The following is a 115,343-nucleotide window of genomic DNA, read 5'->3' as shown; positions in this document are numbered from 1 at the left end:
TCCCTGCTGAATGCCGAACTCTGCCAATACTTCTACTAGGCGCCCGCTGTGCAAATCATCCAGCACATAAAAAGCAGGTAATCCTGTAATGCCCAGGCCAGCCAGGGCAGCCTCGCGCAATACCTCGCCGTGGTTGGATCTTAACTTGGCATGAATCGGAATGCGGTGTATCTGGTCGTGATCGCTAAATACCCATTCGCTGGCGCGGTGTGTCAGGCAAGCATGCTTTGCAAGTGCCCGGGGAGATTCCGGTATGCCATTGCGTGCAATGTATTCCGGGCTGCAACAAAAGCGGATAGCGGCATCTTCGAGTTTGCGCGCCACCATGCCTTCTTCAGGTTGATCAGTCACACGAATGACCATGTCATAACTTTCACTGATCATGTCCACATGCCGGTTGTCTGCATCGAGCCAGATATCGACATGCGGGTGTTGCTGCATAAACGCCGTCAGGGCTGGGGCTAGCCTCAGGTTGGCGTAAGAGAGCGGGACAGATAGTTTGAGTAAGCCGCGTAACTCATCCGAGCGGTTGCTGATTTCCAGTTCTGCATCATGAATGGCTTGTAATATCTGTTGTGCACGCTGGAAAAATATCTTACCTGTTTCGGTAGGGGACAGTTTGCGGGTTGTCCGCAAAAGTAACCGTGCCCCAAGGCGCGCTTCCAACGCGATAATACGGCGGCTCACCAGCTGTTTGGAGATTCCCAACGCATGGGCGGCACTGGTGAAGTTACCATGCTTTACCACCTCTACAAAGAAATGCATTTCTTCGATGGAAGCCATTGATTGTCAACCTATATGAGACAGTTTTACCATTATCGGCATGATTATCATTCTTTTGTTTTAGTAATACAATGCCTCATCAGCTGAACTGTCTCAGGGAATTTGGATGCCAGGCTGATAGGGCATCTCACAATCACACATAAGGAGCAATCATCATGAACGCATTTCAATCCGCCGCCAGCGTCGCTGGTCGTATTCTGTTATCACTGATTTTTATTATCAGTGGCCTGGGTAAGATCGCTAACCCTGCAGGTACCATTGGTTATATCCAGAGCGTAGGCGCGCCATTGCCAGAAGTCGCTTATGCCATTGCCGTATTTGTCGAGCTGGTGCTGGGGATCGCCCTATTGGTCGGGTTTAAAGCCCGCTGGGCTGCCGCTGGCATTGCCGTGTTTACCATTGCAACAGCGTTTTTGTTCCACAACAATATGGCTGATCAAATGCAACAAATCATGTTCCTGAAAAATTTCACCATTGCCGGTGGTCTATTGATGGTCGTTGCGTTTGGCGCGGGTGCGTTCAGCGTGGATAACCGTCGCCGTTAATTGGATTTGCCGGGAATGACGACCCTGTTTGTCTCGCATGGCGCCCCTACGCTGGCTCTGGAGCCCGGGAATACCGGGCGTGTGCTGGCGGACATCGCTGCCAGCTTTCCGCAGCCCGATGCTATCCTGGTGGTGTCAGCGCATTGGGATACGCGGGTGCCGACTGTGAGTTTGGCCAGCCAGCCGGAAACCATCCATGATTTTGCCGGATTTCCTCCGGCCTTGTATGCGCAACAATATCCAGCCCCCGGCGCGCCGCAGCTGGCGCAGCAGGTGGCTGCATTATTGCAGTCGCATGAAATCCGTGTGCAAATACATCCGCAGCGCGGGCTGGATCATGGGGCATGGGTGCCACTGATGCTAATGTATCCAGAGGCGGATATCCCGGTCACGCAACTGTCGATCCAGAGCCGCAATACGCCCGCCCAGCAGTTTGCCCTGGGACAGGCCCTGCAAACGTTACATGCGCAAAACGTGTTGATACTGGCGTCTGGGGCGATCACGCATAATTTGGCAGACTTTTTTACCGGCGACCGCGATGCGGAACCATTATCGTATGTCACCGCATTTGCGGACTGGATAGCAGCGCGCATTCAAGCGCAACAATGGCAAAGCCTGCTCAACTACCGCATGGAGTGCCCACAGGGGAGGCAGGCGCACCCAACCGAAGATCATTTGATGCCCTTATTTGTGGCTGCAGGTAGCGGCAAGGGGACGGTCGTGCGGTTTACCCCAGAAAGCACCTACGGCATCCTGGCCATGGATGCTTATTTGTGGGCGGCATGATAGGGTTGGTTGGGCCTAGCGTAAATCGTACTGGTTTAATTTGTTCCACAGTGAGCGCTCGCTGATTTCCAGCAGCTTGGCCGCCTTGGTTTTATTACCCTGGCAGGCGTCCAGTGCCTTTAGAATCAGGCGGCGCTCAATCGCTTCTGTGGCACGCGGGATAGATAAGTCATGACTACCAGTGTCGTCACTGCTCTTGTCTGGGCCAGGGGTCGCAATTTGCTGAGAAATATCTGCGGGCAAATGTTGTGGCTGTATGGCTTGATTGCCAGCCAGGATGGCAGCCCGTTCCAGAATATTCTCCAGTTCCCGCACATTCCCTGGCCAGCGATATTCTTGCAGGCATACACGCGCACTCTCACTGAGTTTGGTTTGACGCTTCACAAGAAAATAGTCGGCCAGCAAGCTCACGTCCTGCCCGCGCTCACGCAGTGGCGGCACCTGAAGCTGTATGACATTGAGACGGTAGTAGAGGTCTTCACGTAACTTGCCTTCCTTGACCGCTTGCATGGGGTCACGGTTGGTCGCGGCCACCACACGTACATCCAGCGTAATCTGCCGGTTGCCACCCAGTTTTTCAACGACATTTTCCTGTAACACGCGCAGCAATTTGGATTGCAACTGAATGGGCATTTCAGTGATTTCGTCCAGGAACAATGTGCCGCCATTAGCGAGTTCGAATTTCCCAACACGCTCTTTGACGGCACCGGTAAAAGCCCCCTTTTCATGACCGAACAGTTCGGACTCCAGAATGTCCGCCGGAATCGCCGCGCAGTTGACGGCGACAAACAATGCTGACTTGCGTGTGGAAGCCTCATGCAGTGCTTTGGCAACCAGCTCTTTACCTGTTCCGGTTTCACCGACAATGAATACGGTAGCCCGCTCAGGCGCTACTTGCTGAATCATCTGTTTTAATGATTGCATAGGCGGGCTATTGCCCACCAGGCTGGTGACATCGGGTTGCTGGGTTTCCTTGAAAAAAGTGTTTTCCTGGGTGATACGTTTGAGGGTAAGGGCTTTATCAATCGCCACCTCCAGCGTTTCCAGTTCAAACGGGCGCAAAATATAATCGCTGGCCCCCAGTTTCATGGCCTCTACTGCCGTTTTGATCTCCCCTTGCGCCGTGACCATGATGAACGGCAGGTGTTCATATTCCTTGCGCAGGGTTTCCAGCAATTGCAGACCGTTCATGCCCGGCATGTGCAAGTCACTGACGACCAGGTCTATTTGCTGCTGCTGGATCATCTCCAGCGCTTCACGACCATGGCTGGCTGACAGGGCGCGGTAACCCGCCTGGCGCAAGCTGATTTCCAGCAGTCGCCGCATATTGGGCTCATCATCAACGGCAAGGATAGTAATGGGGGCTGACATGGTATTAGGCTCGGATGCTAGGCACTCTCAAATGGAAAGGCAAGGTTGAATTGGGCGCCTTGCCATGGGCTACTACTATAAGAGATTGTACCACCATGGGCTTCGACGATTTGTTTGACCACCGCCAACCCCAGCCCGACACCGCCTGCGCGTTGGGTGAAAAAGGCTTCAAATAAATGCCCCTGCTGTGCGGGCGGCACACCGGGGCCATTATCTGCCACAGACAGATAGGCATAATGCGCATCTCGCGTCAGGGAAATGACCACCTGGCCATACTCGGGTAGTATCTGGATGGCATTGATCACCAGGTTGACCATTACCTGTGTCATCTGGTCCTGATCTACGGCGATAGTGACGGGGGCCGGCGCGTCCAATGACAGCTGTATGTGTTTATCCTGTGCCTGCTTTTGCAGCATATCGCATACATGTTGCAAGTGTGATTGCAGCTCGAGAGGTGTTTTGCTTGGTGGCCGCGGCCTGGCCGAATCAATCAATGTCGTGACCAGTTTGTTCAGGCGCTCGGTCTCGGAAATAATGAATCCCAGCACTTCGCGGCCATCTTCACTCAGCGCGGGCTCACGCTTCAATACATCCGCGGACGAACGCATGATGCCTAACGGTGTGCGTACCTCATGGCTCATGGCCGCAGCCATTTCACCGACCACGGCCAGTTTGGCTGCCCGCGTCAATTGCTGCTCTGAAGCTTCCAGCTCTGCTGCCATTTGAGTAAAGGCCTGGTGCAGGGATTGCACTTCAGAGGGGCCACTAAGCGGCGGCGGCACTACATCAGGCTGCCTCAGTTTCTTGACGAACTGAGTCAGTGCTTCCAGCGGCTGGGTAATGCGCTTGGCAATCGGCCTGACCAACACCATAGAAAGTATCAGCATCAGTACCAGCAGGCTCAGGAAAATGATCCCTAAGCGATGCACGGGCGCAACGGCGACATCATGTTCCTTGTTCAGCTTTACCTCCCAGTCATGCACCAGAAATGCATTTTCAAGCGGCACATGGGTATGCAGGCTGGGTCGGGATTCAGACCAATTATTTGACTGTGCCAGCAAACGTTTATTTTCATCTACCAGTGCCAGTTCGGTGGCATGTTGCGAAGCGTGGTTGAGCAAGTCTCGAATCACGGACCAATTAAAGGTCGCTACCAGGTGGCCTATGGGTTGCAAGGTAATGCTGGAGATGATGGGAGCGGAGATCATGAGTTGATCATTTTGCAGGTGGTACACCGTTATCGGCTGCCCGTTATCAGTAAACGAAAACCAGACCGTAGGGCTGGTCAGGCGCTGACTGATACGCGGAGGGTTGCTGGAAGCCACAATCACCGACTGTAGATCGATGACATCGATAGCAATATATTGAGCGGCATAACTATTACGGGTTTCATGGAGGAAAACAGACAGGCGCTTGTCGATATCGCCAATCAACATATCCTGCATGATGGCCAGTTGACTCCAGCTTCTCACGTTTTGCACACGTTCGTACAATATGCGATCTATGTGCTCTGCCACCGCTTTTCCGGTGGTTTGCAGGTCATGCTTGATTTCTGTTCGCAAGGCAATCCGTGCCTGGTAGAAACTCAACACACTGACCAGCAATGCGGGTAACAGTCCTGACAGTAAAAATGCAATCAGTAGCATTTTCCGTATGGATAAAGGTGCGTGTTGGGGCATGGAATATGAGAAAATGCAGGCTTTACTTATGTAAGTTTCTTATTTAACCGGAAAGTATGTATGGCTAACATTTTACTGCGTTGTGTACTCAGTGTAATCAGCCTGTGTCTGCTGTGCAAGTCGCTGATGGCAGAAGAGGACGCATCTTTCTGGCAAGGGTTTCGAGTCGGTGGATATTCCAGTATCGATCTGCGTATTCCCAGGACTGAAACAACGCAGCTGAAATGGAATGAGTTGAGCATGATCGTGACCTGGGATCAGGGCACGCGACTCAAGTTTTTCAGTGAGCTTGAACTGGAAAACCCACTGAGTTACAACCGTCACCAGGGCTTGCACAGCAAAGAAAGCTATATTCACTTTGAGCGTTTCTATTTTGATTACAACTTGAACGCTAAAACCAATGTACGTGCTGGCCGCTTTCTGACGCCAATCGGACGCTGGAACCAGCTGCATGCCCCTCCTTTGGTATGGACCACCAGTCGGCCACTGGCGACGACAGAACTGTTTCCCTATGCGTTGAACGGCTTGATGGTGTTCGGCAATATCCCGTTTGAGTCTCGTTCTCTGGAATACCAGCTGTATGCCGAAGGCGTGAAAAGTGACCGCAAGGAGCGCGATGAGACCACCTATAGGGATGTGAATGGCGGGCGGCTGGCCATCAATAATCTGTTCAATTTCACCAGTGAAAATGCAGGCCTGAATACGATAGGCCTCAATGTTTCTTCTTTTCAGGAGCGCTTCACTGGCTCTCCCAGTTATCGCTTGATTGGCCTCGACTTTTTGCTTGAGTTTGATCGCTGGGAAATTACAGGCGAGATGTATAGCCGAAATACAGCCCAGGGCAAGGATGCTGGTAGCGGCGGTTATTTGCAGAGTGCCTATTTGCTCAAGGACGAGTGGTACCTGATTAATCGCCTGGAAAACCTGCATATGCCGGATCGTCCCAATGCTGAGCGCTGGATGATAGGCTTGACCAAGCGACTCAAGCCTAACCAGTTGCTCAAGTTTGAAATGGTGGGCGGTAGCGGCGAGTATGAAGATGTGCCGCGTGGTTTTGCCACCTCTTTTGCGGTGATGTTTTAATGCGTAAGCTGTTGATATCATCCTTAGCCTGGATACTGTTCCTCTGCTCTTGCATGGCCAGCGCGGAGGAGCCGGTGATTGCCGTGATTGTATCAGCGCAGCCTGCCTACACGGTTTCGGTGGCCACCAGTGATCTGGCATCCGTTTACTGGCGCAAGAAGCTGTATGACAACCAGGGTAAGCCATTACATCCGGCCAACTTGTCCAGCGATCACCCCCTGCGCCTGCGCTTCTCACAACAGGTATTGCATAGTAATCCCAGGTCGCAAGTCGGTTACTGGAATGAGCAGTATTTCCATGGCATCCAGCCGCCGTATACCGTGGAATCACAAGAGGCGATGATTCGCTATGTTGCTTACACCGAGAGCGCAATTGGTTATATTGACGCGTGCAAGGTTGATGAGCGGGTGAAACCGGTGATATGGATCACCGCCAATAAAATTTTGGGTGAGCCGCCTAGTTTACGTTGCAGCGCTGCTACGCCTTAATGCGGCATTTTTTATCGCCTCTATTCTGCCTGCCGGATCCATCGCTGGTGGTTGATCTCGTTCTGTGTGTAGATTCTGGCCTGGCCGGACATGGCTAACGATATCAGCCGGTGACAGTGGTCGCTCTGGCTTGAATGGTAGCGGCGGCAGCTTGAGTTCAGCACGCACTTCCGGGTTTGCCACCAGCCAGTTGTAATGCGAGTTGCAAGTGCTGGATTTGAGCTCATACGCCGTCAATAGTGTGCAGAACACGTCATCATGACTCAGCGGGTAATTCTCGTAGGGCTTGACCTGGTCAATCGAATAGTCAAACTGTTTGCCCAGCCACAAAATAGCCGGGACATGCGTCTGCTCCTTAGGTGCGATCATATAAGGCGCCGCATGCAGGTAAAGACCGTGTTCCCCGAGCGATTCGCCATGATCAGACACATACAACATGGCGGTTTCATGACTGTTATCGTATTTTTTCAGTAGTTGAATGACTTCACTCAGGAAGTAATCGGTATATAAAATGGCGTTGTCGTAAGCGTTATCGATTTCCTGCTGGCTGCATTTGGATAAGTCGCTGTTGCGGCACACCGGGGTGAATTTTTCAAATGCCTTGGGGTAACGACGGTAATATTCTGGCCCATGGTTGCCCATCTGGTGCAATACGATCATGATGTCTTGCCCGTGGTGCGCCTGAATGTACTGGTCCAGGCCATTTAGCATGCCTACATCCCTGCATTCGGTATCACAGACAGTATTCTGAGTAGGCGATTGAAAATCCTGGTAAGCCATACGCGTGGCCACGCCTTTGGAGTCGGAATTGTTGTCGCGCCACAACACGCTCACATGATGCTCTTTCAAGACATCCAGCGCATTTTCCATGTGTTTGGCTTTTTTCGCCGAATATTGCTGCCTGCCTAGCATCGAGAACATGCAAGGCACCGATACGCCGGTAGATGTGCCGCAGGAAGTCACTTGTTTAAAGCTGACCACATCTTCCTGCTGCAAGCGCGGGTTAGTCAGTTTATGGTAACCGTTCAGCGAAAAGCGGTCGTAGCGTGCCGTTTCACCAACCACCATGATCACCAGTTCGTGTTTGCTGTTACCCCCTACCCTTTGCGTGTCAGTGGCGACCTGTTCCAGCGCCTGGCTTTCGGGAATACTGAGATGCTGGTTAGTCCACTTAATGAGTGAGTAATGCATAAAGCTTGGGTTGGCATACATGCGTGCCAGTTTATGTTCACGGATAAAACTGGCATAGCCGGCAGAGTAGGGCCATACGCAAGTGACCATCAGCACAAGCAATAGTCCCAAATGCGCAGCACGGATGCGCAGGCTGTCGCGCTTAAACCAGCCGTCTGGCGCTTTAAACAACAGCCATAACGCAGGCAACACACCGAACACTGTGACAAAAACGATCATCTGCCATGACAACAGGCCAAATGCTTCCTTGCTGTCGGTCTGAAAAAGGTTATCGAGCATCACTGTATCAATAATGATGCCAAACTCCTGCATATAGAAGCCAGCAAACGCGCTGCTGAATAAGACCAATGCCAGTAGCCAGCGCGCATTTCGTCCATGGCTGATCAACAGTAGCCAGAGTGCCGTCACCAGCGTGAAAAAGAGCAGCAGGCTGATCAGCAATCCGCTTTGCCCTGCGAGTGGCGGGTAGAGCTGGGTCAGATGCGAAACCAGGGCAGCATTGTCGAATAGCATCAACCACAGCGTCACGCCCCAGATCAACAGTATCTGTGGTGTGAAAAGGTGGCTGAAGATCACGGATAGGGAAAGTTTTTTCATGCGGTGCGCTTCTTTGAATCGTGAAAAATGGTTTTTGGATAGGGATGATGGGCAAGGCCGGTGCTGGTAAATGACAGGACGCATAACAGCAAGGCACACATCAGCCACAGAGAGGTCAGCGTGTGCGAGAGAAAGTGGGCGCCACGTAGTTGCTGGCACCAGCCGAGTAGAAAGCCGATCGCCAGCCCGGCAAACGCTGCCTTGAGTGCTTTGCGCGGGTGTTGCGGTAACCAGCACAGGCACAGCGCTGAAAGCCATAAGCCACTGCTGGCGTGCCCGGCCGGGAAACAATGTCCTGCCATCCCTGGAGCATGCGCTGAAAAAGCGGGAAACCAGGGTAAAGTGCCGCCGTAACGGTCAATATCCCACGGACAGGGGTGCGGCATCTGATGCTTGAGCCAAGACACCAGGCCGCTATGCATCACAGCCAGGGCAGTGACCCAGCGGAACCGGTATTGCTGCTCCCATGAGAGCCAGGTGGGTCGTAAATGCCAGGGTAGCCAAGCCAGCACCAATAGTGCTAGCCAGAAGGTGGATAGCAGGTTTTTGGCATAGCCGTGCATGACCGTGTCGTAAAAGAATGCGTGCCGGTAGGTAAACTGGCCGCGGCGGACATCGAACATGGCATCCGCCAGTGTTAAATCCAGGGTGGTGTCATTGGCGAGGACGATGATCGCCAGTGCACTGAGCACCAGCCACAACCATAGCCAGACTAGTCGCGTGTTGGTAAGCCAGCGTTCCACGTGGCGACCTCACTGTCAGGAAAATGCTTTGTGCCTGGCAAGGTTTGCAATTTGCCGATATGAGGGTCACCCACCAGGATGCTGTCCGGCAAGAATTGCGCATTGACGATGCTCTCATCCGGGCGGAAGCCATCAAATGACAGCCCTACCAGGTCAGCCAGGGTATAAATCAAATCGGCATTGTCGTATTGCCCATGTGTATCCACATTGGCTAACATCGTCCTGGCATTAAACCAGTTGTCCGAATGCCAGACGATGAGCGGTATGCTGTACATAGGCAACGTCGGTGCAGCTTCATTACGGCCCTGGAAGTCGTGTGGGGCAGTGTCATACACATCTTCACCATGGTCAGAAAAGTACACCAGCAAGCTGTGCTGTTGTTTGGCTTTCAGCATTGAGATCAGCTGGGCCATGATCCAGTCGTTGTAGCGGATGGCGTTGTCATAACTGTTAATCAATGCGATTTTTTCTTCATCCATCCCCTTTGTTAACAACCCTTGAGCGGTTTTAAACACATCAAACTTTTCCGGATAACGGTAGCTGTACTTCATATGCGTGCCTAACAAATGCACGATGATCAGCTTCTTCGGATGCGGGTCGTTGAGGCTTTCAGCAAACGGGTCCAATACCTTTTCATCAAAGCTGTAAGCGTTTTGTCGGCGTTCGTTATTCAGGAAGTATTGCTTGTCAGCCTGTTTGGCGAACGTGGTCAGCATGGTGTTACGCCCGGTCAGGGTTTGCTGATTGGTTATCCAGGTGGTGTGGTAACCAGCCTGTTTCATCATGGCCACCAGTGAAGGTTTGGTCTTGTAGTCGTCAGGATGCTGTTGGTCGGCAAAGGTCAACACCTGTTGCAAGCTTTCAATGGTGTTTGGACGAGGTGAGTAGACATTGTCGAATACCGTCAGCTCGTGGCGGATTTTACTCAACTCGGGATTGGTATCCCGGCCATACCCATACAAACTCATATGCAAGCGCGAGGTGGATTCGCCTATCACCAATACCACGGTGGTTGGCCCGGGTTTGGCTTGCTCTGATAATTGCGATAGCGGCGGAATCCGGTTCATGGTCAGCAGAGTCTGGTTCACCTCCTCCAGTTGCTGCTGATAATTCATGTATCCCAACGCCAGTTGGAACGGAGGAACACCGCTAAAGTGTTTGTTAAAACTTTTGTAGGCGTAAAACCACTGGCCGTGAACAATATGTTTTAACGGTGAGGCAAAAGCGACCAGCAGTACCAGAAATGTGTAGACGGATGCCTTGGTTTTAGAGAGCGTGGCAGGTTGCAGCGTGCGCCAGTAAGCTATGGTGATGGTAATAAAGGACAGCAGGGCTAATAAAATCCACCAGGAAAAATAATTGTGCAGGTATTCCTTGGATTCACTTTGGTTGGACTCAAACAAAATCATCATCAGGCTCTGCGTCAGCTCTTGACGGTACACCAGGAAGTAAGCCAAACCAGGCAGCGCGGATACCCCCAGCATCAGTGCAATCAAAGCGCTCAATGTACGCAAGCGTTGCGGTTGCCACCACAGCGGAATTAACCATAAGCTTGTCACCAGCATGGCATCCTTGAATCCTTCGAGAGAGGCGGCGCCGAATAACCAGAGTAAAGCTTGTGTCAGCCCGCCTAATAATAAGAACAGCCCGTAGGCGCGCAGGAATGGATGCTTCAAAACGACTTCCCTTATTTTTATTGAAAACGCAAATCACTTTGCAAAGCGCGTGCCACTGGCTCAAAAGAACACAGGTTTGCACGCTAATATATTGATCTGCATAGACTTTTTGGAATGATGGTTAAGAGCGAAGCCAGAAAAGGATGACTATGTTTCTGCAAAAAATGCAGGATTTTATCGAAGACTGAGTCGTCTCAATCTGCAAAAAGTGCAGGATTCTGTATGAGGATTAAGTGTTAGATGATTGATTTATATATGAAAAATATGACTGGCACAGGGTTTGCAATTGGCTAGGCAAGTCCAAATCTGGCAAGGAAACCCCAATGTTGCAAACGCAGTCTGACAGTACTTTTTATTATGCGTCTTCTGCCTATGAGTCCAGGCAGTTTGCCCAGTCAAAACGGTACCAGGTCAATGAAATCACCAGTCATCTGGTGGAGCGTGATGCACCCTGCCGTCGGGAGGTGGAGGCATTTATTGCTGCGGTATTCAAGCAGGTCTATGGTGCCGAGGTGAGTAACTTTATGCCGCAACTAGTTGCGTTGCGCGATGCCAGCGGAATTCTGATGGCGGCATTTGGCTTGCGTAATGCTGCACAAGAGCCTTTGTTTCTGGAACAGTATGTCGATGAGCCGATTGAGCAATTGATGTCGCGTCAACTGCAAAGAAACATACGCCGCGAAGAAATCACTTGTATTGGTAATCTGGCAGTGGCTAATCCGCGCAATGCCGGTGTGCTGATTGCACACGTTATACAACATAGCCTGAGTATGGATTTACCCTGGGGCGTTGCGACTGCGCACCACAGTTTGCAGAATGGCCTGATTAAAGGCGGGGTTGATTTGTTTCCACTGGCCATGGCTAACCCGGAACGGTTAAGTACAGAAGAGCGTGCCAAATGGGGCAGTTACTATAAACACACGCCACAGATTGTTGCCATTCGCGGCGTGGCGGACCCGCTGTAATGGAGCAATCTTCAACAATGCTACTGCAGGAAATCACCCTGCAAGCGGAGCGGGATCCTGGTCGGTTGGCTTTGCAAGGCATGGCCGGTCTGTTGACTTATGGTGAACTGATGTCTGAAGTGTCTGCACTGACTACTGCATTGACCACATTGGCAGAGCCGGCGAGCATTGCGTTGGCAATGGATAACAGCCCGGCCTGGATTGTGCTGGATCTGGCCGTGCTGGCCGCAGGCTGGACCAATGTGCCTATCCCGGCTTTTTTTTCAGCAAGCCAAAAGCAACATGCCATACAGGATGCAGGCGTCAGCCTGCTATTGACGGATGCATCGGATGCCTGGCTGCAACTCTATCCGGCAAGTGAGTCGCTGGCTAGTTGGACCGTTGCGGGCAAAGCTGTGTCAGTGATGCGCCTCAACTCACAGGACCGTGCCTCAAGTGCGCAAAAGATCACGTATACCTCAGGGACCACTGGTGCGCCCAAAGGTGTGAGCCTGACGGCGCAAAGTATGTGGCAGGTGGCGGATTCGATCCGGTTATTAACGCAGCCTGATCATGCAGATCGCCATTTTTGTGTGCTGCCGCTGGCGACCTTGCTTGAGAATGTTGCAGGGGTGTATGCCAGCCTGATTTCCGGTGCGACGGTCATTGTTTATCCCTGCCAGCAGGTGGGTTTCAGTGGCAGCCAGTTTGAGATCAGCCGTTTGTACCAAGGCCTGGCAAACAGCCAGGCAACAACGGCTATCCTGATTCCGGAGCTATTACGTGCGCTGGTGGCCTATTTGCAGGCGGGACATCCGCCATTGACGCATCTGCGCTTCGTCGCAGTTGGTGGTGCCAAGGTCGCAGCGGCGCTGATTCAGCAGGCACATCAGCTTGGTTTACCTGTGTATGAAGGGTATGGCTTGTCTGAGTGCGCCTCTGTGGTGACGCTGAATACACCACAATCGCACAAACCTGGCAGTATCGGCATGCCTTTGCCGCATGTGCAGTTGCGGGTTGACCACGGCGGCGAGCTCTGGGTGAAGGGCGCGATTTATCAGGGCTACCACCAGGCTGGTGGTGATATTGCTCCTGTGCTCGACGAAGAAGGGTATCTGGCGACCGGAGATTTGGCTTACCAGGATGCTGATGGTTACTGGTATCTCTCGGGTAGAAAGAAAAATATGTTTATTACCTCCTTTGGCCGCAATGTTTCGCCTGAGTGGGTAGAAAGTACATTAATACACCAGGCCGGATTGTTACAGGCTTGTGTGATTGGAGAAGCGAGGCCGTTTAATGTGGCGGTGGTGGTGGCGCAACCGCAATTCAGCACCGAGCAGGTGGCCCAGGCGGTGGCACGGGCTAACCTCGAGTTGCCGGATTATGCGCAGATAGGCGATCTGGTATTTGCCCGTCAACCTTTCACCCCACATAACGGACAACTCACGGCAAATGGCCGGTTAAAACGCGATATGATTGTTCAAGCTTATGCAGCCGACATTCATGCGATCTATGAAGGAATATGAATGAGTTTTTATCAGATATTATTAAATGAAACTGAAGCTGAGCGTCAGGCATTAATGAGCTTGCCGCTGATAGTACAAGGCGCACAAGGCAATATCAGCTTGAATACCTACAAGGCTTTTTTGACACAAGCCTATCATCACGTCAAACATACGACGCCATTGCTGATGGCTTGTGGTGGGCGGTTGAGCGGTGAGTATGAATGGCTGCGTACGGCGATTGGTGAATATATTGAAGAAGAGATGGGGCACCAGGAATGGGTACTCAATGATATCGAAGCGTGTGGCGGTGACAAAGAGGCAGTGCGCAACAGTGCAACCGATGCCGATGCGGCCTGCCATGCTACGGAGGTGATGGTGGCCTACGCCTACGATATGATTTACCGGGTGAATCCACTCGGATTCTTTGGCATGGTATTAGTGCTGGAAGGCACCAGTACCGCAGTCGCCACACAAGCGGGCGAGAAAATCATGCAGGCATTAAACTTGCCAAAGAAAGCATTTAGCTACCTGTTTTCACATGGTTCGCTGGATATCAGTCATGTCTCATTTTATGAAAGCCTGATGAACCAGGTCACCAAGGCAGAGGATCAGCAAATGATCATATATGCGGCCAAACGCTTTTACCGGTTGTATGGTGATATCTTTAAACACGTTGCATTGAGCCAAGATTAACCAGCTGGTCAGGGGTAATAAACAATGGAATTAAAAGATCTGCATGTGGTGATCACGGGGGCCACCGGTGGTTTAGGTGCCGCTTTATCGCTTGCATTGAGTGCGAAAGGGGCCATCGTCTGCCTGGTCGGACGTGATGCCGTTAAATTGCATGCTTTGCAGCAAAAGGTGAGTGCGCAAGGCGGTCAGTCACATATTGTGGTGGCCGATCTGGCGCAGCCGAATATGGCTGCCCAGGTATTAAAGCAATCGTTGCATGAAATGGGGCATGTCGATTTATTGATTAATAATGCCGGCGTGATTGAATTCACTGAGTTTGCCCGGCAAACTGAAGTGAGTATCGATAATATGATCCACACCAATGTTACAGTGACGCTGGTTTTGAGCAAGGTCTTTGTTGACTATTTTCTTAAGCGCGGGCGTGGGCACCTGGCGTTTATCGGTTCCATCTTTGGTTCATTGGGTTTTCCACATTTTGCCACCTATTGCGCCAGCAAGTTCGCGTTGCATGGCTTTAGCCAGGCGTTGCGACGTGAGTTGGTCGATAGCAATATCGGCATCACCTACATTGCACCGCGTGCCATTGCGACGCCAATGAATGATGATCGTACCAATGCCATGTGGCAGGCTTCAGGACAGGCGGTTGATGATCCCCAGCAGGTCGCAGATAAGATTGTGCGAGCACTGCAAAAAAATCAGCAGGAATTGTTTATTGGCCAGCCACAAAGTTTTTTTGCCTGGCTGAACGGGCTGGCGCCCAGGCTGGTGAATCTGGGCTTGAAGCAACAAGCGAGGCTGGCAAAGCGGTTTTTGTAGAAGCTGAGCATGGTTTAATTGATCAGGTTAAAAAGTTGTCTGCGCAGTCGGTCATAGATAAATAAATAAGTGATGCCATGGCGTTTTGTATCAAACAAATATTTAGGTACCTCTATCAACTCTACTTCCATCGCAATACGACGGTGCTCATAAAAATTTCTTCTTTGAGCAATCAAAAATATACGCCGCCAAAAACTTCTGTTCGCGCCTTGGCTCACTTAGCAATTTCAATTTATAGAAGCGCCAGTTTCTACGGCTGTTGGTAAAGCCTCTGCGTTTTATGACTCTTTGAAGACTGTGTTAAAAATCACTTTAACAATAAGCCCTGCCGATTCAGGTTGTTTATTGATTAATAATATTTCAGCATGATGCTTGTGAGCGATCTCTTGAGCGATTGAAAGACCTAGCCCAGACCCTGATGGTTTGTTACTCTGAGCGCGATAGAATCGCTCAAACACTTTGTGAATATCCTCTGGATGAATACCTGGTCCTGAATCTTCAATTTCTATTTCAATCGCATGATGCTGTGATCTGATTTGAATATTTATCAATCCATCTTCGGGGGAATAGTTGATTGCGTTCACTAAAAGATTATTGAATAGAATCTCAATTTCATCAGCTACTCCAAAAATATGGACATCATCAGCGTAGGTCATGCCAACATCCAGTCTTTTTGCCATGTAGATAGACCGAAGATCATTTAATACCCTGACGATAAGCGCATTCAAGTCTACTTTGCTAACTGATCCTGGTCGCGCATCAGGTTCGACCTTTGATAAGGTCAACAATTGTTCTACTAAACGTTCCATTCGACTAAGACTGTCAAAAACACGCGGTAGTCGATCTTGCAGTTCTTTTTGGTTGGCATGATTTAATGACGAGAGCTGTAGCCTCAAAGCGGTGACTGGTGTTCTGAGTTCATGGGCTGCATCGCTGGTAAATCTTTTTCTGAGCGTAATAAATGCATTCGCATTTTTCATCCAAACATTTAAAGATCGAATGATTGGAATCAACTCCTTTGGCTGTTTATTTTCATTAAATAGATTCAGCTCATCCACATTTCTTTTGGCCATTTCTTCTGACATCACAGTCAGCGGCTTAAATGTTTTTTGAATGATTAACAACGTCACAATAATTAAAAAGGGCACCACCAGCAATTGGGGAATAATCAGCTTGATGGCTACATCTCGAATGGTTCGTTGGCGTAATTTATAGTCCTGAGCTACTACGCAAGTCAGACCCTCTTGGCTTAAGATAAACATGCGCCAGCGTTTGTGATCTATCCATTCTGTAAATAGACCAGATTTGTCGGTTTTGGCTGCAAAGACGCCTCGATGCGATTGGTAAATAATCTGGTTATTTTGTTTAATCTGGATAAGATAATCTTGCTCTCCATGCAGCTTGGATTTTCTGAGTCCAGAAATGAAGTTCTGCTCGGGTGCCGCATTTCCAGCAAAATTCTCAATCATAGCCGATGCTAAATGCTCCATATTCGCGTCATATAGCTCGCCTAACTCGTCTTCTACGGAGTGATAGGATAAAAAAGAAAGCAGCCCAATAATGAAGACGATACCCAAAGAAAGATAAATAGTCAGTTCAAACTTAATAGAACGCATTTACTTTTCCTTTTTGTCAGGAAAGGCATAACCTATGCCTCGAACGGTCTGAATGATGTCCTGTCCAAATTTCTTGCGTATGTGGTGTACATGCACTTCAACCGCATTGCTGTCTATCTCTTCACCCCAGCCGTAGAGCTTTTCTTCCAATTGTGATTTGGAAAAAATCATGCCTGGCTGCGACATCAGGTGATACATAATCGCAAATGCTTTAGCGGAAAGCCGTTGACTGACAGCCCCCGCCGATAACATATAATTGGCCGTATTCAAGATGACGCCATTGACTTCAAGCTGATTGGTGAGACGTTCTTCTTTGCGCCTGAAAATAGCCCTCAATCTTGCTTCCAACTCTTCGATGGCAAATGGCTTCAGCACATAGTCATCTGCGCCTGCATCCAAGCCCTCAATGCGTTGTTCGATGGCATCTCTGGCTGTAATCACGATCACTGGCGTTTGATTGCCGCCCTTTCTGAACTCAGTGAGCCATTCAATCCCGTTTTTTTTGGGCAATCCGATGTCTAGCAAAATAGCATCGAACACCTCCTGCATGATGGCTTGTTCCGCCTGCATCGCATTCTTCACCCAGTATACGGCGTGTGTACGCATGGCCTGTTGCAGTCCTTCGCCTATCATCTCATCGTCTTCTACTAGCAGAAGTTTCACTTTGCCTCTCTCCATGACATATGCGAGCAGATTAAACATTGAATCTTAAGGTTGCCTTAAGAAAATCACTGCAATATGCAGCCTCACATTATCCATTTTCCATGTGTTATGAATCGAATCAGCTTTCTCAAGCGTGCGTTGTTGCTAATGCTGACCGGGCTTGCGGCCTGTCAAAGTCCTCAGTCTATCAAACCCCAAGCGCTTGTCGCCAATATCGTTGAACAAGACCAATCATTGCGTGGCAGGCAAACTCAGCAAGGTAATGAAACAGATGACTTTCTTTCTGAGTATGCGGCGGTGATGCTGGCGTTGCATCAGAATCCTGCCTTTCAAGCGCAATTAACAGAACTAGATATAGCTCAGGCAGACTTGCAACTCGCCAATCAGATCAGCAATCCTTCCGTGTTTTATGCATTTGGCATCGCCAACAAACCTTATCGGTATGCCATTGAGTTCCCACTGGAGGCGCTATTTCTCAGGCCATTAAGGCTCAAACAGATGCAATCGCAATCCACACAGACGCAACTGCAGTTGATGCAAACGGGATTCTCCCTCGTTCGCGACACACGCGCTGCTTACGCACAAGCCGTTGTCAGCCAGGAAAAAGTCATCAGACTGGATGAGGCGTTACGCGTGAACAACACGATCGCCAGATTAGCCAAAACGCGTGAGCAGCTAGGTGATAGCAGCGCTCAGGACTCGCTGATTGCAGAAAATGAACTGTTACTCATCGAGCGGGACTTGCAATCTGCAAAGATTGAAGCAGGCATCGCCCATACACAGCTCATGCATATGCTTAATCACGTAGATGACAAACGTAAACTATCACTCAGCGACGCACTCTTGCCTTCCTGCTCTGCCGAAGATATTAGCCAATTGAAAAGTGCCGCCATCGCTAGCAGAGCGGATGTGTTGGCTGCTGATGCTGCGATTGAGGCGGTGAAAGAGAAGCGCCGTTTGAATGAATTAAACTGGTTAGCGCCTGCAGCCATTGCTGATGCGACCAGCGGCCAGACCAATGGTCATGTGCTGGCGCCAGCCATCAGATTCTATTTGCCCATTTTCAATCAAAATCAGGGACAGGTCGAACGCGTCGATGTGGAACTAGTAAAAGCCTTGCACGAGGCTGAGGCGACCAAGCTGAAGGCCTCCATGGATATTCAAGTCAGCCACCTAAAGTACCAGCGTGATTGCCAAGAGTGGCAACAGTTGCAGACAGCGTTGCTTCCTAATTCATTAAAAGTCATCCATGACGCTGAAACTGCCTATCAGCATGGTGAGATTGCCTATTTAGGTGTGCTCGAGAGCAGCAGAAAATACCTAAATCTTCGACTGCGTGAGACCCAACTGAAAGCCGACATGATCCTGAGCTGGTCGGACCTCATGCGCAGTACCAGTATTCCCCAAAATCTCACGATTAATCATCATTGAAAGAATCATCATGTCGATCAATCACCACATGATAGTCATTAAGTCACATCACTTCATCACATGCCTCATAGGCATATTAATGCTATGCCCGGTATTTGGTATATCCGAAACCATCAGTGCCAACGAAAATCAGTTCAATCAGGTCGCGTTATCAAACATCGCTATCAAGAAATTGGGATTGGAAACTAAAGAAATACGCTTGGCAAAAGCGCTTTCTTCAAAGTTATATCCAGCACAAATCGGATATGCGCCTCAAGCACTCACTCACTACATCACGCCATTTAGTGGGTATGTCGAGTTGAATGCTAAATTGCATTTGGGAGATAAGGTCACAGCCGGGCAGACATTGTTCAAAATCAAACCTGTGGTTACCCCGGAAACCAGACTAAGTTTGCTCACCAATCTTTCAGATACGGAGGGGCAGCTCAAATCTTCGCATGAACAAGTAGAAGCCAACCGTTTGGTATTTAACAGAGCCAGGCAGTTATTTTTGCAACACGTAGGCAGTCAAAAGAGTGTCGATGATGCACAGGCTAATTTAGCGATTGCGGAAACCAACCTCAATACCATCCAACAGAAACAGGCACTGCTTAAACAAGCCGTAGCAGATGGAGCGAGCGGCGTATATGTGATCAAAGCGGCTAAAGAAGGTGTCATCAGTCAGCTTAATTTTACTTCAGGCCAACTCTTGGGTGCAGGCAGTCAATTAATGGATATTGTCAGTACCAATCAATTGCTAGTTACTGTGTTCGTTCCACAAGCGCAGATTAAAAACCTGCAATTAAACGATGCCTGGATTGCAGACCGTGGCATTAGCGATAATGAAATCCCTTTAAAGAAAATCTCGCTGCCCCTAGAAGCCGATCTGCAAACAGGGATGCGCAAGGTCATATATGCAGCCTCCCACATGGGGGAGCTCGCCGCCATGCAAAAAATCAGTGTCAACATCCTTGAGCGAGAACCAACACGGATGGCATTGAGCTTACCCTGTTCGGCGATTGTGGTCGATATGTATGGCGGTGAATGGATTTATCTCAAAGAGGATGAAACACATTTTCGCCGTGAACGTGTCTTCGTCTCTGACAATACCTCAAACACATGTGTGGTGAATAAACCGGATATTCAAGGAAGAGTTGTAGTGTCTCACGGCGCGCAAGAGTTATTTGCGCTGGAAACCGGCTATACGCACTAGGGGTGGATTGAATATGTTGAAAAAACTGACATTGCGTGCAATTCAATTACGCCATCTTGTTATTACCCTGGCAGTCATACTTATTCTGGTTGGATTGCGGTGTATTCCAGAAACGCCTATGGATGTCTTCCCGGAGTTTTCTCCAGTCAAAGTGGAGATTCAAACAGAAGCACCGGGGCTATCTAGCCTGGAAACAGAGCAACTTATTTCCATTCCGATTGAGCATGCCATGAATGGCATCCCGCATCTGAAAACATTACGTTCAAAGTCAGTGCTTGGCCTCTCCTCTGTGGTCATGTTATTTGAAGCCAATACACGGATTGATCAGGCCAGACAGGCAGTACAAGAGCGACTATTGTTAGTCAGCCAACGCTTGCCCGTAACAGCGAAACCCCCTGTGATGCTGCCCTCATTATCTTCACTCTCTCGGGTATTAAAAATTGGCTTAACTTCAGATCGTTTATCCATCCAAGAACTCAGCACTGAAGCATTGTGGACAATACGACCTCGCTTGATGTCTGTTCCAGGTGTGGCCAATGTGGCGATCTGGGGATTGCGCGAGCCTGAACTGCATATTCAATTTGATCCAGTCAAACTTGCAGAGTGTCAACTCACAGTTTCCCAGGTCAGTCAACAAGTGACGTCTGCAATCAATTCAGAAGGATCCGGTTATCTGGATACAGATCAGCAAAGACTGGCTGTCACTTATGACCGGCCCACAACCTCAAAAGAAGCATTCAAAGACATGATCGTGGGCATCAATCATGGAATTCCCATTACACTTGGACAAGTTGCTGAGGTTGAGTGGCATCATGCGATGCCTATTGGTGATGCAGTGATAAATCGCGGGGACGGCTTATTGTTGATTGTTGAAAAACAGCCAGATGCCAACACGCTGAAAGTGACTGCAGAGATTGATCGGGCACTTGCAGAATTAAAACCCGGTTTAAAAGAGATGACTTTGGATGCATCCATATTTAGACCAGCCTCCTTTATTGAGCAGGCCATCGATCACTTGAAACAGGCCATAATGGTTGGCATTGCGTTAGTTGCAATTCTTTTATTCTGGTTTTTACGCAGACCTGGGCCAGCACTGATTAGTCTGATTGCTATTCCTATATCTTTGGTGACCGCTATCTTGATGCTTACCTGGCTAGGCATCTCGATCAATACCATGGTCTTGGCAGGGCTGGTGATTGCATTGGGCGAAGTCGTTGATGACTCAATTATTGATATGGAGAATATACTGCGCGCAGTAGAAACGAATCAGAGCAGCCAACACCCGAAATCACTACTGAAGGTGATAGTTCAAGCCTCTTATGAAGTCAGAGGCGCAGTGATCTATGCCACGCTGATTGTCATGTCAGTGTTCATCCCTGTGTTTTTCCTGGAAGGCATTGCTGGAGCATTCTTTAAACCACTGGCCTATGGCTACTTATTTGCGATCTCAGCCTCACTGCTGGTAGCCCTGATATTAACCCCTGCGCTAGCCTATTGCCTGTTAAAGAGTGGGCGCCATATTTCTCATGCGGCTTCTCCACAGTTTGACCTTTTAAGCAAATGGTTGGCTCGTATGCTGGAGCAACCCAAAAAAATTGTGTTTGGTTCGCTAATTGCATTGTGTTTGCTCATGGCTAGTGTGCCATTTCTGGGGTCGGAATTTATTCCGGCGTTTAAAGAGCGCGATTTTTTAATGCACTTTGTTTCGCGCCCAACGACATCTGTTGAACAGATGAAGAAAATGACTGTTCGCGCCAGTGAGGAATTGATGCAAATTGATGGCGTGAGAAACCTAGGGGCACATATCGGCCGCACTGAGGTCGCCGATGAAGTGGTTGGTCCGAATTTTGGTGAACTCTGGGTTAGCATTGCGCCAAATGTCCCTTACGAAGAAACGGTACAAAAAATCAATCAAACAATCTCTGGATACACCGGCATTTTTACGGATGTACAAACCTATCTGAAGGAGCGCACCAAGGAGGTCATGTCTGGTAACAGTGCGAGCATTGTGATCAGATTGTTTGGCGATGATCTGGACACGCTCAGAAACAAAGCCGAAGAAATACGCCAAGCAATGGCCTCTTTAGATGGGGTGATAGATCTCAAGGTAGAGGCACAGGGTCTGGTGCCACAAATTCATGTGCGTATCAAACATGCCCAGGCTGCTCAATATGGGATCAATGAGGCTGACATTAAACAGGCACTCGCTTTGATGTCACAAGGCAAAGTACAGGGCGAAATACTGATGGGTCAGTCGCGCTTTAATGTGCGTCTTATCAGCAATCATCCAGTACGTGATAACTTGATGTCGCTAAGAAAGTTGCAACTAGTTAGCCCAACAGGTGCCATGTTACAGCTCTCAGACGTGGCAGATGTGTATGTGCAACCCACACCAAACGAGGTAAAAAGAGAGTCCGCTTCACGGAAAATTGACATCTCTGCCAATGTTTCAGGAAAAGACATAGGTAGCGTTGCAACATTAATTGAAAACAAGGTCTCACACATCCAGTTGCCAGCAGGTTATTACATTAAATTCATGGGCGAATTCACTGAGCAGCGGTCTGCAACTCAAACGCTCATCGCATATACATGCTTGGCGCTTATCGTGGTTTTTATATTGATTAAAATGTCGTTTAAATCAGTGCGATTGACACTGATGTTGTTTGCAATGCTACCGTTTGCAATTGCGGGAGGCGTTCTGGGAATATGGTTTTCCGGCGGAGTCACTTCTTTGGGTGCCATGATCGGACTCATTGCCGTGATTGGGATTGCAGCAAGAAACGGTATTTTGATTATTTCAAATGTTCAGCAACAGTCACAGAACTCCGCGATAACAAAGGAAATTCTAATATCTGCGATATCAAACCGAACTAGAGCAATCGCTATGACAAGTTTAGCAACAACGATGGCTTTAATGCCGATCATATTTAAGGGTCCAATTTCAGGATATGAAATTGAGTACCCGTTGGCTTTGGTTGTTGTCAGTGGTTTGTTGTTTGCCGTTATGGCAAATATGGTTTTGTTGCCCTCGCTACTGATATTAACCAAAGCGTACTCACGTTAATCACTGCCCAGAGACCAGAATATAACAAAATTGATTTTTGAGTCCATACTGAAGACACTGGAGGACGTAAGATATCCATATGTAGAGGCTAATCTTACAAACTATGGATGAAGCGTATTGCCGTTATGTCTTAAAACCTGATGGCTGTATCATTTTCTAAATGATCAGCGATAAAGGCTAGCATTATTCCCACTCCAGTTGCGGGTAAATCACATTGACATTTCGTCGGTTGGCAACATCGAATAATTGCCATTTGTCGCGCTCAGCCGCCGCTGCGGTGTCCATGGTTTGCTCCATACTGATGCCTTTTTTAATGTTGTTACGGATATCTGTCAATAACAAGTTCAGGTAGCGTAACTCGTTACCGATGATGGTCTTCTGATCAGTGCTCTCAAGCCCATGACCTGGTACGATGAGGGAGTATTGTTGCTGATTGATCTGTTCAAGCACTGCAATCAAGCCTTTGAGATCGCCTTCAACCACCGGCGTCCGTTGTGCAAACAGCAGGTCACCGGCAAACAGGGTGTTGCTTTGTATGTCCAAGATTGTCAGGTCGGTATGCGTATGCGCCACCTTGCGTGCTTGTAACTGCAAAACGCGATTGCCTAGGTCTAGTGTTTGTTCGGCATGCACCAGTGTGTCCGGGGGGATGGTGCTGCTGGCCGCGCCGTCAGCCCCGAGTAGCCGAGTGTTTAGCTTTTCATATTGTTCCTTACGCAGCAGCATGTTGGTCCCTAATTTTTCGTGTCCCACAAAGTGGGTGGTCCCATTTTGAAAAGCAGCGTTACCATAGGTATGGTCAGGGTGAACATGGGTGTTGATGACATATCGGATGGGCAAAGGGCTGATGCGGCGAATGGCGGCGAGTAACTGTTCGCCGGTATGTTTGCTGCCGCCACTGTCAATCACAGCAATCGCTTCGTGGCCGATAATGACGCCGAGGTTACAGATATCCCCCTGATAGCCTTCATCAATATCGAGATGTTTGCCGTGGTGCACATAGATGCCGTCCGCAACCTGTTTAAATTCAAAGTCTTGGGCCCAGGCTTGGCTACACAGTGTTACAAATAGGTATGCAAGACACACACCAAAACGGTTGATTTTTGATAACATGACGGCTCACCCATGAATGATTCATGCATCATAAACAATTCATGCGTGGCATCAAAGTGACCACTGTCACAGGCTGGTCACCTCAACCAACAAAGGAGATTCAATGAGTTCAACCCAGCGTTACACCAAAGTGGCGATTATTTTGCACTGGCTGATTGCCCTTGCCATTTTCTTCATGATTGGATTGGGTTGGTATATGACTGACTTACCAAAAGATGGCCCCAAGCAAATCGCATTCGACTTGTTTGACTGGGGACTTTATACCTGGCAACTCTCCGAGCCAGGCAGTCCACGCATGTTTTATTTTAATCTTCACAAATCTGTCGGTCTCACACTGTTTGCGCTGGTATTGTTAAGACTGTATTGGCGAATTACCCATAAGCCACCTGTGATGCTGAGTAGCTATCGTGTTTGGGAGCGAAAGTTGGCGACGGGTACGCATCACTTGTTTTACTTGCTCATGATTGCGATTCCGCTGACGGGATTGCTGATGTCACTGAATAGCAAGTTTGGAATCAACTGGTTTGGATTGCATGTTCTTGATGGTGTGGATGATAAAGCGATGCGTCATACTTATGAGGAGTTACATGAGTTTGGTGCTAATCTGTTGGTTGTGTTGCTGATTGTGCATGTGTTGGGTGCGCTCAAGCACAAATTCATTGACAAGGATGAGACCATGTCCAGAATGTCTCTGAAGTAGTCACACTTTACTGGTTATTAAAAAGCCCCGTCACATGGAGGGGCTTTTTTGTGATTGCTGTGTTAACAGGCTCTAAGTGATTGATGATATGTCGGACTCAGTTTGCGCAGGGTTTCCAGCATGCAGGCGGCATGCTCTGGCGGTGTCCACTGCGTGATGCCATGGCCAAGATTAAAGATATGCCCGTGACCGTTTCCGTAGCTAGCCAGTATACGGGCCACTTCTTTTTCAATCGCTGCTGGTGAGCTCAGTAGAATGGCCGGATCCATATTGCCTTGCAGCGCCACTTTGTTACCCACGCGCTGGCGCGCTTGACCAAGGTCTACTGTCCAGTCCAGCCCAAGGGCATCTGCGCCGATGGCCGCTTGTGCTTCCAGCCACAAACCGCCCCCTTTGGTAAAGACGATGCTAGGCACTGTTTTGCCTTCGGCTGTCTTGGTCAGGCCAGAGACAATTTTTTGCATATAGTTGAGTGAAAACTCGGTATAAGCATCATGCGAAAGTGCGCCGCCCCAGGAGTCGAAAATCATCACGGCTTGGGCACCCGCAGCAATTTGCGCGTTGAGATACTGAGTCACCGTTTGTGCAGTGATGTCCAGAATGCGATGCAGCAGCTCTGGTCTGGCATATCCCATTTTTTTTGTAGCCAGGAAGTCCGTGCCACCTTTGCCTTCTACCATATAGGTCGCCAGAGTCCATGGGCTGCCGGAGAAACCGATCAAGGGCACGCGGCCATTTAATGCCTTACGGATGCTACTGACAGCGTCAAACACATATTGCAGCTTGGCCATGTCAGGCACTTCAAGTTTGAGGATATCTTCCTCAGCTTGCAAAGTCCGCTCAAATTTAGGGCCCTCGCCTTCTTCAAAATACAAGCCCAAGCCCATGGCGTCTGGCACGGTTAGGATGTCGCTAAACAAGATGGCAGCATCTAGTTGTGGATAACGGTCCAACGGTTGCAGAGTCACTTCGGTCGCAAATGCCGGGCTTTGGCATAATTGCATAAAACTGCCCGCGGTTTTACGGCTTTCACGGTATTCCGGCAGGTAACGCCCAGCCTGACGCATCATCCAGACTGGCGTGTATTCAGTAGGTTGGCGTAACAGGGCGCGCAAGAAGGTGTCGTTTTGGAGAGTGGTCATTTGCTCTGGTTTCGGTTGCGTGGGTTGTTGTGTTCATGCCAACAACATCTAAAAACATGATTATAAAGGCCAAGCTGTTGTTTTATCTGAAAGAATGCGGTTTTTTTGCGATATGACAAATAAAAACGCCGATGACAGGCATCGGCGTTTTAGGCATGTTGCGGTGTCGCTGTATTAACGTGGCAGGGTAGAGCTGCCCATTAGGAACGCATCGACTTCACGTGCGCACTGACGGCCTTCACGGATAGCCCACACTACCAGGGATTGACCACGGCGAATATCGCCCGCAGCAAACACTTTGGCCTTGCTGGTTTTGTAGCAGCCTTCACCTTCAGTAGTCGCTTTGGCATTGCCACGATTATCTTTTTCCACACCAAAGGCGTCCAGCACTTTTTGTACTGGTGAAACAAAGCCCATGGCCAGGAATACCAGATCAGCCTTAATGGTGAATTCAGAACCAGGCACTTCAACCATTTTGCCGTCTTTCCACTCTACACGTGCGCCTTTGAGTGCGGTCAATTTTCCGTTCTCGCCGATCAGCTCTTTGGTGGTGATCGACCAGTCACGCGCTGCCCCTTCTTCGTGTGAGCTGGAAGTCCGCATTTTGAGTGGCCAGTTTGGCCATACCAGGGATTTATTTTCTTTTTCTGGCGGTTGTGGCATCAACTCGAATTGCGTGATGCTGGCTGCGCCGTGGCGGTTGGAAGTGCCCACGCAGTCAGAACCGGTGTCACCGCCACCAATCACCACCACGTGCTTGCCTGTCGCCTTGATCTGGTTGGGCACATTGTCACCTGCCACCATCTTGTTGTTTGGTGTCAGGAAATCCATGGCGAAATGTACGCCATCCAGTTCACGGCCTGGCACAGGCAGGTCGCGAGGTAATTCAGCACCACCTGCGAGGATGACCGCATCAAAATCGCGTTCCAGATCAGCGGCACTCACGTTTTCGCCTACATTCTGGTTGACCTTGAAGGTCACGCCTTCGGCTTCCATTTGAGCGATGCGGCGGTCAATATTGGATTTGTCCAGTTTAAAGTCTGGGATGCCGTAGCGCAGCAAGCCACCGATACGGTCATTTTTCTCAAACACGGTAACTTCATGACCTGCACGTGCTAATTGTTGGGCGGCTGCCAGGCCTGCCGGGCCTGAGCCTACAATTGCAATTTTCTTGCCGGTTTTGTTTGGGTTGATCTGTGGAGTGACCCAACCGTTTTCCCAGGCTTTGTCGATAATCGCGTGCTCGATGGATTTGATTCCGACGGCATCGTTGTTAATGTTGAGCGTACAGGCCGCCTCACATGGTGCCGGGCAAATACGGCCGGTAAAATCAGGGAAGTTGTTGGTGGAGTGCAACACATCAATCGCGGTGCGCCAGTCCTGGTGATATACCAGGTCATTCCAGTCCGGAATGATGTTGTTGATCGGACAGCCAGTGGTACAGAAAGGGATGCCGCAATCCATGCAGCGGGCACCTTGCTGTTTGGCCTGGTCGTCTGTCAAATGCAGGACGAACTCTTTGTAGTTTTTGACGCGCTCTTTCACTGGCAGATTTTCTTCTGCCAGACGGTCAAATTCCATAAAACCTGTGACTTTACCCATGTGAAATCATCTCTTCCCTGTTGCGTCGTTCACGCGCAACCTTAACAAGGCCCCGCTTTTGGCGGGGCATTCAATTAACAAAAACGATTAAGCGGCTTGTTTGGCAGAAGCTGCAGCCATTTCGGTCAGTGCGCGTTTGTATTCGTTAGGGAATACTTTCACGAATTTCGCACGTGAAATCGGCCAGTCAGCCAGCAGCTCTTTGGCACGTGGACTGCCTGTCAGTGCCAAATGCTGCTCAATCAGGCCTTTCAGAATGACTTCATCAGGCTGACCCAGATGCTGCACTTTGCCTACATCGGCTTCGGCAGCTTCGACCTTTTCCAGTGACACCATGCTCATGTTGCAGCGCTGGGCGAACTGGCCGTCGATGTCATAGACGTAAGCGATGCCACCACTCATGCCGGCTGCGAAGTTCTGGCCGGTTTGACCTAGCACCAGCACGGTACCGCCAGTCATGTATTCACAGCCATGGTTGCCCACGCCTTCGACCACGGCAGTTGCGCCTGAGTTACGTACACAGAAGCGCTCGCCAGCCACGCCACTGAAGAAGCTTTGGCCAGTAGTTGCACCATACATGACAGTGTTGCCGACAATAATGTTCTCGTATGACAAGCCGCGGAAGGTTGCTGGTGGTTTGATAATGATGCGGCCACCACACAGGCCTTTACCTACGTAGTCATTACCTTCGCCCGTTAGTTCAAAGGTAATACCTTTGGCCAGGAATGCGGCGAAACTCTGGCCGGAGGTACCAGTAAACTTAACGCTGATGGTGCCATCTGGCAAACCATCATGACCATACCGGCTCGCCACTTCATGAGACAGCATGGTACCTACGGTACGGTTGGTATTTACGATAGGCAGGTCAATGCTGACCTTTTCGCCTTTTTCCAGGGCTGGTTTAGCCAGCTCAATCAATTTGTTGTCCAGCGCCTTAACCAGACCATGGTCCTGCACGTCATTGTTCTTACGTGAGACGCTGGCTGGCATGTCTGGCAAGTGGAATACCTTGCTGAAGTCCAGGCCATTGATTTTCCAGTGCTCAATACCCGCTTTCATGTCCAGCAAGTCGGCACGGCCAATCAGGTCATCAAACTTGGCAATCCCAATGCTGGCCATCAGTTCGCGCACTTCTTCAGCTACAAAGAAGAAGTAGTTCACCACATGCTCAGGCTGGCCGGTAAATTTCTTGCGTAACTCGGGATCTTGTGTCGCGACGCCAACCGGACAGGTGTTCAGGTGACACTTACGCATCATGATACAGCCTTCAACCACTAGCGGCGCGGTGGCAAAACCGAACTCATCGGCACCCAGCAGGGCGCCAATCAGCACGTCGCGGCCAGTTTTCATCTGGCCATCCACCTGTACCACCACGCGGCCACGCAACTGGTTCAAGACCAGGGTTTGCTGGGTTTCGGCCAAACCTAATTCCCATGGCGTACCAGCATGCTTGATGGATGAAATCGGTGAAGCACCCGTACCACCGTCGTGGCCTGCGACCACAATGTGATCGGACTTGGCTTTGGCAACACCTGCAGCGACTGTACCAATCCCGGTTTCAGACACCAGTTTGACAGAGATAGACGCTTTAGGATTGGCGTTTTTCAAATCGTGAATCAACTGTGCCAGATCTTCAATGGAGTAAATGTCATGGTGTGGCGGTGGTGAAATCAAGCCCACGCCAGGCACAGAGAAACGCAATTTCGCAATGTATGGTGAAACCTTGTGACCAGGTAACTGACCACCTTCACCAGGCTTGGCACCTTGCGCCATTTTGATCTGGATCTGGTCAGCGCTAGACAGGTACTCTGCGGTGACGCCAAAGCGGCCGGAAGCCACTTGCTTGATGCGTGAACGCAGGGAGTCGCCTGCTTTTAGGGCCACATCGGCCTCGATCAGGTCAGAACCCAACACTTTGGCAATGCTGGAATCTACTTGTACCGGAATGAAGCGTTTAACGTCTTCACCGCCTTCGCCAGTGTTGGATTTACCACCAATACGGTTCATGGCGATTGCCAACGTGGCGTGCGCTTCAGTGGAAATAGAACCCAAGGACATGGCGCCCGTCGCAAAGCGTTTGACGATTTCCTTGGCGGACTCCACTTGATCCAGTGGAATCGCTTTACCAGCGGATTTAATTTCGAACAGGCCGCGCAATGTCATATGACGGCGGGTCTGGTCGTTAATCAGTGCAGCATATTCTTTGTAGGTTTCGTATTTGCCAGTGCGGGTCGCATTTTGCAATTTGCTGATGGACATCGGTGTCCACAAGTGTTCTTCACCACGCACGCGGAAGGCGTACTCGCCACCTGCTTCCAGTGCGTTGGACAGCACAGGATCATTACCGAAAGCCTGTTGATGCATGCGCACAGTTTCCTCGGCAACTTGCTCCAGGCCTATGCCTTCAATCTGGCTGACAGTGCCAGTGAAGTAGTCGTTTACAAACTGGCTATTCAAGCCAATGGCTTCAAAAATCTGTGCGCCACAGTAAGACTGGTAAGTCGAAATGCCCATTTTGGACATGACTTTGTATAAGCCTTTGCCGATCGCCTTAACGAAGTTCTTGCCAGCTTTTTCAACGTCGCTGGTCAATGTCTTCATGGTTTCATAGACCAGCCATGGGCAGACGGCTTCAGCGCCGTAACCGGCCAGCAGGGCAAAGTGATGCACTTCACGTGCAGAACCGGTATCAATGACCAGACCTGTGCTGGTACGCAGTCCAGCTTTAACCAGGAATTCATGCGTCGCGGAACAGGCCAGCAAGGCTGGAATCGCGATTCGGCTGGCCGACACGGCACGGTCAGACAGGATTAATACGTTGTAACCGTCGTGAACGGCTTTTTCTGCCTGGTCATGCAAGATGTCCAGCGCTTGCTTCATGCCGTCTTTGCCGTTGGCCGCATCGTAAGTCAGGTCGAGTACGATAGACTTGAACTGGCCTTTGGTCAGCGTTTCGATTTGTTTGAGTTTTTCCAGTCCATCCAGGCTCAATACTGGTTGGCTACTCTCCAAACGTAATGGCGGGTTGGTTTCATCCACTGCCAACAGGTTAGGTTTAGGGCCAATAAATGTTACCAAAGACATGACCAGCTCTTCACGAATCGGGTCAATTGGCGGGTTGGTCACCTGGGCAAACAACTGCTTGAAGTAGTTATACAAGGTTTTGGCTTTGTTGGACAACACGGGCAATGCCGCGTCGTTACCCATAGAGCCAGAGCCTTCTTCGCCGTTGTCTATCATCGGCTGCAATACAAACTTCAGGTCTTCCTGTGAGTAGCCAAACGCTTGCTGCGTATCCAGCAAATCAGCCTTCAGGCTGATTTCGCCCGCGCCTACGCTTGGTAGTTCAGCCAGGTGGAAACGTGTTTGCTCAATCCATTGGCGGTAAGGTTTCGCCTTGGCCAATTCGGTTTTAACTTCTTCATCGTCGATGATGCGGCCCTGCTCCATGTCGATCAACAACATTTTGCCTGGCTGCAAACGCCATTTCTTGACGATTTTTTCTTGTGGGAAGGTAATGACACCCATTTCAGACGCCATCATGACGATGTCATCTTCAGTCACCAGGTAACGTGCTGGACGCAAACCGTTACGATCAAGCGTGGCACCAATCATCTTGCCGTCAGTAAACGCAACGGCAGCTGGGCCATCCCATGGTTCCATAATCGCAGCGTGGTACTCGTAAAACGCGCGGCGGTCTTCATCCATCAGTGGGTTGTTGTTCCAGGCTTCCGGAATCAGCATCATCATGGCGTGAGGCAGGCTATAGCCGCCAGCCACCAGCAATTCCAAACAGTTGTCGAAACAGGCAGAGTCGGACTGGCCTTCTACAATCAGTGGCCACAATTTTTCCAGGTCTTCACCCAACACGGCAGACTTGATTGTTTCGTGACGGGCCGTCATCCAGTTGACGTTGCCCTGTACGGTGTTGATTTCACCGTTGTGCGCAATCATGCGGAATGGATGTGCCAGATCCCAGGCCGGGAAGGTGTTGGTAGAAAAACGTTGGTGTACCAGCGCTAATGCGGAGACCACGCGCTCGTCTTTGAGATCTTTATAGTACACACCGACTTCGTTAGCCAGCAGCATGCCCTTGTAGACAATGGTGCGGGAAGAGAAAGAGGGCATGTAGAACTGGGCTTTGTCTTGCAGGTTCAGCGCACGAATTGCATGCTCGATCCGCTTGCGGATCACAAAACATTTACGCTCAAAGGCATTGTTGTCGGCAACCGTGCTGGCAATAAATACCTGGCGCATCGTAGGCTCAACCGCGCGTGCAGCATCCGCAATATTGCTGTTGTCGACAGGCACATCACGCCAGCCCAGCAATGTCTGGTTTTCTTCAGCGATGATCTGCGCAAAAATGGCTTCGCATTTGGCGCGATTGGCTGCATTTTGTGGCAAGAAGGCCTGGCCAACCGCATATTGACCGGCAGCTGGCAATGTCATGCCCAGTTTAGCGGCTTCTTCACGCATGAAGGTGTCAGGCATTTGCATCAGCAAACCTGCACCGTCACCCAGTTTGGGGTCGTAACCGGTCGCGCCGCGATGGGTCAGGTTATCCAGCAGCTGCAGGCCCTTGGCGACGATATCATGGCTTTTCTGGCCTTTAATATGGGCGACAAAACCTACGCCACAGCTATCTTTCTCGTGGCGTCTGTCATATAAACCCTGGGATTGCGGAGCTAAACCAAGCTGGTCGTCCAGAGCGGTTGCGGTATCTTGAGAAGCACTCATCACGTTGTTGTCAGACTGCATGTCCATTGCCAGATTCTTCACTTACAAAACATTTGGAGGAACCTTCAATGATACCGTTAAAGTTTAGCAATTTCAATTGTTTAGCATGCGTTAAATGGCGCATAAAACTTTTTTTGCATTTCAATTGAGAATGGTTTTTATTTACCAATTTAAAACGTGACTGAGTGTACTGTAGTGAAGATTCTGCGGGTGTGTTTGGTGGTAATTGGGGTAGAGGAAGTGAGGCGGAAGGGTTGGTTGTAAGAAAATGTCGACGTATTATAGGCAAGTATTTTCTTTCGTCTGAAAGATGGGGGGCTGGCCGCTACAAAGAGTTGACACAGATGCCTGCCACAGCCTCTTGAATGGTGTGGCAGGCATTCATCATTGCCTGATTTGATAAGGCTTGTCTTACAAGCCAGCAAATGCGGAGGTTGCCGCCTGTACAGTTTGTTCAATATCGGCGTCCGTATGCGCGGCCGACACAAAGCCAGCTTCAAACGCCGATGGGCCCAAATAAATGCCGCTATCCAGCATGCTATGGAAAAATTTGTTAAAGGCCGTTTTGTCAGCCTGCATCATTTCGGCATAACTGGTCGGGTTGCTTGCACTGAAATAGAGGCCAAACATGCCACCCACGCTTTGGGCGCTGAACGTCACGCCTGCTTTTTGTGCCGCTTGTTTCAAGCCATCCATGAGTTTGGCTGTTTGCGCGGTTAGTTGATCGTAAAAACCTGGCGCCTGGATCAGTTTCAGCGTAGTCAGGCCTGCAGTCACTGCCACCGGGTTGCCAGACAGTGTGCCCGCCTGATAGACCGGCCCCAAGGGTGCCAGCACGCTCATGATGTCTTTGCGACCACCAAAGGCACCAACAGGCAAACCGCCACCGATCACTTTGCCCAAGGTGGTCATGTCTGGTGTGATGCCATACAAGGCTTGTGCGCCGCCCAGTGCCACGCGGAAACCAGTCATGACTTCATCGAAAATCAATACCGTGCCGTGTTTTGTACAAAGTTCACGCAAGGTTTGCAGGAACTCCTGGTGGGGGACAATCAGGTTCATATTGCCAACCACAGGCTCGAGAATCACACAGGCAATTTCATCACCAATGCTGGAAAAGGTGTCTTTCAGCATTTGCGTATTGTTGTAATCCAGTGTCAGCGTATGAGCGGCCACTTCTGGCGGCACGCCAGCGGAACTCGGCTCGCCAAACGTTAGTAGGCCGGAACCGGCTTTCACCAGCAGAGCATCGGCGTGGCCGTGGTAACAGCCTTCAAATTTGATGATTTTGTTGCGTTTGGTAAAGCCACGCGCCACGCGGATGGCGCTCATGGTGGCTTCGGTGCCGCTACTGACCAGGCGGACCTGCTCCATGCTGGGCACCAGTTTGTTAATCAGCTCGGCCATTTCGAGTTCGAGGCCAGTCGGCGCGCCGAAACTCAGGCTGTTGGCGGCTGCTTGTTGCACGGCGGCGATCACTTCAGGATGCGCATGGCCTAAAATCATCGGTCCCCAGGAGTTGATGTAATCAATGTATTCCTTGCCATCTGCATCCCACAACCTGGAGCCCAGTCCTTTTTTGAAAAAAATAGGCGTGCCTCCTACGCTACGGAAAGCCCTAACCGGTGAGTTGACGCCACCGGGAATCAGTTGCTGGGATTTTTCAAACAGTTGCTGGTTGCGAGAGGTCATAAGTATGCAATCTGGTAAACATCAAAAAACCGTATTCTATCAGAGCCGCCGCGCTTGATGATGCTAGCGCACCTCTTGCAGGCGCTGCTGTACATCCGGCCAGGCTTGGCTGTCCAGCAGCTGGATATGTTGCTCGGCGCTGGCCAGGAGGGCAGGCTGCTGTGTTTGTTGCGCCAGCAGGGCAAGGCCGCTCCAGGCATCAATGTGCGCAGGCTGCAAGGTGGTCGCGCGTTCATAGGCCTGTTGTGCTTCACTCAGTTTGCCCTGCCCATGCAATGCGCTGGCGAGGTAAAAAAAGGCTTCTGATGAGGTGGGTTGTTGGGTGAGCCATAAACGGGAAATCTTTTCTAGCGATGACCAGTCGCCACTTTGGTAAGGCTGGACCACTTGCATCCAGTAAGGCCTGGCTTCCAGAGGCGAATCCCAGAAAGGAGGTTCAGCAGGTACGGTAGTGGTTGCCGCCTCTTTATGAATGAGTGCTCCTATCCATTCGACAGGCACACTGTAAAAATAAGCCTGTTTGCCCGGGCTTTTAAACGTGCTTAAAGAAACGAGTTCGCCCGCCTGGTTAAAGGTGGGGCTGCCACTCGAGCCCATGACAAACGCGGCGTCCGTACGTACAATCAGACTGTCATCATAAGGGTATAAGGCGCGCACCTTGCCGCTAATGGTTTGCGGTTTGGGTGGGCCACCAGGAAAGCCGATGGAAAAGACTTCATCGCCGTAATGTAATGATGCCGCAGAAGTCATTTTGACGGCAGGTAATTCAAGATACTGGAATTTAAGCAGGCAGATATCATGTCGCCAGTCGGCAATCATGCCTGTCGGACTGATGCTATCGCCAAATTTGGAAATGCTGATGCCACTACTGTTGGCTAGTACATGGCAGTTGGTGGCCACGGTATCTTTATCCACCACCACACCACTGCCGACGCCGTGCCCGCCACTGGCGGTCATGGCATGGACTTTGACCACAGAGGCTTTGAGGCGGTAAACCAGTTCGTGATCTGGTTCAGCAAGCGCGGTGCGTGCAAGTAGTAAGCATACTGATAGCAAATATATATAAGATGAATGGCGCATACGCACTCCAGATATCGCATTGTCACTCAATGAGTGTGATTCATTTTCAGCCCAAAAAATGCAAAAAATTCACATTCAAGGCCATATTACCCGTGAAATGCCATGCAAACAGCGCTAGAATAGCCGATATTTTTGATTGTCTAAGGATTTACCATGCTGATTACAAGCGAAATCGTCGATTTGAACACTCCAACCGGGGTGATGCGTACGTATGTTCATCGTCCAAAACACGATGGCAAAGTGCCTGCGGTTTTGTTTTATTCCGAGATCTTCCAGCAGACTGGCCCGATTGAGCGCGCTGCGCGCTTTTTGGCCGGCCATGGCTACGCAGTGCTGGTGCCGGAAGTGTTTCATGAGTTAAATCCGATCGGCACGGTATTGGGCTATGACGATGCTGGCCGTGACAAAGGCAATGCCGATAAAATGGCCAAGGACGTACAAGCTTACGACACGGACAACCGCGCGATGATTGATTACCTGAATGCGCAATCCTGGTATGACGGCAACCTGGGGGCTGCTGGCTTCTGCATTGGTGGTCACCTGGCTTTCCGTGCTGCATTGCAGCCAGAAGTGAAGGCGACGGCCTGTTTCTATGCCACCGATTTGCACACCAACATTATTCCTAACAAGCCAGGCCAGCACAGTATGGATCGCATCAACGAGATCAAGGGCGAGTTGCTCATGATCTGGGGCAAGCAGGATCCACATATCCCTGGGGACAAGCGCGCCGAACTGTACAACCGCTTTGCGGCAGTACCTGGACTGCACTACACCTGGCATGAGTTCAACGGGCAACACGCCTTTATGCGCGATGAAGGTGAACGTTACGATGCGCAGTTGGTCAACATTGGATATCAATTGACCTTGCAAATGTTCGGTAACGTACTCAAGTAAGCGAAGACTCAATCACTTGAGGTAAAGAAAACTATGGTGCTGAATGTCTTATGCCTGTTGCGACTCTTAGCGCAGCTCGCATGGAATGTTCAATACATACCCTAGTCCAAGCACAGGCCAAAAGCCTGTGCTTTTTTTCAACTAAATTAACCATTTATTAGAGATAACTATGACTACAAAAAATGCGGATATTGGATTGGTAGGATTGGCAGTGATGGGCCAAAACCTGGCGCTTAACATTGCTGATCACGGCTATACCATCGCGGTCTATAACCGTGATCCGAAAAAAATGCTGAACTTCATCGAGGAGTGCAAAAAGAACGAGCCTTCCCACGAGCGTGTGGTGGGTCATGCCGATCTGGCGTCTTTTGTATTGAGCATCAAGCGTCCTCGCAAGATTGTGTTGCTGGTAAAAGCCGGTAGCGCGACCGATGTGACGATTAACGCCTTGCTGCCTTTCCTGGAGCAGGGCGACATTATTATTGATGGCGGTAATGCGCTGTGGACTGACACCATCCGCCGTGAAAAAGAGCTGGCCGCCAAAGGCATTGAGTTTATTGGCTCAGGTGTTTCCGGTGGCGAAACCGGTGCCCGTTTCGGCCCATCGCTGATGCCTTCAGGCACGCGCAAGGCCTGGGCAAGCCTGGAGCCCATCTGGCGTGATATTGCTGCCAAGGTGGATCCTGTCACCGGTACGCCATTAGAAGGCGGCGCTCCCGGCAAACCGGTAGAAGGCGGCTTTTCCTGTGCTGAATATATCGGCCCGGATGGCGCAGGTCACTATGTGAAAATGGTGCACAACGGTATCGAATACATCGATATGCAATTGATCTGCGAAGCCTACTGGCTCATGAAAAACCTGCTCGGCATGCCAGCAGACGAAATTGGTAAAGTATTTGCCGAGTGGAACAAGGGCGAGCTGTCCAGCTTCCTGATTGAAATCACGGCAGATATCCTGCAACAGAAAGACCCATCAGGCAAAGGTTTCCTGGTCGACAATATTCTGGATACAGCAGGCCAGAAGGGTACCGGCCAGTGGACGGCCGCCAACGCGCTTGAACTGGGCGCACCTGCTAACGCGATTGCAGCGGCGGTGTATGCGCGTGCCTTGTCCAGCTTGAAAGAGGAGCGTGTAGAAGCGAGCAAGATCCTCAAGGGGCCAGCCATTGTGCAAGAAAAAGACAAGGCAGGTATTATTGAGGCGATCAGAAATGCTTTGTATTGCTCCAAAATCTGCGCTTACGCACAAGGCTTCCAGCTCATCGACAAAGCGCAGGTGGCTTACAACTGGAAACTCAACTTCGGTGAGATTGCCCAGATCTGGCGTGGTGGTTGTATCATCCGAGCCCGCTTCCTGCAAAAAATCACTGATGCTTACGCATTGAACTCACGTTTGAAAAATCTGATGCTGGACCCTTATTTCACAAATGCCATGAACGAAGGTCAGGCTGGCTGGCGTAAAGTGATTGCGCTGGCAGTGACCAATGGTATCCCCGCGCAAGGTTTTGCTGCGGCGCTGGCTTACTACGATGGTTACAGAAGCGCTGATTTGCCAGCTAACTTACTGCAAGGCCAGCGTGACTACTTTGGCGCACATACTTATGAGCGTAAAGACCAGCCACGTGGCCAGTTCTTCCACCTCGATTGGCCAGAAGCAGGTCGTCCGCAATTGACGATTGAATAGTGTGGTAGTGGGCATCCTATCGGGTGCCTGGAGGCAGAAAAAAACAAAAAGATGGCGCTGGTCGCCATCTTTTTTGTTAGGCTACACGGCCTGATGAGGGAATAATGCCTTAATCACAGAGATAATTCTTCTGTGTGCGGATTATTCTGATTAACGCAATTAGCTAATGCGTTAAGTTAAAAAGCGTGACCCGATATCGGGTCTTGCGCCAACTTGAAGTGCGTAATTAAACGCAGTCGCAGCTGGATTCCAGAAAACGGTGTAACTCAGTGATCGCTTTCAGGTGTTGTTGCGCTTGAGCAGCTGCCTTGGAGGTAGCCAGGTTTGGAGCAGTGGGTTTCAAGCTTGGTGCATAAATTTCGTCCACTAAAAAATGCTGGGACGAAGCTGGTTGGTATGACTCTACAATCTGCATTTCAATCTTCCTTTTGGGATTTCAATATTTCGGGGTCAAGTCGACGAATTGTGTTCGTCGTGCATGTGGCGCCCAAATTAACAAAAAGTTCCTTGCCCAGCAATGCGTAATCTGCCGTAATGACCAAACTTGTCAATTTCGTACGACATATTTGTATTGCTGCAACATACAAGCAAACATGGTGCCATGTTTGATAATTTCAACGCATGAAAATTAGGTTTGGATGACAAGGTTTTGCCTCAGGTGCGAAATAAAGGCGCATACTAAAAACATTAAAGCCAAAACCACTGAATTTTCGTAAAATACCGGTTTGATTAATCGTGAATAAAACGCAGTATGCAAATTTTTGTCAACGGTAAAGCCATGCCGCTGCCGACAGAAGCCATGAGTGTCATGGCACTGGTTGAGCATATGCAGTTGACTGGCAAACGCATTGCCATTGAACGTAACGGCGATATCGTGCCGCGCAGCCAGTTCGCACAAGTGCAATTGCAGGCGGATGATAAATTGGAAATTGTGGGTGCCGTTGGTGGCGGTTAGTTGCGGTGCAAGGTGATTGCGGCTGAAAAGAGTGAATAGAGAGTTTTGAATATGAGTGACGCTTTGGTAATCGCAGGTAAGAGTTATCAATCCCGCCTGTTGGTGGGTACCGGTAAATATAAGGATTTTACGCAGACGCGTGCTGCGATTGACGCCAGTGGTGCTGAAATTATCACAGTGGCTATCCGCCGGACGAATATTGGCCAGAACGCCAACGAAGCTTCCTTGCTGGATTATTTGCCGCCCAGTGAATTTACTTATTTGCCGAATACGGCCGGGTGTTACAGCGCAGAGGAGGCTGTAAGAACCTTGCGCCTTGCGCGCGAGTTGCTGGATGATCATAAATTGGTCAAGCTGGAAGTGCTAGGTGATCCGAATACGCTATACCCCAATGTGACAGAAACCATTGCAGCAGCCAAAACCCTGGTCAAGGAGGGTTTTGAGGTGATGGTGTATACCTCGGATGACCCGATTATCGCGAAACAATTGGAAGACATTGGCTGTGTGGCCGTGATGCCACTGGCATCATTGATTGGTTCCGGCATGGGGATTTTAAACCCGTGGAACCTGCAGATTATTATTGAAAACGCCAAAATTCCTGTACTGGTAGATGCGGGCGTGGGTTGCGCGTCGGATGCTGCGATTGCCATGGAACTCGGGTGTGCCGGGGTGTTGATGAATACAGCGATTGCCGCCGCACGTGATCCTGTGCTGATGGCCAGTGCTATGAAAAAAGCGATTGAGGCTGGGAGAGAGTCGTTCCTGGCTGGGCGTATGGCGAAAAAACTCTATTCAGCCAGCCCCAGTTCCCCCACCACAGGTATGATAGGTTAATCGTGACAGACCAGGGCATATACGCATGTGAAGTGTCGGTAGTGACCGAGTACCTTGAGGCGCAATCTTCACCTGAGGCAGCGCAGTATGTGTATGCTTATACCATCACGATCCGTAATGTTGGCAAAATTTCGTCACAACTCATCAGCCGCCACTGGGTGATTACTGATGCACTGCAACAGGTGCGCGAGGTAAAAGGATTAGGCGTTGTCGGCGAACAGCCGTTGCTGTCGCCTGGTGCTGAGTACAGCTATACCAGCAGTGTCATGTTCAGTACACCGAGTGGCGAAATGTATGGCACATACCAAATGGTGGCTGTGGACGGTCACTGGTTTGAGGTGGATATCCCGACGTTTTGGCTGCATCAGGCGGCTGGCCTGCATTGATGCTATGCCTACCAAATTCTTTTAATGAAATCACTTCAATTGATACGCATCAATCACTTTTTCAATCTCCGTCAATGCTTGGTACTGCTAGCTGCATTATGGCTGGCTGGTTGTCAAAGCGTGCCCTCCACGCGCCAGCCCTCTGTGCCTGGCAAAGCGCCAGCACCTGAAAAGCCGGCTGCGGCCACAGTTGCACCACCCGCACAACCGTATGCACTGCTCAAAAATGCCAGCTGGACTGATGTGCCGGGTCTGGCAAACGAAGATTGGGCGGCCAGCTGGCAGGCATGGTTGCAAAGCTGCCAGGGGTTGAAGAATAAAACGGACTGGCAAGCCGTGTGCCAGACCGCCCTCACTGTCAGGGCTGAAGACCCGGTTGCCATCCAGGCTTACTGGCAACAATATTTCAATGTTTACCAAACGCAGCAGGTTGATGGTGGACAACAAGGGTTGATCACAGGCTATTACCAGCCAGTGTTGAAAGGTGCACGCAATCCGAGTTCCCGTTATCCGGTACCGCTGTATAAAGTCCCTGCAGACCTGATAACGGTCAATTTATCGGCATTGTTCCCTGAGCTTAAATACAAGCGTGTACGTGGCCGTGTGCAAGGGCAGTCGCTTGTGCCGTATTACACACGTTCAGAAATTGAACAGAGCCAGTCACCGCTGGCGGGAAATGAATTATTGTGGGTGAACGATGCCGTAGAAGCCTTTTTCCTGCAAGTGCAGGGTTCGGGCATCGTTGAACTGGAAAGCGGTGAACGCTTGCCTGTGGGTTACGCTGACCAGAACGGTCATCCTTACCAGTCGATAGGCAAGCTGTTGGTCGAACGCGGCGAGATGGTGGCGAGCGAGGCTTCCATGCAGGGCATCAAGAATTGGGGACAACAGCATCCTGACCAGTTACGCGCTTTGCTGGACGCGAATCCCAGTTACGTGTTTTTTAAATTATTACCTGCAGGACTATCTGGCCCGTTGGGCGCGCTTGGTGTGCCTTTGACAGCTTCGCGTAGTATCGCGGTAGACCCATTTTATATTCCACTCGGTGCACCTGTTTTTCTTGCCAGTTCTTATCCAAATACACAGGAACCCTTACAGCAGTTGATGCTGGCGCAGGATACCGGAGGTGCCATTAAAGGTGGCGTGCGCGCGGATGTGTATTGGGGGGAAGGCGAAGCCGCTGGCAAGCTGGCAGGCGCCATGCGCCAGCAAGGCCAGTTGTGGGTGTGGTTGCCTAAAACCTTCCCATTGCCGCACTAGTCTATGCACAGAATGCAATTTCGCTATGATTCCAGGTGGCAACCTCGTATCGTTGGCCAGCTGGCATTGCGCCCCTGGTTACAGGAAAGAGGTTCTTTAACGGCAAGGCTCAAACGGAACTATCCGGACTTCTCAGTGAAGGTACTTTCTCAAGCTTGGCGTAAGCCAAATATGGATGAGCAGGCATTATTGCATTTGCCAGCAGCCACTCGTGCCTGGGTGCGTGAGGTCATGCTCATGGGAGAGGGGCGGCCGCAGGTGTTTGCGCATAGCGTGATCTCGCGCAAGGATTTGCGAGGTGCCTGGCACGGGTTGCGTAGTATTGGCCGTGTGCCTTTGGGCGCCTCGCTGTTTGCTGATGCCAAGGTAAGCCGAGGTCGTTTGCATTATCGTAAGTTACCCGTCAAGCATCCGCTACGCCAAGCCCTTTGCTGCTATTTTCCATCAGCTCGACCACAAATGTTATGGGCCAGGCGTTCATTATTCAGTTTGCGGCATTATCGTTTGCTGGTGACAGAAGTCTTTTTGCCAGCTTGTGTCCATCAGCCCAGTCAGTATTACTCATCAGAAACAGGTGTCTATGCAATTGCCCGCTAAATGGCATGCTTATTACCGGCTGACGCGCCTTGATAAACCGATCGGCATATGGCTGTTACTCTGGCCCACTTTGTGGGGCCTGCTGATTGCAGGACAAGGGTCACCCCAGCCGTGGGTGGTTACGGTGTTTGTACTGGGGACAATACTAATGCGTTCGGCAGGCTGTGCGCTCAATGATATTGCTGACCGGCATTGGGATGGTGCTGTGGCGCGGACAAAATTGCGGCCGCTGGCAACTGATGAGATTTCAGTAAAAGAAGCTTATGGTGTGGCGCTTGGCCTCACCCTATTCGCATTTTTGCTGGTATGTACGCTGGGCTGGCACGTGGTGGTATGGTCTGTCCCGGCCTTGTTTCTGGCAGTAAGCTATCCTTATACCAAACGCTTCTTTGCAATTCCGCAAGCTTATCTTGGCATTGCTTTTGGTTTTGGTATCCCGATGTCTTTTGTGGCTTTGCAGGGGATGGTGCCTGCCATTGCCTGGTGGGTGTTACTGGCCAATGTGTTCTGGTCGGTAGCTTATGATACCGCTTATGCCATGGTAGACCGGGCAGACGACCTCAAGATAGGTATTCGCTCTTCGGCGATTACGTTTGGCCGTTTTGATGTGCTGGCCGTGATGGCGTGTTTTGTTGCCATGCTGCTGATACTTGCGGGGGTGGCGCGTGAGATGGCCCTAGGATGGCCTTTCTGGCTGGGCTGGGCCGCTGCTGCCGTTCAAGTGGTGCGGCAGTATACGCTTATCCGGCATCGCGAGCCTAGGGAGTGTTTTAAAGCATTCCTGGAAAATGTCTGGATTGGCGCGGCGCTCACAGCCGGTATTGCTGCTGCCTATTGGTTAGGCTGATTTACGTAAGGTAGAGGCCTCATCAAGCTCGAATGTGAAATCTGTCCAATACTGGAAAGGGGTATGTTCGGCTGGCGCCAGAATATAGATGTCTTCTGATAGTTTTTGCAACTCACGCAAATTGCCGCTGAGAGGCTCTTCCCCTGGATGAGCAGATTTTGGTGCCGGAGGGACAGCCGGCAAGTTTTGTGTCTGGCAGGCAATTTCCTTTAATAGCATCAAGTCTTCAAACACGCTGCGTTCAAAGCCCATGCGGGGCACCAGGCGTGTGTTATAAACCAGATCGTCAATCAGGGCAATCACTTGTGGTGTTCCCCAGGCCTGCTGCAGAGCCTTCATGACCCGTGGAAAAGATTCAATCCCTTGTTGTTTCAGGTCTGGCGAGCGTTCCACATTCAAATTGAAATGTTTGCGGCACTCGCCGGCAACGATATCAAACTCTTGTTGCTTGCCTTCCTTGGATAGCAAATCCAACAGATACAGCCACATCCAGGGGGAGCATTTGGGGTGCTGAGTGAGGTGTTGCTGCAAGTGCTCTATCGCCTGGTTCACACGTCCATGCGTAAACAAACGCGATGCATCCTGCATCACTGCTTGTGTACTTTGCTGTGAGCTGAGTTTTTGCGGAACCAGGTATGGCGCGACAGTGTCATCATTCGCATGCATGGGTACCGACTTGAGGCGGCTGGTAGACTTGCCCTGGGACGGTGGTTGCGTGGCCGGATTGGTTGCCTGATTATTTTCTGGGTGCATGGTGGGGGTGAAATGTTGACCTGGCCGAGTCGTGGGCCCGGCGGCAGTGTCAGTTCTACTGGACGATTCACTATTCTGAAGTTTACGTGACTTGATCACTTTGGGAGAGGCTGAGTTTCTGCGTAACCAGTCTGCGAAGAAAAATCCACTGGCAATCAGGCCAAATCCCAATGCCATCACAAGAGTACGCAATAAGTGGTTTTCGTTTTGCAACTGCGTGAGTTGGGTTTTCAAGGAGGCCAATATATTGGCTTGCGCCAAGTTGCTGGCGTATAACATATCCGACTTCGTTTGTAGTTGCTTAAAGCCGTCCTGCAACTCGTTAATTTGCGCCTGCAGTGCCGTATAGGCTTCAACCGGGATCGTTGGTACCGGTTCAGAAGGTATTTCTTCCGTGACAGCTGTTACCCCCTGAGTGGCGGGCGGTATGGATTCCTTGGGTGGGGTAGCATTAGAGACTGTAACTGTATTGTCAGCGTGTATGGTCAATGTCTGCTGGGTGTGCTGGCAGCGATCGATGAGGGTGAGCGATTGCACGCTGGCGATAACGCTTTCAGACCACAGAATCAATGATGCTTGCTGGTTGCCCAGCGTGGTGTATTCCAAATTTACTTGTGCATCAGTGGGAGATTGCTTGAGGCTGAAGCAACTGATATCGGTGTCTGGAGTGACATGGTTAAGGGATAGCTGTGCCAGTAATGGCTGGCCTGGGCCGGATTCAATGCTGATGCTATTCAGTTCGGCCGCTTGCGAAATCGTAGTGGATCCAAATAACAGGGAAGCAAATACCCATGGCCACCATGCGGCAAGAAAAAACGGCTGTTTTTTAACCTTGAATATCCCTGAAAGCATGCAAATTATTTTAATATATGGCTTATGCAGAAAGTAAAAACCTGAGCTAATATAGCACTGGTTTGCAATTATCCTCAAAAAAACATTCAATATTTGCTGTAAAAGCATGTTTTATTTGAGTTTTTCAAAAAAAATGATGGCAAAAACGCCACAAAGCTGCGCCATTTTTCTAGCGCCCTACCGAGAGAGCGGATCTTCTAATCAGCATTTGATTATTTTAGAATAATCCGTTGACAACCTTTCTCAAGCTAGCATATAATCCGCCCTCTTAATTTATACGCTATAACTCGGTAGTTATAAAATGAAAACTTTTTCAGCAAAATCGCATGAAGTACAACGTGACTGGTTCGTGATTGACGCCACTGACTTGGTATTGGGTCGTTTGGCCAGCGCAATCGCTCATCGTCTGCGTGGTAAGCATAAAGCTATTTACACACCGCACGTAGATACAGGCGACTACATTATCGTAGTCAATGCGGACAAAATTAAAGTAACCGGTAACAAGGCTGGCGACAAACTGTACCACCGTCACTCCGGTTATCCAGGCGGTATCACCACCACTTCATTCTCCAAAATGCAAGACCGTTTCCCAGGCCGTGCGTTGGAAAAAGCGGTCAAAGGCATGTTGCCAAAAGGTCCTTTGGGCTATGCCATGATCAAGAAAATGAAAGTGTATGCTGGCGACAAGCACGAGCATTCTGCGCAACAACCGCAACCATTAACCATCTAATTTAAGACGATTAGGATAAAACATGATCGGTAAATACAACTACGGCACAGGCCGCCGCAAGAGTTCAGTGGCACGTGTGTTCATTAAGTCCGGTAGTGGCAATATCGTTGTTAACGACAAGCCAGCTGACGTTTACTTCTCACGCGAAACTTCTCGCATGATTTTGCGTCAACCATTGGAATTGACTAACAACACTGCAACTTTTGACATTTTGGTCAATGTGCACGGTGGTGGTGAGTCCGGTCAGGCTGGTGCAGTGCGTCACGGCATTACCCGTGCTTTGATTGACTACGATGCAGCTTTGAAGAGCGCATTGTCTCACGCTGGTTTTGTGACACGCGATGCACGTGAAGTTGAACGTAAGAAGGTCGGCCTGCGCAAAGCGCGTCGTCGCAAACAGTTCTCCAAGCGTTAATTTTCAGCGTTTGTTACAAACCTGTTGTGCAAAAAGGTCGCATTGGCGACCTTTTTCATTTATATTGTTTAACTTTTTATGCGGTGGTCTTCATTGATCTTGCATCTGGTTTAAGGTTATGGAAAAAATCAAGGTTGGCATTGTAGGTGGCACGGGCTATACCGGCGTTGAGTTGCTGCGTCTGCTGGCAAGGCACCCAAATGTGCAATTGCAAGTGATTACTTCTCGTGGCGAGGCTGGGTTGCCGGTGTCAGATATGTTCCCCAGTTTGCGTGGCGTGGTGGATCTCGCTTTCAGCGATCCTGCCACTGTAGACCTGACGCAATGTGATGTGGTGTTTTTTGCGACCCCGCATGGCGTTGCTATGGCACAAGCCCCTGCGCTGGTGGCTGCGGGCGTCAAAGTCATTGATCTGGCCGCGGATTTCCGCCTGCAGGATGCAGCCGAATTTGAGAAGTGGTACAAACTGCCACATGGCTGCACAGATATCTTGAAGAGTGCGGTATATGGCTTGCCTGAGCTGTATGCCACGGATGTACAGCAGGCCCAGGTGATTGGTAACCCTGGCTGCTATCCGACCACCGTATTGCTGGGCCTGGCACCATTGCTGGAAAATGGCTGGATTGATTTCTCCGTGCCTATCATTGCCGATGCCAAGTCTGGTGTGTCTGGCGCGGGCAGGAAGGCCGAAGTAGGGACTTTGTTTTCCGAAGCAAGTGATAACCTCAAGGCGTATGGCGTTGCCGGTCACAGGCACCATCCGGAAATCCTGGCCCAGTTAAAGAAACTGTCAGGCAATCAAGCAGTCAACCTGATATTCGTGCCGCACCTGATTCCTATGATCCGTGGCATGCTGACCACTCTGCACGTGAAACTCAATGCACAAGGCAAGCACCAGAGTTTGCAGCAAGTATATGAACAGCGTTACCAGACATCAACCTTTGTGGATGTGATGCCTGCTGGTGCACTGCCTGAAACACGCTCGGTACGTGGTTCCAACTTCTTGCGGATCGCACTATACCCACAGGCCGGCGATTATGTCACAATCATTGTTGTACAGGACAATCTGGTTAAAGGCGCATCCGGCCAGGCCGTGCAGAATATGAATTTGATGTTTAACCTGGCGCAAGACGCAGGTTTGCAAGTGCTGCCGTTGTTGCCGTAATGATCAGGCCGATACGCAGACGACTCAGAAACCACTTCGGCCTGACTGCCAAACAGGTCGCGGTGCGCTCGCATAGGCCTTGGTATTTTCAGAGCATGCTGGCGGTCATTTATGTGCTTGTGGGCTTTGCGTTGGCTTATTGGGCGTTACATGATGATGACACTGAAAACATACGTCATCGGTTACAGCAAGTCACTGCAGAAAATATTGAATTGCAAAAAAAACTGATTGCCTCACAACGTGAATTGCAAGTCGAGCTGGCGACCAGTAATAATCTGGCTAAAACATTAACCGCACAGCAGGACGAAACCATTAAACTGAAGGAAGAGTTGGTCTTTTACAAGAACATGACCAAGCGTTAGCAGGCTGCATGATATGACTGCTCGAGAATACGCATAGCCATTGAAGTTAATTCGGAACAGGAAGTCGCATGTTTTTCAAGAAAAGCGTTCAAATCGATAGCCACATTGATACCTTGATCGGGCACGAAACACAGATCAATGGCAATATGCAATTTGCCGGTGGTTTAAGGGTGGATGGTTTGATTGCTGGGAATGTCATCGAAAAACGCGAGCACCCCAGTACCTTGATTATCAGCGAAAACGGTGCTGTGACTGGGGCAGTTGAGGCTTCCAAAATTGTCTTGAACGGCATGATACGTGGTCCGGTCAGATCTTCAGTCTTTATTGAGCTACAGAGTAAGGCGAGGATTGTGGGTGACTTGTACTACAAGTCACTCGAAATGCATACGGGCGCAGTGATTGAAGGAAAATTGATTTACCTGGGGGAGCAGCCAGAAGTTGTTACTCCAGAAGAAGCGACTTGAAATTAAAGAGATCGTCGCCATATTGTTATTGAGAATTTAATAGGAGTCTATGATGACCGCAGAAGCCACCCTTGAAATGCCTAGTCCTTTGGTATTTACTGATAATGCCGCTAAAAAGGTCAAAGAACTGATTGATGAAGAAGGCAGCCCCGATTTGAAATTACGCGTATTTGTCAGCGGTGGTGGTTGCTCCGGTTTTCAGTATGGGTTCACCTTTGAAGAAGAAGTGAACGACGATGACACGCAAGTAGACAAAGATGGCGTGACGCTGTTGATTGACCCGATGAGCCTGCAATACCTCATGGGCGCTGAAATCGACTATACCGATAGTTTGCAAGGCTCACAGTTTGTGATTCGCAACCCGAATGCCACCACTACCTGTGGTTGCGGCAGTTCCTTCTCGGTATAGGTTGAATAAAGCAATAAAAAAACGCCGGATAACTTCGGCGTTTTTTATGATGTATTAGCTCTAGCGCTGATGTAAAGGTACAAACTCCCGACGCTCTGAGCCCACATACAATTGGCGTGGTCGACCAATTTTCTGGTCAGGATCGGCGTTCATTTCACACCATTGGGAGATCCAGCCTGCGGTGCGGGCGAGGGCGAAAATGGCAGTAAACATCGAGTTAGGAATGCCCATCGCGCGCATGACGATGCCGCTGTAGAAGTCCACATTTGGATACAGTTTGCGTGAGACGAAATACTCATCTTCGAGCGCAATTTTTTCCAGTTCCATCGCTAGTTTGAACATCGGATCATCATGCAAACCTAGTTCGTTGAGCACCTCATGGCAGGTCTTGCGCATGATAGAGGCACGTGGGTCCATATTACGGTAAACGCGGTGACCAAAGCCCATGAGGCGGAAGCTGTCAGTTTTGTCTTTGGCGCGATTGATAAATTCACCAATGCGGCTGATGTCGCCGATTTCTTCCAGCATATTGAGGGTGGCTTCGTTGGCACCACCATGTGAGGGGCCCCACAGCGAAGCAATCCCCGCAGCGATACAGGCGAACGGGTTTGCACCGCTGGAACCTACCAGTCGCACCGTGGAGGTGGATGCATTTTGTTCATGGTCTGCATGCAGAATCAGAATGCGCTCAAACGCACGGGCCAGAATCGGGTTAGGCACATAGTCTTCACAGGGCGTGGCGAACATCATATGCATAAAGTTTTCGGCGTAACCCAAGTCGTTTTTTGGATACATGAATGGTTCGCCGATATTGTATTTGTAACTCCAGGCGGCGATGGTAGGCACCTTGGCCAACAGGCGCTTGGCGGCAATTTTGCGTGATTCCGGGTCTGTGACATTGTTATTGTCCGGGTAAAACGCTGCCATGGCGCCCACCACGGCAATCATGACGGCCATGGGGTGCGCATCACGGCGGAAACCTCGGAATACATTGCTCATCTGGTCATGCAACATGGTGTGCTTGCGGACAGTGCCGACAAACTCTTCACGTTGTTGCAAGGTGGGCAATTCCCCATGCAAAAGCAAATGTGAAACTTCCAGAAAGTCACAATTTTCTGCTAATTGTTCAATTGGATAGCCGCGGTAGTAAAGCAGGCCTTGCTCACCATCAATGAAGGTAATGCCAGAATTACAGGAGGCGGTAGACATAAACCCGGGGTCGAACGTGAAATAACCGTGTTTTCCCAGGCTGCGGATGTCGATGACATCCGTCCCCAGGGTGCCTTTTAATACCGGTAACTCAATCGAGGTGCTGTTGTTGTCAAAGGTAATGGTCGCTTTGGTAGCCATAAGGTACTCTGTTTCAGTCAAGGTTGTATAAATTATACGCAATCGTTTTTGAATATGGGTGTTAGTGCGGGAAATAGCCGGGAAAAGTTAAAAAATCGCCTTGAATCCTGCACCAGTTTAAATCAAACAGTGAGTGCACTTGCACTGCTTTAGTGTGTAAGGTCTATCCGGGGTAAACAGCCCCTAATATGCGTGGCCCTGCCGCACCGGTGACCGCTGGCAGATTACCAGGCAAGTGATCTATGCAACGTTGCGCCAGCCATGCAAAGGCAACGGCTTCCACCCAGTCTGCATCCACACCCAACACATCGGTGCGCTGTATCGAAAGGCCACACAGTGCTTGTAACCTGTCTATCAAGGCCAGATTATGTGCGCCCCCACCACAAACGTACACTTCTTCTGCGCCGGGGCAATATTGCTGCAAGGCCTGCGCAATGGTCACGGCAGTGAGCTCCAACAAGGTGCGTGCGATATTTTGGGGGGTGTCAGAGTGCATGGCCAGATGTTGCGCCAGCCATTTTTGGTTAAACAAGTCACGCCCCGTACTTTTTGGGATGGATTGTGCAAAATAAGGGTCTGACAACAGGGAGTGTAGCAGGCTTGGATTGAGTTCCCCTCTCACTGCCCATGCGCCACTGGCATCATAACTGTTACCGGTATGCTGTAATGTCCAGGCATCCATCAGCAGGTTGCCCGGGCCGGAGTCAAAGCCAGTCACTTTGCCATTCACCGGTAAATCACTGAGGTTAGCGATGCCGCCTATATTGACAATCATGCGGTGTTTATCAGGTGCAGCAAAGATGGCCTGGTGAAATGCGGGGACCAGCGGCGCGCCTTGACCGCCTGCAGCAATGTCACGGCTACGGAAATCACCTACGACCGTAATCCCGGTCAATTCGGCCAGACGGGCATGGTTGCCCAGCTGCAATGTATAGGCTTGTCCTGCTGTTAAATCAGGGCAGTGACGTACGGTTTGTCCGTGGCAGCCAATTGCAGTAATTTCGCCGGCTGTCAGGTTGGATGCAGACAATAAGCCATTGACCGCTTGTGCGTAAAGATCAGCGAGGCGGTTGGCGATGACCGCAGCCTGGTGTAATTCATGTTGTGCTGGCGTATGCAAATCAAGCAATGATTGCTTGAGGTCCGCCGGATAGGGCACGAAATATTGTCCTTGTTGCCTCACAAGTTCACCCTGCTGCGAGACGACAACCGCATCTACCCCATCCAGGCTGGTGCCGGACATCAGGCCAATAAACAGACGGGGGGAAGTGGGTAATGCAGGAGGATTCATAGACATAAGTTTAACACTGCCGTTGCCTGGCATACAGAAAAGCGCGGGATTACGTTAAAATAGCCGCTTTAACTTGATATCAAAGCGTGCCTCGAGCACGTTGCAGAAAATCTTTATGACAGACGTAACCCAATCCTCAGCCGCCGAAGTTTTAAGTCCGGAAATCGTGCAAGCGCTGGCGATTATCAAGCGCGGGGCAGACGAGCTGCTGATCGAACAAGAGCTGGTGGAAAAACTGAAAACAGGCAAGCCACTCCGCGTGAAGGCAGGTTTTGACCCGACCGCACCAGACTTGCATTTGGGGCATACGGTGCTGATTAACAAATTGCGCCAGTTGCAGGATCTGGGGCACCAGATTTTATTCCTGATTGGTGACTTCACGGGCATGATTGGTGACCCCACTGGCAAAAGCGCCACGCGTCCACCGTTAACGATTGAGCAGGTCAAGACCAATGCCGATACCTATGCCGAACAGGTATTTAAAATCCTGGATCCGGCCAAGACCGAGATCGTATTCAATTCCAAATGGTTAAACGAACTGGGCGCAGCTGGCATGATCAAGCTGGCAGCCAGCCATACCGTGGCGCGCATGCTGGAGCGTGATGACTTCTCCAAGCGCTTTAAAGGTAATCAGCCGATTGCGATTCATGAGTTCTTGTATCCCTTATTGCAAGGCTATGACTCTGTCGCATTGCAGGCAGATTTGGAGTTAGGTGGCACCGACCAGAAATTCAACCTGCTGATGGGGCGTGAGTTGCAGAAGCAGGCTGGTCAGTCACAGCAATGTGTCCTCATGATGCCCCTGCTCGAAGGGTTGGATGGCGTCAACAAGATGTCCAAATCACTGGGTAACTATATCGGCATTAGTGAAGCCCCGGAAACGATTTTTGCCAAGATCATGTCCATTTCGGATGAGTTGATGTGGCGTTATATCGATTTGTTGTCTTTCGCATCATTGGAAACCATTGCACAATGGAAGGCCCAAGTAGCGGCTGGCGAAAATCCACGCAATATCAAGGTGGGGTTTGCACAGGAAGTCGTGGCGCGTTTTCATGGTCAGGCTGCAGCTGAAAAAGCCTTGCAGGATTTTCAGACACGTGCCAAAGGTGGTATCCCAGATGACGTGCCAGCGGTAGAAATCATTATCGAGAGTGACAGTATAGGCATTAGCCAGTTATTGAAGCAGGCGGGGCTGGTAGAAAGCACCAGTGAAGCAATGCGTGCAGTACAGCAGGGCGGCGTCAAGCTGGATAGCGTCAAGGTTGAAGACAAGAATCTACCATTGTCTAAAGGCGTGACGGTAGTCGCCCAAGTGGGCAAGCGCAAGTTTGCGAAAATCACGATTAAATAAAGACGCTCGAGCAATAAAAAAAGGCCGCATCTGCGGCCTTTTTGTTTAAAGCGATTTGCGTAAATTGGCGGGCGGAATATTTAAAGACTCACGGTATTTGGCAATGGTGCGGCGCGCGACCACAATGCCTTGTTGAGCCAATGTATCTGTGATCTGGTTATCCGAAAGCGGTTTTTTCGGATTTTCTTCGGCCACCATTTGCTTGATCAAGGCGCGGATGGCCGTCGCTGAGCAAGAGCCCCCCGCATCAGTCGCCACCGAACTGCCAAAGAAATATTTGAGCTCGTAAACGCCACGTGGTGTGAGCATATATTTATGCGTGGTGACCCGTGAAACAGTACTTTCATGCAAATCTAGCTCTTCGGCAATTTCACGAAGCACCAATGGCCGCATGGCAATGTCGCCATGCTCAAAGAAATTGCGCTGACGGTCTACAATCGCTTGCGACACGCGCAGAATGGTGGAGAAGCGCTGCTGGATATTTTTGATCATCCATTTCGCTTCCTGCATCTGGCTTTGCAGATACTGGCCTGAGCTTTCGCGGTTGCGTTTGAGGATGTCAGCATACAGCTGGTTGATCCGCAGTTTGGGAATCACGCCATCGTTGAGCGATGCGACCCAGATACCTTTGATTTTTTTGACCACCACATCATGCTGGATAAAGTGGTCGTGACTAAAGGTGGCAAATTCGCTGCCAGGTTTGGGGTTTTGCTGGCGTATCAGTTGTTGCGCACCTTTAAGTGCGGTTTCATCGCAACTGAGCAGTTTGCGCAGTTTGACAAAGTCTTTGTTGGCCAGGAGGGCCAAGTGATCTTTTGCGAGTGCCATGGCCGTACGTAAATAAGGCGTCTCTGCCGGCAAGTGTTGCAGTTGCAATAACAGGCATTCCCGCAAGTCACGGGCGCCGACACCTACCGGATCAAGATTCTGTATCAGTTTGAGTGCGGTCTCAAGTTCTAGCAGCTCGACTTCGAGCTCAATCGGCAGGTGTTCAACAATTTCCTGCAAGTCTTGCTCAAGGTAGCCGTCGTCATTAATGCTGTCGAGCAGTAACTTGACCAGCGTCATGTCCCGCTGTGACAAATGCGCCAGTTGAATCTGATCCAGCAAGTGCTCGCGCAGGCTGATATTGCTGGCATCCTGACGCGAAAAATCACTATCCTCATCATCAAGGTTGTTGCGGCCTGCCTCATCCCAGTTGCTGGTGCTGCCAAACTCCTCGTAATTATCTTCAAATTCGGGAGGATTGAATTCTTCGCTAAGATTAGCCAGTTCGCCTTCATTGCTGCCAAGTTCATCATGTAAGTCTTCGCGCAGCGTCTCGGCAGGTGCAGTAATTTCTTGCTGGGTGGCCAGGTCAAACGAGTTGGCATCGTCTGCATGGACTGATTCTATAGTTTCGGTAGGGGTTGCTGAATTGTCCTCAAACTCGCCTTCTTCTCCATCGGCCATCTCCAGCAACGGGTTTTCCTGAAGAATGGTTTCCAGCTCCTGGCTGAGCTCCAATGTGGATAACTGTAACAGACGGATAGACTGTTGTAGCTGCGGAGTCAGTGCCAGGTTTTGTGAAATGCGTAATTGCAGGTTTTGCTTCATAACAAATTACAACCTAAAGTTCTTACCCAGGTAAACTTCACGAACACCTTCATTCTGGATGATTTCGTCGGGTGTGCCAGCCGCAAACACGGCGCCTTCATTGACGATATATGCGCGATCACAAATGTCCAGAGTTTCGCGTACATTGTGGTCAGTGATCAAGATGCCAATATTCTGGCTGCTCAGGTAGCGGATGATTTTCTGGATCTCAATCACTGCAATTGGGTCAATCCCGGCAAAGGGCTCGTCCAGCAGGATGAATTTCGGGTCCGTGGCCAGGCATCGTGCGATTTCCACACGACGGCGCTCACCGCCAGACAAGCTCATGGCCTGGCTGTTGCGGATATGCTGGATATGCAGCTGATCCAGTAATGATTCCAGCCTTGCCTCACGCTCTTCGTCGTTATAGGGACGCGTTTCCAGAATGGACATAATATTGTCGGTGACCGACATTTTACGGAAGATGGAAGCCTCTTGCGGTAGGTAAGCGAGGCCCATGCGTGCGCGCTCATGCATGGGCGCGTGGCTGACATCAGCGCCATTCAGGCTGATTTCACCGTCGTCCAGGGCTACAAGTCCGACAATCATGTAAAAACTGGTGGTTTTACCAGCGCCATTAGGGCCCAGCAAACCAATGACTTCGCCGCTGTGAAGCTCCAACGTCGTGTTTTTCACCACTGTGCGGCCCTGATAGGCTTTTTTCAGGTGACTGACGTGTAAATGATTATGTTCTGATAAAGCGCTTGTCTGCATGGGCCAGGTCTTTACTGTTGCTCTTTCTTAGGTTCGCTGCCAGCATCGCTGGGCACCGGCTCAACTTTGAGTTGCAGTGAACGGTTCATGCGCAGGCCTTGCTGCGAATTGGGTTTGTTATCAATCACTGGCGGGGTGGTTTTGTTTTTCGGCTGGATGGTCGCCTTCACGCGACTGCCTGCGGTGCCATTCGGGTTGGCTTTGGTGCCACCGATCACTTCAGCATATTCAGCATTGGCGTCATAGCTGATGTAGTCGCCAGTTACGATATCTTCACCGCGTTTGACCCAGGCATTGGTATAAAGTTGTACCTTGTCCATGCGGGCGTTGTATTCAATACGCTGGCCACTGCCTTGCATCCACTCATCCTTGCCCGTGCGCTTTTGCTTGAAGGTGGTAGGGTTGCCCGTGCAGGTGCTATGCTGGAAACCATCCTGGTCTTCGCGCACAATCATTTTGTCAGCCTTGATCTGCAAGGTGCCCTGGTTGAGGATGACATTGCCTGTGTACACACTGATTTTCTTGGCGTCATTCACAGTCACCGTGTCAGCCTCCAGCTCAATAGGCTGGTCACGGTCCGATTCTTCAGCCAATACGCTGGTTGACCAATGTAGCAATGTCCATAAGGCCAAACAGCTGACATAAAATAATGGCTTGTGCGTATTCAACTCATTTCTCCAGAATCAACGACCCTTACGGTTTACTATTTCTTTCCGATTACCTGTTTTTTCGGCAGGTTTTGCCGGGGTTGCAGCTTTGGCTGCATCCGGTGCGCGCTCATAATGCACGTGAACCCGGTTAAATAATTGCGTGGTCTGTGCCTTGTTGTCAAAGCGTAGGCCGGTACCGGTAACGACGGTTGCCGGTTTTTGGTAAATCTTGACCGGTAAGTCGGTATAAGCGACTTCAGTATCGGGTTCCATGGTTAACTGTTCAGTGTGGAGCTGCATTTCACCCTTTTCGGCTGTGCCTTGACGGATCAATTTCACCTGCTTGTTAAACTCTACCAGTTTACCATTGGCGGAAATCTTTCCACGCTGACCATAAATTTGTGTGTATGGCTTGTCCAAGCCGAACTGGGTGAAACGCGGGCGTTTCAGTTCTGTGTAATCATTGTCCGGAAAGTGACGCATTTCTATCGCCGCCAGCACATATTTGGTATTGCCGGTCGCATTGGTTCGTGTGCTGACAAAGTTATGCAGCATATAGTCTGGGTCATGACGGTTCAAGCGGCTAATGCTGAGGCCCTGCTCCTGGACAGTCTGATTGATCCAGAATGTCAGAAGCGCTAAAAACAGCATTAACGCAATTGGCAATAGAATTGGGTGTTTAAGCATGCGTGAATTCCAGGAGACCAGCTGGCCTAAACGACTTTCGCCTTCAGTAAATCGTGCATATTAAACGCACCTATCAATTGTTGTTGCTCGTCCACTGCCAAAAAACCGTTAATTTTATATTGCTCCATCAGATTAACTGCATCCACTGCCATTTGTTGCGTCCCTAGTAAGCGGGGGTGTGTATTCATGACTGAAGTAATGGCAGTCAGGGTATGGCTCTTGCCTTGCATAAACAAGCGGCGTAAATCCCCATCCGTAAAAATGCCGATCGGATGATGCTGGTGATCCACAATAGCAGTAAATCCCATGCCTTTGCTGGAGATTTGCGTAATGGCATCCTGCACTGTGGCTTGTTCGTTCACCCAGGGAACAGCATTACCGGTGCGCATTACATCTTTAATTCTGACCAGTAGTCTACGACCCAGGCTTCCACCAGGGTGTGAGCGTGCAAAGTCCTCGGCAGTGAATTCACGCAAATCAAGTACACAGAGTGCAAGCGCGTCACCTAACGCCAATGCTGCGGTGGTGCTCGCTGTCGGTGCGAGGCCGAGTGGGCAGGCTTCATGGCTGACAGCAGCACTTAAATGCACCTCGGATTCGCGCGACAAGGTAGAGCTTTCGCTACCAGTAATGCTCAGAATGCGAGCACCTATGCGACGGATGGCTGGAAGAATGTTGATAATTTCGTCGCTTTCGCCGGAGTTCGACAAGGCAATGACGACATCCTCAGATGTAATCATGCCCAAGTCACCATGACTCGCCTCGGCCGGATGCATGAAAAAAGCAGGTGTGCCGGTACTCGCCAGTGTGGCAGCAATTTTGCCGCCAATATGACCGGACTTTCCCATGCCTGTCACTACCACGCGGCCGCGGCAATCAAGGATCATATGCACTGCGGCTTCAAACGCGCTGCCCAGGCGGTCTGCCAGTTGGCGTATTTCATCGGCTTCGTGTAACAGTATGCCTCGTGCACGTGTCACGATGTCAGCGCTTTTCACAAGGTGGACACCATCGTTTGCTGTGTTCATGGCGGGTTAGTATAACAAGTGAGTCCCTTGGCAAGAAAGCAAAAGGCCATTTTTTTACGGTTTTTTTGTTGCCAGGCACATTTTTTGCATAAAATAGTGTTTTGTGGCAGGATGCATCCACTTGAAACAAGTCTGTTTCAGAATATATCCTTGACTACCTCTATCAATGATTTACAGGCTGGCATGTGTTTGTGGCCTGACATAAGTGCTTAGAACAATTGCATGTTTGATTCCCTGATCCATTTACTATTGCTACTCACCAGTTCGGTATTTGCCGTCGGCCTGTTCCGTATCCTCGGCTTACCAGCCATGCTGGCTTACTTCATGATTGGGATCGTGCTCGGGCCGCACGCATTGGGCTTGCTGGAAGATGAAGAGAGTGGCCGCCAAGTGGCCGAGTTTGGCATTGTGTTCCTCATGTTCAGTATTGGTCTTGAGTTTAGCCTGCCCAAATTGTATGCCATGCGCAAAACCCTGTTCGGCTTGGGTGGGGGCCAGGTTGTCCTGACGTTGCTGGCCAGTCTGGTACTAGGCAAGCTGGCTGGCCTCAGCCTGACTTCTGCTTTCATTATTGGTGCTGCTATCACCATGTCTTCGACTGCAATTGTGTCAAAAATCCTGATGGAACGTGTAGACCTCAACTCCCGCCACGGTCGTTTGAGTATTGGTGTGTTGCTGTTCCAGGACCTGGCGGTGATTCCAATTCTAGTCTTGATCCAGACACTGGGATCACACAGTGACAACTGGCTGGATGTGCTGGGACTGACCCTGTTTAAATCCTCGGTATTGCTGTTTTTGTTATTCAGGTTCGGTAAAAATGCCCTGAATTTCTGGTTTGAACTAGTCGCCAAGCAACGCTCACGCGAGTTGTTCGTGCTCAATGTGCTGATGGTGACATTGCTGATGGCCGCTGCGACCAATTTTGTGGGCCTGTCTTATGCGCTGGGTGCGTTTGTGGCAGGCATGCTGATCTCGGAGACCAAATACCGTTATCAAGTGGAGTCAGATATCGCACCATTCCGCGATATTTTATTAGGCTTATTCTTTATCAGTGTCGGCATGTTGCTTGATGTGTCAGTGCTCGTTGACCATGTTGCATTGATCGTCTTTCTACTCATCTTTTTCCTGCTATTCAAGATAGGCCTGATCGCTTTTCTGACCAGGTTTTATGGTTTTGAAATGGGCGTAGGCGTGCGTACCGGCATCATTCTCGGTCAGGCGGGTGAGTTTAGTTTTGTCGTGCTGGCATTGGGGTTGCAAACCAAGTTGATTGATGGAAATGCATTGCAACTGGTATTGTCGGTCGCGGTGCTGTCCATGCTGGTGGCCCCCTTTCTTATTCAAAACAACGGGCGTATCGCGCGCGCACTGGTCAAGAGCTACACCCGCAACAGCATCAAGGTGGTCGATCAGATACAGGAGCATAGCCAGGACCTGCGTGACCACGTCATTATTTGCGGCTATGGTCGTAGCGGGCAGTACCTGGGACGCTTTTTGCGTGAAGAAAATATCCCTTATGTGGCGTTGGATATGGATGCCAGCCGTGTGCAGGAAGCGGCTGCTGCGGGGGAAAACGTGATTTATGGGGATGCTGGCCGGCGCTCTGTGCTGGAGGCCGCGGGGCTGGGTCGCGCTAAAGCCGTGATTGTCAGTTATGCCGAAACCCGGGCCACTATGAAAGTCTTGCATGTGATTCAAGAGAAAAATCCCAGCCTGCCGGTGATTGTGCGAACGCATGATGACAGTGAAATGGATGTATTACGTGATGCCGGTGCAGCCGAGGTGGTGCCAGAAATTCTGGAGGGTAGCCTCATGCTGGCTTCGCATGCGTTAGTAACGCTTGGCATCCCGCTCAATCGTGTGGTCAAACGTATCCGTATGTTCCGCGAAGAGCGTTACAAGATGTTCAAAGGCTACTTCCGTGGGGTCAGTGACGCGGATACCACCACTGCGGCTCTGCCACAATTGCACTCGGTGGAAATGTATAAAAACTTTTATGCACATGGCCTCCGGCTGGATCATATCCCGTTTGAAGATTTTGCCGTCGAGGTCAAACAACTGCGCCGCCTCAATATGCCAGAACCAATCGCTCCACGCGGTGATATCGTACTTACTGAAGGGGATATCCTGGTATTACTTGGCAGCAATGCTGCCCTCATCGCCATGGAAGTCTATTTGATTTCTGGCCGTAAACCGTAAGACAATACGCCCCTTAGCTTCTGGCAGAGCTTTTCTGCCAGGCGCTCAATCCTTTCAGAAAACAGGTATGGCTAACAAATCAGTCATTGTGGTTGGTGGGGGTATCGTCGGATGCCTCACCGCCATGCAATTACGCAAACAAGGCCACACGGTCACACTGGTAGAACGCAATATCGTCGCGGCCCAAACCTCAGGCGAATCCTCCTGGGCAGGTGCAGGCATTGCTTTCCCGCTCTTGCCCTGGTTTTACCAGGATGTGGTCAACGAACTGGCCCTTGCCGGGGCACGTGCTTATCCGGCGGTGAGTGCCGAACTCTTTGCTGAAACCGGTATAGATCCCGAATGTACCCGTAGTGGCATGCTGATCCGGCCCCCATTCGACCGCCAGCAGGCCATAGCGTGGTGCCACCGTTTTGGTCTGGAAGTGATCCAGCAAGGGCAAGACCTATTGATTCCAGAAGTAGTACAAATCCGTAATCCACGCTTATTGCAATCGCTCAAGGCCTGGCTGATCAAACATGGTGTGACGCTACGCGAACAGACGCAGCTGATGCCTCTACAAGAAGGGGCGTCCTCTATCAAGCATTGGCAAACGACCAGTGGCGAAATCTTATCTGCGGATGTATTTGTGGTGACTTCGGGTGCGTGGAGTTTTGAGCTGCTCAAGCAAACAGCGCTTAGCCTGGACATTAAGCCTATGCGAGGACAAATGCTGTTGTACCAAATGCTACCGGGTTTACTACCGCACATCCTGTACCGCGATGGGTTCTATATGCTGCAGCGGCGAGATGGCCATTTGTTGGCTGGCAGTAGTTTGGAAGACGTCGGGTTTGATACCGGGGTGACGGACAGTATGCGGGAGGAAATGCTGCAAAAAGCCGAAGCCATGTTGCCTGAGTTGAAAGGGCAGCCCATTGTCAAACACTGGAGCGGGTTGCGGCCAGGAACGCCGCATAATATTCCTACGATTGGTAGACACCCTCAGATTGAGAATCTGTATTTGAATACAGGACATTTTCGCTATGGCGTGACCATGGCACCAGAATGCGCGCGGCGGATTGCAGTGTTGTTGGCTTAAGTCGAGAAGGTTATTCTTTTATTTTCAGGCACTACTCCGCCTGTCTCCGTGATTTTGTGGAGTTGCGCACTTGTAATGTTGTCATTCCGGCTGAGGCGGGAATCTCGGCGAGGTTAATGCTAACCTTGCTAAAACATCAGAGCGAGTGTTGCACTTGCTACTCTCTATAAATCTTTCTTTGGGAAGTTGTAGGGTGGGAATGTATGCTCACGCGGATGGTTTCTTGTTCTCTGTGATGTTCTTTTTCGCCCTTCGGCGAGTTACTTTTCTTTGCTTGCACAAAGAATAAGTAACCAAAAGAAAGTGCACCCCTAGCTTCCGCTTTTATCCTGCGTTGCTCGGTTTAGGACTTTGGTTCGTTGCTTTGCCGGACTTAGGCATAAGCGCTCGCAGAACTCATCCTAGCGGCATGCACAAGACGCAAGCCACTGCGGAGCTCGGACAGCCGATGGTCGAGTACTCCCGCCAACCCTGCGTTGCTCGGCGCGTCAGATGGGGGCTCAAAAAACCATGCGAATGCAAGCTTTCATGAATTAAAAAAGAATTGGAGTTTCAAAACGTCCAATCTTTCACGATGTAAGTTTAGCGAGATAAATCCCATCCCATCACGCTGAGTAGCGGAGACAAAATAAGAGTAGAGGGAGCGACTGTCCGAATCCCGCAGCAGCTTATGATTTTTATAAGCTGCCAGGTTGAGTTTCGTGACCGGCTTATTTTGTTGAGCAACGCAAGGGAGCCAAAGGCCGTGATGGCTGGGTGCCCTCCTCTTTGGTTACTTTCTGTGGGGCAAGCAACAGAAAGTAACTCGCCGAGAGGTGAAAGGAATACCTCAATATAAAATCTGCTTTTTAAAAATGATGTTTTTATGGGGTAGATTGTGTTGTTTAATCTGCCACCCAATCCCCACTCTTCCCACCATGCTTCTCCAGTAGTCTGATGTCAGACATCGTCATGCCGCGATCAATCGACTTGCACATATCATAAATCGTCAACAAGCCCACCTGCACCGCGGTAAGGGCTTCCATTTCTACTCCGGTTTGCCCGGTAGTTTCACATTGCACGCGGCAAGTAATACTGTGTTGCGTTTCATTTGCCATAAAACTGACATCGACGCGGCTTAGGCTAAGCGGGTGGCAGAGCGGTATGAGGTCGCTGGTTTTTTTGCTGGCCTGGATGGCGGCAATGCGGGCAATGCCCAGCACGTCGCCTTTTTTGGCATTGCCTTGGAGGATGGTTTGCAAGGTGGCTGCTTGCATGGTGATGAGGCCTTCGGCGATAGCGACACGTTTGGTGTGTGCTTTGTCGCCGATATCGACCATGTGTGCTTGGCCTTGGGCGTTGAAATGGGTCAGGCCTGAAGTTTGTTTTGTCATAAGGGTTGCTTTAAAAGGATGAACTCAAGCGATTAAGCCGTTATCATAACAAGTTTGGGTCACTGTGTTAGGTCTGTCACCAGGCCACCAATTGTAAACGCTGAACTTCATGGTTTTTAATGAGATTAAACATGCTTATCCATCAGGTGCTCGCTACGTTATGCGCGGGTTGCTTGTGTGCGGCTTGTTGCTGACGCCCTCTCAGGGGTTGCTGGCCAATAATGCCACAGGTGTGTTTTCCGGTAAGCCTTACGAGCCGGATTTGGACTTGAATTTACCCGCAGACTCTTCCAACCAGTTGCCGGAGCTGGGTGATGCCTCACAAACAGTGTTGTCACTGCGGGATGAGGAAAAGATTGCCAATCAGATTCTCAAACAAGTGGCAACGAGTCAAGATGTGTTGGATGACGCCGAAGTCACGGATTATTTACAGGCCTTGGGTACGCGATTGGGCGAAAGCAGCCCCGACAAACAGCAAAAGTTTTACTTTTTTGTGGTGCAGGATAAAAGTATTAACGCGTTTGCCATGCCAGGCGGCGTGATTGGCGTACATACGGGTTTGTTTATGGCGGCCAACAGTGAGTCAGAGCTGGCCAGTGTGCTCGGCCATGAAATCGGCCATGTGACCCAGCACCATTTGGCGCGTATGCTGGCGTCGCAAAAATACGATATGTTCAAAAATATTGCAGCCACGGCGCTGGCGCTGTTGATTGCCCGCTCCAATCCGCAGGTAGGGATGGGTGCCATGACTGCCGCCTCGGCGGCGGGGATTCAAAAGCAGTTGGATTACACGCGTGAACATGAACGTGAGGCAGACCGGGTCGGCTTGACCATATTGCAGGACGCTGGTTTTGATGTGCGTGCCATGCCTGCCTTTTTTACCACCATGCAACGCGCAACCCGCTTTTCAGATGGCGGTAATATGCCCAGTTATTTACGCACCCACCCATTAACCAGTGAGCGGATTGCGGATATCGGTAACCGTGTGCAAAACCTGCCTTACAAACAGATCAATGAGAGTCTGACGTTTTTCCTGATGCGGGCAAAAATACGCGCTTTCCAAGGGGCGCCATCGCAAATGGTGGAAGAGTTCCAAAACAACATTAGTGAAGGGCGTTTTCAGAATGAAATCGCTGAGCATTACGGGTTGGCTTATGCCTTTCTGCGGTCAAATCAGGCTAAAAATGCGCAGGTGGAAGTGGACTGGCTGGTGCAACATGGCATGAATAACCCTTATCTGGTGACGCTGAAAGGACTGACGTTGGCCAAATTGGGTCAGGTGGCACAAGCGCAGACACAATTTGTACAAGGGTTGCAGCAATATCCCAAACACCGCATTCTTGCCCAGGGGGAGGCTGAGCTGCTGATCCGCAGCAACCAGTGGCCGCAAGCGGTGACGTTTATTCAAAAGCAACTGGAAGCTTTTCCTGATGACCCCAAACTTTGGGATTGGCTGGCAGCAGCCTATCAGGGGCAAGGCAAACAAATGCTGCGCCACCAGGCACTGGGTGAAAGCTATGTGCGCAAATATGATTTGCCGCGGGCGATCGACCAGTTTGAGATTGCCAGTAAAGCAAAAGATGGTGATTTCTATCTGCAATCCAAGGTAGAAGCTCGGCTGAAAACACTCAGGCAGCAACTCAAGCTGGAGCAAGGCGATGATAAAAATGGATGATGATCTCAGGCCATGGGGGCAACGGCGGATCTGGTTAAAGGCTGGTTTGGCGTTGGCAGCCATGCCATTCTGGCTGGTCTCGCGTAAGCTGGAGGCTGCAACTTGGTTTGCGCAAGCCTTTGAGGCCAAGCAAACTGATCAGGTGATGGCGGCGCTCGAAGCGACAGCAGTGCCTGTTTCAGCTGATTTGCAGATCGAAGCACCGCAAAAGGCGGAAAATGGGGCAGTAGTACAAGTCGAGCTGACCAGTTATCAGCCAGCAGGCAGTGTGCGCAGTTTGCGCTTGCTGGCGGACGCAAATCCAACCCCGCTGATTGCCAGTTTTGAGTTGGGTAAACAGGTGCTGCCCAAAGTGGTGACACGTGTCAAACTGGCGCAATCAGGCGAAGTGATTGCCTTGTTGCAACAGGTCAATGGCCAGTTTCAGCAACAGCGCCGACAGGTGGTTGTGCTGGAAGATGGCTGCGCCGGTAGCGAACGTGAAGAACCGTTTGCCACCAGTATGAAAATGCGAGCGCGCATATTGGAAGACGGCTCCTTGGGCAAAAACATCACTGAACTAAAGATCATTATTCTGCATCCCATGCGTACTGGCCGTAGTAAAAACGATGATGGTCAACGCATGCCCGCACATTTTATGCAACTCATGCAGGTGGTACTCAACGGGCAGGTGGTTGTGGATGCGCAAACCGGCACCGGTATTTCTCGCAACCCGTATTTCACCTTTTACCTCAAGGATGCCAAGGCTGGTGATGTGATTGCGGTAAACTGGCAGGATAATCTGGGCTATGAAGGTCATGGGCAGGTGACGGTCTCGGCCTGATTTTAACGGATGGCTTTATTGATTAATAATATTTATCAATAAAATTAAAACAATCAATTTTACATATAATATGTGTATGCTTAAAATGCATCCATTCGCTGTGGAAACACAGCAAATCTTTAATTAACCCGTGTTTTATAAATCATAAAGGAGAACTACATGTCATTGATTAACACACAAGTACAACCATTCAAGGCGCAAGCATTCCACAACGGTAAATTTATCGAAGTGACTGACGAGTCTTTAAAAGGCAAATGGTCAGTGTTGATTTTCATGCCGGCAGCGTTCACTTTCAACTGCCCAACAGAAGTTGAAGATGCGGCTGACAACTACGCAGAATTCCAGAAGGCTGGTGCTGAAGTGTACATCGTGACCACCGATACCCACTTCTCCCACAAGGTTTGGCACGAGACTTCACCTGCAGTAGGCAAGGCAAAATTCCCACTGGTGGGTGATCCAACTCACCAATTGACACGTGCTTTTGACGTGCATATTGATGAAGAAGGTTTGGCATTACGCGGTACCTTCGTGATCAACCCAGACGGCGTGATCAAGACTGTTGAAGTACACAGCAACGAAATTGCCCGTGATGTAAAAGAAACCTTGCGCAAATTGAAGGCTGCGCAATACACCGCTGCTAACCCAGGCCAGGTGTGCCCAGCCAAGTGGAACGAAGGTGCAAAAACCTTGACTCCATCTTTGGACTTGGTAGGCAAGATCTAATCTCGTTGAGATTGGTATGAGCAACGCCCTGCGCAGGCAGGGCGCTCAGGAAAAGTCACTGAGTGGATGAGTTGTCACTGTGGTTTTTCCTGAGCGAGTTTCCCCCAACCATTTTTGATTGCCATGCATGATGGCCACGGCTTGTTGTTGCCTGAAGAAATGCACCAGCCGTGATTTTGGAGAATGAATATGTTAGATGATACCTTAAAGGCCCAGTTACAAACCTACCTAGGCATGTTGCGCCAGCCTATCCGTTTGATTGCTTCGCTGGATAATAGTGAGCGTGCGGCAGAAATGCGTGAACTGTTGCAAGAAATTGCCGCGTTGTCCGACAAGGTTAGCCTGGACGAGACTGGCGATGATGCACGCAGACCGTCATTCGTGATTGCCAAAGAAGGCGAAACCCATGGTGTGCGTTTCGCGGCGATTCCGTTAGGCCATGAGTTCACCTCATTGGTACTGGCGTTGTTGTGGACCGGCGGCCATCCACCAAAAGTGGAGCAGGATGTGCTTGACCAGATCAAGGCGCTGGATAGCGATTTGAATTTTGAAGTCTATATGAGCTTGTCTTGCCATAACTGCCCGGATGTCGTGCAGGCAACCACGCTGATGACCGTGTTCAACCCACGCATCCAGACCACCGTGATTGACGGCGCGCTGTTTCAGGACGAAGTCAATGAGCGCAACATCATGGCGGTACCAGCCACTTTCCTTAATGGCGAGATGTTCGCTTCCGGCCGTATGTTGGTCGAAGAAATTCTGGCCAAAGTGGATACTGGGGCAGTGGCAAAAGAGGCCGAAAAACTCAATGCCAGGGAGCCATTTGATGTGCTGGTAGTGGGTGGCGGTCCTGCAGGAGCTTCTGCTGCGATTTACGCAGCGCGTAAAGGCATACGTACCGGGATTGTGGCGGAACGTTTTGGTGGTCAGGTCAACGATACCCTGGCGATTGAAAACTTTATTTCTGTCAAAGAAACTGACGGGCCAAAACTGGTGGCTGCTTTGGAAGAGCACGTCAAAACCTATGATGTCGATATCATGCCTTTACAGCGCGCGGTAGGTCTGGCTGAGCCCGCTAAAACCGACAACAAGCATGCCGGGTTGATCGAGGTGAAACTTGAAAGCGGTGCGACCCTGCGTAGTAAGTCAGTGATTCTGGCGACAGGCGCGCGTTGGAAAAACCTTAACGTCCCTGGTGAGAGCGAGTATAAAAACAAAGGTGTGGCATACTGCCCGCACTGTGACGGTCCGTTGTTTAAAGGCAAGCATGTCGCAGTGATTGGCGGTGGTAACTCCGGTGTGGAAGCCGCAATTGACCTCGCTGGTGTCGTTGGGCATGTCACCTTGCTGCAGTTTGATACTGAGCTGAAAGCAGATGCGGTATTGCAACGCAAATTGCGTTCACTGGAAAACGTGACGATCTTGACCAGCGCCCAAACCACAGAAATCACTGGTGACGGCACACGTGTGAATGGCTTGACCTACACCGACCGCGTCAGTGGCGAGAACAAGCATCTGGCACTGGAAGGCGTGTTTATCCAGATTGGCCTGGTACCCAACAGTGACTGGTTGAAAGGCACCCTGGACCTGAGTAAATATGGTGAAATTGAAATTAACCACCACAATGCCACCTCGTTACCGGGCGTATTTGCGGCAGGGGATGTGACTACGATTCCCTACAAGCAGATCATCATTGCGATGGGGGAAGGGTCAAATGCAGCACTGGGGGCGTTTGATTACCTGATTCGTCAATAGATGGCATCCCCATAAAAAAACCTGCCTAGGCAGGTTTTTTTATGGGGACTATTTCGGAGTCCTAATCAGGAAGTGAGTGATAGCGAAACAGCTTCCGCCACTTTAATGCCATCCACCGCGGCTGACAGAATGCCCCCGGCATAGCCAGCGCCCTCACCGCAGGGGAACAGGCCTTTGGTGTTGATGCTTTGCAGGGTATCGTCATCGCGTTTGATACGGATCGGGCTGGAGGTGCGGGTTTCTACGCCGGTCAATACGCCATCTGAGAGGTCGAATCCTGGCACCTGTTTGGCAAAGGCTGGAATCGCTTCGCGCATGGCGGTAATGGCGAATTCTGGCAGTGCGGTATCCAGATTGGTTAAATGGACGCCTGGGGTATATGAAGGTTGTACTTCGCCGAATTGTGTAGATGGCCGGTTGGCGAGAAAGTCGCCAATCAATTGGCCGGGGGCGGAATAGTCGCTGCCTCCCAGCACATAGGCCTGGCTTTCCAGCTGGCGCTGGAACTCGACGCCCGCCAGTGGGTGGCCTGGGTAGTCCACCTCTGGTGTGATGCCGACCACAATCCCGGCATTGGCGTTGCGCTCGTTGCGGCTATATTGGCTCATGCCATTGGTAACCACACGGTTTGGCTCAGAGGTGGCGGCGACCACGGTGCCGCCTGGGCACATGCAAAAGCTATACACACTGCGGCCATTTTGTGCGTGATGCACCAGCCTGTAATCCGCCGCGCCCAGTTTTTTAAGAATGTCATCGCTGTAACTTTTACCATAGCGGGCACGGTCTATCAGGCTTTGCGGGTGCTCAATCCTGAAGCCTATCGAGAATGGTTTGGCTTCCACATAAATGCCTTTTTCATGCACCATTTCAAAGGTATCGCGCGCGCTATGGCCTACCGCGAGTACCACATGATTGGTCGGGATAAATTCACCGCTATGTAGCGTGACGCCCTGCACCTGGTTGTTTTCGATGGCAATGTCGGTCACCCGGCTTTCAAAGCGAATCTCACCGCCCAGGCTGATAATGGTGTTGCGCATTTCTTCGACCATGCCGACCAAACGGAATGTACCAATATGTGGATGGCTGACGTAAAGAATTTCTTCTGGCGCTCCCGCCTTGACGAATTCCTGCAAGACTTTGCGGCCGTAATGCTTGGGGTCTTTGATCTGACTGTAGAGTTTGCCATCCGAAAAAGTGCCTGCACCGCCTTCGCCAAATTGCACATTGGATTCAGGGTTTAGCGTGCGTTTGCGCCAGAGCCCCCAGGTGTCTTTGGTACGTTTGCGTACTTCCTTGCCACGTTCAAGCACAATGGGATTGAATCCGGCCTGAGCAAGAATGAGCGCAGCAAAAATACCGGCCGGTCCAAAGCCAATCACGACGGGTCTGTGGGATTTGATCGCTGGTAGACGCGCGACAAAATGATAGCGGGTATCGGGTGCTGGTTTGATGTGCGGATCTTTTTTAAAGCGTGCCAATAGCTTGGCTTCGTTTTTAACCTCTACATCAAGGTTGTACACATAAAGAATAGCATGGGATTTACGTGCATCCACGCCGCGCTTGAAAATCTCAAAGCGGATTAAATCCGTTTCAGGAATTTCCAGGCGTTTGAGGATGGCGGCCTTGATTTGGTCGTCTTGATGTTTGAGCGTGTCGGCAAGCTCAATCGGCAGTTTGATTTCAGTAATTCTGAGCATGGTGGATAGTGGTTATCTATCAAAACTATATTTTATTATATTCAGACTGGTCGTATCATGGATTTATTCTGCTTTGATTTAATCTGCGCAAAAAAATGACGATATAAATCCGTATGTTTAACTACAAGCGACGAATACTTATCCAGTTAATCATTGCTTCCGCATTATTGTGCGTCTCAATGATGGGGCTTTTTGTTGCCATGTATCAGCTTGTGGATTATTCAGAGAAAAAGGATCTGGTCGATAGACAGCGCTATCAGCTGGTGGCACTAAGCAAGGCCATGACAAATGCTGAGAATGGGCAGCGTGGATATTTGCTGACGGGACATGTCTTATTTCTGGACACACTTGAACGAGGACGTGATGAGGCTTCGCAAGCCATTGCCCAGCTCGAAAATGGTTGGGCTATTGATTCGGCCACGAGATCATTGCTTACAAAAATCAAGCACCTGGTTCAGCAGAAATTTAATATTATGGATAAAAGTGTGCAGGTGCAGATCCATGCAGGCGAATATGTCCCGCATCTCTCATTGAGTAGGGATCGCGGACGAGAGTTGATGAAACTGATTGATGGGTATGTAGCGCAGATTGATGAGCAGTTGATCATGCAACGGCAGGGGTTTGAGCAAGCTATTCGCAATCGCATTGTGGTGTCAGTCACGGTGGCAATTATATTGGGTATTGTGATTATCAGCGTCTTGGTGTTTTCTTATATCAACACCACCAACTTGCTGGGGCAAGTCATCGAAAATCAGGCCGTGGCGAAACAGCTTAGTCATCAGGCTGATCATGATTTGCTGACTGGTTTGCCCAATCGCCGTAGTGTGAATGTTTATCTGGAAAATACTTACGATTTAGCCAGGATAGGCTCCAAACAGTTCGCGGTCTTTTTTATGGACCTGGATGGGTTCAAGCAAGTGAATGATGCCTATGGCCATGAGCTGGGCGATGCCTTGCTGATAGAGGTGGCAAACAGGTTTAAAAAAATACTCAGGCAGTCTGACTTTCTGGCGCGCCAAGGGGGAGACGAATTTGTGTTGGTCGTCAGCAGTTATTTGCATCGCCTGGAGTTGACGCAGTTGGCGCATCGCCTCATACAGTTATTTGCACAGCCGGTGATAGTCAATGGCATTCCGCTGGAGATTGGTGTCAGCATTGGGATTGCCGAATTCCCGCATCATGGCAAGAACGTCAAACAGTTGCTGCATGTGGCAGATAAAGCCATGTATGAGTCGAAAAAGAATGGCAAGAACCGCTACAGCTTTGGCGCGGAATAAACGCAAGCCTTTATAAGGAGTCTTGCAGCATTTTCCTCAGAGATTGCAGTGTGATTGCTTTCTTGGTTGTCAGTGACCATTCATCGAGCGCCTCCAGCACTGCCATCAAGGTGGGCAAATCCCGGCGTAAATACCGCAGGCAGTAAGCAATCACTTCATCTGGCAATTTCATGCCGCGCTCGCGGGCGTGGGCACGTAGGGCATGGGCTTTTTCATCGTCACTCAAGGGATGTAATTGGTAAACCAGTCCCCACGCCAGCCGGGTAGCCAGGTCGTCACGCAAGTCCATTTGAGTGGGCGCATGGCTGCCAGCCGTGACCAACATGCCGCCTTCGGCCTTGATCTGGTTGTACGTATCAAACAGGATGATTTGTGACTCTTCATCCAGTGTATGCACATCATCTGCAATATGCGCCCCCATGGCCTGGGCGGCAAGCAGCAAGTGACTTTTGCCACTGCCAGGCTCGCCCCACAGGTAAATAAAGCGTGTGGTGGCCACGCCGGATAGTACGTCTTGCAAGCTTGCTAGCGCCTCCTGGTTCTGGCCGGGGATAAAGTTATCGAAGCCTGGTGCAGCAGGCGGTTGGATATTCAGTAACAGTTGTTTCACAGCGTTAATTTCTAGTCTTCAGGCAGTCATTCATCCAGCGTTTGGATGATTTGTGGTTGGCTGCTTAAATATGCCTCGCTACGCAAATAGCTTTGTTTGGTGCGGCGAACGCCAACAGCAATGGCAGCGCTGACCGGTAGTGCCAGCAATACGCCGGCAAACCCAAACAGTTGCCCGCCAGCCATTAAAGCCAGAATTACCAACACAGGATGTAAACCGATACGGTCACCGACCAGGATAGGCGTCAGGAAAAAACTTTCGACGAATTGCCCCACCCCAAATACCAGCAACACAGGAATCACTTCGGGTAGAGAGGCGAATTGCAGCAACGCCAGCAATACAGCCATGATAAAAGCCAGTGCAAAACCGAGGTAGGGCACAAAACTGAGTAGCCCGGCAATCATGCCTATGGAAAGGGCCATGTCGAGGCCCACCAGCCACAAGCCAATACTGTAAAACACGCATAACGAGAGCATGACTGATAACTGCCCGCGTAAGAATTCAGCCACCACACTGTCGATGTCCCGGCAGAGCGTCTGTAACCGGCCTATCCAGTCACGCGGAATCAGGTCACCGATTTCGGCCATCATGGCATCCCAGTCGCGCAGGAAGTAAAACAGGACCACAGGCAGCAACAATATGTTGGCAAGCATGCCGATCAGGCTCAATCCTTTTTGCCCGGCACTCAGCAGCACATTGCCTATCATGCCGCCAGCTGTTTGCCAGTGCTCGCTAATCAGTTTCTGTATGTCGGTGCGGTCAATATTTAGGCGAATACCGAACTGTTGCAACAGCCAGGGCTCGACTTGCTGGTGAAAGTGATCCAATAACAGTGGCAGGCGTTGGGCAATCAGCGTGGATTGTTGTTGCAATAGGGGGATGATGATCAGCAGTAAGCCAGTGACGACCAGGATCACGCCAGTCATGACCAGTAAGGTTGCCAGGGTGCGACCGACTTGCCGGTTGCCGTAGCCCACTTCGCTTAATTTGTCGACCAATGGGTCCAGCATGTAGGCAATGACAGCCGCCGCCAGAAAAGGGGTCAGGATAGGTTCAAGTAAGTAAAACAGGTAGATGACGACAGCGGTCACGATCCACCAGCGATGGTCACTGACAAACTGCGTTGCAATAGACTTCTGATGTTCTTGGTCAGACATGGGCACCTGTCACACACATCCGCAATCCGGCATAGGTCGAAGTGGCAAGATGCGTTAAAATAATGATTATTTTAAAATTATACTGAATTTCAACGCTGTATCGCGCTTTGTTGCAAACATCGGCGCTGTTTACAGCCGTTCACCTGATTAATCGCATTGAAAGAAACGAGAGTACTTTGACGACTTCTTCTGATAAAACTTCTATCACCTACCGTGATGCCGGTGTCGATATCGAGGCGGGTGATGCCTTGGTCGAGCAAATCAAACCGTTTGCCAAACGCACGCTACGTCCTGAAGTCATGGGCGGTATCGGCGGTTTTGGTTCGCTGTTTGCCATGCCCAAAAAATTCAAGGAGCCAGTGCTGGTTTCCGGGACTGATGGCGTGGGTACCAAACTCAAACTGGCTTTCCAGTTGAACAAACACGATACCGTGGGTATAGACCTGGTCGCAATGAGTGTCAACGATATCCTGGTGCAAGGTGCCGAACCGCTGTTTTTTCTCGATTATTTTGCCTGTGGCAAACTCGAAGTGGGAACTGCGGCAGCGGTGATCAAGGGCATTGCGCAAGGCTGTGAAGAGTCTGGCTGTGCGCTGGTGGGTGGTGAAACTGCCGAAATGCCTGGCATGTACCCAGCGGGTGAATATGATCTGGCTGGCTTTGCTGTCGGTTGTGTCGACAAAGCAAACATTATTGATGGCTCTACGATCAAGGCAGGGGACGTCGTATTAGGCCTGGCGTCCAGCGGCGCACACTCCAACGGCTACTCCCTGATCCGTAAACTGATTGAAAAATCAGGCATTGATATGGAATCAGATTTTCATGGCCGCAAGTTCAAAGATGTGGTCATGGCACCAACCAAATTATATGTAAAGTCTATCCTCAAGTTGCTGGAAACCTTGCCCGTGAAGGGCATGGCGCATATTACCGGCGGCGGCATTACCGAGAACATTCCTCGTGTATTGCCCCAAGGCCTGACGGCAGAAGTGCAGAAATCTAGCTGGACCTTGCCACCACTGTTCCAGTGGTTGCAGACACAAGGCAATATCGAGCCGCTGGAAATGTACCGTACCTTTAACTGCGGTATCGGGATGGCGGTGATTGTTGCGGCCGAGCATGCTGAGCAGGCTCAGGCGGTATTGGCCGAGGCCGGTGAAACGGTTTACCGCATTGGCCACATTCGTGCGCAGCAGGCGGGTGAAGCGCCTACTGTGGTGGTGTAATGCTGCTTTTTCGTCGGCAATGCTATCGTCATTACATCGCCAGTGTATTGGCGATTATCGTGCTGCTGGTGTCGCCATTGTTATCGGCGGCACCCAAGCAGCTCACGCTCAAATATGACTTATTGCAACAAGGCGTCAGCATCGCTACCGTTGAAGACCAGCTCAATGTCACGGGCAACCGTTACCAGATCGACTCCCTGGCAGAGGGAAAAGGCATTTACAAGCTCATGGGTGAGCGCACACTTTCAAGTCGGGGCCTTATTATCAGTAATGCTTTGCGTCCTGATCGTTTTGAGTCGCGACAGTCCAAGCATCCCAATAAAACCTTGATCAGCGAGTTTGACTGGGCCAAAAAAGTGCTCAAGATGCAGATTAAAGATGCCCAGGAAACCGAAAAATTGGCCAAAGGTAGCCAGGATTTATTAAGTGTAATGTATTGCTGGATGTGGCAACCGCCGAAGGGAAAAGGGGTTAATCTAGCCGTTGCAAACGGTAAAAAACTTTCTCCGCATGCGTTTGTGGTCACTGAGGAAAGTACCCCCCTGGAAACTGAAGCTGGTACATTTAAAGTCGTTAAACTGACCGATGCTGAAGGTGAGAAGACCCTCTATCTGGCAAAGGATAAAGGATATCTGCCGGTCAAGCTGGTAGTGAAGGATGATGGTAAACATATGGAGCAGGTGATCACCAGTATCACCGGTCAATAACGGGGTTTTCCCATCGGGAAGCGCGTGATGCAATCATCCGGCCTGCGACACTGGATTCAACAGCATGTTTCCTGGCCATTGGCGCTGGCGTTATGCCTTTCGTTATTGCTACATGTGTTCTTCTTTAGCGAGGTTGATTGGCGTAGCTGGTTTGTAAATGAGAAGCCGGCTCCAGCGGTATTACAGGCACGTTTACTGCCACCATCATCGCCGGTTGCAGCGTTAGCTGTCCCAACGGTTACGCCAAAATCAGCCAGGCAGAGGGCAGCCAAGCCAGAGCCACCTCCCTCCAGCCCTGCGTCGCCGGTTGAAGCGTCAGCAGTGAATGAGCAGGTCCCTGACACAGACGTCACTGAGCCGCAATCTGCTATCAGTGAAGAAGAAAAGCAGGCAAGGTTGGCAGAAATCACCGCTTGGCATGAAATGGATCATCCAGAGAACGGGGCGGAAGACGCTAAACCTGTGCCTTACCAGCATGTAAGTACTGACTTTTCCGTATTCGTCAATGGAGATGAGCGTCCAGCAGGTACTGCAAACATTGAGTATGTGCGAGAAGAGTCAGGCAGTTACAAGCTGCGCTGGCTGGTAGAAGGCAAAGGGCTACTAAAATTGCTGTATCCTTCGCTGGAGCAGCAAAGTCAGGGTGAAATCAGCCCGCGCGGATTAAAGCCGCATTTTTATCGCTATGCGTTTGGTAGCCGCGCCAGTAAAACGTATGAGGCCACGTTTGACTGGGAAACCAATATCATTACCCTGAAAACGAGTAAGGGCGAGCAGCGGCTGGATTTGCGTGGCAATACGCAAGACTTGCTGAGTTTTATGTACCAGTTTATGTTTGTGCCGCCGTTGCAGGAAATGCATGTCACGCTGACAAACGGCCGCCGGCTGGGAGAGTACGAATATATGTTTGAAGGTGAAGAACCCCTTGTCATTGCCGACCAGACCATCCAGACCGTGCATATTGCCCATACGCGTGGCGATACTGATGAAAAAGTAGACTTATGGCTGGCCAGCGATTACCGCTTTGTGCCGGTCAAAATCAAAAAACTGGAGAAAAACGGCATGGTAATTGAACAAGTTGCCACGCGGTTGATCGCCGAATAATGCAAGTATTGAAAGAACCTGATGAATCAAACCCTGATGCGCCAGACGGCGATGCTGTTAAATGACCTGCTCAAATTTGAAAGCCCCGCGGATGCCCGGCTAGGCGAATTTTTCCGCCAGCACCGCGAGTTGGGCACCAAAGACCGCGCCTGGGTGGCTGAAACTGCTTACGGTGTACTCCGCCGCTACCGCTACCTGAGCACGCTGACGCTGGAGGGTCCAGATGACCACGAAGATACGCGCAAATTAATCATTGCCTGGCTGCTCAAGGTAGAAGGCAAAAGCATACGCGACCTTGAGGACCTGCTAGATGAGCGCCAGAAGGAGTGGGCGGTCACCATCAAAGCCAAAAACAGTGAAGGCTTTGCCCCTGCCGTATTAGCCGATGTACGCGACTGGTTCTGGGAAAAGCTGGTCGCCCAGTATGGCGAAGCCGAGGCGATGACCATCTGCCGCAGTATGTTCGAACAGGCCAGCCTGGATTTGCGCGTCAACACCATCAAGGCCAACCGCGAAGAAGTATTGTCACGCATGCTGGCAGAAAACACGGTGAAAGATAACGTTATCACGCCAACGCCACACTCGCCTGTTGGTATCCGCATGGGTGCCCGGTTGAATATAGGTAAACACATTTTGTTTACTGAAGGCAAAATTGAAGTGCAGGATGAAGGTAGCCAATTACTCAGTTACCTGGTCGCCCCCAAGCGTGGCCAGATGGTCGCAGATCTGTGTGCTGGCGCTGGCGGTAAAACGCTGGCATTAGGTGCACTCATGAAAAACACCGGCCGCTTATATGCGTTTGATGTCTCGGAAAAACGCCTGAATAACCTAGGTCAACGCCTCAAGCGTAGCGGATTATCCAACCTGCAAGCACAACTCATCAACAACGAAAACGACCTCAAACTCAAACGTCTCAACGGCAAGTTTGACCGGGTGCTGGTGGATGCGCCGTGTAGCGGCCTGGGGACGTTAAGAAGAAATCCCGATTTGAAATGGCGTCAAACCGAGCAGGATGTGGCCGAACTCAATGTTAAACAAACCAATATCCTCGCCCGTGCAGCCAAGCTATGTAAAGCGGGCGGCCGTGTGGTCTATGCGACTTGCAGTTTGTTACGCGACGAAAATGAGGCGATTGCCGAAGCATTTCTACAAGCGCATCCAGACTTTAAACTGGTTCCTGCAAATGAAGTACTCGCTCAGCAAAACATTGTGCTGGATACCGGCGAGTATCTGAAGTTGTTGCCACATCTGCATGGTACGGATGGATTTTTTGCTGCGGTGTTTGAAAAAGCGGTTTAATACCTGAATGCTTATCAGCAACTGCGGAAAATCATGAGCATCATTCAAGTAAAACAGCACTCAACAGAAGTAAAGGCCAAGCGCATACTGTGCACACATTTGATCGATTGTTAACCCTTTAAGGAGAAACACCATGTGGACTAAACCAGCTGCTACCGAAATGCGTTTTGGCTTTGAAGTAACTATGTACGTGATGAATAAATAATTTTAGCTCAGGCTGAAATGACAGAAACCCGACCGAGAGTCGGGTTTTTTGTTGGCTGATGGCTCCGTCCGATGTGCCATCACCTAAGAGGGGTCAGGGTTTAACCGAATCTTTGTCACGCAAATTTTATTTAAGTTTGATTCGCTCCCAACTCTAATGCGTTTCTTTTTCATTTCGTGCAATCGTTTTGTGTAACTCACCTGCGTTTGAAAGTTACCAAAAATCGATATTTTCCCTTAGCAGTATTTGTATTCAAATATCCATCATTCAGGCCAGCACTGCTAAATTCCTTGCCTTTTGCCTCGCAAGTTAAAGTATCATTTCCTTAACCCTTTCACCCTGAAAAATCCACAGAATGAAACTTCCCAGCCTAAATGCCCAAATATTAATCGCTGCTGTTGTTGGTGTTTTGTTTGGATGGCTCGCGCATGGAGGGAAACATGACACTGCGTTGTATGCCGCTAGTCTCGTAGGCACGCTATTTATCGATTTACTTAAAATGGTGCTGGTGCCGCTGGTGTTTTGCAGCATTGTGGTGGGCATTGCCAATTTGCGCCAGCATCAGCAGATGCACAGGGTATGGCGCTATACTTTGCTGTTTTTTATCAGCAGTATGCTGGTGGCGATTGTGATTGGTTTGACTGCAAGCAATCTGTTTAAGCCTGGGGCAGGCTTGCATTTGGCTATGTTTGAGGGGGCGATTCAGCAGTTTGAGGCAAAGTCTATGTCACTGCCGGATTTTTTTGCCGGTTTTTTGCATGGCCTGTTCATGAACCCATTTAAGGCGCTGGCCGAAGGCCAGATTCTGGCGGTGGTGATGTTTGCCTTGCTAAGCGGCATTGCGCTGGTGATGGGCGGTGCGCAATTTGATGATTTGCGCGGTTTGTTTGAGCAGGGCTTGGCTTTGTGTATGCGGCTGGTGGGTTGGATCATGCAGCTGGCGCCGCTGGGCGTAGCGGCGTTGTTGTTTAAACTGGTGGCGCAACAGGATGTGGCGATATTGCAGGTGCTGGCGCGGTTTGCAGCAGTGGTAGTGGGTTCTACCTTGTTGCATGGTCTGCTAGTGTTGCCGTTGGTATTGTGGCTGTTTACCCGCCGCTCGCCCTTGTGGCTTTGGCGCGGCGCGCGCGAGGCGCTGGTCACGGCATTTGCTACCAGCTCCAGCAGTGCCACATTGCCGGTGACTTTGCGTTGTGTGACGCAGCATTTGCATGTGAAGCCAGAAATTGCCGGATTTGTGATCCCGCTGGGGGCGACCATGAATATGGATGGGACGGCGCTCTATGAAGCTGCTGCGGCTTTGTTTATTGCGCAGCTGGCGGGTGTGGATTTGAATCTGGCCCAGCAACTGGTGGTTTGTTTGACCGCGATGATTGCTGGCATGGGGGCACCTGGTATCCCCAGCGCGGGCATGGTCACCATGGTGATGGTGCTGCAGAGTGTGGGGCTGCCCGCCGAAGCCATTGCCATTTTGTTGCCCATAGACCGGTTGCTGGATACGTTACGCACCACTGTCAATGTTGAGGGAGACATCGTGGGCAGCCTGGTGGTGCAGCATATGACTGCTGTTGGTCCTCGCGTTTAAGTGTGATCGTTATGCTGATACAACGTCTTGCCCAAGAATCAGATGTCCCCGTGTTATGTGCCCTGGTAAATGCGGCTTACAGGGGAGAGACCAGTCGCGCTGGATGGACCACGGAAGCTGATTTGTTGACCGGCGTGCGAACCAGTGAACGGACGATACAAGCTTTATTGGCACGTGAAGATGCGTGTATTTTGATTGGGGAAGATGCAAGTGGCGTGATGGCTGCCAGTCTTTGTCTTGAGCAGCATCCTGAGGAGACTGGCACCGTCAAATTAGGCATGATTGCCGTTTCACCGCTGTTGCAGAACCGCGGTTACGGCAAGGCCATGATACTCGCCGCCGAAAAACTGGCGGTATCTCAATGGGGTATGCAAAGAGCGCAAATGATGGTGATCAGTTTACGCGAGGAGTTAATCGCATTTTATAGGCGGTTAGGCTACCAGCCTACGGGGGAGACACTGCCTTTTCCGCACCAGCCTGACATGTGGCAGCCGCAAGTAGAAAATATGCAACTCATCACATTGCAAAAAAGCTTATCCTCGCATTTTGCAACTTGACCATTCTGCAAAACCCGCGTACATTCGAACGCTTATGCACAAGCAATTCAATCAACCTACTGTTGTGATGATGAACCGAAAGGCATTGTGGCTGGTCGCCACCACTTGCCGCGGTTGCTGCTTGTCGTAAATCTTTTGCAACCGCGGGCTCTCCGCGGTTGATCTGTTGTCCCTTCCCGGCGAGCCCCACTGATTCAGGGCTCATATGAAAGACTCTACCCACCCGTATTACGGTGCCACGCTGGTGCTGTTGTCATCCATTGTTTTTTCGTCCAAGGCAATTATGGTGAAACTCGCTTACGTTTATCACGTGGACGCGGGGAATTTGATTGCATTACGTATGGCGTTTGCGCTGCCGTTTTTTGTGGCTTTAGGTTGGTGGGCAGCACGCCAGGGATCCCCTGCGACGTTAACCATCAAGGACTGGTCATGGCTGGTGATATTGGCCGTGATTGGTGGCTATGGGTCTATGTGGCTCAATTTTGAAGGATTGCGTTTTGTGTCGGCAGGGCTGGAGAGAGTCATTTTATTTCTTTACCCCACCCTGGTTGTCGTCATGAGTGCGATCTTTCTAAAGCATCATATCACCCGCCGCGAATGGTTTGCCATGACGGTGAGCTATGCAGGCGTGGTGTTGGTGGTCTGGCATGACATTGAGCTGTCCGGCCTGCATTCCAGCGAGACGATGTATGGGGCGTGGCTGGTGTTGTTAAGTGCGGTGGTGTATGCGGGATATCTGCTGGGTTGTGGGCAGTTCATCCCAAAGCTGGGAGCCACCCGCTTTACGGCTTTGACGATGGGCATAGCTGCCTTTGCGAGTGCATGCCAGTTCGGAATCAGTGGTTCTACCAAAGAAATCATGGCTTTGCCTCATCAGGTGTATGCATTGGCCATGCTGATGGCGATTGTGGCGACTGTCTTGCCGGCGATATTAATGAATGTTGGGATACATCAACTGGGTAGCCGCAAGGCATCCCTCATCAGCGCGATTGGTCCTGTATCAACGATCTTACTTGCTTATCTCTTTTTAGGTGAACAGCTATCGTGGATACAAGGTGCCGGAACGGTGCTGGTGATGATGGGGGTGGTCGCGGTGGGTATGGATGCCACCACACCATCAAAGGTGACTGAGGCAGATGTTTAAGTGGCAGCTGCTTTTCTGGAAAAGACCAGTGAGTAAAAAGCCGGCACCACCACCAGTGTCAATAAGGTCGACGAGATCATGCCGCCGATGACGGCGATGGATAATGGTTTATTCGTTTCATCGCCTGCACTGAGCCCCAAAGCGGCTGGCAGCAAGGCCAGAATAATCGTCAGTGAGGTCATGAGTACCGGACGTAACCTGACGGGGCAGGCAGCAAGCAATGCCTCATTGGTACTCATGCCCTGTTCACGATACTGGTTGGTAAGGTCTATCAGCAGGATAGAATTTTTGGCGACCAGGCCGATTAATAGCACCAGCCCTATCATGGAATAGATATTGAGTGTTTGGCCGGTAAGCCAAAGCGCAAACAGGCCGCCGACCATGGCCAACGGTTGCGCCACCATGACCAGTACAGGTTGCAGAAAGGAATTGAACTGGCTGGCTAATACCATATATAGCAGAATCATCGCCAGGCCAAAAATAAAGCCGACATTCTTAAATGTTTTGGAAAACTCTTCCGCCTGCCCGGATAACTTGAATTGGTAATCTGCCGGGAGGATGGCCCCTGTCACTTTCTCCACATGAGAGATGGCTTCGGCCAGCGGCATGCTGGGACTGGCATATAAGTTGGCAGCGTATTGCAGGTCATAGCGCCCGATCACAGCAGGGCCGAGCTTGGCGCTAAATTTGGCCAGCGTATCCAGCCTGACCAGTTGGCCTTGCGCACTGCGCAGGAAGATTCTTTGCAGGTGGTCGGGGCTGCGAATATCGTTTTCATTTGCCTTTAGGCGGATATCATACCGTTGCCCATCGCCATCAACGTCGTTATAGCTGGCAATATCCATCCCGCCTACGTATGTATTCACTGCGCTGGCGATGTCATTGGCACTGATGCCCAATTGCGCTGCACGGTCACGGTCCACATGCATTTCCAATTGAGGTAAGTCCAGCTGCAAATCCATGTCAATTTTGCCAAATCCATCAATGTCCGTCAGTTGTTGCTGGATTTGTTTAGCGTAAAGCCCCACGTTTTGAATGTTAGGTCCGCTAATGAGGAATTGGAGTATTTCCGAACGCTGGCCGCGTATCATAGACGAAGGGACCGGAAATGCCCGCACGCCGGGGAGGGAGGCAAGCTCTTTTTTTAACGCATTGACTACAAAGTGCTGGCTGTGAGGACGGTGTTGCCTGTCATGCATGCGGATGCTGATACGACCTTCGTTGACTTGTCCGCGCTGCCCGCTGCCGATGACACTGAAGTAGCTGGCAATATCCTCAGAATGCTTGGCTAGTATTTGCTCAATCGCATCCAACCTGGTCAGGGTGTAAGACAAGCTGGACCCGAGCGGTGTTTTGAAGCTGATGGTAAACCGGCTTTCATCCGCTTCGGGCGCAAACTCTTTATCAACTGCCTGGATAAAGTACACACTGGAAAGCACGGTCACTGCAGTGACCAGCATGACTTTCCATCGATGATGAAGGCTCCATGTAATCAGGCTACGATACTGGCGGTCCATCGTGGAGAATACCTTATCCAATGCATCGTAAAAACGACCACGGTGATTCTCGGATTTGAGGTAGCGAGCACTTAACATGGGCGTTAATGTGAGTGAAACAAACAGCGAGGCCAGCACACCCACTGTCATCACCAGGCCAAATGCTTTAAAAAACTTGCCTATGACGCCATCCATGAAAATCACCGGGGCAAAAATACATACCAGTGAGAATGAAGCGGCAATCACGGCAAAGGTCACCTCACGGCTACCTTCCAGGGTGGCCCGGTTGCGTAGCTCTATAAATTGTTGCAAGTGCAGGCTACCTTGCTCACGGATTTGCTCAAGATGGCGCAAAATGCTTTCGCGCATGACAATCGCATCGTCCACCACCACGCCTATCAATAGTAACAATGCCAGCAGCGTCATGCTGTTAAAGCTGTATCCGGCAAAATACATGGCAGCAATCGCGCCCAACAGAGAGACCGGTATTTCCAGGCAAATCATGAGGGTAGAGCTCACAGAACGCATAAACAGAAAGACGATCAATGCGGCTAACAGGGTTCCTTCAAGTAAATGCTCCTTGAGAGCGGCGACCATTTTCTCAATAAAAGGCGCCTCATTGTATGACTCGCTTAAATACATGCCTGGTGGCAGGTTAGGCCGGATATCGGCTGCCAAACGCCGTTCAATTTCATGCACGATTTCTACTGTATTGGCATTGGGCACTTTAATCATGCCGAGCCCGACTGCCGGTTTGCCGTTATAGCGGGCAATTTGCCTGAAGTCGGACAAGTCATCTTTAATGGCGGCTACATCACGCAGTTTGATTAGTGCGCCTTTGCGATTGGCGACAATCAGGCTTTCCAGCTCATTGACACGGTGAAATTCCATGTCCAGTTTGAGCATTTTTTCTGATTGTGCCTGCACCAGGAAACCGCCCGGCACTTGTACGTGCTCGCGCGAAAAAGCCTGCAACAGATCGTTGACGGTCAAGCCATAGGCCGCCATCCGTTCAGTATTAAATTCAACTCTTATCGTGCGGTCCCGACGGCCACCCAGCAAGACCTCACCTACACCGTCTATGGTTTCAAGTTTCTTTTTTAGCACATTGAGCGCGTACAAGTTCAGTTGTTGTACCGTGCGGTCGCCATGCAAGGCCAACCAGTAAATGGGGGAGTCGTTTGTTTCTGCCTTACGCAATACGGGGGGGTCGGTCTCTTGGGGCAGACGGCGCACCGCCTGGTTTACCTTGGACTGTACTTCGGTGTAGGCCTGATCTATGTTTTTTTCCAGCTTGAAAGTGAGCGTGATGACCGAAACCCCTGGCGACGAGGCTGATTGAACGTGCTCCAGACCGGGCATGGTGTTGACTGCGGACTCCAGAATGCTGGTGATACTGGTGTCCACCACATCCGGATTGGCCCCTTTTAAGGTGGTCGTGATGGAGATGACAGGAAATTCAATGGCCGGAAAACGGTCCAGCGCAATGCGCTGGTAAGCAATCAAGCCGAATAGAACCATGACGCCGGAGAGCATCCAGGCCAACACGTGACGTTTGACGGAGAGTTCTGGCAGGGTCATGACGGTGTGTGTTCAGTCTTGGTGTTTGTTTGTGATTCTTGTATCTGCACTTGCGTGTCGTCAGTGAGGAATCCGGCACCATCGACAACCACCCATTCCCCTGCTTGCAGCCCTTGCAGAATCTCGATTTGCCCATCACTGGATATCCCGGTTTTCACAACTCTCTGTCGTGTACGGGCCTCACCGTTAGTTTGCGTAAGTGTGTAAACTACCTCCCCGGCAGGGCGCAGGACCACGCTTTGTTCCGGCACGAGCACAGTACGGTCACGCTCACCGGTGATGACTTTACCGGTGACACTGGCACCGGGTTGCCAGTCGGCTTGGCCAACAATATCGGCCGTGACATCCACGGCGCGGCTGTTGATATCTATTTGCGGCTGAATGTCACGAATCACTGTTTTGACCGTATTGCTGGCCGTTGGCGTGGTCAAGACTAATGGCAGACCAGGTTTAAGCGTTTTCGCAATGCTTTCAGGGAAAGGTAAATGTGCCCTTAAACGCGAATTGTTAATGAGCTTAACCACCGGGTCACCAATTTTGACAAAGTCCCCATTTGAAACAATCTGTGTTTCAATCACACCATCTGTCGGTGCGAGAACTCTGTGCTTGCTACCATTATGGCTGATGGCGGCCACGCGGGATTTTGCCCCTGATAGCTGCTGTTTGAGGGCGTCAAGCTGAGTAGTCGTATCATCCAGCGCATTTTTGGAAATAAAATTTTTATCGACCAGCGCCTGATTGCGTTCCACCATTTTCTGCTGGTTGCGGATCAACGCTTCAATGCGGGCGACTTCAGTGTCGGCTTCTTGTAACTGCAAGCGCACATCGGTGGCGTCCAGGATAGCAATGACTTGTCCTTGTTTGACTCTCTGGCCCGGATGGACCAACACTTGCATGACCCGGCCGGCAATTTCGGCGGCAATGGTCGGGTCAATAATGCTCTCCAGGGTTCCTACGCTTTCCTGTGTCAATGAAACAGTCTTTGCCTGGGCTTGATGAACAGTCACCATAGGTAATGGTTTTTTCCGCTCTTGCGCTTCTGTTGACGATTCCTGGCACGCCGTGAGTGCCAGTATCATGCCATAGAAGCCGCTTTGCGCGATTCTGCGCCAGTGGATGGCACTTAGCCAGTCGATTGTTATCATGAGATTCTTTGCCAATCAAAAAAAGGACCAGGATCAGTCTTGCGACCGGGTGCAATGTCCGAATGACCGACAATATGCCTGATTGGATAGCGTTTTTGTAGTGCCTTGATCAACATTTGCAAGATGATATATTGCTCTGCTTCGAATGCTTCGATATCGCTGCCTTCCAGCTCTATGCCGATTGAGAAGTCATTACAGCGTTCGCGGCCCTGCCATTGTGACACCCCGGCATGCCAGGCACGTTGCTCGCAGCTGACAAATTGTATGAGCTCGCCAGTGCGGCGAATCAGGAAATGTGACGAGACTTTGAGCTGGGCAATCTCTGCGTAATAGGGATGCGCTTGCGGATCCAGCTGGTTGGTGAATAATTGCATAATGCCCTGGCCACCGTAGTGATGAGGCGGCAGGCTGATATTATGGATGACAATCATATCCACTTCGGTAGCGGGTGGCCGCGCGTCCTGATTGGGTGACAGTATCAGCTGGGCGGCATTGGCAAAGCCATAAGGGTCAATTTCAATGGTTGGAACAGTGGCAAAAGACATATCAACATTGTAGGTGAATTTGCGCGAATTGCGTTATGATTCCGCCCGCATGTACACTTTTGTCATGCACATATGTGCCAGGCGGTGGGCACATACAAGGTTGATTGCCGCCAGACAGGAACAGTCATGGTTTTTTTACAATTATTGCTAATGTTGCTGCTGATTTTGGTGGCGGCTGAGGTCTTTACCAATGCGCTTGAGCATCTGGGTGAGCGGCTAGGTATTTCCGAAGGTGTGACCGGCTCTATTTTTGCAGCGGTTGGGACAGCATTACCAGAGACATTGGTGCCGTTGCTGGCGATTTTTTCCTATACGTCATCCACTGGCGATAGTCATGCTGGGCATGATATTGGTGTGGGTGCTATTTTAGGTGCGCCCCTGATGCTGGCAACGCTGTCCATCAGCTTAATGGCCCTATCCGTACTGAAGCGACGCGGTGCAAAAGGCCACATTCGTCCAGAGCGTACTGGCCTGATCCGTGACCTTAACTTCTTTATCCTGGCTTTTGCGTTTGCCACTATCGCCATGTTTATCCCGCATAGCCAGGCCCTCGTCCGTTACGGCATCAGCATCCTCATGATCCTGATTTATTTTGTGTATGTGCTGATGACGATTAAAGCTTCCAAAGGCCTGGTGGAAGAAGGTCATGCCACCGAGGCCGAAGATGTCATGATGTTGTCCCGCTTAGGCTTGCCAACCAATATGGTCACCATCCTGCTGCAATTGTTGATTGGCCTGAGTTTGCTGATTGCAGGCGCCAAAGGGTTTATCAACGAGGTGGAGACCGCAGCGGCCATTTTAGGCGTGTCGGCTTTATTGCTATCGCTGCTGATTATTCCGATTGCGACAGAGTTGCCCGAAAAAGTGAACAGTATTTTATGGATACGCAAAGGCAAGGATACGCTGGCGTTTGGTAATATAACCGGTGCCATGGTGTTTCAGGGCACACTCCTGCCAGCCATCGGTATCATGTTGACGGACTGGTCGCCCAGGCAGGAAGTGGCTTTGGGTATTTTAATCACCTTGGTGGCTGCGATTTGGGTGCGTTATTGCATCGCCAAGGGTGGGTTGCTTGTCTGGCATCTGCTGGTGAACGGCTTGTTCTACCTCAGTTATCTGGCGATTGTTTTGAATTGATATTGGCAACTATAAAAAAGGGCGACTATGTCGCCCTTTTTTATTCTTCATCCCCATCACTCTCTTCGAGATCAGGGTCCTGCTCTTTGGATAAGCCTAACTTAGACAAACGGTAACGCAAAGTACGGAAGCTAATACCTAACAGTTTTGCCGCAGCGGTCTTGTTATTATTGGTTTTTTCCAGCGCCTGCAAGATCGTGCGCTTTTCAATATCTTCCAGGTAATCAGATAGACTGATATCCATGGGCAACATGGTGCTGCCGTTAGATGGGTTGGCTGTGGTTGGTGCTGGCGGCCTGGCGTCCTGAATGGCAGGTTCGCTAATTGTGCTGGTCATGACCGATGGCTCGGTGACAGGTGCATTCCATGGCAATACCGGCTTGTCACCTAAATTTATAGGTATTTCATCGAGCGACAGGTCTTCAACCGTAATGCTGACGCCGTCACACAAGGCTAGGGCACGTTCCAGCATATTTTCCAGTTCACGCACATTGCCGTGGAAAGGTAGCTGCTGGATATAGACCTTGGCTTCATCGGAGATAGCGGGAATAGCAATGCCCTGTGCCTGGCACAGCTTGGCGAGCAGGCGCTCAGTCAGTTCTGGAATGTCTTCAGGCCGTTCACGCAAAGACGGCATTTTGAGTTGAATCACATTTAGACGGTAATACAAATCTTGCCGGAACTCGCCTTTTTCCATCATGGCATTGAGGTTCTTGTGCGTGGCGGAAATAATACGCACATCCACAGCTTCTTCACTGGTACTGCCGACCACGCGTACTTTTTTCTCCTGGATGGCACGCAGCAACTTGACCTGCATGGCCAGTGGGAGGTCGGCGACTTCATCCAGAAACAAGGTGCCGCCATTGGCTGCCTGGAACAAGCCGAGGGTATCCTGGATGGCGCCCGTAAATGCCCCTTTCTTATAGCCAAAGAACTCGCTTTCCATCAGGTTTTCCGGGATGGCGCCGCAGTTCACGGCAATAAAAGACTGCTCTTTGCGTGAGCTGTTGAGGTGGATGAGTCTGGCCGCCAATTCCTTGCCACTGCCTGATTCACCGCTGATATACACAGGCGCCTGGCTGCGCGCCAGTTTTGCAATCATGGTGCGCACATAGCTCATGACCGGTGACGCACCAATCAGATCGACTGTATTGGCCCCTTGCGCTTCTTTTTGTGACGACAGTTTAAGCGCGGACTCTACCAGGGGCCGCAATTGTTTGAGTGAAATTGGCTTGGTAATGTAGTCATAAGCGCCAGCCTTGAGTGCTGACACTGCATTCTCGGCACTGCCATAAGCGGTGATGACCGCCACCGGTAATCCGGGAAATTGCGCATTGATATGTTGTACCAGCTCCAGCCCCAGCCCATCCGGCAGGCGCATATCAGTGAGGCACAAGTCGTAGCTGAACGAATTCAGCATGTGTTTTGCATCGGTGACCGAACTGGCACTCTCTGCCTGTATGCCCATGCGCTCCAGTGTCAGTACTACCAGTTCGCGAATATCGGTTTCGTCATCAACCACCAGACAACGATAGGAATTTGCCATTTAAACGATTGCCTTCTTAACTGTCAGTGAAAATTGGGTGCCATTAGAGCTACTGGAATAGTTTAATTTTGCGCCATTGGCTTCGGCAAGCTCTCGTGCAATAAATAATCCCAGGCCCGTGCCGGTTTTTTCCGTGGTCATAAATGGTTCGAACAAGTGCGGCTGGATGTTAGGATCTATACCGCCACCATCATCCTTGATTGTGATGTGGATGAATTGGCCACTTTTGTCACTGACCACTTTGAGCTGCAGGCTCTGGACTTGCTGCTGGCTATGTCGCCAACCATTCTTGCATAAATTCCACAAAATCTGATTGATATGCCTGCGGTCAAAAACAATGGTACTCTCTTTGGTTGGCAGGTCTAGCGTAAAGTTCGCCAGGTCAATCTTTTCGACCGCGCAAAATTGCTGGTAAAACTCCTGCACAAACATATTGATATTGAACTGGTCCTGATTGGTGCGGTCACGCCGGTTCAGTTCCAACACGTCCTTGATGATCTGGTCCAGTCGCTGCACATTGTCCGAGATGATTTGCAGCATACGCCCTGTGCCTGGTTGCAATTCATCTTCCTGCAATAGCTGGGTGGCGTGGCTGATGGCGCTGAGCGGATTGCGGATTTCATGGGCAATATTGGCCGTCAACCTACCCAATGCCGCCAGTTTGACCTGGTGTGCTTGGGTTTGAATTTGCGACCAGTCCTCAATAAAAATCACCACCCCATTCTCAATGTTTTCAGAAATGGCGTGAAAACGTATGCCTAAATCCCGGTTGTTGATTGTGAGCTTCACTGCGTCTGACGTGGCGTTACTTGCCGGTGCGGTCTGTAATAGCTGCATGATAGCAGGCATCAGGCGTTCCAGAGGGGTGTGCAATTGTACGGCTGCTTGTAGCATCGTTTCTTCAAGCCCCAGCAATTTGCAGGCCTGCTGGTTATAGTGTTTCAGTTGTTGATACTGGTCTATGACAAGCACGCCATTAGGCATTTCCCGCGTAATCAGGGCATTCGTTTTGGCCAGGTGCTCAATGTCCTGGCCGCGCTGGGTAGCCAGATTTTCGCTGCTTTGCATGCGTGCAGTCAGTGTTTGTGCTAGCCAGGCGGTGGCAAAACAGCTCAAGGACAGCAACACGGCATTGCTGTAATCATTAATAGGCAGGTTGCGGTGTATGACCTGGAAAGTGTTTTCGAGCAGAATACCTATGGTGGCAATGGCGGCATAGAACAGGGCAAAACGGCCTTCGCTGATAAGGCCGGCAAAAATAATATTAATGATCAGTAGTAAGCCAATCCCACTCTGGTTACCTGGCAGAAAATGCATCATCAGCACTAAAAATACAATATCCAGGCTGGTTTGCGCTTTTAATACCAGGCCGCGTTCGGCCTGCAGGGATTCAAAACTGACGCTGACTGCGATTGCGTATAAAAAGAATATCAGCAATAGCCAGAATGATACTGAAGGTTCAGTAGGGGCGTTCCTGAAATATGGCCAGAGCTGACTGCCAAACAGCATGCCTGAAGCCCCAAGGCGAAACAGGCTATAAAGACGCAAATGCTGACTGTCCGGCACTCTTTCTCTAGTGGAGACCATGGCCGTCATTAAAAAAGCTCCATGCACACGCTGGCGTTTGCCCAGAAGAGAGTTAACGGTGGCTGATGAATTAGGAGGATGTGTGTTATTTTAATCGTCATAATGGTTGGCCGTGCTTTCACTGCTCTGGGCTTATTCTAACAGTAAATAAAATTAAAACTGATATATACTCGCAGGCAACAGGGAGATAAAAACAATGCATATTTCTTTGAAGGCACATCAACCTCAAAAAAGTGTCGAGGAAATGGCACGAGCATCAGTTTAAAGCATTGATCGTCTCGAGGATGGGAATGAAGTAGTGGCGAGTGCGCAAGAAATATCAGATTTTTTACGTCAGGTTGAAAAACGGGCGTTCAGGCAAACTGCTTACGCAGTGCGTGACGACCATGTTGCGCTGGATATTGTGCAGGATGCGATGCTGAAACTGGCAGATAAATATGCCAGTAAACCGATAGAGGAGTATCCCATGCTGTTCCAGCGTATTCTGCAGAATACCATGCGAGATTTCTGGCGTCGGCAGAAGGTACGTAACCTCTGGACCACCCTCTTTTCCGCTTTTGGCACGCAGGAAGACGAAGACTATGACCCGCTGGAAACCATAAAGGTAGACAGCGCCGATGGTGATCCCGCCGACCAGCTGGAACACTCACAAATCATGGCATTGATCGAAAAAGCGTTAACAAAGTTACCAGCGCGTCAACGCGAAGCATTTGTGCTGCGTTACTGGGAGGAGTTGGATGTTGCAGAAACGGCATCAGTCATGGGATGTTCTGAAGGAAGTGTCAAAACGCACTGCTCGAGAGCGGTCAGTGCGTTATCCCTATTATTAGAACAGGCCGGGATTGGCGCCCGTCGGTTACCAAAAAAGGAGTAGAGCTATGAGGAAACAACGTCATCAGATGGACGACTTGCCTGCCTCTCTGCGCGAAGGTGTTGAGTGGCTGAAGCAAGATGATAGACCATTGCCTGCTAAGATTGAGTCTCGCTTGGCAGAGGGGCGGCAGGCAGCGTTGAAGCGGTTTGCAGAAACTTCGCAAGCAGGACATGCCTGGGCGGATGTTCTGTCATGGGCATCTTTTGGTCATCCTTTTACGGCAGGCATGGCAGTATTGTCAGTATTTTTTGCCGTTGGGCTGTTTGTCCTGACCGCCAGTCACAATGACGATGCCATGCTGCTGAGTGATGATTTGCCTGTAGAGGCGTTTGTCGATAACGGATTTGAGCCCTGGCAATATTCCGAAAATATTTGATCGGTATTCAGTGGCAATAGTGATTAACAGAAGAATCAGTCTTTGGAACAATGAGAAATGATGCAAAATCATTCATTATTAGGGTGGGTCATTTGGTCGGTTTTGGCGGGTAGCGGCGCGTCAGCCCTTGCGGGAACCTTGGATGATGCGGCGGGGCAGCGCTGGGTTGCGATGGCGGATATTGGAGCTATTAAAAGCGATCTGTCTCCGACAGATCCGGCGGCCAATGTCACGTGGGCGCAACTGACAGAGCAGCAGCGGTCGGTGTTATCGCCTTTGGCAGGTGAGTGGGATGCCTTACGTCCGTGGCAGCGTGAAAAGATGCTGGACATTGCTAAGGAGTATCCAAAAATGGATGCGCAAAAGCAGCAGCGTATCCAGCATCAATTGGTGAAGTGGAGCCGTATGACGCCTTATGAGCGTGAGAATGCACGCAAGCGTTATCAACAGTTCCAGAACTTGAGTCCAGAAAAAAAAGAAATGCTGCGCAAGCAATGGAAAGAGCGCAAACAGAAATCGGCTATTACTGAAGGCTATGATCCTGAATTTGATGGTGCCGAACATTAGCGATCTGGAGATGTAACAGAGAATTAAAAAACAAAACCCGCGGTAACGCGGGTTTTGTTTTTACCAAATAAACTGCTCTAGTTTGAGTCTTCGCTCAGTGATTTGCTCATGGATAACCCAGTCAAAACAATTTCGCCATCAGCGCCAACGTTCGACGATAGTGTATTGTAGTTGCGCTCCATCCATTTTTTGATGCGTCTTGCATCACCAATACGGGTAAGTTTGCCAACTGAATCCAGCAATACCAGGATCAGGGGTTCGCCGGCAATGGTGGCTTGCATCACCAGGCAGCGCCCGGCTTCGCTGATGTAGCCGGTTTTCGATAATCCGATTTCCCAACTGCTATTGGCACTCTCACGTACTAAAGCATTGGTATTATGGAAGTGCAGTGGTTGGCGCCTGTTGCCCACGCTCAAATCATAATCAGAGGTGGTGGTAATCTGGCGAATCAGCGGATATTGGTATGCAGCATGGACCATTTTGGCCAGGTCTGCCGCCGTAGAGACATTGTTGCTGGTCAGGCCGGTGGAATCCTCAAAATGGGTATTCATCATGCCCAGGCTGGCAGCCTTCGCATTCATGTCCTGAATAAAGCGGGCCTTGCCGCCGGGGTAATTAGTGGCCAGTGCAGAGGCGGCACGGTTTTCTGAGGCAATCAATGCCAGGTTCAGCATATCCTCGCGTGTCATGGTTGTGCCGACTGGCAGGCGTGAAGACGTGCCTTTAAGGTAATCCACATCCATTTCGGTAATAGACACCTGCTCATTCAGATTGAGCTTGGCATCAAGGACTACCATGGCAGTCATCAGTTTGGTGACCGAGGCAATCGGTGTCGGCATATCCAGATTTTTGGAGTAAATGATCTCGTGCGTATTCTGGTTCATGACCAGCGCTTTGGTAGAAGCGATGGCAAGATTGCCATGGCTGCCCGACTTGCCCTCAAACGAATCAAACATTTCTGCATCTATGGCGGGTCTGGCAGATTTTCTGGCATGCGAATGCAGCTTGACCGGACGCATCGATTTGGTTTTGGCTGGGTTGACGCGGTATTGTGAGGAAACCCGTTTTTGTTTGCTTGTTGAAACGGTGTGCTTTTTAGCAGGTGACTTAGCGATGGCTTGGCCCGCAGGTGCAAAAGCGATGGAACACATTAGCAACACTTTAAGACAATGCTTGTAAAAACTCATAATTCACCTTCCAAAAACCCGTTTCATTATTGCCCAGTTATTATTCAGAGTCAATCACTTATCGCAATTTTTTAGTGTAAAAAATTAACCCTATTTAGCGGCTCCGCGCAATAAGTTTTGGTGCGTTTCACAGACTGTGGCACAATAATTATCTACTAAACTTTTGATTTTTAAATCATATGTCAGCAGGCTTGAAATACTTCTTTTCCAAGGACCATACCTGGGCGGCACAGTCCGATGATGGATTATGGATGGTGGGCATCACTGATTACGCGCAGAATATGCTTGGTGATGTGGTGTTTGTGGATCCGCCCAAGGTGGGCCAATCGGTCGCGCAATTCACAGTTTGCGGCTTGATTGAGTCGGTGAAGACGGGTTCCGACATTTACGCTCCGCTGTCAGGGGTGGTGCAAACCATTAATGAAGACGCGCTGACCTCGCCGGAAAAGATTAATGATCAGCCCTATAACACCTGGATATTCAAACTGGCGGCCGATGCTAGTGGCGCAGACGCATTGCTGGATCAGGCTGCTTATGACGCCCAGCTTTGAGTAAGGTTGGCAGTGCCGGATAAAGCGCGCAGACTATTTCACTTTTTTGATTTTAAGTGTCGGTTCTGCATAGAGAATATCCGCAAGCTGCAATGGAACAGCCTTGCCTGTTTGGCTATGTTTATCAAGTGACAGGCGTGTGTGATGTATATCCAGGTCGCGACTGGCGAATCCCAGAAAAAGTAATGCAGTCAGCATGAAAGAGATTCTGAGCGAGAGTTGTTGCATGGTGTACTCCTTAAAGTCTTTTTAATTCAAATACATCGCGGCCGTTTTTATGATTTGTAACGCGAATCAGGTATAATTTGCTTTTACCAAAAATTTTCAGCAAGTTGTTCTTCGGGTTGTGTTAACAAATGCCTATCTACGATTTCCAATGTACAGCGTGTGGTTATCAGCAAGAACTGATGCGCAAGGTATCTGCGCCGTCTGTTGAGGCTTGCCCTAAATGCCAGCAGCAGACCTTTAGCAAACAAGTTTCTGCTCCCAGTTTTCAATTGAGCGGTAGCGGCTGGTATGCCACCGATTTCAAAAATAACCAGGCGACAAGTAACAAGCCAGCAGAGTCTGCCAGCACGGGCGACTCCGCCAAGTGCAATCCGGGATGTGCCTGCCACTAAAAAACGAACCCCATGAAAAAATATTTCATTACAGGCTTGCTGGTACTGGTCCCATTATTTATTACGGTGTGGGTACTCAAAACTTTAGTGCAAACGCTGGATCAGAGCCTGCTACTGCTCCCCGCGGCCTGGCGTCCTGAAGCATGGCTTGGGATTGATATTCCGGGCTTCGGTGTGATCCTGACTGTAGGCATCGTGTTGGCGACGGGGTTGGTAGCCACCAATATTTTTGGTCAGCAATTGATTGAATTGTGGGAAGGCCTGCTTATCCGCTTGCCTGTCGTGAAATCCATTTATTCAAGCGTCAAGCAAGTGTCTGATACCTTGTTTTCTGATTCAGGTAATGCTTTCCGCCAGGCGCTGTTGATCCAGTATCCACGTCAGGGCGTATGGACCATTGCCTTTTTGACTGGGACCCCTGGAGGAGATGTAGTCAATCATTTGCCAGGTGAGTACGTCAGTGTCTATGTGCCCACCACGCCTAACCCAACTTCGGGTTTTTTTCTCATGTTGCCAAAGTCTGATGTGATTGAGCTCGACATGAGTGTGGATCAGGCCTTGAAATACATCATCAGCATGGGTACAGTGGCGCCCTTGCCTAAACACCATTAACCGCAACACCACTTTAATTTTATAAAACTATTATGATGCGTACACATTATTGCGGTCACCTGAACCGCGAACACATTGGACAAACCGTGACTCTGTGTGGCTGGGCTCACCGTCGTCGCGACCACGGGGGCGTGATTTTCATTGATTTGCGTGATCGCGAAGGCCTGGCGCAAATTGTCATTGACCCGGATACCAAAGACGCATTTGCCATTGCTGAAACCGTACGTAACGAGTTCGTGTTGCGCGTGGTCTGTAAAGTGCGTGCACGCCCTGAAGGTACGGTCAACCCTAACTTGCCGACGGGTGAAGTGGAAATGCTGGCGACCGAGATCGAAGTGCTGAACGCTTCCTTGACGCCACCTTTTATGCTGGATGACGATAATCTGACTGAGACTGTACGTCTGGAGCATAGATACATCGATTTGCGCCGTCCAGCCATGCAGAAAAACCTTATGCTGCGCTATAAGGTCGCAAAAAACCTGCGCGACTACCTGGACGAAAACGGTTTTATCGAGGTGGAAACCCCGATGCTGACCCGTTCCACCCCTGAAGGTGCGCGTGACTACCTGGTGCCATCTCGTGTCCATCACGGCATGTTCTTCGCGTTGCCACAATCACCACAGCTGTTTAAACAATTGCTCATGGTGTCCGGGTTTGACCGCTACTTCCAGATCACCAAGTGCTTCCGCGACGAAGACCTGCGCGCAGACCGCCAGCCAGAATTCACCCAGGTGGATATCGAGACTTCCTTTCTGGAAGAAAACGACATCATGGATATCGTCGAAGAGATGATCCGCCAGATGCTGAAAAAAGTGCAAAACGTTGACTTGCCAGCCAAATTCCCGCGCATGCCATTCTCTGAAGCCATGAACCGTTACGGCTCAGACAAGCCGGACATGCGCGTGACACTGGAAATCACTGAACTCAGCGATGTGATGAAAGATGTGGATTTTAAAGTGTTCTCTGGCGCTGCCAATATGGCCGGTGGCCGCGTGGCTGCCATTCGCGTACCAAATGGTGCGGCCATTAGCCGTTCGGAGATTGACGCCTACACTGAGTTCGTCAAAATCTACGGCGCCAAAGGCCTGGCTTATATCAAGGTCAACGATATTACCAAGCTGAACGAAGAAGGCCTGCAAAGTCCGATTGTGAAGAATATTCACGTGAACGCTCTGCAAGCCATCATTGAGCGCACCGGTGCACAAAACGGGGATATCGTGTTTTTTGGTGCTGACAAGGCGAAGATTGTGAATGAAGCCCTGGGTGCCTTGCGTACCAAGGTCGGTCACGAAAAAGGTCATGTCGATGGCCGTCAGTGGGCGCCATTGTGGGTGGTGGATTTCCCCATGTTTGAACATGATGAAGAGGCTGACCGTTGGGTGGCGCTGCATCACCCGTTCACTTCCCCCAAAGATGGTCACGAAGACCTTCTGGTCAGCAATCCAGGAGCCTGTTTGTCAAAAGCTTACGACATGGTACTCAACGGCTGGGAAGTCGGTGGCGGTTCCGTGCGTATCCATAAACAGGATGTGCAATCTAAAGTGTTTGATGCATTGAAGATCAGCAAGGAAGAAGCGCAGGAGAAATTCGGCTTCTTGCTGGATGCATTGCAATACGGTGCACCTCCGCACGGTGGGCTGGCGTTTGGTCTGGATCGTCTGGTGACGTTGATGGCCGGTGCAGAATCCATTCGTGACGTGATCGCTTTCCCGAAAACCCAGCGTGCACAATGTCTGATGACGAATGCGCCTAACGAGGTCGACGAGAAGCAATTACGCGAACTGCATATCCGTGTGCGTCAGCAAAACGTGGCTGGTAGCTAGGCCAGCCAGGCTTGTGACACAGGCCCTTGCCAAGCATCAAAACGCGTCTACCTTGGGTGGGCGCGTTTTTTATTGTGATTTAGGAGAGTGTGCATGATGGATATTCGCGCTTACATTAGAACGATTGCTGATTACCCGAAAGCAGGTATCCAGTTTCGTGATATCACTACCCTGCTCAAGGATGCTGCTGCCTTTAATGCCGCCATTGACGCACTGGCATTACATTATGCCGATCAGCCTGTAGATGCCATAGTGGGCATAGAATCACGCGGCTTTATTATTGGTGCCGCCCTCGCCAGCAAATTAAGCGTGGGCTTTGTGCCGGTGCGCAAACCCGGAAAGTTACCGGCAAAAGCGATTGCTCAAGCGTATGCGCTGGAATATGGTGAAGATGCGCTTGAGCTGCATACGGACGCCATCAGTCCTGGCGGCCAGGTGTTGTTGGTCGATGACCTGATTGCAACGGGTGGCACGGCTCAGGCCGCGGTAGCTTTGATCCGTCGGCTGGGCGGGGTGGTGGAGCATGCCGCGTTTGTCATCGACCTGCCCGACCTGGGCGGCATGCAACAATTGCAAAGTTGTGGCGTCCAAACATTTGCCCTGTGTCAATTTGAGGGGCATTAGTTTTTGTACTATATTGCGCAGATATTTTGCACACACGTTTAATACGGCACTTATTAGATTGGAAGATCATGCCATTAACAGGAATTGACCACGTTAACTTTCGCACTGACCGCGAAACCATGCACCAGTTACGCGATTTTTATTGCGATGTACTGGGATTAACCGTGGGCAAGCGCGTAGCCAGCACCACTTATGGCTACTGGTTATATATTGGTCAACAGGCCGTTGTACATTTGGCTGAATACAAAACAGCCGAGCCACCCCAATTACATGTACATGGCACCTATGACCATGTGTCGTTTAACTGCGATGACATGCCTGGGATGGAAGCGCACCTGCAAAAACTCGGCATCGCTTATACCACGCGTATCCTCGCCAATGGCATCCGCCAGATCAATCTGCGCGATCCGGCAGGAAATGGTGTTGAGCTTAATTTTGCCGAGTATGCTGATCCCAATTATGAAATGCGGCCTTCGGGGGATCCCAGTAAGCTAGCTTAATGCCATCTGTGATACGCATCACATATCGTTGTGAGTGTTCGTTAGACAATGGTTTCACGAAGATTAAAATTGAATGATGGGGAAGATCATGAAAAAAATATGGATGATGATGTTGGGGGTCATGGCTTTGAGCATAAGCGCAACAGTACATGCCGAAGCCGATCCTAAATTATGGGCAGTGGTGAAAGAAGCTTTTTTCCCAAAACGTGATATCCAGGAGGTGGATTTTCTCAAGGTTGAAGGGCCGCGGCGTGCGGAGAGCGGTGCGCAAGTACCGGTCACGTTGATATATGACAAAGCCGCCGCCAATGGCGTTGCATTGAAAAAGTTATACGTCATTGTAGATGCTAACCCAATTCAGCTGGCATCGACCTATCACTTGACCGAGATGATGAATGGTTTTCAGATGTCTACGCGTATCCGCCAGGAAACGGATTCTTTTGTTCGGTTGATTGGCGAAACGGCAGACGGCAAGCTGTATATGGCCAAGCGTGAAATCCGTGCGGCAGGTGGCTGTGGCGGTACCGTGGACAATAATGAATCCGAGGTGCGCGCTGCTGCAGGTAAAATTAAAATGAATGTGGACGCGCCCAAGTTTGGTGAGCCAGCAACAGCCACGTTTAATATCAAACATGTGATGCGTACCGGTTTGCAGCGTGACCTGGTTTCTCAAGGCTATGTGCCCGCTTTTTACATCAATAAAGCGACCTTTACCTATAATGGCAAGGAAGTCATGACTGTAGATGTGGGCGTAGGCACCAGTGAAGATCCCTATATGAAATTCAGCTTTATTCCAGATGCGCCAGGCAAACTGGAAGTCGTCGCGACTGATAATGAAGGAAAAACCTTTACGCAAAGTCTGGACGTCAATAGCTAATGAGTGTTGCACACAAGGCCTCTTTGGAGGCCTTTTTTGTTTTATGGCAAATGCGTTTTCCGTCACGGTGCTAAAATATCCGCTTTCGGAAAGGGGATCAGATGAAAAGTTTTCGTAAAGAATTGTGGTTCAACATTCCAGCGCGTATGGATTTCAAGAACATTACTCATGACGTCATCGCTTGCGTACGCGAAAGCGGCGTGAAAGAAGGCTTGGTGCTGATCAATGCCATGCATATCTCCGCCAGCGTATTTATCAATGATGACGAGCGTGGCCTGCATCACGATTACAAGATATGGCTGGAAAAATTGGCGCCGCATGAACCTGTGAGCGGTTACCGTCATAACGATACCGGCGAGGACAATGCGGATGCGCATATCAAGCGCCAGATCATGGGCCGTGAAGTGGTGGTGGCGATTACCGACGGCCAACTGGATTTTGGCCCTTGGGAACAAATTTTTTATGGCGAATTTGATGGCCGCCGCAATAAACGTGTGCTGGTGAAAATTATCGGTGAATAAATGCGTATGAAGTCTCCTGAATTATTAGCGCCTGCGGGTGACCTTGACCGCATGCGTACAGCATTTGATTACGGGGCAGATGCCGTCTATGCCGGGCAGCCCAGATACAGCTTGCGCGTGCGTGAAAATGATTTTTCCATGCAGAATCTGGCCATTGGTATCCAGGAGGCGCATGCGCGCGGCAAGAAATTCTTTGTTGCTAGCAATATTTCCCCGCATAACGCCAAGGTGAAAACCTATATGCGTGACATGGCGCCAGTCATTGAAATGCGGCCGGATGCACTGATTATGGCCGATCCTGGTCTGATTATGATGGTACGTGAGCAATGGCCGGAGATGCCTATCCATTTGTCTGTGCAGGCCAATGCGGTTAATTATGCTTCCGTCAAATTCTGGCAACGCATGGGACTGACGCGCGTCATCCTGTCGCGTGAACTCTCCCTAGATGAAATTTCTGAAATCCGCCAGGAATGCCCGGAGATGGAACTAGAAGTTTTTATCCACGGCGCGTTATGCATTGCCTACTCAGGGCGCTGCCTGCTGTCGGGCTATTTCAACTCGCGTGACCCCAACCAGGGCACCTGTACCAACAGCTGCCGCTGGGATTACAAGGTACACGAGGCGCAGCCAGATGCAGCAGGCGTCATCAGGCTGAAAGAATTCGATTTCCAGGCGGAAATGGAAAAATCCAATTTGTCTTCATGCGGTTCGCTGCCACGCCATCCGGCCGCAGATAATGTTTACCTGATAGAGGAAAAAGGCCGCCCAGGCGAGCTGCTGCCCATCATGGAAGACGAGCATGGCACCTATATTATGAACAGCAAGGACTTGCGCGCGATTGAGCATGTGGAGAAGCTGATTGCCATTGGCGTGGATTCGCTCAAGATTGAGGGGCGCACCAAATCACGGTACTACGTCGCGCGTACCAGCCAGAATTACCGACAGGCGATTGATGATGCGGTCGCAGGTAGGCCGTTTGACTGGCGGTTACTGGGAGAGCTTGAGAATCTGGCCAACCGTGGCTATACCGACGGTTTTTACCAGCGGCATCACACGGCCGAACACCAGAATTACGTACAAGGTCATTCCAGCGCTAACCGCAGTTTATATGTGGGAGATGTGGTGGATTACGATGCTGAACGTGGCCTTGCGTCTATCCAGGCGCGTAACAAATTTGCGATCGGCGACAAGTTGCAACTGATTCACCCTAGCGGCAATCGCGACCTGGTGGTCGAGCAATTGTTCGATAAGCGCGGCGATCCGGTGCAACAGGCGGCGGGCAGCGGGCATTTTGTAAAATTGCCGATTGTCGCGAGTGCTTTGGATAATGCCATGGTTGCCAAATATTTGTAAGGCAAGTCCCAGCGCATCAGCACCTTTAAGCGTATAGGGCTGATATATTTAAAAGGGGAGCCTGCCCCCTTTTTTATTGAACCAACCCAGCCTGTTAACTGTGTATATAGCTTTCCAGCTGCTTGATCAGTTCCTGCTGGTAGCTAATAGTTTCCTTCAGGACATCGCCGATAGACAGCATCCCCAGCATTTTTCCGTTGTCGACCACAGGCAGGTGGCGAATGCGCTTTTCCAGCATGGTGCTCATGGCTGACTCCACCAGGTCTGACGCTTTGCCGATAATGACCTTTTCCGTCATGACGTCACTGACAGGCGTTGTTTTGGACGAGCGACCCTTGAGAATGATCTCACGCGCATAGTCACGCTCGGAGAAAATGCCCACCAGTTCGCCATCCTTGATCACGGCCAGTGCACCGATTTTGTATTCTGCCAGGATAACCAGTGCATCATAAACCGGTCGGTTAGGCGAAATACTGATAATGCCTTGGTGAGTTTTATGAGAGAGTACTTGTTGAAGCGTCTTCATGACTTCCTCCTTTCATAGGGCACGAACAAAGAATATACACCGATGATTGCATAAGAAAAACAAAAATTACACTTGACATAATTAGCCACCTAACTATAATGAGGCTAATTATGTTGCAGCTCAGAGATCTCCCTACTCAAGAAGTATTACGCCGGTTTGCGCAACGCTATCCAGAAGCGGATGTCACAGCCATTGCCAGCTTCCTGATGTTATTGCGGGTAGCGACTGATTTGTCGGTCGCACTGGATGCTTGCCTGAGCAAGCATGACTTGCTGCAAGGACGCTGGTGGGTGCTGATTTTACTCATGCGTGAAACCGACCTGACCTCTACACCTTCGGTATTAGCTGAAAAGCTGGGCGTGACGCGTGCCAGCATGACTGGCCTGCTTGATGGGTTGGAGCAAGGCGGATTAGTGCAGCGTATCTCTGTGCCGCAAGACAGGCGCAGCGTGAAGATCCAGCTCACGCCCGCTGGGCAAGCCAAGCTGGATGCAGTGATGCCGGATTACTACACGCGATTGCGGTTGTGCATGCAGGGCTTAAATGAGCAGCAACGTAATGATTTACAAGCAATTTTAGGGGTGATAGACCGCGGGATGTCAGCTTGGGATTTTAATCAGTAAATTCGATTTTTCAATGAAGGAGTTTCACCATGGCAACTGTTGTAGACACATTAACTACATTGAACCAGCAATTTGACGCTGCGTTTAACAGCAAAAATACACAGGCGATTGCGGCCTTGTACGCCAACGACGCAATCGTGATGCCGGCACCTGCTGGCCAGGTGGTTAAAGGCCGCCAGGCTGTGGCTGACTTTTTTGGTGGTTTGATTCAGGCAGGTGTCATTGAACATGCACTCACTATGAAAGAGGCCGTGGTGAGCGATACGATGGCGACTCAAACCGGGAATTGGGCAGCAGCCATGGTGGGCGAAGATGGTGTCAAACAGCAGTTTGGCGGCAATGTACAAGTTGTTTTCCAAAAGCAGGCAGATGGTCAGTGGTTGGCCGTGACGCACATCTGGAATTAATACATACCTCACATCTCCCGTGGAACAAGGTTTATGGATCAATTGATCAAACAACGTTCGCAAGCGATGACTGCGCTGCTGATACTCACTATCATCTGGGGGTATAACTGGGTAGTGATGAAGAGCGCACTGCAATATGCAGGGCCGTTCCAGTTTGCTGCCATGCGAACGTTTTTTGGGGCGTTGGTGCTGTTTGTTGTGTTGTATGTGACGCGCCGTCCAATGGGGCTTACAGAGTTTCCTACGATGTTGCTGTTGGGCATTTTGCAGAATGTGGGCTTCACTGGCGTGTTGATGTGGGCACTGGTAGCAGGCGGCGCTGGTAAAACGGCAGTGCTGACCTACACCATGCCGTTCTGGACCTTGCTGTTCGCTTGGCCCATGCTGGGTGAGCGTGTGCACGGGTGGCAATGGCTGGCGGTGATTGCGGCAGTGCTGGGGATGTTGTTTATTTTTGATCCGCTGCATATCCGTGCCGACAGTTTTAGCATGTTGCTGGCAGTATTGTCTGGCGTGTCATGGGCATTGTCTGCCATCATGACCAAGCAGTTGCATCAGCGCCATCCCACGCTCGACTTGATTAATCTGACGGCATGGCCGATGTTGCTGGGGTCGCTGCCCATGGTGCTGATTGCCTGGCTGGTGCCTGCGCCGGCGATTGATTGGTCTACCTACTTGATCGGTGCTGTTTTGTTTAATGTGGTGTTGTGTGGTGCATTGGCCTGGTTGCTGTGGTTGTTCGCCTTGCAGCGGTTGCCGGCGGGTGTCGCCAGTATGGCATCCATGCTGGCACCAGTGATTGGTGTGATTGCGGCATGGATACAGTTAAATGAAGTGCCGGATCATATGGAAATGACGGGGATGGGTTTGATTATCTTTTCACTGAGCCTGATTTCCTTTCTCATGATGCAGCCTGCTTACGGCAAGAGTCAGTAGTGCAGCGCTAGTCTTTCATAAAAGGCCTGACCATGTCAGGCTTTTTTGTTGTGCGCGACGGTCGCTTGGCGTTCAGGTGGCTGTGGTAAAATTGGTGAGTTCAATGATCTCAACAACGTTGTTAAAAAATACAAGGAAGCACTATGGCTGGACATAGTAAATGGGCCAATATTCAACACCGTAAAGGCCGTCAGGATGCCAAGCGCGGCAAAATCTTCACCAAGCTGATCAAGGAAATCACGGTTTCTGCCCGTATGGGGGGTGGCGATACGGCCATGAACCCACGTTTGCGCGCAGCAGTGGCAGCGGCCAAAGAAGAAAACATGCCCTCAGACAATATTACGCGTGCCATTAAAAAAGGCACGGGTGAATTGGAAGGTGTGAACTATGAAGAAATCCGTTATGAAGGTTATGGCATTAATGGTGCGGCCATTATTATTGATTGTCTGACCGATAACCGTCAGCGCGCGGTAATGGATGTACGTCATGCCTTGACCAAACACGGTGGTAACCTGGGGACTGATGGCAGCGTGGCTTTTATGTTCAAACACTGTGGCCAACTGGTATTTGAGCCAGGAGTTTCTGAAGATGCCGTGATGGAAGCGGCGCTCGAAGCTGGTGCCGAAGACGTGATTACCGATGAAGACGGCAGCATTGAAGTAATTACTGCGCCCGGCGACTTTGTGACTGTCAAAGAAGCGCTGGAAGCTGCGGGCCTCAAGGCTGTCATGGCACAAGTGACCATGAAGCCTTTGAATGAGGTGGTCTTTACTGGCGATGATGCCGTCAAAATGCAAAAAATCCTCGATATGCTGGAAGACCTGGATGACGTGCAGGACGTCTACACTTCTGCCGTGATCGAAGAGTAACCAGTGATATTCTTCGCTGGCTGGGGGAGTCATTTTTAATGGCCTCGCAACGCATCTTGGGGATAGATCCCGGGCTCAGGATTACCGGTTTTGGTGTCATTGAGGCTGTAGATGGCAAGCTGTCTTATGTCACCAGTGGCCTGATCAAAACTGCCGCGGCCAAAAAAAGCGAGGATGGCGAGTCAGAAAAAGAAGCATTGCCCGAGCGCTTGAAAGTGATCTTGGATGGCTTGTTTGAAGTCATTGACACTTACCAGCCGACGCAGGTGGCGATTGAAAAGGTGTTCGTTAACGTGAATCCTCAATCTACGCTTTTATTAGGACAGGCGCGTGGGGCAGCCATTTCGGCGGCGGTCATCCGCCAGTTGTCTGTTGCCGAATACACCGCCTTGCAAGTCAAGCAATCCGTAGTTGGCAATGGCCATGCCCAAAAAGAGCAAGTGCAGGAAATGGTGAAGCGTCTGTTAAAACTGCCCGCGAATCCTAGTCCCGATTCAGCCGATGCATTGGCGTGTGCCATCTGTCATGCGCATGGCGGGCAAGGGCTGGGGGCATTGGCGACCGCCGGGTTCAGGGTGAGAAATGGAAGATTGATATGATTGCGCGTCTGAATGGCCGATTGCTGGAAAAATCCCCACCGTTGATTGTCATCGATTGCAATGGTGTCGGTTACGAGGTCGAAGTCCCCATGAGCACCTTTTACAACCTGCCTGAGCTGGGTCAGTCGGTGCAGGTATTAACGCACATGGTGGTGCGGGAAGACGCGCAATTGCTCTATGGCTTTGGCAGCGAGCAGGAAAAAAATACCTTCAAGCAACTCCTCAAAGTCAATGGCATAGGTGCCAAGTCTGCACTGTCGATTTTAAGTGGGGTCAGTGTCAATGACTTGATGTTGGCCGTCAGCCAGCAAGAGGTTTCCATGCTGACCCGTATTCCTGGCATAGGAAAAAAAACCGCTGAGCGTTTGCTGCTGGAGCTCAAAGACAAGTTTGTGGTTAGTGGATCAACTTCCGCGCAACCTGCAGCGAAAGCCGCCACGGATGACATCCTCAATGCACTGGTGGCCCTAGGTTACCATGAGCGAGAAGCCCAGGCGACCATCAAGATGCTGGAGCCTGGCATCAGTGTCAGTGACGGTATTCGCCAGGCACTTAAGTACCTTGCCAAGTAATGGCGAGTAAGGTGCAACCATTGGCGGACTGTCATGGTCTGTAATAGTCACACGCTGCATGGTATGATGACGAAAAAATAACCTTCTTCAACAGCGGCATGAGGCCCTATATTGTTTAGTGTTGTACTGCACTTCATCGCCGATCACTCATGATAGAAACCGATAGACTTGTAGCGCCTGCCAGTGCCAGCGTTCAGGAAGAAGCGCTGGAGCGTGCACTGCGACCTAAACTGCTGGACGAATATGTCGGGCAGGAAAAAGCGCGCGGTCAGCTCGAAATTTTCATCAATGCCGCCCGTGGCCGCCAGGAAGCGCTGGACCATGTGTTGCTATTTGGCCCGCCTGGTCTCGGCAAAACCACCTTGGCCCATATCGTGGCTAAAGAGATGGGAGTCAATTTACGCATGACTTCTGGCCCTGTATTGGAGCGAGCCGGCGACCTCGCTGCCTTGCTGACCAATCTTGAACCTAATGATGTGCTGTTTATTGATGAAATTCACCGTTTAAGCCCGGTGGTGGAAGAGATTTTGTATCCAGCCATGGAAGATTACCGGCTGGATATCATGATTGGTGAAGGTCCCGCCGCACGCAGTGTACGCCTGGATTTGCCGCCGTTTACGCTGGTGGGGGCCACTACGCGCGCAGGCATGTTGACCAATCCTTTGCGTGACCGTTTTGGCATCGTCGCCCGCCTGGAATTTTACTCCCATGACGAACTTGCCAGGATCGTGAGCCGCTCAGCCAGTTTGCTCGAAGTTGACATGCAGCAGGCGGGCGCCTATGAAATTGCACGCCGTGCGCGTGGCACCCCCCGTATTGCCAACCGCTTGCTACGCCGCGTGCGTGATTATGCCCAGGTCAAATCGGATGGGGTCGTCACTGATCTGATTGCAGATGCTGCCCTGAAAATGCTGGATGTGGATCAGCAGGGGTTAGATGTGATGGACCGCAAACTGTTGCAGGCCGTGGTTGAAAAGTTTGGTGGTGGGCCGGTTGGCCTGGATAATCTGGCTGCAGCCATTGGCGAAGAGCGCGATACGATAGAGGATGTGCTGGAGCCTTACCTGATCCAGCAAGGCTACCTGATGCGTACGCCGCGTGGACGCGTCGCGACCATGTTAACCTATCAGCACTTCGGCCTGAAGGCGCCTGCAAGTATGGTGTCAGGTGAATTGTGGCAAGATGGGCAATAATATGTTCGTGTTCCCGGTTCGTGTGTATTACGAGGATACCGATGCCGGTGGTGTGGTATATCACAGCCGCTACCTGAATTTTATGGAGCGCGCACGGACTGAATGGTTGCGGGCATCTGGTTTTGCCCAGGGTGCTTTAAAGCAACAAGAGCAGGTGTTGTTTGTTGTGCATAGCATGCAACTACAGTTTAAAAAACCAGCGCGGCTGGATGAAGAGTTAGAAGTGTTTTCACAATTGATGGAAATGGGCCGTGGCAGTTTCAGTTGCCGCCAACAAATCATGCGTGGTGAAACCGTTTTAATTGAGGCACAGGTCAAGGTGGCCTGTGTGGATGCAGATTCATTTAAACCCACGGGTATTCCGGCCCGTATCAAAATTGCACTGGAGTCTTCATGAATGTAACGAACGATATGTCGATTTTTACCCTGGTGAGCGGGGCCAGTTTGCCAGTTCAGCTGGTGATGCTGATCTTGCTGCTGACCTCACTGGTCTCCTGGTGGTATATCTTCATTAAAGTGTTTTCATTGAAGGCGGCAAATGAAAATGTAGATCAGTTTGAAGCACAGTTTTGGTCTGGCGGCGACCTGAACGAGCTGTATGAACGCATCACTGCTGGCAGGAAAACGCCCCAAGGCATGGCCAGCATTTTTCAGGCTGGGTTAAAGGAGTTTATCCGCTACAAGCAGCAAAAAGATGCAGAAGTCAGTGATGTGATGGAAGCGACGCGTCGAGCCATGCGTGCAGCCTATAACCGTGAGCTCGACTACCTGGATTCCCATTTGCCATTCCTGGCCTCTGTCGGTTCTGTCAGTCCATACATTGGTTTGTTTGGCACTGTCTGGGGCATTATGAATGCCTTCCGAGGTCTGTCTAATGTGGCACAGGCTACCCTGAGTCAAGTGGCGCCTGGTATTGCTGAGGCCTTGGTGGCGACGGCCATTGGTTTATTCGCGGCGATTCCAGCTGTCATTGCCTATAACCGTTTCGCCGCTGGCGTTGATCGCCTCTCTGTGCGTTACGAGAGTTTTATCGAAGAATTTACCAACATTTTACAACGTAGAGCCTGATCGGAGCCCGCATGAGCAGAACGCGTAAACGGCGCATGATGAACCAGATTAACGTCGTGCCTTATATCGACGTCACGCTGGTATTGCTTGTGATTTTTATGGTCACCGCTCCAATGACGAACCCTGGCATGGTTGAGTTGCCTAAAGTTGGGCAAGCGCTCAAGCAAAGCGGCGATCCAATTGTGGTCACAGTCAAGAAAGAGGGCACTGTCATGATGGATGGTAAGGAGATGGGGCGCGATGATATGCTGGCTTTGATTCGTCAACGGCTGTCAGAAGCCGAAAAGCCGGTCGTGGTTTCGGCTGATAAAAATACTCCTTATGGTGAGGTGGTCTCGGTGATGGATTTGCTCAAGCAGGCACAGGTCGATAAGGTTGGCTTGCTGTTCCAGAACGAAAAGTAAGCAACCAATGACTCAAACTACGTGGTAATCCTTTAACGACCCTATCCAGATGAAAATCGATTTGTCCCCACAAGATCAGGCAATACGCAAACGCGCGGCAGTACTTTCTGTACTGATGCATGTATTGTTGTTTCTGGGCATGATTTTCATGGTTGACTGGAAAGCAGTGCACGTTAATCCCAGTGTCATGGAAGCCACATTATGGGACAGTCTGCCCAGTAAGCAACCGGCCAAACCGGTCACCAAACCCGTGGAACCGACGCCGCCACCGCCTGAGCCGGAACCCAAGCCAGAGCCTAAACCGCCGGAGCCAGAACCACCTCCACCACAGCCTAAACCTGACCCTCAAGTCAAGCAAGCGGAACAAGAAGCGCAAATTGCACTCAAAAAGCAGGAAGATGAGAAAAAAAAGCAGCTAGAAGAACAGAAAAAGAAAGAACTTGAGCAGAAAAAACAGGAAGAAAAACTGAAGAAAATACAGGAAGCCCTGCGTAAACAAGAGGAAGAGGATAAGCTTAAGAAAATCCAGGAAGCACTGCGTCAGCAGGATATGGAGTCGCAACAAGCCGCAGCCGCCGCGGCAGTAGATCCATCTGTGTTAGGCTATTACGCGGAATTAATGAAGCGCAAAATCCGCAGCAATGTGAATCCTAGCTTATGCCCGGTATCCAACCCGGAGTTGGCGGTGGACATGCAGTTGACCGCCACCGGCGATATTTCTGGAATGCCCAAGCTGGCCAAAGGATCGGGTGATGCTGTGTGTGATGATGCGGTAATACGAGCCGTGTTGTCAGCCAAGCCGTTTGATTTACCGGGTGAAGATCATCCTGCAGAGCGTAGAAAATTGCTGGATCAGATCCGTTTGAAATTAAAGCCCAAAGGCTAAACTATGACCTACCTGGGCTTTTCGTTATAATTATTGTATATAAAACAAATGAATAAAACTGAAACCATGAAAACTGTCTACAGTCATTTGACATACGCTGTATGGCGCATTTTTTTGGCTGGCCTGCTCGCCTGCATGTTTGCTACATCTGCCAACGCTGCTTTGGAAATCGAAATCAGTGGTGGTAGTGCTATCCAGATACCTATCGCGATTCTGCCTATGGCCGAACCGGCTAATTCACAGAAGAGCCGGTTGCATGAAATTATCAGCAACGATCTTCGCGGTAGTGGCATGTTCCGTATCATCAATACCAGTGGCATGCCAGCCTTGCCAACCAATGCGTCACAGATCAAATATACGGACTGGACAGCGCTGAAAGCGCAAGGTCTGAGTTTAGGTGAAGTGCAACAGGTGGGCGGCAATTTGAAGGTGTCTGTGCAGGTGATGGATGTACTGCGCCAGACGGCCTTGTTGCAATTGACCTATACCGTCTCGCCCAGCCAATACCGCCACGTTGCACATTTGATCGCAGACCAGATTTACGAAAAATTCACAGGTCAACCAGGGGCGTTTGCCACCCGTATTGCCTATGTGACCAAAGTAGGCAAACGCTTTACCTTGCAGATTGCAGATTACGATGGCTTTAACGCCCAGACACTGGTGTCATCCAATGAGCCTATTATTTCTCCTGCCTGGTCGCCTGATGGCACTAAGATGGCCTATGTCTCGTTTGAGAAAAAGAAACCGATTGTCTTTGTGCAGTCCCTATACACCGGGGAGCGCAAAGTCGTTGCCAATTTTAAAGGCAATAACAGTGCCCCTGCCTGGTCGCCTGATGGTAGCAAGCTTGCGGTGGTGCTGACTTACGGTGCTAACTCGCAGATTTATACAATTTCTGCGGACGGTTCCAATTTGCAGCAAGTGACTAAAAGTAGCTCTATTGATACCGAGCCAGCGTTCTCACCTGATGGCCAGTATATTTATTTCAGCTCAGACCGTGGTGGTCGCCCGCAGATTTACAAAGTTCCAGCTTCAGGTGGCTCGGCTTCCCGTGTCACGTTTGAGGGGGGCTATAATGTGAGTCCGCGTTTTTCACCGGATGGCAAGTATTTGACCTATATCCGCAATGATGGTGGTTCCTTTAAGGTTGCCGTTCAGGATCTTGGCACGGGTGATGTAAAATTGCTCAGTAATGGTTCGTTGGACGAGTCACCCACTTTTGCACCTAACGCACGTACCATCATGTACGCAACGCGCGCAGGTGGAAAGGGCACCCTGGCGACGGTGACTGTGGACGGTTTAGTAAGGCAACGCCTGTCAGAAGCGGGCGGAGATATTCGTGAACCTGCTTGGGGACCTGCGCAAGCGGCACCCAAGTAGTTTATCCGTGGTCAATTTTAGTCACTCATTTTAAGGAGAAAGTATGAACAAGAGTATTTGGACAATTGCAGCACTGGCGTTAGTGTTGACTGCTTGTAAAAGCACCCCGATGAACCCTGCCAAAGTAGAAGATTCCAGCGTGACTCGCCCAATGGCAAATGCTAAGGATTCTAACGCTGACAGCTCTGCCAACACTGACAAAATCAACATCAAAACAGTCGATGTGGATACCAGCAAGGATGAATTGAGTGCTGCAGAGTTGGCAAAACGCCAGGTGTTTTTTGATTACGACAGCGATGCAATCCGCGAAGAGTACAAATCTTTGATTGCTAACCATGCCAAATATCTGGTGGCTCACCCACAAACTAAAGTCGTTCTGCAAGGCAACACTGACGAGCGTGGCACGCACGAGTACAACTTGGCATTGGGTCAGCGTCGTTCTGTGGCGGTGAAAAATGCGCTGAATGTATTGGGTGTAAACGATAGCCAGATTGAAACTGTGAGCTACGGTGAAGAGCGTGCCAAAGCAAACTGCGCGGATGACGGTTGCTTCCAGCAAGATCGTCGCGTAGACATCGTTTATGCAGGTCAGTAATTTGCGATTATCTGCGACGTTGATCGCCTTGGGGCTGGCTGTTACAACAGCCAGCCATGCGGCGTTATTTGATGATACAGAAGCCAGAAAACGCATCCTCGAGCTGGAAAACAAGCAAACGTCCGATCATGATGCCCAGCAAAAGGCCATTACAGATCTGACGCGTACACAGCAGTCTCTAGACAAGCGTGTGCAAAGCCTGGAAGCATTAGTCAATGGCAAGGGCTTGCTTGACATGCAAAACCAACTAGAGCAAATCCGTCAGGATGTTGCACAGCTCAAGGGTGACCTGGAAGTGGTGACGCACCAGTTGGAAGACATGCGTACCAAGCAGAATGCGGCTTATACTGATTTGGATACACGCGTGCGCAATCTGGAAACGCTTGCCCAGTCAGTCACCAGTGGCCAAGCGGCAACGCCTGGCGCCAATGTTGGAAATGGTGGTAACGGTAATACCAAGACGGACGTTCCACAGCAAGAGTTGAGTGCGTTTGCCGAAGCTGAGTCACTGAACCAAGCAGGCAAGTACAAAGAAGCGTTTAATGCCTATGATGCTTTTTTGAAAAACTACTCAGGAAGCAAGTTAACCCCTGATGCGCTGTACGGGATGGGTTATGTGCAGTTTGCGCTCAAGAGTTACAAATCTTCGGCAGCTACCCAGCAGAAATTCCTGGATAGTTATGCATCGCATTCGCTGGCGCCTAATGCCATGCTGAACCTGGCCAATAGCCAGATTCAGCTGGGGCAGATCCCAGCCGCCAAAAAAACCCTGAAAGAGTTGATTGCGGCATACCCATCGGCAGAAGTGACGCCCAGTGCGCAGAAGCGCCTCAAGGTGCTGGAAAGTATCAAATAGCAGATTTTCGTTATTGAAATTAGCTTATTTCGGCGATAATAGCGGGCAGATAGCAATATCTGCCCGTTTTATTTTCATATCCTCATGACTACACTCAGAATTTTCGAGATTTTCTATTCATTGCAGGGCGAGAGCTCGCGTGTTGGCCTGCCAACGATTTTTATCCGCCTGACCGGTTGCCCTTTGCGTTGTGGTTATTGTGATACCGAATACGCATTCAAGGGCGGCAGTAATATGACGCTGGATGAAATCATGCAGCAGATTGCCGCTTATGACACGCGTTATGTCTGCGTGACAGGGGGCGAGCCATTGGCGCAGAAGCCATGTATCGAATTATTGACTCGTTTGAGTGATGCTGGTTACCAGGTGTCACTGGAAACCAGTGGTGCAATGGATATCGCAGATGTAGATTCACGGGTAAAAATCATTATGGATATCAAAACCCCCGGTTCTGGCGAAGTGGAAAAAAACCGCTGGGAAAATCTACCCCTACTGAAAGCCGGAGACGAGGTGAAGTGGGTGGTTTGCAGCCGTGATGATTATGACTGGGCTAAGCGGATGCTGCAAACCCGTCCATTCCCGGCCCATTGTGACCAGTTATTCTCTCCCAGTTTTCATGATGTCAGTGGCGAAACATTGGCCAGCTGGATTCTGCAGGATCATCTCAAGGTGCGCATGCAGCTGCAGTTGCATAAAATCCTCTGGGGCGAGAAACAAGGAGTATAACTTTGGCAGCATCTCAACAACCCAAAGCCGTCATTTTACTGTCTGGCGGGCTGGATTCCAGCACCGTCCTGGCGATTGCTAAATCACAAGGGTATGACTGCTATTGCCTGAGCCTGGATTACCATCAGCGGCACAATGTAGAGTTGCTGGCGGCGCAACGTGTGGCAAAGGCGTTGGGCGCAACAGAGCACAAAACGGTGCAGCTCGATTTATCGCTGTTTGGCGGCTCGGCCCTGACTGACAACAATATCGCCGTGCCCGAGCAGGAAACGCAAGGCATTCCTGTCACCTATGTCCCGGCTCGCAATACCATTATGCTTTCCTTGTCCCTGGCCTGGGCAGAGGTGTTACAGGCACGTGATATTTTTATTGGGGTAAACGCCCTGGATTATTCCGGTTATCCAGATTGCCGTGGTGAGTATGTCAAGGCTTTCCAGCAGATGGCCAATCTGGCTACCAAGGCTGCGGTTGAGGGGCAAACCATTACCGTGCATGCGCCGCTCATTGATATGACCAAGGCCGATATTATCCGGACGGGGCATGCGTTAGGTGTGGATTACGGGCTCACAGTTTCCTGCTACCAGGCAGATGATCAGGGCGCAGCTTGCGGTGTCTGTGATTCCTGCCGTTTCCGCAAAGCTGGATTTGCACAAGCGGGCGTGGTCGATCCAACGCCATACAGAAACACGCATTCCGGCAAGTGAAAAAGACTTGCCACCGGCTTAAAAAATCAAGTATAATCCGCGCCTTTCTGCAAAGAAATTCATTTTAAGAGAACAAGATTATGGTCGTTATTCGTTTATCACGTGGTGGCTCTAAAAAGAACCCGTTTTACAGCGTAGTTGTGGCAGATTCCCGCAACCGTCGTGACGGTCGTTTTATCGAGCGCGTTGGTTTCTACAATCCATCTGCACGCGCTGGCGCTGAAGGCCTGCGTATCGATGAAGCACGTACACAATACTGGGTTGAGAACGGTGCACAACTGTCCGACACCGTTGCGCGTCTGGTTAAATTCCACGCTAAAGGTGCCGAAGGCATGGCTGCAGTTAAAGCTAAAGAAACTGCCAAAGCTGAAGCTGCCAAAGAGAAAGCCATTGCTGAAGCTGCTGCAAAGTTAAAGGCTGAAGCTGATGCCGCTGCTGCAGAAGCTGCCGCTAAGGCTAAAGCTGACGCTGCCGCCGCAGAAGCCGCTGCCGCTGAAACACCAGCAGCTGAGTAATTGTTTCTACGCCTGAATTTAAATGGCGTTTGAGAATATGGTTGTGATGGGGCGCATTGTCGCCCCATATGGCGTTTATGGCTGGGTGAAAGTTGTCCCGGACACGGAGTACCTCGACGGATTGCTCGACTATGATCGTTGGTGGATAGGCAAAGCGCCCAATTGGCGTGAAGTCACGGTAGAACAGGCCAAGATCCACAATGATGTATTGCTGATCAAGCTGACGGGTGTGGCGGACCGCGATGTAGCGTTTAGCCTCAAGGGTCAGCAGATTGCCGTGCCACGAGAAGCATTGCCGGAAACCGAAGAAGGTGAGTATTACTGGTCTGACCTGATTGGCTTGAGCGTCACTAATACGCAGGGCGTGGCATTTGGCAAGATTAAGCAGGTGTTTGAAACCGGTGCCAATGATGTGCTTGTGGTGCGTGAAGAGCAGCCAACCAGCGTTAAAGGTAAAGATGGCAAAGTGCGCGTAGAATATCGCGAGCGTTTGATTCCATTTACCAGTGAAGCAGTGCCTGAGGTCGATATTCAGGCGGGTACCGTGCTGGTAGATTGGGACGCAGATTTTTAATAAAGGCCATTTTATGCAAACTAGAGCCTCATGATGCAGATTGAAGTCATCAGTTTGTTTCCTGAGATGTTTGCAGCACTGACGGAGCATGGCATTACCAGTCGTGCCAGGCAGCGTGGCTTGTATCACTTAACCCTGACCAATCCGCGTCAATACACGCAGGATGTGCATCACACAGTGGATGACAGGCCTTATGGTGGTGGTCCTGGTATGGTGATGCTGGCGGAACCGCTGGCAAATGCCATTCGTGATGCGAAAGCGCGGTTACAGTCGCAAGGAGTCACGCCCAGGGTGATCCATTTATCACCGCGAGGCAAGCCGCTGACACACGAAAAAGTGTTGCAGCTCAAAGAATTACCGGGACTAGTGTTGTTAGCCAGTCGCTATGAAGGTGTAGACCAGCGTGTGCTGGATACCCTGGTGGATGAAGAAATCTCCATCGGGGATTACGTGTTAAGTGGTGGTGAGTTACCGGCCATGGTGTTACTGGATGCGATGATTCGCCAGTTACCAGGTGCATTAGGTGATGCTGATTCCGCGCAGGAAGATTCGTTTGTGAACGGCCTGCTGGATTACCCGCACTACACCAGGCCGGAAGAATTTGCAGGATTGAAGGTGCCTGATGTGTTACTGTCAGGGCACCACGAAAAGATTAGACAATGGCGATTACAGCAATCGCTGCTGCTAACAAGGGCTAAACGCCCGGATTTATTGGCTGAAAGGCCGTTGACGAAAGAAGAGGCTAGGCTACTCAAGGAGTACCAAGGCGACTGAGTCAAGTACGAGCGGGATTAGATACGAGGCGCACTGCGCGCAGACACCGGAGTGTACATGCAGTACATGAGGATGTTGAGCACCGCGCAACGCAGTAGATAACACGTGCAGTTTGAATCAGTGACTTGGGAGTAGGAACGAGCCACTTTACAATTAAAAGGAACTGACATGGCAGACATTATCAAAATGTTAGAGCAAGAAGAAATTGCTCGCTTGAACAAAACCATCCCTGACTTCGCCCCAGGTGATACTGTTGTTGTAGGTGTAAACGTGGTTGAAGGTAACCGTAAACGTGTACAGGCTTACGAAGGCGTGGTGATCGCCAAGCGTAACAAAGGTCTGAACTCATCCTTCATCGTGCGTAAAATTTCTTCCGGTGAAGGTGTTGAGCGTACATTCCAGACTTACTCCCCACAAATCGCTTCTATCGAAGTGAAACGCCGTGGTGACGTGCGTCGCGCTAAACTGTACTACTTGCGTGAGCGTTCAGGTAAATCTGCACGTATTAAAGAGAAACTGGTTGCACGCGAAAAAGAAATCGCAGCAGACAACTCTTAATTCAAGCGTTGCACAAAAAAGCCCTTCAGTTGAAGGGCTTTTTTATTGCCATTTGCAAAGGTATAACGGATTGCGACTGTCAGTTGCAACATGTGCGGGATTACAGTTAAATACATGCATGAAAAGTCTTGATGATGAACTCGATGCTTTAATCCCGGCGCCATTCGGCTTTGTCGGTGTGCGCAGCGATGCAACCGGCGAGGTACTTCAATTCCTGCTGCATGCCTTGCCCGTCAAAGCCAGCCCCAATCCGCGTGCACAAGCAGTTGCCGATCAAGTCGCTGCTTATCTTGAAAATCCGCATATGACTTGGCAGCCCATTCAATCCAGTCGAGGTACGCCTTTCCAACAGCGTGTCTGGCAGGCCATGCGCACGATACCCGTCGGTGAAACCTGGAGTTATAGCCAGTTAGCGGCGGCTGTGGGCTCAGGTCCGCGTGCCGTGGCTAACGCCTGCGGTGCAAACCCGTTACCCTTGTTTAATCCTTGCCACCGCATCGTAGCTAGCAATGGCCTGGGCGGTTTTATGCAAGGCATAGAAGGCGGGTTGGAAATCAAACGCTGGTTGCTGGCGCATGAGCAGCGTAGAAAATAAAAAACAGATGCGGCAGAAAAAGCATTCTTTGGCAGGAGCGGCATCCTTTCCCGAAATCGATAGTTTTATCGACCAGCTCTGGCTCGAAGATGGATTGTCGCTCAATACCTTATCCAGCTACCGCAATGACCTAAAAGGATTTGCCGAGTGGTGCAGGCAGCATGCCCATGGCTTGTGGGATGTGCAGTCACATCATGTGCAGGAATATCTGGCATACCGTTTCCCCTTGGTTAAAGTGCGCAGCATTAACCGCCTGATTGCCACCCTCAGGCGTTTTTACCGCTATGCACTGTCGGCAAATCTCATCAAGCAAGACCCGACATTGCATATAGAAGCGCCAAAAATGCCCAAGCAGCTGCCTAAAACTTTGAGCGAATCGCAGGTGGAAGATTTATTGCATGCGCCCGACGTGAATACGCCGCTCGGAATGCGTGACCGGGCGATGCTGGAGTTGCTCTATGCCAGTGGGCTGCGCGTATCGGAACTGGTGAACGTGAGTATTGCTGAAGTCAGCACGCAGGATGGTGTGGTGCGCGTGACAGGCAAGGGCAGTAAAACCAGGCTGGTGCCTATGGGGCAGGAAGCTGCTGAATGGATAGACCGTTATCTGGCGATTGCGCGCCCCGAGATTTTAAAAGGCAGTCTGAGTGACGCGGTATTTGTCACCACACGTGGCGATGCCATGACACGGCATGCGTTCTGGCACATTATCCAGCGCTATGCTTTACAGGCGGGGATTTCACAACATATCAGCCCGCATGTGTTACGCCATGCGTTTGCGACACATTTGTTAAATCATGGCGCCGATTTACGCGTGGTGCAGATGCTATTAGGGCATGCGGATATTTCGACGACGCAGATTTATACGCATGTGGCGAGGGAGCGGTTGCAGCAGCTGCATAAGGTGCATCATCCGAGAGGATGATTTTTCGGTATCGTCATTCTGGCGGAGGCCGGAATCCAGAACTAGTGGAATTGCAATAAAAGGTTGTTCTTTGGTTTAAAGGGCGCATGTATGCTCACACGGATTGGTGGTTGTTTTATGTCATGTTTTTTTTCGCCTGTAGGCGAGTTACTTTTCTTTGCTTGCCCAAAGAATAAGTAACCAAAAGAAATGCACCCTAGCTTTCGCTTGTTCCCTGCGTTGCTCATCATCGTGGGCGTCCAGCGAAACTCGTCCTAGCGGCTTGCACAGTGCGCAAGCCACCGCGGAGCTCGGACAGCCGCTGGCCGAATGCCCCCACGCTGATTGCGCTACTCGGCGCGTCAGATAGGGGCCCACAAAACCACACGCTTGCCCTCTGGTGAGATTTTTTGCATTGCGTACCGCGCGATCACCATGAAAAACAAATTGTTGTTGGCTTCAGCTTTGAAGTGAAATTTTATCTAGCGCCCTGAATTTAACATGGCCTACGAATGCTTCATCGTGGTGGGTTTAAACAGGCCCCTATCTGACGCGCCGAGTAGCGCAGCCAAAACAAGAGAGAAGGGAGCGACTGTTCGAGTCCCGCAGCAGTTCACGTATTTTGTGAGCTGCCAGGTCGAGTTTCGTGACCGCTTATTTTGGCGAGCAACGCAGGGAACAAGCGGAAGCTAGGGGGTCTTGTTCTTTGCCTTCTTTCTTATGGACAAGCTGTATAGACCGAGGACATAGGTGATACATGTACGAGGACATGGTTGACACATTAATGTGTTTTTCATGTGTGTGTAAAGTAGATGGTTTCGCAATGATGATGCGCATAAAACACATCATAGACGCCATCCTCATCATGGCGAGGGCGAATTGCCACTTCATGCCTGTGTAAGGCGCTGGATACCTTGAATCTCTTTCCCTTGTATCGCAACTCACCATTCCATTTCACTGTGACCACCGCATCATCCGGTCCATACTCAATCTCAGGTAGCCTGGACGGAAACCCTCTCGGGCTGGGGCGATAACGACTGACAGGCGTATCCAGTGCAATCGCTTCGTGTGGGCGCTCGTGGTTATATACGCTACGCCAATCATCAAATGCGGTTTGAACC

At 50.4% G+C, this 115,343-nt stretch carries 112 protein-coding genes and 1 pseudogene (1 of these 113 running past the window's edge); 77 read left to right on the top strand and 36 right to left on the bottom strand.

Annotation, left to right across the window (positions count from 1 at the left end; all coding sequences use genetic code 11):
* Positions 1-783 carry the 5' portion of a LysR family transcriptional regulator gene (locus F463_RS0113240; protein ID WP_018987585.1) on the bottom strand. It extends 99 nt beyond the left edge of the window, so only the first 783 of its 882 coding nucleotides appear in the window; the start codon lies at positions 781-783; the stop codon falls past the left edge of the window.
* A gap of 155 nt (positions 784-938) precedes the next feature.
* Here F463_RS0113240 and F463_RS0113235 point away from each other — a divergent pair, with 155 nt between their 5' ends.
* Together F463_RS0113235 and F463_RS0113230 are read left to right on the top strand one after the other, a co-directional pair.
* On the top strand, positions 939-1,328 hold the full coding sequence (locus F463_RS0113235; protein ID WP_018987584.1) for a DoxX family protein: 390 nt from the start codon (positions 939-941) through the stop codon (positions 1,326-1,328).
* A gap of 15 nt (positions 1,329-1,343) precedes the next feature.
* A complete protein-coding gene (locus F463_RS0113230) occupies positions 1,344-2,114 on the top strand; it encodes a DODA-type extradiol aromatic ring-opening family dioxygenase (protein ID WP_018987583.1) in 771 nt (256 codons plus the stop codon).
* Positions 2,115-2,129: 15 nt separating this feature from the next.
* Here F463_RS0113230 and F463_RS0113225 read toward each other — a convergent pair whose 3' ends face one another.
* Complete coding sequence (locus tag F463_RS0113225) at positions 2,130-3,485, bottom strand: sigma-54-dependent transcriptional regulator (RefSeq protein ID WP_018987582.1); 1,356 nt, start codon at positions 3,483-3,485, stop codon at positions 2,130-2,132.
* Positions 3,486-3,502: 17 nt separating this feature from the next.
* Positions 3,503-5,131, bottom strand: a complete 1,629-nt coding sequence (locus F463_RS0113220) for a sensor histidine kinase (RefSeq protein ID WP_018987581.1) — start codon at positions 5,129-5,131, stop codon at positions 3,503-3,505.
* 93 nt (positions 5,132-5,224) lie between these two features.
* Here F463_RS0113220 and F463_RS0113215 point away from each other — a divergent pair, with 93 nt between their 5' ends.
* Both F463_RS0113215 and F463_RS0113210 read left to right on the top strand, forming a co-directional pair.
* Complete coding sequence (locus F463_RS0113215; protein WP_018987580.1) at positions 5,225-6,247, top strand: hypothetical protein; 1,023 nt, start codon at positions 5,225-5,227, stop codon at positions 6,245-6,247.
* Positions 6,248-6,300: 53 nt separating this feature from the next.
* Positions 6,301-6,735, top strand: coding sequence for a hypothetical protein (locus tag F463_RS0113210; RefSeq protein ID WP_018987579.1), 435 nt, complete (start codon positions 6,301-6,303; stop codon positions 6,733-6,735).
* Here the strand turns inward: F463_RS0113210 and F463_RS0113205 are convergent.
* The 3 genes from F463_RS0113205 to cptA are packed head-to-tail and all read right to left on the bottom strand — an operon-like array spanning position 6,709 to position 10,942.
* The gene (locus tag F463_RS0113205; RefSeq protein ID WP_018987578.1) at positions 6,709-8,523 is read right to left on the bottom strand and encodes a phosphoethanolamine transferase; all 1,815 of its coding nucleotides are present in this window, start codon (positions 8,521-8,523) and stop codon (positions 6,709-6,711) included. The genes F463_RS0113210 and F463_RS0113205 overlap by 27 nt on opposite strands.
* On the bottom strand, positions 8,520-9,266 hold the full coding sequence (locus F463_RS14440) for a phosphatase PAP2 family protein (RefSeq protein WP_088177817.1): 747 nt from the start codon (positions 9,264-9,266) through the stop codon (positions 8,520-8,522). Before F463_RS14440 ends, F463_RS0113205 begins: the two co-directional genes overlap by 4 nt.
* Positions 9,236-10,942 (bottom strand): phosphoethanolamine transferase CptA, encoded by a 1,707-nt coding sequence (gene cptA, locus F463_RS0113195; RefSeq protein WP_018987576.1) that lies wholly within the window; start codon positions 10,940-10,942, stop codon positions 9,236-9,238. The genes F463_RS14440 and cptA overlap by 31 nt, the downstream gene beginning before the upstream one ends.
* Before the next feature lie 323 nt (positions 10,943-11,265).
* Between cptA and F463_RS0113190 the strand changes: the two genes are divergently transcribed.
* The 4 genes from F463_RS0113190 to F463_RS0113175 are packed head-to-tail and all read left to right on the top strand — an operon-like array spanning position 11,266 to position 14,900.
* On the top strand, positions 11,266-11,907 hold the full coding sequence (locus F463_RS0113190) for a thermostable hemolysin (protein ID WP_018987575.1): 642 nt from the start codon (positions 11,266-11,268) through the stop codon (positions 11,905-11,907).
* Positions 11,908-11,924: 17 nt separating this feature from the next.
* The gene (locus tag F463_RS0113185) at positions 11,925-13,412 is read left to right on the top strand and encodes an AMP-binding protein (RefSeq protein ID WP_018987574.1); all 1,488 of its coding nucleotides are present in this window, start codon (positions 11,925-11,927) and stop codon (positions 13,410-13,412) included.
* Positions 13,413-14,084 (top strand): iron-containing redox enzyme family protein, encoded by a 672-nt coding sequence (locus tag F463_RS0113180; protein ID WP_018987573.1) that lies wholly within the window; start codon positions 13,413-13,415, stop codon positions 14,082-14,084.
* A gap of 24 nt (positions 14,085-14,108) precedes the next feature.
* A complete protein-coding gene (locus F463_RS0113175; protein WP_018987572.1) occupies positions 14,109-14,900 on the top strand; it encodes an SDR family oxidoreductase in 792 nt (263 codons plus the stop codon).
* 278 nt (positions 14,901-15,178) lie between these two features.
* Here F463_RS0113175 and F463_RS0113165 read toward each other — a convergent pair whose 3' ends face one another.
* Entirely contained in the window at positions 15,179-16,516 is a 1,338-nt protein-coding gene (locus tag F463_RS0113165) for a sensor histidine kinase (protein ID WP_018987570.1), read from the bottom strand.
* Positions 16,517-17,179, bottom strand: a complete 663-nt coding sequence (locus F463_RS0113160; RefSeq protein WP_026295591.1) for a response regulator — start codon at positions 17,177-17,179, stop codon at positions 16,517-16,519.
* A 108-nt stretch (positions 17,180-17,287) separates the two neighbouring features.
* On the opposite strand from F463_RS0113160, the gene F463_RS0113155 reads away from it, so the two are divergent.
* The 3 genes from F463_RS0113155 to F463_RS0113145 are packed head-to-tail and all read left to right on the top strand — an operon-like array spanning position 17,288 to position 22,866.
* Positions 17,288-18,610 (top strand): TolC family protein, encoded by a 1,323-nt coding sequence (locus F463_RS0113155; protein ID WP_033413581.1) that lies wholly within the window; start codon positions 17,288-17,290, stop codon positions 18,608-18,610.
* Positions 18,611-18,620: 10 nt separating this feature from the next.
* Positions 18,621-19,802 carry an efflux RND transporter periplasmic adaptor subunit gene (locus F463_RS0113150; protein WP_081620834.1) on the top strand — a complete coding sequence of 394 codons (1,182 nt, stop codon included), beginning with the start codon at positions 18,621-18,623 and terminating at the stop codon, positions 19,800-19,802.
* Positions 19,803-19,815: 13 nt separating this feature from the next.
* On the top strand, positions 19,816-22,866 hold the full coding sequence (locus F463_RS0113145; protein WP_018987566.1) for an efflux RND transporter permease subunit: 3,051 nt from the start codon (positions 19,816-19,818) through the stop codon (positions 22,864-22,866).
* Between the two features lie 183 nt (positions 22,867-23,049).
* Here the strand turns inward: F463_RS0113145 and F463_RS0113140 are convergent, their stop codons facing one another.
* Positions 23,050-23,979 carry a quinoprotein relay system zinc metallohydrolase 2 gene (locus F463_RS0113140; protein WP_018987565.1) on the bottom strand — a complete coding sequence of 310 codons (930 nt, stop codon included), beginning with the start codon at positions 23,977-23,979 and terminating at the stop codon, positions 23,050-23,052.
* 103 nt (positions 23,980-24,082) lie between these two features.
* Here F463_RS0113140 and F463_RS0113130 point away from each other — a divergent pair, with 103 nt between their 5' ends.
* Complete coding sequence (locus F463_RS0113130; RefSeq protein ID WP_018987564.1) at positions 24,083-24,679, top strand: cytochrome b; 597 nt, start codon at positions 24,083-24,085, stop codon at positions 24,677-24,679.
* A 62-nt stretch (positions 24,680-24,741) separates the two neighbouring features.
* Here the strand turns inward: F463_RS0113130 and hemE are convergent, their stop codons facing one another.
* From hemE to F463_RS0113100, 5 genes are all read right to left on the bottom strand, one after another.
* Positions 24,742-25,821: a uroporphyrinogen decarboxylase gene (gene hemE, locus F463_RS0113125; protein ID WP_018987563.1), complete on the bottom strand. Its 1,080-nt coding sequence runs from the start codon at positions 25,819-25,821 to the stop codon at positions 24,742-24,744.
* Between the two features lie 174 nt (positions 25,822-25,995).
* Positions 25,996-27,423 (bottom strand): glutamate synthase subunit beta, encoded by a 1,428-nt coding sequence (locus tag F463_RS0113120; protein ID WP_018987562.1) that lies wholly within the window; start codon positions 27,421-27,423, stop codon positions 25,996-25,998.
* Between the two features lie 87 nt (positions 27,424-27,510).
* Positions 27,511-32,160 carry a glutamate synthase large subunit gene (gene gltB, locus F463_RS0113115; protein WP_425411193.1) on the bottom strand — a complete coding sequence of 1,550 codons (4,650 nt, stop codon included), beginning with the start codon at positions 32,158-32,160 and terminating at the stop codon, positions 27,511-27,513.
* A gap of 411 nt (positions 32,161-32,571) precedes the next feature.
* Positions 32,572-33,852 (bottom strand): glutamate-1-semialdehyde 2,1-aminomutase, encoded by a 1,281-nt coding sequence (gene hemL / locus F463_RS0113105; protein ID WP_018987559.1) that lies wholly within the window; start codon positions 33,850-33,852, stop codon positions 32,572-32,574.
* A 63-nt stretch (positions 33,853-33,915) separates the two neighbouring features.
* Positions 33,916-34,932, bottom strand: coding sequence for a S1 family peptidase (locus F463_RS0113100; RefSeq protein ID WP_018987558.1), 1,017 nt, complete (start codon positions 34,930-34,932; stop codon positions 33,916-33,918).
* 153 nt (positions 34,933-35,085) lie between these two features.
* Between F463_RS0113100 and F463_RS0113095 the strand changes: the two genes are divergently transcribed.
* Positions 35,086-35,826: a dienelactone hydrolase family protein gene (locus F463_RS0113095; RefSeq protein ID WP_018987557.1), complete on the top strand. Its 741-nt coding sequence runs from the start codon at positions 35,086-35,088 to the stop codon at positions 35,824-35,826.
* A gap of 169 nt (positions 35,827-35,995) precedes the next feature.
* Entirely contained in the window at positions 35,996-37,510 is a 1,515-nt protein-coding gene (gene gndA, locus F463_RS0113090) for an NADP-dependent phosphogluconate dehydrogenase (protein ID WP_018987556.1), read from the top strand.
* Positions 37,511-37,736: 226 nt separating this feature from the next.
* On the opposite strand, the gene F463_RS0113085 is transcribed toward gndA, so the two are convergent.
* A complete protein-coding gene (locus tag F463_RS0113085; RefSeq protein ID WP_018987555.1) occupies positions 37,737-37,925 on the bottom strand; it encodes a hypothetical protein in 189 nt (62 codons plus the stop codon).
* Positions 37,926-38,261: 336 nt separating this feature from the next.
* On the opposite strand from F463_RS0113085, the gene thiS reads away from it, so the two are divergent.
* The 6 genes from thiS to ubiA are packed head-to-tail and all read left to right on the top strand — an operon-like array spanning position 38,262 to position 42,389.
* Positions 38,262-38,465 carry a sulfur carrier protein ThiS gene (gene thiS, locus F463_RS0113080; RefSeq protein WP_018987554.1) on the top strand — a complete coding sequence of 68 codons (204 nt, stop codon included), beginning with the start codon at positions 38,262-38,264 and terminating at the stop codon, positions 38,463-38,465.
* 51 nt (positions 38,466-38,516) lie between these two features.
* The gene (locus F463_RS0113075) at positions 38,517-39,299 is read left to right on the top strand and encodes a thiazole synthase (protein WP_018987553.1); all 783 of its coding nucleotides are present in this window, start codon (positions 38,517-38,519) and stop codon (positions 39,297-39,299) included.
* 2 nt (positions 39,300-39,301) lie between these two features.
* Positions 39,302-39,685, top strand: coding sequence for a Co2+/Mg2+ efflux protein ApaG (gene apaG / locus F463_RS0113070; RefSeq protein WP_018987552.1), 384 nt, complete (start codon positions 39,302-39,304; stop codon positions 39,683-39,685).
* A 24-nt stretch (positions 39,686-39,709) separates the two neighbouring features.
* The gene (gene mltA, locus F463_RS0113065) at positions 39,710-40,945 is read left to right on the top strand and encodes a murein transglycosylase A (RefSeq protein WP_018987551.1); all 1,236 of its coding nucleotides are present in this window, start codon (positions 39,710-39,712) and stop codon (positions 40,943-40,945) included.
* A gap of 3 nt (positions 40,946-40,948) precedes the next feature.
* Complete coding sequence (locus F463_RS14435) at positions 40,949-41,542, top strand: chorismate--pyruvate lyase family protein (protein WP_245545250.1); 594 nt, start codon at positions 40,949-40,951, stop codon at positions 41,540-41,542.
* Positions 41,526-42,389, top strand: coding sequence for a 4-hydroxybenzoate octaprenyltransferase (gene ubiA, locus F463_RS0113055; RefSeq protein ID WP_018987549.1), 864 nt, complete (start codon positions 41,526-41,528; stop codon positions 42,387-42,389). Before F463_RS14435 ends, ubiA begins: the two co-directional genes overlap by 17 nt.
* Here ubiA and F463_RS0113050 read toward each other — a convergent pair.
* Entirely contained in the window at positions 42,381-43,994 is a 1,614-nt protein-coding gene (locus F463_RS0113050) for a hypothetical protein (protein WP_245545248.1), read from the bottom strand. The genes ubiA and F463_RS0113050 overlap by 9 nt on opposite strands.
* 301 nt (positions 43,995-44,295) lie before the next feature.
* Between F463_RS0113050 and rplM the strand changes: the two genes are divergently transcribed.
* From rplM to erpA, 6 genes are all read left to right on the top strand, one after another.
* Positions 44,296-44,724 (top strand): 50S ribosomal protein L13, encoded by a 429-nt coding sequence (gene rplM, locus F463_RS0113045; RefSeq protein WP_018987547.1) that lies wholly within the window; start codon positions 44,296-44,298, stop codon positions 44,722-44,724.
* Positions 44,725-44,746: 22 nt separating this feature from the next.
* Positions 44,747-45,139 (top strand): 30S ribosomal protein S9, encoded by a 393-nt coding sequence (gene rpsI / locus F463_RS0113040; RefSeq protein ID WP_018987546.1) that lies wholly within the window; start codon positions 44,747-44,749, stop codon positions 45,137-45,139.
* A 118-nt stretch (positions 45,140-45,257) separates the two neighbouring features.
* Positions 45,258-46,304, top strand: coding sequence for an N-acetyl-gamma-glutamyl-phosphate reductase (gene argC, locus F463_RS0113035; RefSeq protein ID WP_018987545.1), 1,047 nt, complete (start codon positions 45,258-45,260; stop codon positions 46,302-46,304).
* The gene (locus F463_RS0113030) at positions 46,304-46,666 is read left to right on the top strand and encodes a hypothetical protein (protein ID WP_018987544.1); all 363 of its coding nucleotides are present in this window, start codon (positions 46,304-46,306) and stop codon (positions 46,664-46,666) included. Before argC ends, F463_RS0113030 begins: the two co-directional genes overlap by 1 nt.
* Positions 46,667-46,734: 68 nt before the next feature.
* On the top strand, positions 46,735-47,130 hold the full coding sequence (locus F463_RS0113025) for a bactofilin family protein (RefSeq protein ID WP_018987543.1): 396 nt from the start codon (positions 46,735-46,737) through the stop codon (positions 47,128-47,130).
* Between the two features lie 52 nt (positions 47,131-47,182).
* Positions 47,183-47,539, top strand: a complete 357-nt coding sequence (gene erpA / locus F463_RS0113020) for an iron-sulfur cluster insertion protein ErpA (protein ID WP_018987542.1) — start codon at positions 47,183-47,185, stop codon at positions 47,537-47,539.
* A 60-nt stretch (positions 47,540-47,599) separates the two neighbouring features.
* Here erpA and gltA read toward each other — a convergent pair whose 3' ends face one another.
* Positions 47,600-48,889, bottom strand: coding sequence for a citrate synthase (gltA, locus tag F463_RS0113015; RefSeq protein WP_018987541.1), 1,290 nt, complete (start codon positions 48,887-48,889; stop codon positions 47,600-47,602).
* Positions 48,890-49,052: 163 nt separating this feature from the next.
* Positions 49,053-50,180: an anhydro-N-acetylmuramic acid kinase gene (locus F463_RS0113010; protein ID WP_026295581.1), complete on the bottom strand. Its 1,128-nt coding sequence runs from the start codon at positions 50,178-50,180 to the stop codon at positions 49,053-49,055.
* A 115-nt stretch (positions 50,181-50,295) separates the two neighbouring features.
* Here F463_RS0113010 and tyrS point away from each other — a divergent pair, with 115 nt between their 5' ends.
* Positions 50,296-51,531 (top strand): tyrosine--tRNA ligase, encoded by a 1,236-nt coding sequence (gene tyrS, locus F463_RS0113005; RefSeq protein ID WP_018987539.1) that lies wholly within the window; start codon positions 50,296-50,298, stop codon positions 51,529-51,531.
* Positions 51,532-51,576: 45 nt separating this feature from the next.
* On the opposite strand, the gene F463_RS0113000 is transcribed toward tyrS, so the two are convergent.
* From F463_RS0113000 to F463_RS0112980, 5 genes are read right to left on the bottom strand one after another with little or no spacing between them, the layout of a single operon-like run.
* Positions 51,577-53,127 (bottom strand): RNA polymerase factor sigma-54, encoded by a 1,551-nt coding sequence (locus F463_RS0113000; RefSeq protein WP_018987538.1) that lies wholly within the window; start codon positions 53,125-53,127, stop codon positions 51,577-51,579.
* Between the two features lie 6 nt (positions 53,128-53,133).
* The gene (gene lptB, locus F463_RS0112995; protein WP_018987537.1) at positions 53,134-53,880 is read right to left on the bottom strand and encodes an LPS export ABC transporter ATP-binding protein; all 747 of its coding nucleotides are present in this window, start codon (positions 53,878-53,880) and stop codon (positions 53,134-53,136) included.
* 11 nt (positions 53,881-53,891) lie between these two features.
* On the bottom strand, positions 53,892-54,548 hold the full coding sequence (lptA, locus tag F463_RS0112990; RefSeq protein WP_018987536.1) for a lipopolysaccharide transport periplasmic protein LptA: 657 nt from the start codon (positions 54,546-54,548) through the stop codon (positions 53,892-53,894).
* A gap of 15 nt (positions 54,549-54,563) precedes the next feature.
* Entirely contained in the window at positions 54,564-55,217 is a 654-nt protein-coding gene (gene lptC, locus F463_RS0112985) for an LPS export ABC transporter periplasmic protein LptC (RefSeq protein ID WP_018987535.1), read from the bottom strand.
* Between the two features lie 26 nt (positions 55,218-55,243).
* Positions 55,244-56,104: a KpsF/GutQ family sugar-phosphate isomerase gene (locus F463_RS0112980; RefSeq protein ID WP_425411192.1), complete on the bottom strand. Its 861-nt coding sequence runs from the start codon at positions 56,102-56,104 to the stop codon at positions 55,244-55,246.
* Positions 56,105-56,467: 363 nt separating this feature from the next.
* Between F463_RS0112980 and F463_RS0112975 the strand changes: the two genes are divergently transcribed.
* Together F463_RS0112975 and F463_RS0112970 are read left to right on the top strand one after the other, a co-directional pair.
* Entirely contained in the window at positions 56,468-58,444 is a 1,977-nt protein-coding gene (locus F463_RS0112975) for a cation:proton antiporter (protein WP_018987533.1), read from the top strand.
* 34 nt (positions 58,445-58,478) lie between these two features.
* Complete coding sequence (locus F463_RS0112970; protein ID WP_342664290.1) at positions 58,479-59,522, top strand: NAD(P)/FAD-dependent oxidoreductase; 1,044 nt, start codon at positions 58,479-58,481, stop codon at positions 59,520-59,522.
* An 884-nt stretch (positions 59,523-60,406) separates the two neighbouring features.
* Here F463_RS0112970 and moaC read toward each other — a convergent pair.
* Complete coding sequence (gene moaC, locus F463_RS0112965; RefSeq protein WP_018987531.1) at positions 60,407-60,895, bottom strand: cyclic pyranopterin monophosphate synthase MoaC; 489 nt, start codon at positions 60,893-60,895, stop codon at positions 60,407-60,409.
* 160 nt (positions 60,896-61,055) lie between these two features.
* Between moaC and F463_RS14430 the strand changes: the two genes are divergently transcribed.
* The 4 genes from F463_RS14430 (at position 61,056) to ahpF (ending at position 65,871) form a co-directional block, all read left to right on the top strand.
* Positions 61,056-62,570 carry a beta-barrel assembly-enhancing protease gene (locus F463_RS14430; protein WP_033413603.1) on the top strand — a complete coding sequence of 505 codons (1,515 nt, stop codon included), beginning with the start codon at positions 61,056-61,058 and terminating at the stop codon, positions 62,568-62,570.
* Positions 62,554-63,393, top strand: coding sequence for a thiosulfate oxidation carrier complex protein SoxZ (gene soxZ, locus F463_RS0112955; RefSeq protein WP_245545246.1), 840 nt, complete (start codon positions 62,554-62,556; stop codon positions 63,391-63,393). The genes F463_RS14430 and soxZ overlap by 17 nt, the downstream gene beginning before the upstream one ends.
* 159 nt (positions 63,394-63,552) lie before the next feature.
* Positions 63,553-64,116, top strand: a complete 564-nt coding sequence (ahpC, locus tag F463_RS0112950; RefSeq protein WP_018987528.1) for an alkyl hydroperoxide reductase subunit C — start codon at positions 63,553-63,555, stop codon at positions 64,114-64,116.
* A 189-nt stretch (positions 64,117-64,305) separates the two neighbouring features.
* Positions 64,306-65,871 (top strand): alkyl hydroperoxide reductase subunit F, encoded by a 1,566-nt coding sequence (ahpF, locus tag F463_RS0112945; protein WP_018987527.1) that lies wholly within the window; start codon positions 64,306-64,308, stop codon positions 65,869-65,871.
* Between the two features lie 65 nt (positions 65,872-65,936).
* On the opposite strand, the gene F463_RS0112940 is transcribed toward ahpF, so the two are convergent.
* Entirely contained in the window at positions 65,937-67,568 is a 1,632-nt protein-coding gene (locus F463_RS0112940) for an NAD(P)/FAD-dependent oxidoreductase (RefSeq protein WP_018987526.1), read from the bottom strand.
* A gap of 179 nt (positions 67,569-67,747) precedes the next feature.
* Between F463_RS0112940 and F463_RS0112935 the strand changes: the two genes are divergently transcribed.
* Entirely contained in the window at positions 67,748-68,845 is a 1,098-nt protein-coding gene (locus tag F463_RS0112935) for a diguanylate cyclase domain-containing protein (protein WP_018987525.1), read from the top strand.
* Positions 68,846-68,855: 10 nt separating this feature from the next.
* On the opposite strand, the gene F463_RS0112930 is transcribed toward F463_RS0112935, so the two are convergent.
* Together F463_RS0112930 and F463_RS0112925 are read right to left on the bottom strand one after the other, a co-directional pair.
* On the bottom strand, positions 68,856-69,455 hold the full coding sequence (locus tag F463_RS0112930) for an HdaA/DnaA family protein (RefSeq protein ID WP_018987524.1): 600 nt from the start codon (positions 69,453-69,455) through the stop codon (positions 68,856-68,858).
* 26 nt (positions 69,456-69,481) lie between these two features.
* Positions 69,482-70,612 (bottom strand): AI-2E family transporter, encoded by a 1,131-nt coding sequence (locus F463_RS0112925; RefSeq protein WP_018987523.1) that lies wholly within the window; start codon positions 70,610-70,612, stop codon positions 69,482-69,484.
* A 176-nt stretch (positions 70,613-70,788) separates the two neighbouring features.
* On the opposite strand from F463_RS0112925, the gene purM reads away from it, so the two are divergent.
* The 8 genes from purM to F463_RS0112890 all read left to right on the top strand — a co-directional run bounded on the left by purM (position 70,789) and on the right by F463_RS0112890 (position 78,436).
* Positions 70,789-71,835 (top strand): phosphoribosylformylglycinamidine cyclo-ligase, encoded by a 1,047-nt coding sequence (gene purM / locus F463_RS0112920; protein ID WP_026295580.1) that lies wholly within the window; start codon positions 70,789-70,791, stop codon positions 71,833-71,835.
* Positions 71,835-72,542, top strand: a complete 708-nt coding sequence (locus tag F463_RS0112915) for a DUF3108 domain-containing protein (protein ID WP_018987521.1) — start codon at positions 71,835-71,837, stop codon at positions 72,540-72,542. Before purM ends, F463_RS0112915 begins: the two co-directional genes overlap by 1 nt.
* A 27-nt stretch (positions 72,543-72,569) precedes the next feature.
* Positions 72,570-73,646, top strand: coding sequence for a DUF3108 domain-containing protein (locus tag F463_RS0112910; RefSeq protein ID WP_018987520.1), 1,077 nt, complete (start codon positions 72,570-72,572; stop codon positions 73,644-73,646).
* Positions 73,647-73,667: 21 nt separating this feature from the next.
* Positions 73,668-74,945, top strand: a complete 1,278-nt coding sequence (locus F463_RS0112905; RefSeq protein WP_018987519.1) for an RsmB/NOP family class I SAM-dependent RNA methyltransferase — start codon at positions 73,668-73,670, stop codon at positions 74,943-74,945.
* A gap of 133 nt (positions 74,946-75,078) precedes the next feature.
* The gene (gene pqqA / locus F463_RS15290; protein WP_081624291.1) at positions 75,079-75,150 is read left to right on the top strand and encodes a pyrroloquinoline quinone precursor peptide PqqA; all 72 of its coding nucleotides are present in this window, start codon (positions 75,079-75,081) and stop codon (positions 75,148-75,150) included.
* 355 nt (positions 75,151-75,505) lie between these two features.
* Complete coding sequence (locus tag F463_RS0112900; protein WP_026295579.1) at positions 75,506-76,735, top strand: dicarboxylate/amino acid:cation symporter; 1,230 nt, start codon at positions 75,506-75,508, stop codon at positions 76,733-76,735.
* An 11-nt stretch (positions 76,736-76,746) separates the two neighbouring features.
* A complete protein-coding gene (locus tag F463_RS0112895; protein ID WP_018987517.1) occupies positions 76,747-77,292 on the top strand; it encodes a GNAT family N-acetyltransferase in 546 nt (181 codons plus the stop codon).
* Between the two features lie 205 nt (positions 77,293-77,497).
* The gene (locus tag F463_RS0112890) at positions 77,498-78,436 is read left to right on the top strand and encodes a DMT family transporter (RefSeq protein ID WP_018987516.1); all 939 of its coding nucleotides are present in this window, start codon (positions 77,498-77,500) and stop codon (positions 78,434-78,436) included.
* Here the strand turns inward: F463_RS0112890 and F463_RS0112885 are convergent.
* From F463_RS0112885 to ampD, 3 genes are read right to left on the bottom strand one after another with little or no spacing between them, the layout of a single operon-like run.
* Entirely contained in the window at positions 78,433-81,513 is a 3,081-nt protein-coding gene (locus tag F463_RS0112885) for an efflux RND transporter permease subunit (protein WP_018987515.1), read from the bottom strand. The genes F463_RS0112890 and F463_RS0112885 overlap by 4 nt on opposite strands.
* Entirely contained in the window at positions 81,510-82,658 is a 1,149-nt protein-coding gene (locus tag F463_RS0112880; protein ID WP_018987514.1) for an efflux RND transporter periplasmic adaptor subunit, read from the bottom strand. The genes F463_RS0112885 and F463_RS0112880 overlap by 4 nt, the downstream gene beginning before the upstream one ends.
* Positions 82,655-83,203, bottom strand: coding sequence for a 1,6-anhydro-N-acetylmuramyl-L-alanine amidase AmpD (gene ampD / locus F463_RS0112875; protein WP_018987513.1), 549 nt, complete (start codon positions 83,201-83,203; stop codon positions 82,655-82,657). The genes F463_RS0112880 and ampD overlap by 4 nt, the downstream gene beginning before the upstream one ends.
* 126 nt (positions 83,204-83,329) lie before the next feature.
* Between ampD and F463_RS0112870 the strand changes: the two genes are divergently transcribed.
* Positions 83,330-84,340, top strand: a complete 1,011-nt coding sequence (locus F463_RS0112870; protein WP_018987512.1) for a sodium:calcium antiporter — start codon at positions 83,330-83,332, stop codon at positions 84,338-84,340.
* Positions 84,341-84,380: 40 nt separating this feature from the next.
* On the opposite strand, the gene F463_RS0112865 is transcribed toward F463_RS0112870, so the two are convergent.
* On the bottom strand, positions 84,381-85,886 hold the full coding sequence (locus tag F463_RS0112865) for a sigma-54-dependent transcriptional regulator (RefSeq protein ID WP_018987511.1): 1,506 nt from the start codon (positions 85,884-85,886) through the stop codon (positions 84,381-84,383).
* A complete protein-coding gene (locus F463_RS0112860) occupies positions 85,887-87,482 on the bottom strand; it encodes a two-component system sensor histidine kinase NtrB (RefSeq protein WP_018987510.1) in 1,596 nt (531 codons plus the stop codon).
* Positions 87,483-87,771: 289 nt separating this feature from the next.
* On the opposite strand from F463_RS0112860, the gene F463_RS0112855 reads away from it, so the two are divergent.
* The 3 genes from F463_RS0112855 to F463_RS0112845 are packed head-to-tail and all read left to right on the top strand — an operon-like array spanning position 87,772 to position 89,290.
* Positions 87,772-88,347 (top strand): RNA polymerase sigma factor, encoded by a 576-nt coding sequence (locus F463_RS0112855; RefSeq protein ID WP_018987509.1) that lies wholly within the window; start codon positions 87,772-87,774, stop codon positions 88,345-88,347.
* Between the two features lie 4 nt (positions 88,348-88,351).
* Entirely contained in the window at positions 88,352-88,723 is a 372-nt protein-coding gene (locus tag F463_RS0112850) for a DUF3619 family protein (protein ID WP_018987508.1), read from the top strand.
* 60 nt (positions 88,724-88,783) lie between these two features.
* Complete coding sequence (locus F463_RS0112845) at positions 88,784-89,290, top strand: DUF3106 domain-containing protein (RefSeq protein ID WP_018987507.1); 507 nt, start codon at positions 88,784-88,786, stop codon at positions 89,288-89,290.
* A gap of 77 nt (positions 89,291-89,367) precedes the next feature.
* Here the strand turns inward: F463_RS0112845 and pbpG are convergent, their stop codons facing one another.
* A complete protein-coding gene (pbpG, locus tag F463_RS0112840) occupies positions 89,368-90,441 on the bottom strand; it encodes a D-alanyl-D-alanine endopeptidase (RefSeq protein WP_018987506.1) in 1,074 nt (357 codons plus the stop codon).
* Between the two features lie 215 nt (positions 90,442-90,656).
* Between pbpG and F463_RS0112835 the strand changes: the two genes are divergently transcribed.
* Positions 90,657-91,028, top strand: a complete 372-nt coding sequence (locus F463_RS0112835) for a glycine cleavage system protein H (protein WP_018987505.1) — start codon at positions 90,657-90,659, stop codon at positions 91,026-91,028.
* Between the two features lie 33 nt (positions 91,029-91,061).
* On the opposite strand, the gene F463_RS0112830 is transcribed toward F463_RS0112835, so the two are convergent.
* Positions 91,062-91,256 (bottom strand): hypothetical protein, encoded by a 195-nt coding sequence (locus tag F463_RS0112830; protein ID WP_018987504.1) that lies wholly within the window; start codon positions 91,254-91,256, stop codon positions 91,062-91,064.
* Positions 91,257-91,384: 128 nt separating this feature from the next.
* Between F463_RS0112830 and F463_RS0112825 the strand changes: the two genes are divergently transcribed.
* From F463_RS0112825 to trhP, 8 genes are all read left to right on the top strand, one after another.
* Complete coding sequence (locus F463_RS0112825; RefSeq protein ID WP_026295577.1) at positions 91,385-91,648, top strand: FmdB family zinc ribbon protein; 264 nt, start codon at positions 91,385-91,387, stop codon at positions 91,646-91,648.
* 12 nt (positions 91,649-91,660) lie between these two features.
* Entirely contained in the window at positions 91,661-92,260 is a 600-nt protein-coding gene (locus F463_RS0112820; RefSeq protein WP_018987502.1) for a DUF502 domain-containing protein, read from the top strand.
* Between the two features lie 32 nt (positions 92,261-92,292).
* Positions 92,293-94,083 carry an aspartate--tRNA ligase gene (aspS, locus tag F463_RS0112815; protein ID WP_018987501.1) on the top strand — a complete coding sequence of 597 codons (1,791 nt, stop codon included), beginning with the start codon at positions 92,293-92,295 and terminating at the stop codon, positions 94,081-94,083.
* A gap of 96 nt (positions 94,084-94,179) precedes the next feature.
* Entirely contained in the window at positions 94,180-94,707 is a 528-nt protein-coding gene (locus tag F463_RS0112810) for an adenine phosphoribosyltransferase (protein ID WP_026295576.1), read from the top strand.
* 68 nt (positions 94,708-94,775) lie between these two features.
* Positions 94,776-95,207 carry a VOC family protein gene (locus F463_RS0112805; RefSeq protein ID WP_018987499.1) on the top strand — a complete coding sequence of 144 codons (432 nt, stop codon included), beginning with the start codon at positions 94,776-94,778 and terminating at the stop codon, positions 95,205-95,207.
* A gap of 88 nt (positions 95,208-95,295) precedes the next feature.
* Positions 95,296-96,084: a quinoprotein dehydrogenase-associated SoxYZ-like carrier gene (locus F463_RS0112800; RefSeq protein WP_018987498.1), complete on the top strand. Its 789-nt coding sequence runs from the start codon at positions 95,296-95,298 to the stop codon at positions 96,082-96,084.
* 101 nt (positions 96,085-96,185) lie between these two features.
* The gene (locus F463_RS0112795; RefSeq protein ID WP_018987497.1) at positions 96,186-96,605 is read left to right on the top strand and encodes a secondary thiamine-phosphate synthase enzyme YjbQ; all 420 of its coding nucleotides are present in this window, start codon (positions 96,186-96,188) and stop codon (positions 96,603-96,605) included.
* A gap of 6 nt (positions 96,606-96,611) precedes the next feature.
* Positions 96,612-97,958 (top strand): prephenate-dependent tRNA uridine(34) hydroxylase TrhP, encoded by a 1,347-nt coding sequence (gene trhP, locus F463_RS0112790; RefSeq protein ID WP_018987496.1) that lies wholly within the window; start codon positions 96,612-96,614, stop codon positions 97,956-97,958.
* Positions 97,959-98,052: 94 nt separating this feature from the next.
* Here trhP and F463_RS0112785 read toward each other — a convergent pair whose 3' ends face one another.
* Entirely contained in the window at positions 98,053-98,484 is a 432-nt protein-coding gene (locus tag F463_RS0112785) for a CBS domain-containing protein (RefSeq protein WP_018987495.1), read from the bottom strand.
* Between the two features lie 110 nt (positions 98,485-98,594).
* Here F463_RS0112785 and F463_RS0112780 point away from each other — a divergent pair, with 110 nt between their 5' ends.
* The 22 genes from F463_RS0112780 (at position 98,595) to xerD (ending at position 114,243) form a co-directional block, all read left to right on the top strand.
* Positions 98,595-99,107 (top strand): MarR family winged helix-turn-helix transcriptional regulator, encoded by a 513-nt coding sequence (locus F463_RS0112780; RefSeq protein ID WP_018987494.1) that lies wholly within the window; start codon positions 98,595-98,597, stop codon positions 99,105-99,107.
* 29 nt (positions 99,108-99,136) lie between these two features.
* Positions 99,137-99,514 (top strand): YybH family protein, encoded by a 378-nt coding sequence (locus tag F463_RS0112775; protein WP_018987493.1) that lies wholly within the window; start codon positions 99,137-99,139, stop codon positions 99,512-99,514.
* Positions 99,515-99,547: 33 nt separating this feature from the next.
* Entirely contained in the window at positions 99,548-100,450 is a 903-nt protein-coding gene (locus F463_RS0112770; protein ID WP_018987492.1) for a DMT family transporter, read from the top strand.
* 143 nt (positions 100,451-100,593) lie between these two features.
* Positions 100,594-101,319 (top strand): YebC/PmpR family DNA-binding transcriptional regulator, encoded by a 726-nt coding sequence (locus F463_RS0112765; protein WP_018987491.1) that lies wholly within the window; start codon positions 100,594-100,596, stop codon positions 101,317-101,319.
* Between the two features lie 38 nt (positions 101,320-101,357).
* Positions 101,358-101,918: a crossover junction endodeoxyribonuclease RuvC gene (ruvC, locus tag F463_RS0112760; protein ID WP_018987490.1), complete on the top strand. Its 561-nt coding sequence runs from the start codon at positions 101,358-101,360 to the stop codon at positions 101,916-101,918.
* Positions 101,915-102,490: a Holliday junction branch migration protein RuvA gene (gene ruvA, locus F463_RS0112755; RefSeq protein ID WP_018987489.1), complete on the top strand. Its 576-nt coding sequence runs from the start codon at positions 101,915-101,917 to the stop codon at positions 102,488-102,490. Before ruvC ends, ruvA begins: the two co-directional genes overlap by 4 nt.
* Before the next feature lie 149 nt (positions 102,491-102,639).
* Positions 102,640-103,683 carry a Holliday junction branch migration DNA helicase RuvB gene (gene ruvB / locus F463_RS0112750; protein WP_018987488.1) on the top strand — a complete coding sequence of 348 codons (1,044 nt, stop codon included), beginning with the start codon at positions 102,640-102,642 and terminating at the stop codon, positions 103,681-103,683.
* A complete protein-coding gene (ybgC, locus tag F463_RS0112745) occupies positions 103,673-104,080 on the top strand; it encodes a tol-pal system-associated acyl-CoA thioesterase (RefSeq protein ID WP_018987487.1) in 408 nt (135 codons plus the stop codon). The genes ruvB and ybgC overlap by 11 nt, the downstream gene beginning before the upstream one ends.
* Positions 104,077-104,751: a protein TolQ gene (gene tolQ / locus F463_RS0112740; protein WP_018987486.1), complete on the top strand. Its 675-nt coding sequence runs from the start codon at positions 104,077-104,079 to the stop codon at positions 104,749-104,751. The genes ybgC and tolQ overlap by 4 nt, the downstream gene beginning before the upstream one ends.
* Positions 104,752-104,762: 11 nt before the next feature.
* Positions 104,763-105,155: an ExbD/TolR family protein gene (locus tag F463_RS0112735; RefSeq protein ID WP_026295575.1), complete on the top strand. Its 393-nt coding sequence runs from the start codon at positions 104,763-104,765 to the stop codon at positions 105,153-105,155.
* Between the two features lie 49 nt (positions 105,156-105,204).
* Positions 105,205-106,041, top strand: coding sequence for a cell envelope integrity protein TolA (gene tolA, locus F463_RS0112730; RefSeq protein ID WP_018987484.1), 837 nt, complete (start codon positions 105,205-105,207; stop codon positions 106,039-106,041).
* A gap of 48 nt (positions 106,042-106,089) precedes the next feature.
* Positions 106,090-107,421 carry a Tol-Pal system beta propeller repeat protein TolB gene (gene tolB / locus F463_RS0112725; RefSeq protein ID WP_018987483.1) on the top strand — a complete coding sequence of 444 codons (1,332 nt, stop codon included), beginning with the start codon at positions 106,090-106,092 and terminating at the stop codon, positions 107,419-107,421.
* Between the two features lie 43 nt (positions 107,422-107,464).
* A complete protein-coding gene (gene pal / locus F463_RS0112720) occupies positions 107,465-108,016 on the top strand; it encodes a peptidoglycan-associated lipoprotein Pal (protein ID WP_018987482.1) in 552 nt (183 codons plus the stop codon).
* Complete coding sequence (locus tag F463_RS0112715; RefSeq protein WP_018987481.1) at positions 108,003-108,872, top strand: YbgF trimerization domain-containing protein; 870 nt, start codon at positions 108,003-108,005, stop codon at positions 108,870-108,872. Before pal ends, F463_RS0112715 begins: the two co-directional genes overlap by 14 nt.
* A gap of 84 nt (positions 108,873-108,956) precedes the next feature.
* The gene (gene queE, locus F463_RS0112710) at positions 108,957-109,598 is read left to right on the top strand and encodes a 7-carboxy-7-deazaguanine synthase QueE (RefSeq protein WP_018987480.1); all 642 of its coding nucleotides are present in this window, start codon (positions 108,957-108,959) and stop codon (positions 109,596-109,598) included.
* Between the two features lie 2 nt (positions 109,599-109,600).
* Positions 109,601-110,302: a 7-cyano-7-deazaguanine synthase QueC gene (queC, locus tag F463_RS0112705; RefSeq protein WP_018987479.1), complete on the top strand. Its 702-nt coding sequence runs from the start codon at positions 109,601-109,603 to the stop codon at positions 110,300-110,302.
* A gap of 80 nt (positions 110,303-110,382) precedes the next feature.
* The gene (rpsP, locus tag F463_RS0112700; protein WP_018987478.1) at positions 110,383-110,817 is read left to right on the top strand and encodes a 30S ribosomal protein S16; all 435 of its coding nucleotides are present in this window, start codon (positions 110,383-110,385) and stop codon (positions 110,815-110,817) included.
* A gap of 22 nt (positions 110,818-110,839) precedes the next feature.
* Positions 110,840-111,391, top strand: a complete 552-nt coding sequence (rimM, locus tag F463_RS0112695; RefSeq protein ID WP_026295574.1) for a ribosome maturation factor RimM — start codon at positions 110,840-110,842, stop codon at positions 111,389-111,391.
* Between the two features lie 33 nt (positions 111,392-111,424).
* On the top strand, positions 111,425-112,165 hold the full coding sequence (gene trmD / locus F463_RS0112690) for a tRNA (guanosine(37)-N1)-methyltransferase TrmD (protein ID WP_018987476.1): 741 nt from the start codon (positions 111,425-111,427) through the stop codon (positions 112,163-112,165).
* Between the two features lie 168 nt (positions 112,166-112,333).
* On the top strand, positions 112,334-112,723 hold the full coding sequence (rplS, locus tag F463_RS0112685; protein WP_018987475.1) for a 50S ribosomal protein L19: 390 nt from the start codon (positions 112,334-112,336) through the stop codon (positions 112,721-112,723).
* 118 nt (positions 112,724-112,841) lie between these two features.
* Complete coding sequence (locus tag F463_RS0112675; RefSeq protein ID WP_018987473.1) at positions 112,842-113,318, top strand: methylated-DNA--[protein]-cysteine S-methyltransferase; 477 nt, start codon at positions 112,842-112,844, stop codon at positions 113,316-113,318.
* A gap of 7 nt (positions 113,319-113,325) precedes the next feature.
* Entirely contained in the window at positions 113,326-114,243 is a 918-nt protein-coding gene (gene xerD, locus F463_RS0112670; RefSeq protein ID WP_026295572.1) for a site-specific tyrosine recombinase XerD, read from the top strand.
* Between the two features lie 772 nt (positions 114,244-115,015).
* On the opposite strand, the pseudogene F463_RS15045 reads toward xerD, so the two are convergent.
* Positions 115,016-115,343: pseudogene (locus F463_RS15045) on the bottom strand (IS481 family transposase); the annotation flags it as partial.

This window comes from Methylophilus methylotrophus DSM 46235 = ATCC 53528 (genome assembly GCF_000378225.1).
Taxonomy (GTDB): domain Bacteria; phylum Pseudomonadota; class Gammaproteobacteria; order Burkholderiales; family Methylophilaceae; genus Methylophilus; species Methylophilus methylotrophus.
The sequence above is the reverse complement of the archived record's forward strand: the minus strand, read 5'-3'. Positions and strand labels throughout refer to the sequence as shown.

Bases quoted from the DNA above. Each gene is read 5' to 3' on its own strand.
- rplM (WP_018987547.1), top strand. From the start codon at position 44,296: ATGAAAACTTTTTCAGCAAAATCGCATGAAGTACAACGTGACTGGTTC.
- F463_RS0112675 (WP_018987473.1), top strand. From the start codon at position 112,842: ATGAAAAGTCTTGATGATGAACTCGATGCTTTAATCCCGGCGCCATTC.
- ybgC (WP_018987487.1), top strand. From the start codon at position 103,673: ATGGGCAATAATATGTTCGTGTTCCCGGTTCGTGTGTATTACGAGGAT.
- F463_RS0112975 (WP_018987533.1), top strand. From the start codon at position 56,468: ATGTTTGATTCCCTGATCCATTTACTATTGCTACTCACCAGTTCGGTA.
- hemE (WP_018987563.1), bottom strand. From the start codon at position 25,821: ATGACCACTCTCCAAAACGACACCTTCTTGCGCGCCCTGTTACGCCAA.
- F463_RS0112940 (WP_018987526.1), bottom strand. From the start codon at position 67,568: ATGCTCAGAATTACTGAAATCAAACTGCCGATTGAGCTTGCCGACACG.
- queE (WP_018987480.1), top strand. From the start codon at position 108,957: ATGACTACACTCAGAATTTTCGAGATTTTCTATTCATTGCAGGGCGAG.
- F463_RS0112895 (WP_018987517.1), top strand. From the start codon at position 76,747: ATGCTGATACAACGTCTTGCCCAAGAATCAGATGTCCCCGTGTTATGT.
- ruvC (WP_018987490.1), top strand. From the start codon at position 101,358: ATGGCCTCGCAACGCATCTTGGGGATAGATCCCGGGCTCAGGATTACC.
- F463_RS0112900 (WP_026295579.1), top strand. From the start codon at position 75,506: ATGAAACTTCCCAGCCTAAATGCCCAAATATTAATCGCTGCTGTTGTT.
- F463_RS0113205 (WP_018987578.1), bottom strand. From the start codon at position 8,523: ATGAAAAAACTTTCCCTATCCGTGATCTTCAGCCACCTTTTCACACCA.
- F463_RS0112770 (WP_018987492.1), top strand. From the start codon at position 99,548: ATGGATCAATTGATCAAACAACGTTCGCAAGCGATGACTGCGCTGCTG.
- F463_RS0112910 (WP_018987520.1), top strand. From the start codon at position 72,570: ATGCAATCATCCGGCCTGCGACACTGGATTCAACAGCATGTTTCCTGG.
- F463_RS0112780 (WP_018987494.1), top strand. From the start codon at position 98,595: ATGTTGCAGCTCAGAGATCTCCCTACTCAAGAAGTATTACGCCGGTTT.
- F463_RS0112800 (WP_018987498.1), top strand. From the start codon at position 95,296: ATGAAAAAAATATGGATGATGATGTTGGGGGTCATGGCTTTGAGCATA.
- rimM (WP_026295574.1), top strand. From the start codon at position 110,840: ATGGCGTTTGAGAATATGGTTGTGATGGGGCGCATTGTCGCCCCATAT.
- rplS (WP_018987475.1), top strand. From the start codon at position 112,334: ATGGCAGACATTATCAAAATGTTAGAGCAAGAAGAAATTGCTCGCTTG.
- ahpC (WP_018987528.1), top strand. From the start codon at position 63,553: ATGTCATTGATTAACACACAAGTACAACCATTCAAGGCGCAAGCATTC.
- ahpF (WP_018987527.1), top strand. From the start codon at position 64,306: ATGTTAGATGATACCTTAAAGGCCCAGTTACAAACCTACCTAGGCATG.
- F463_RS0112925 (WP_018987523.1), bottom strand. From the start codon at position 70,612: ATGTCTGACCAAGAACATCAGAAGTCTATTGCAACGCAGTTTGTCAGT.
- lptC (WP_018987535.1), bottom strand. From the start codon at position 55,217: ATGCTTAAACACCCAATTCTATTGCCAATTGCGTTAATGCTGTTTTTA.
- F463_RS0112850 (WP_018987508.1), top strand. From the start codon at position 88,352: ATGAGGAAACAACGTCATCAGATGGACGACTTGCCTGCCTCTCTGCGC.
- F463_RS0112825 (WP_026295577.1), top strand. From the start codon at position 91,385: ATGCCTATCTACGATTTCCAATGTACAGCGTGTGGTTATCAGCAAGAA.
- F463_RS0113190 (WP_018987575.1), top strand. From the start codon at position 11,266: ATGTTGCAAACGCAGTCTGACAGTACTTTTTATTATGCGTCTTCTGCC.
- F463_RS0113235 (WP_018987584.1), top strand. From the start codon at position 939: ATGAACGCATTTCAATCCGCCGCCAGCGTCGCTGGTCGTATTCTGTTA.
- trhP (WP_018987496.1), top strand. From the start codon at position 96,612: ATGAAGTCTCCTGAATTATTAGCGCCTGCGGGTGACCTTGACCGCATG.
- F463_RS0112980 (WP_425411192.1), bottom strand. From the start codon at position 56,104: ATGATCCTTGATTGCCGCGGCCGCGTGGTAGTGACAGGCATGGGAAAG.
- F463_RS0113030 (WP_018987544.1), top strand. From the start codon at position 46,304: ATGATCAGGCCGATACGCAGACGACTCAGAAACCACTTCGGCCTGACT.
- gndA (WP_018987556.1), top strand. From the start codon at position 35,996: ATGACTACAAAAAATGCGGATATTGGATTGGTAGGATTGGCAGTGATG.
- mltA (WP_018987551.1), top strand. From the start codon at position 39,710: ATGAAATCACTTCAATTGATACGCATCAATCACTTTTTCAATCTCCGT.
- argC (WP_018987545.1), top strand. From the start codon at position 45,258: ATGGAAAAAATCAAGGTTGGCATTGTAGGTGGCACGGGCTATACCGGC.
- F463_RS0112835 (WP_018987505.1), top strand. From the start codon at position 90,657: ATGTCAGCAGGCTTGAAATACTTCTTTTCCAAGGACCATACCTGGGCG.
- F463_RS0112915 (WP_018987521.1), top strand. From the start codon at position 71,835: ATGCTGCTTTTTCGTCGGCAATGCTATCGTCATTACATCGCCAGTGTA.
- F463_RS0113025 (WP_018987543.1), top strand. From the start codon at position 46,735: ATGTTTTTCAAGAAAAGCGTTCAAATCGATAGCCACATTGATACCTTG.
- gltB (WP_425411193.1), bottom strand. From the start codon at position 32,160: ATGAGTGCTTCTCAAGATACCGCAACCGCTCTGGACGACCAGCTTGGT.
- F463_RS0113155 (WP_033413581.1), top strand. From the start codon at position 17,288: ATGAATCGAATCAGCTTTCTCAAGCGTGCGTTGTTGCTAATGCTGACC.
- F463_RS0112885 (WP_018987515.1), bottom strand. From the start codon at position 81,513: ATGACCCTGCCAGAACTCTCCGTCAAACGTCACGTGTTGGCCTGGATG.
- F463_RS0112785 (WP_018987495.1), bottom strand. From the start codon at position 98,484: ATGAAGACGCTTCAACAAGTACTCTCTCATAAAACTCACCAAGGCATT.
- F463_RS0113225 (WP_018987582.1), bottom strand. From the start codon at position 3,485: ATGTCAGCCCCCATTACTATCCTTGCCGTTGATGATGAGCCCAATATG.
- F463_RS0112865 (WP_018987511.1), bottom strand. From the start codon at position 85,886: ATGGCAAATTCCTATCGTTGTCTGGTGGTTGATGACGAAACCGATATT.
- F463_RS0113220 (WP_018987581.1), bottom strand. From the start codon at position 5,131: ATGCTACTGATTGCATTTTTACTGTCAGGACTGTTACCCGCATTGCTG.
- F463_RS0112935 (WP_018987525.1), top strand. From the start codon at position 67,748: ATGATGGGGCTTTTTGTTGCCATGTATCAGCTTGTGGATTATTCAGAG.
- rpsP (WP_018987478.1), top strand. From the start codon at position 110,383: ATGGTCGTTATTCGTTTATCACGTGGTGGCTCTAAAAAGAACCCGTTT.
- F463_RS0113185 (WP_018987574.1), top strand. From the start codon at position 11,925: ATGCTACTGCAGGAAATCACCCTGCAAGCGGAGCGGGATCCTGGTCGG.
- F463_RS0113130 (WP_018987564.1), top strand. From the start codon at position 24,083: ATGAGTTCAACCCAGCGTTACACCAAAGTGGCGATTATTTTGCACTGG.
- F463_RS0113050 (WP_245545248.1), bottom strand. From the start codon at position 43,994: ATGCTTTCAGGGATATTCAAGGTTAAAAAACAGCCGTTTTTTCTTGCC.
- xerD (WP_026295572.1), top strand. From the start codon at position 113,326: ATGCGGCAGAAAAAGCATTCTTTGGCAGGAGCGGCATCCTTTCCCGAA.
- rpsI (WP_018987546.1), top strand. From the start codon at position 44,747: ATGATCGGTAAATACAACTACGGCACAGGCCGCCGCAAGAGTTCAGTG.
- F463_RS0113085 (WP_018987555.1), bottom strand. From the start codon at position 37,925: ATGCAGATTGTAGAGTCATACCAACCAGCTTCGTCCCAGCATTTTTTA.
- tolQ (WP_018987486.1), top strand. From the start codon at position 104,077: ATGAATGTAACGAACGATATGTCGATTTTTACCCTGGTGAGCGGGGCC.
- tolA (WP_018987484.1), top strand. From the start codon at position 105,205: ATGAAAATCGATTTGTCCCCACAAGATCAGGCAATACGCAAACGCGCG.
- F463_RS0113100 (WP_018987558.1), bottom strand. From the start codon at position 34,932: ATGCGCCATTCATCTTATATATATTTGCTATCAGTATGCTTACTACTT.
- F463_RS0112870 (WP_018987512.1), top strand. From the start codon at position 83,330: ATGGTTTTTTTACAATTATTGCTAATGTTGCTGCTGATTTTGGTGGCG.
- F463_RS0113175 (WP_018987572.1), top strand. From the start codon at position 14,109: ATGGAATTAAAAGATCTGCATGTGGTGATCACGGGGGCCACCGGTGGT.
- F463_RS0113145 (WP_018987566.1), top strand. From the start codon at position 19,816: ATGTTGAAAAAACTGACATTGCGTGCAATTCAATTACGCCATCTTGTT.
- tyrS (WP_018987539.1), top strand. From the start codon at position 50,296: ATGACAGACGTAACCCAATCCTCAGCCGCCGAAGTTTTAAGTCCGGAA.
- thiS (WP_018987554.1), top strand. From the start codon at position 38,262: ATGCAAATTTTTGTCAACGGTAAAGCCATGCCGCTGCCGACAGAAGCC.
- F463_RS0112735 (WP_026295575.1), top strand. From the start codon at position 104,763: ATGAGCAGAACGCGTAAACGGCGCATGATGAACCAGATTAACGTCGTG.
- soxZ (WP_245545246.1), top strand. From the start codon at position 62,554: ATGATAAAAATGGATGATGATCTCAGGCCATGGGGGCAACGGCGGATC.
- F463_RS0112765 (WP_018987491.1), top strand. From the start codon at position 100,594: ATGGCTGGACATAGTAAATGGGCCAATATTCAACACCGTAAAGGCCGT.
- F463_RS0112820 (WP_018987502.1), top strand. From the start codon at position 91,661: ATGAAAAAATATTTCATTACAGGCTTGCTGGTACTGGTCCCATTATTT.
- F463_RS0112880 (WP_018987514.1), bottom strand. From the start codon at position 82,658: ATGATAACAATCGACTGGCTAAGTGCCATCCACTGGCGCAGAATCGCG.
- ampD (WP_018987513.1), bottom strand. From the start codon at position 83,203: ATGTCTTTTGCCACTGTTCCAACCATTGAAATTGACCCTTATGGCTTT.
- pal (WP_018987482.1), top strand. From the start codon at position 107,465: ATGAACAAGAGTATTTGGACAATTGCAGCACTGGCGTTAGTGTTGACT.
- F463_RS0113095 (WP_018987557.1), top strand. From the start codon at position 35,086: ATGCTGATTACAAGCGAAATCGTCGATTTGAACACTCCAACCGGGGTG.
- F463_RS0113150 (WP_081620834.1), top strand. From the start codon at position 18,621: ATGTCGATCAATCACCACATGATAGTCATTAAGTCACATCACTTCATC.
- F463_RS0112810 (WP_026295576.1), top strand. From the start codon at position 94,180: ATGGATATTCGCGCTTACATTAGAACGATTGCTGATTACCCGAAAGCA.
- F463_RS0112805 (WP_018987499.1), top strand. From the start codon at position 94,776: ATGCCATTAACAGGAATTGACCACGTTAACTTTCGCACTGACCGCGAA.
- F463_RS0112860 (WP_018987510.1), bottom strand. From the start codon at position 87,482: ATGACGGCCATGGTCTCCACTAGAGAAAGAGTGCCGGACAGTCAGCAT.
- F463_RS0113230 (WP_018987583.1), top strand. From the start codon at position 1,344: ATGACGACCCTGTTTGTCTCGCATGGCGCCCCTACGCTGGCTCTGGAG.
- aspS (WP_018987501.1), top strand. From the start codon at position 92,293: ATGATGCGTACACATTATTGCGGTCACCTGAACCGCGAACACATTGGA.
- ruvA (WP_018987489.1), top strand. From the start codon at position 101,915: ATGATTGCGCGTCTGAATGGCCGATTGCTGGAAAAATCCCCACCGTTG.
- ruvB (WP_018987488.1), top strand. From the start codon at position 102,640: ATGATAGAAACCGATAGACTTGTAGCGCCTGCCAGTGCCAGCGTTCAG.
- hemL (WP_018987559.1), bottom strand. From the start codon at position 33,852: ATGACCTCTCGCAACCAGCAACTGTTTGAAAAATCCCAGCAACTGATT.
- F463_RS0112845 (WP_018987507.1), top strand. From the start codon at position 88,784: ATGCAAAATCATTCATTATTAGGGTGGGTCATTTGGTCGGTTTTGGCG.
- F463_RS0113180 (WP_018987573.1), top strand. From the start codon at position 13,413: ATGAGTTTTTATCAGATATTATTAAATGAAACTGAAGCTGAGCGTCAG.
- erpA (WP_018987542.1), top strand. From the start codon at position 47,183: ATGACCGCAGAAGCCACCCTTGAAATGCCTAGTCCTTTGGTATTTACT.
- moaC (WP_018987531.1), bottom strand. From the start codon at position 60,895: ATGACAAAACAAACTTCAGGCCTGACCCATTTCAACGCCCAAGGCCAA.
- F463_RS14435 (WP_245545250.1), top strand. From the start codon at position 40,949: ATGCACAGAATGCAATTTCGCTATGATTCCAGGTGGCAACCTCGTATC.
- F463_RS0113075 (WP_018987553.1), top strand. From the start codon at position 38,517: ATGAGTGACGCTTTGGTAATCGCAGGTAAGAGTTATCAATCCCGCCTG.
- F463_RS0113010 (WP_026295581.1), bottom strand. From the start codon at position 50,180: ATGAATCCTCCTGCATTACCCACTTCCCCCCGTCTGTTTATTGGCCTG.
- F463_RS0113000 (WP_018987538.1), bottom strand. From the start codon at position 53,127: ATGAAGCAAAACCTGCAATTACGCATTTCACAAAACCTGGCACTGACT.
- trmD (WP_018987476.1), top strand. From the start codon at position 111,425: ATGCAGATTGAAGTCATCAGTTTGTTTCCTGAGATGTTTGCAGCACTG.
- F463_RS0113210 (WP_018987579.1), top strand. From the start codon at position 6,301: ATGGCCAGCGCGGAGGAGCCGGTGATTGCCGTGATTGTATCAGCGCAG.
- ubiA (WP_018987549.1), top strand. From the start codon at position 41,526: ATGCAATTGCCCGCTAAATGGCATGCTTATTACCGGCTGACGCGCCTT.
- F463_RS0112775 (WP_018987493.1), top strand. From the start codon at position 99,137: ATGGCAACTGTTGTAGACACATTAACTACATTGAACCAGCAATTTGAC.
- F463_RS0113215 (WP_018987580.1), top strand. From the start codon at position 5,225: ATGGCTAACATTTTACTGCGTTGTGTACTCAGTGTAATCAGCCTGTGT.
- F463_RS0113120 (WP_018987562.1), bottom strand. From the start codon at position 27,423: ATGGGTAAAGTCACAGGTTTTATGGAATTTGACCGTCTGGCAGAAGAA.
- F463_RS0112715 (WP_018987481.1), top strand. From the start codon at position 108,003: ATGCAGGTCAGTAATTTGCGATTATCTGCGACGTTGATCGCCTTGGGG.
- lptB (WP_018987537.1), bottom strand. From the start codon at position 53,880: ATGCAGACAAGCGCTTTATCAGAACATAATCATTTACACGTCAGTCAC.
- F463_RS0112830 (WP_018987504.1), bottom strand. From the start codon at position 91,256: ATGCAACAACTCTCGCTCAGAATCTCTTTCATGCTGACTGCATTACTT.
- F463_RS0112890 (WP_018987516.1), top strand. From the start codon at position 77,498: ATGAAAGACTCTACCCACCCGTATTACGGTGCCACGCTGGTGCTGTTG.
- F463_RS0112905 (WP_018987519.1), top strand. From the start codon at position 73,668: ATGAATCAAACCCTGATGCGCCAGACGGCGATGCTGTTAAATGACCTG.
- tolB (WP_018987483.1), top strand. From the start codon at position 106,090: ATGAATAAAACTGAAACCATGAAAACTGTCTACAGTCATTTGACATAC.
- gltA (WP_018987541.1), bottom strand. From the start codon at position 48,889: ATGGCTACCAAAGCGACCATTACCTTTGACAACAACAGCACCTCGATT.
- F463_RS0113165 (WP_018987570.1), bottom strand. From the start codon at position 16,516: ATGCGTTCTATTAAGTTTGAACTGACTATTTATCTTTCTTTGGGTATC.
- F463_RS14430 (WP_033413603.1), top strand. From the start codon at position 61,056: ATGCGCGGGTTGCTTGTGTGCGGCTTGTTGCTGACGCCCTCTCAGGGG.
- pbpG (WP_018987506.1), bottom strand. From the start codon at position 90,441: ATGTGTTCCATCGCTTTTGCACCTGCGGGCCAAGCCATCGCTAAGTCA.
- F463_RS0113140 (WP_018987565.1), bottom strand. From the start codon at position 23,979: ATGTTATCAAAAATCAACCGTTTTGGTGTGTGTCTTGCATACCTATTT.
- F463_RS0112795 (WP_018987497.1), top strand. From the start codon at position 96,186: ATGAAAAGTTTTCGTAAAGAATTGTGGTTCAACATTCCAGCGCGTATG.